General features: G+C 66.4%; 98 protein-coding genes, 5 tRNA genes and 1 pseudogene (1 of these 104 running past the window's edge). 32 read left to right on the forward strand and 72 right to left on the reverse strand.

Features of this window, described 5'->3' with window-relative positions; translation table 11 throughout:
- Positions 1-2 precede the first annotated feature (2 nt).
- The 4 genes from DIE15_RS25245 to gltX all read right to left on the reverse strand — a co-directional run bounded on the left by DIE15_RS25245 (position 3) and on the right by gltX (position 1988).
- A tRNA-Asp gene (locus DIE15_RS25245) sits at positions 3-76 on the reverse strand.
- An 81-nt stretch (positions 77-157) separates the two neighbouring features.
- Positions 158-233: transfer RNA gene (locus DIE15_RS25250), tRNA-Glu, on the reverse strand.
- 140 nt (positions 234-373) lie between these two features.
- A tRNA-Ala gene (locus DIE15_RS25255) sits at positions 374-449 on the reverse strand.
- 129 nt (positions 450-578) lie between these two features.
- Complete coding sequence (gltX, locus tag DIE15_RS25260; RefSeq protein WP_057929786.1) at positions 579-1988, reverse strand: glutamate--tRNA ligase; 1410 nt, start codon at positions 1986-1988, stop codon at positions 579-581.
- A 280-nt stretch (positions 1989-2268) separates the two neighbouring features.
- On the opposite strand from gltX, the gene DIE15_RS25265 reads away from it, so the two are divergent.
- The gene (locus DIE15_RS25265; RefSeq protein WP_124834640.1) at positions 2269-3195 is read left to right on the forward strand and encodes a patatin-like phospholipase family protein; all 927 of its coding nucleotides are present in this window, start codon (positions 2269-2271) and stop codon (positions 3193-3195) included.
- Positions 3196-3318: 123 nt separating this feature from the next.
- Here the strand turns inward: DIE15_RS25265 and DIE15_RS25270 are convergent, their stop codons facing one another.
- The 11 genes from DIE15_RS25270 to DIE15_RS25320 form a co-directional block, all read right to left on the reverse strand.
- Entirely contained in the window at positions 3319-3993 is a 675-nt protein-coding gene (locus tag DIE15_RS25270; protein ID WP_057929754.1) for a C40 family peptidase, read from the reverse strand.
- A 128-nt stretch (positions 3994-4121) separates the two neighbouring features.
- Positions 4122-5744 (reverse strand): ABC transporter ATP-binding protein, encoded by a 1623-nt coding sequence (locus DIE15_RS25275; protein ID WP_057929753.1) that lies wholly within the window; start codon positions 5742-5744, stop codon positions 4122-4124.
- Positions 5741-6838 carry an ABC transporter permease gene (locus DIE15_RS25280; RefSeq protein ID WP_057929752.1) on the reverse strand — a complete coding sequence of 366 codons (1098 nt, stop codon included), beginning with the start codon at positions 6836-6838 and terminating at the stop codon, positions 5741-5743. The genes DIE15_RS25275 and DIE15_RS25280 overlap by 4 nt, the downstream gene beginning before the upstream one ends.
- 48 nt (positions 6839-6886) lie before the next feature.
- Entirely contained in the window at positions 6887-7930 is a 1044-nt protein-coding gene (locus tag DIE15_RS25285; protein WP_057929751.1) for a microcin C ABC transporter permease YejB, read from the reverse strand.
- Between the two features lie 52 nt (positions 7931-7982).
- Entirely contained in the window at positions 7983-9866 is a 1884-nt protein-coding gene (locus DIE15_RS25290; RefSeq protein WP_124834641.1) for an extracellular solute-binding protein, read from the reverse strand.
- Positions 9867-10070: 204 nt separating this feature from the next.
- Positions 10071-10433 (reverse strand): hypothetical protein, encoded by a 363-nt coding sequence (locus DIE15_RS25295; protein WP_057929785.1) that lies wholly within the window; start codon positions 10431-10433, stop codon positions 10071-10073.
- A 356-nt stretch (positions 10434-10789) separates the two neighbouring features.
- Complete coding sequence (cyoD, locus tag DIE15_RS25300) at positions 10790-11122, reverse strand: cytochrome o ubiquinol oxidase subunit IV (protein WP_006759069.1); 333 nt, start codon at positions 11120-11122, stop codon at positions 10790-10792.
- Positions 11123-11731 carry a cytochrome o ubiquinol oxidase subunit III gene (gene cyoC, locus DIE15_RS25305; RefSeq protein ID WP_006759068.1) on the reverse strand — a complete coding sequence of 203 codons (609 nt, stop codon included), beginning with the start codon at positions 11729-11731 and terminating at the stop codon, positions 11123-11125.
- Entirely contained in the window at positions 11731-13737 is a 2007-nt protein-coding gene (gene cyoB / locus DIE15_RS25310; protein ID WP_057925187.1) for a cytochrome o ubiquinol oxidase subunit I, read from the reverse strand. Before cyoB ends, cyoC begins: the two co-directional genes overlap by 1 nt.
- A gap of 3 nt (positions 13738-13740) precedes the next feature.
- Positions 13741-14628, reverse strand: coding sequence for a ubiquinol oxidase subunit II (gene cyoA, locus DIE15_RS25315; protein ID WP_124834642.1), 888 nt, complete (start codon positions 14626-14628; stop codon positions 13741-13743).
- 302 nt (positions 14629-14930) lie between these two features.
- Positions 14931-16460, reverse strand: a complete 1530-nt coding sequence (locus tag DIE15_RS25320; protein ID WP_124834643.1) for an NADH-quinone oxidoreductase subunit M — start codon at positions 16458-16460, stop codon at positions 14931-14933.
- Between the two features lie 645 nt (positions 16461-17105).
- Between DIE15_RS25320 and DIE15_RS37150 the strand changes: the two genes are divergently transcribed.
- Positions 17106-17531, forward strand: a complete 426-nt coding sequence (locus DIE15_RS37150) for a hypothetical protein (RefSeq protein ID WP_185734547.1) — start codon at positions 17106-17108, stop codon at positions 17529-17531.
- A gap of 124 nt (positions 17532-17655) precedes the next feature.
- Here DIE15_RS37150 and DIE15_RS25335 read toward each other — a convergent pair.
- Both DIE15_RS25335 and DIE15_RS25340 read right to left on the reverse strand, forming a co-directional pair.
- Positions 17656-17749: transfer RNA gene (locus tag DIE15_RS25335), tRNA-Ser, on the reverse strand.
- 110 nt (positions 17750-17859) lie between these two features.
- Positions 17860-19113: an aspartate kinase gene (locus tag DIE15_RS25340; RefSeq protein WP_040144529.1), complete on the reverse strand. Its 1254-nt coding sequence runs from the start codon at positions 19111-19113 to the stop codon at positions 17860-17862.
- Between DIE15_RS25340 and DIE15_RS38185 the strand changes: the two are divergent.
- A pseudogene (locus DIE15_RS38185) lies at positions 19096-19333 on the forward strand (hypothetical protein); the annotation flags it as partial. The gene DIE15_RS25340 and the pseudogene DIE15_RS38185 sit on opposite strands and share 18 nt — an antisense overlap.
- Positions 19334-19455: 122 nt before the next feature.
- Here DIE15_RS38185 and tilS read toward each other — a convergent pair.
- From tilS to cysS, 4 genes are all read right to left on the reverse strand, one after another.
- Positions 19456-20877, reverse strand: coding sequence for a tRNA lysidine(34) synthetase TilS (gene tilS / locus DIE15_RS25345; RefSeq protein WP_124834645.1), 1422 nt, complete (start codon positions 20875-20877; stop codon positions 19456-19458).
- Positions 20878-20920: 43 nt separating this feature from the next.
- Positions 20921-21892 carry an acetyl-CoA carboxylase carboxyltransferase subunit alpha gene (locus DIE15_RS25350; protein ID WP_006478433.1) on the reverse strand — a complete coding sequence of 324 codons (972 nt, stop codon included), beginning with the start codon at positions 21890-21892 and terminating at the stop codon, positions 20921-20923.
- A gap of 99 nt (positions 21893-21991) precedes the next feature.
- On the reverse strand, positions 21992-22855 hold the full coding sequence (locus tag DIE15_RS25355) for a DNA-3-methyladenine glycosylase (protein WP_057925192.1): 864 nt from the start codon (positions 22853-22855) through the stop codon (positions 21992-21994).
- A 43-nt stretch (positions 22856-22898) separates the two neighbouring features.
- On the reverse strand, positions 22899-24296 hold the full coding sequence (gene cysS / locus DIE15_RS25360) for a cysteine--tRNA ligase (protein ID WP_057925193.1): 1398 nt from the start codon (positions 24294-24296) through the stop codon (positions 22899-22901).
- 234 nt (positions 24297-24530) lie between these two features.
- Between cysS and DIE15_RS25370 the strand changes: the two genes are divergently transcribed.
- The 4 genes from DIE15_RS25370 to DIE15_RS25385 all read left to right on the forward strand — a co-directional run bounded on the left by DIE15_RS25370 (position 24531) and on the right by DIE15_RS25385 (position 27280).
- The gene (locus tag DIE15_RS25370) at positions 24531-25253 is read left to right on the forward strand and encodes a tetratricopeptide repeat protein (protein ID WP_057925194.1); all 723 of its coding nucleotides are present in this window, start codon (positions 24531-24533) and stop codon (positions 25251-25253) included.
- Between the two features lie 43 nt (positions 25254-25296).
- Positions 25297-25872, forward strand: a complete 576-nt coding sequence (locus DIE15_RS25375; RefSeq protein WP_034188904.1) for a peptidylprolyl isomerase — start codon at positions 25297-25299, stop codon at positions 25870-25872.
- Positions 25873-25961: 89 nt separating this feature from the next.
- Positions 25962-26453, forward strand: a complete 492-nt coding sequence (locus DIE15_RS25380) for a peptidylprolyl isomerase (RefSeq protein ID WP_006751616.1) — start codon at positions 25962-25964, stop codon at positions 26451-26453.
- 26 nt (positions 26454-26479) lie between these two features.
- Positions 26480-27280 (forward strand): UDP-2,3-diacylglucosamine diphosphatase, encoded by an 801-nt coding sequence (locus DIE15_RS25385; RefSeq protein WP_124834646.1) that lies wholly within the window; start codon positions 26480-26482, stop codon positions 27278-27280.
- 19 nt (positions 27281-27299) lie between these two features.
- Here the strand turns inward: DIE15_RS25385 and cysE are convergent, their stop codons facing one another.
- Both cysE and DIE15_RS25395 read right to left on the reverse strand, forming a co-directional pair.
- Positions 27300-28073: a serine O-acetyltransferase gene (cysE, locus tag DIE15_RS25390; protein ID WP_006751614.1), complete on the reverse strand. Its 774-nt coding sequence runs from the start codon at positions 28071-28073 to the stop codon at positions 27300-27302.
- A 288-nt stretch (positions 28074-28361) separates the two neighbouring features.
- A complete protein-coding gene (locus DIE15_RS25395; protein ID WP_124834647.1) occupies positions 28362-29183 on the reverse strand; it encodes an RNA methyltransferase in 822 nt (273 codons plus the stop codon).
- Positions 29184-29463: 280 nt separating this feature from the next.
- On the opposite strand from DIE15_RS25395, the gene DIE15_RS25400 reads away from it, so the two are divergent.
- The 4 genes from DIE15_RS25400 to DIE15_RS25415 all read left to right on the forward strand — a co-directional run bounded on the left by DIE15_RS25400 (position 29464) and on the right by DIE15_RS25415 (position 36316).
- Positions 29464-30267 (forward strand): inositol monophosphatase family protein, encoded by an 804-nt coding sequence (locus tag DIE15_RS25400; protein WP_057925197.1) that lies wholly within the window; start codon positions 29464-29466, stop codon positions 30265-30267.
- 304 nt (positions 30268-30571) lie between these two features.
- On the forward strand, positions 30572-32194 hold the full coding sequence (locus DIE15_RS25405) for an NAD(P)/FAD-dependent oxidoreductase (RefSeq protein ID WP_124834648.1): 1623 nt from the start codon (positions 30572-30574) through the stop codon (positions 32192-32194).
- A 212-nt stretch (positions 32195-32406) separates the two neighbouring features.
- Positions 32407-35064 (forward strand): DNA mismatch repair protein MutS, encoded by a 2658-nt coding sequence (gene mutS / locus DIE15_RS25410; RefSeq protein ID WP_124834649.1) that lies wholly within the window; start codon positions 32407-32409, stop codon positions 35062-35064.
- Positions 35045-36316 carry a hypothetical protein gene (locus tag DIE15_RS25415; RefSeq protein WP_057925200.1) on the forward strand — a complete coding sequence of 424 codons (1272 nt, stop codon included), beginning with the start codon at positions 35045-35047 and terminating at the stop codon, positions 36314-36316. The genes mutS and DIE15_RS25415 overlap by 20 nt, the downstream gene beginning before the upstream one ends.
- On the opposite strand, the gene DIE15_RS25420 is transcribed toward DIE15_RS25415, so the two are convergent.
- Entirely contained in the window at positions 36296-36844 is a 549-nt protein-coding gene (locus DIE15_RS25420) for a peptidylprolyl isomerase (protein ID WP_057925201.1), read from the reverse strand. The genes DIE15_RS25415 and DIE15_RS25420 overlap by 21 nt on opposite strands.
- 32 nt (positions 36845-36876) lie before the next feature.
- Here DIE15_RS25420 and DIE15_RS25425 point away from each other — a divergent pair, with 32 nt between their 5' ends.
- Together DIE15_RS25425 and DIE15_RS38190 are read left to right on the forward strand one after the other, a co-directional pair.
- Positions 36877-38097 carry a cupin domain-containing protein gene (locus DIE15_RS25425; RefSeq protein ID WP_124834650.1) on the forward strand — a complete coding sequence of 407 codons (1221 nt, stop codon included), beginning with the start codon at positions 36877-36879 and terminating at the stop codon, positions 38095-38097.
- 54 nt (positions 38098-38151) lie between these two features.
- A complete protein-coding gene (locus DIE15_RS38190) occupies positions 38152-38397 on the forward strand; it encodes a hypothetical protein (protein ID WP_011657350.1) in 246 nt (81 codons plus the stop codon).
- 20 nt (positions 38398-38417) lie between these two features.
- Here DIE15_RS38190 and DIE15_RS37155 read toward each other — a convergent pair whose 3' ends face one another.
- The 11 genes from DIE15_RS37155 to DIE15_RS25485 all read right to left on the reverse strand — a co-directional run bounded on the left by DIE15_RS37155 (position 38418) and on the right by DIE15_RS25485 (position 47809).
- Positions 38418-38600 carry a hypothetical protein gene (locus tag DIE15_RS37155; RefSeq protein WP_175824901.1) on the reverse strand — a complete coding sequence of 61 codons (183 nt, stop codon included), beginning with the start codon at positions 38598-38600 and terminating at the stop codon, positions 38418-38420.
- A 123-nt stretch (positions 38601-38723) separates the two neighbouring features.
- On the reverse strand, positions 38724-39500 hold the full coding sequence (locus DIE15_RS25440) for an MBL fold metallo-hydrolase (RefSeq protein ID WP_124834652.1): 777 nt from the start codon (positions 39498-39500) through the stop codon (positions 38724-38726).
- 4 nt (positions 39501-39504) lie between these two features.
- Positions 39505-40650: an outer membrane protein assembly factor BamC gene (gene bamC / locus DIE15_RS25445; protein ID WP_124834653.1), complete on the reverse strand. Its 1146-nt coding sequence runs from the start codon at positions 40648-40650 to the stop codon at positions 39505-39507.
- 112 nt (positions 40651-40762) lie between these two features.
- Positions 40763-41668, reverse strand: a complete 906-nt coding sequence (gene dapA, locus DIE15_RS25450) for a 4-hydroxy-tetrahydrodipicolinate synthase (protein WP_057925205.1) — start codon at positions 41666-41668, stop codon at positions 40763-40765.
- A 47-nt stretch (positions 41669-41715) separates the two neighbouring features.
- Positions 41716-42318, reverse strand: a complete 603-nt coding sequence (locus DIE15_RS25455; RefSeq protein WP_124834654.1) for a bifunctional 2-polyprenyl-6-hydroxyphenol methylase/3-demethylubiquinol 3-O-methyltransferase UbiG — start codon at positions 42316-42318, stop codon at positions 41716-41718.
- A gap of 9 nt (positions 42319-42327) precedes the next feature.
- Positions 42328-43530 carry a tryptophan--tRNA ligase gene (locus DIE15_RS25460; RefSeq protein ID WP_057925207.1) on the reverse strand — a complete coding sequence of 401 codons (1203 nt, stop codon included), beginning with the start codon at positions 43528-43530 and terminating at the stop codon, positions 42328-42330.
- An 8-nt stretch (positions 43531-43538) separates the two neighbouring features.
- On the reverse strand, positions 43539-44201 hold the full coding sequence (locus DIE15_RS25465) for a site-2 protease family protein (protein ID WP_057925208.1): 663 nt from the start codon (positions 44199-44201) through the stop codon (positions 43539-43541).
- Between the two features lie 45 nt (positions 44202-44246).
- The gene (locus DIE15_RS25470; RefSeq protein ID WP_057925209.1) at positions 44247-44879 is read right to left on the reverse strand and encodes an L-threonylcarbamoyladenylate synthase; all 633 of its coding nucleotides are present in this window, start codon (positions 44877-44879) and stop codon (positions 44247-44249) included.
- A 73-nt stretch (positions 44880-44952) separates the two neighbouring features.
- Positions 44953-45783, reverse strand: coding sequence for a 3',5'-nucleoside bisphosphate phosphatase (locus tag DIE15_RS25475; RefSeq protein ID WP_057925210.1), 831 nt, complete (start codon positions 45781-45783; stop codon positions 44953-44955).
- A 79-nt stretch (positions 45784-45862) separates the two neighbouring features.
- On the reverse strand, positions 45863-46753 hold the full coding sequence (locus DIE15_RS25480; RefSeq protein WP_057925211.1) for an alpha/beta fold hydrolase: 891 nt from the start codon (positions 46751-46753) through the stop codon (positions 45863-45865).
- Positions 46754-46957: 204 nt separating this feature from the next.
- Positions 46958-47809 carry a ferritin-like domain-containing protein gene (locus DIE15_RS25485; RefSeq protein WP_124834655.1) on the reverse strand — a complete coding sequence of 284 codons (852 nt, stop codon included), beginning with the start codon at positions 47807-47809 and terminating at the stop codon, positions 46958-46960.
- A gap of 148 nt (positions 47810-47957) precedes the next feature.
- Here DIE15_RS25485 and DIE15_RS25490 point away from each other — a divergent pair, with 148 nt between their 5' ends.
- The 3 genes from DIE15_RS25490 (at position 47958) to DIE15_RS25500 (ending at position 49958) form a co-directional block, all read left to right on the forward strand.
- A complete protein-coding gene (locus tag DIE15_RS25490; RefSeq protein ID WP_057925213.1) occupies positions 47958-48482 on the forward strand; it encodes a gamma carbonic anhydrase family protein in 525 nt (174 codons plus the stop codon).
- A gap of 25 nt (positions 48483-48507) precedes the next feature.
- Positions 48508-49458 carry an Hsp33 family molecular chaperone HslO gene (gene hslO / locus DIE15_RS25495; RefSeq protein WP_057925214.1) on the forward strand — a complete coding sequence of 317 codons (951 nt, stop codon included), beginning with the start codon at positions 48508-48510 and terminating at the stop codon, positions 49456-49458.
- A gap of 140 nt (positions 49459-49598) precedes the next feature.
- Positions 49599-49958, forward strand: coding sequence for a hypothetical protein (locus DIE15_RS25500; protein WP_124834656.1), 360 nt, complete (start codon positions 49599-49601; stop codon positions 49956-49958).
- A 94-nt stretch (positions 49959-50052) separates the two neighbouring features.
- Here DIE15_RS25500 and ftsB read toward each other — a convergent pair whose 3' ends face one another.
- The 9 genes from ftsB to DIE15_RS25555 all read right to left on the reverse strand — a co-directional run bounded on the left by ftsB (position 50053) and on the right by DIE15_RS25555 (position 61165).
- Entirely contained in the window at positions 50053-50478 is a 426-nt protein-coding gene (gene ftsB, locus DIE15_RS25505; protein WP_057925216.1) for a cell division protein FtsB, read from the reverse strand.
- Positions 50479-50560: 82 nt separating this feature from the next.
- Positions 50561-51844 carry a phosphopyruvate hydratase gene (gene eno, locus DIE15_RS25510; protein ID WP_011352544.1) on the reverse strand — a complete coding sequence of 428 codons (1284 nt, stop codon included), beginning with the start codon at positions 51842-51844 and terminating at the stop codon, positions 50561-50563.
- A 106-nt stretch (positions 51845-51950) separates the two neighbouring features.
- A complete protein-coding gene (kdsA, locus tag DIE15_RS25515; protein WP_057925217.1) occupies positions 51951-52805 on the reverse strand; it encodes a 3-deoxy-8-phosphooctulonate synthase in 855 nt (284 codons plus the stop codon).
- On the reverse strand, positions 52802-54460 hold the full coding sequence (locus tag DIE15_RS25520; protein ID WP_124834657.1) for a CTP synthase: 1659 nt from the start codon (positions 54458-54460) through the stop codon (positions 52802-52804). Before DIE15_RS25520 ends, kdsA begins: the two co-directional genes overlap by 4 nt.
- Before the next feature lie 172 nt (positions 54461-54632).
- Positions 54633-55478: an alpha/beta fold hydrolase gene (locus tag DIE15_RS25530; RefSeq protein ID WP_057925219.1), complete on the reverse strand. Its 846-nt coding sequence runs from the start codon at positions 55476-55478 to the stop codon at positions 54633-54635.
- Positions 55479-55756: 278 nt separating this feature from the next.
- On the reverse strand, positions 55757-58249 hold the full coding sequence (locus tag DIE15_RS25540) for a DNA internalization-related competence protein ComEC/Rec2 (protein ID WP_124834659.1): 2493 nt from the start codon (positions 58247-58249) through the stop codon (positions 55757-55759).
- A 57-nt stretch (positions 58250-58306) separates the two neighbouring features.
- Positions 58307-59095: a TatD family hydrolase gene (locus tag DIE15_RS25545; RefSeq protein ID WP_124834660.1), complete on the reverse strand. Its 789-nt coding sequence runs from the start codon at positions 59093-59095 to the stop codon at positions 58307-58309.
- A 65-nt stretch (positions 59096-59160) separates the two neighbouring features.
- Complete coding sequence (gene lolD / locus DIE15_RS25550; protein ID WP_057925221.1) at positions 59161-59919, reverse strand: lipoprotein-releasing ABC transporter ATP-binding protein LolD; 759 nt, start codon at positions 59917-59919, stop codon at positions 59161-59163.
- Entirely contained in the window at positions 59912-61165 is a 1254-nt protein-coding gene (locus DIE15_RS25555; RefSeq protein WP_057925222.1) for a lipoprotein-releasing ABC transporter permease subunit, read from the reverse strand. The genes lolD and DIE15_RS25555 overlap by 8 nt, the downstream gene beginning before the upstream one ends.
- 162 nt (positions 61166-61327) lie before the next feature.
- Between DIE15_RS25555 and DIE15_RS25560 the strand changes: the two genes are divergently transcribed.
- The 5 genes from DIE15_RS25560 (at position 61328) to DIE15_RS25580 (ending at position 68061) form a co-directional block, all read left to right on the forward strand.
- Positions 61328-62404, forward strand: coding sequence for a regulator (locus DIE15_RS25560; protein ID WP_185734549.1), 1077 nt, complete (start codon positions 61328-61330; stop codon positions 62402-62404).
- Between the two features lie 10 nt (positions 62405-62414).
- Positions 62415-64112 carry a single-stranded-DNA-specific exonuclease RecJ gene (gene recJ, locus DIE15_RS25565; protein ID WP_057925224.1) on the forward strand — a complete coding sequence of 566 codons (1698 nt, stop codon included), beginning with the start codon at positions 62415-62417 and terminating at the stop codon, positions 64110-64112.
- 160 nt (positions 64113-64272) lie between these two features.
- Positions 64273-65377, forward strand: a protein-coding gene (gene prfB / locus DIE15_RS25570) for a peptide chain release factor 2 (RefSeq protein WP_124834663.1) whose coding sequence is annotated in 2 segments (ribosomal slippage) — positions 64273-64353 and positions 64355-65377 — 1104 coding nt in all. Because the reading frame shifts where the segments join, the coding sequence is not laid out codon by codon here.
- 75 nt (positions 65378-65452) lie between these two features.
- Positions 65453-66979 (forward strand): lysine--tRNA ligase, encoded by a 1527-nt coding sequence (gene lysS, locus DIE15_RS25575; protein WP_057925225.1) that lies wholly within the window; start codon positions 65453-65455, stop codon positions 66977-66979.
- 338 nt (positions 66980-67317) lie between these two features.
- The gene (locus tag DIE15_RS25580) at positions 67318-68061 is read left to right on the forward strand and encodes a glycine zipper 2TM domain-containing protein (protein WP_124834664.1); all 744 of its coding nucleotides are present in this window, start codon (positions 67318-67320) and stop codon (positions 68059-68061) included.
- A 115-nt stretch (positions 68062-68176) separates the two neighbouring features.
- Here the strand turns inward: DIE15_RS25580 and iscX are convergent, their stop codons facing one another.
- From iscX to DIE15_RS25640, 12 genes are all read right to left on the reverse strand, one after another.
- Positions 68177-68386 carry a Fe-S cluster assembly protein IscX gene (gene iscX / locus DIE15_RS25585; RefSeq protein ID WP_040144569.1) on the reverse strand — a complete coding sequence of 70 codons (210 nt, stop codon included), beginning with the start codon at positions 68384-68386 and terminating at the stop codon, positions 68177-68179.
- A gap of 72 nt (positions 68387-68458) precedes the next feature.
- Positions 68459-68800: an ISC system 2Fe-2S type ferredoxin gene (gene fdx / locus DIE15_RS25590; RefSeq protein ID WP_057925227.1), complete on the reverse strand. Its 342-nt coding sequence runs from the start codon at positions 68798-68800 to the stop codon at positions 68459-68461.
- 88 nt (positions 68801-68888) lie between these two features.
- Positions 68889-70757 carry a Fe-S protein assembly chaperone HscA gene (gene hscA, locus DIE15_RS25595; protein WP_124834665.1) on the reverse strand — a complete coding sequence of 623 codons (1869 nt, stop codon included), beginning with the start codon at positions 70755-70757 and terminating at the stop codon, positions 68889-68891.
- A gap of 54 nt (positions 70758-70811) precedes the next feature.
- Positions 70812-71339, reverse strand: a complete 528-nt coding sequence (gene hscB / locus DIE15_RS25600) for a Fe-S protein assembly co-chaperone HscB (protein WP_057925429.1) — start codon at positions 71337-71339, stop codon at positions 70812-70814.
- A gap of 94 nt (positions 71340-71433) precedes the next feature.
- Complete coding sequence (gene iscA, locus DIE15_RS25605) at positions 71434-71757, reverse strand: iron-sulfur cluster assembly protein IscA (RefSeq protein ID WP_014896627.1); 324 nt, start codon at positions 71755-71757, stop codon at positions 71434-71436.
- A gap of 160 nt (positions 71758-71917) precedes the next feature.
- Positions 71918-72325, reverse strand: coding sequence for a Fe-S cluster assembly scaffold IscU (iscU, locus tag DIE15_RS25610; protein WP_009691729.1), 408 nt, complete (start codon positions 72323-72325; stop codon positions 71918-71920).
- 68 nt (positions 72326-72393) lie between these two features.
- Positions 72394-73617 carry an IscS subfamily cysteine desulfurase gene (locus DIE15_RS25615; protein WP_057925229.1) on the reverse strand — a complete coding sequence of 408 codons (1224 nt, stop codon included), beginning with the start codon at positions 73615-73617 and terminating at the stop codon, positions 72394-72396.
- 63 nt (positions 73618-73680) lie between these two features.
- Positions 73681-74220, reverse strand: a complete 540-nt coding sequence (iscR, locus tag DIE15_RS25620) for a Fe-S cluster assembly transcriptional regulator IscR (RefSeq protein WP_006401955.1) — start codon at positions 74218-74220, stop codon at positions 73681-73683.
- A 117-nt stretch (positions 74221-74337) separates the two neighbouring features.
- Positions 74338-74820 carry a low molecular weight protein-tyrosine-phosphatase gene (locus DIE15_RS25625; RefSeq protein ID WP_057925230.1) on the reverse strand — a complete coding sequence of 161 codons (483 nt, stop codon included), beginning with the start codon at positions 74818-74820 and terminating at the stop codon, positions 74338-74340.
- A 101-nt stretch (positions 74821-74921) separates the two neighbouring features.
- Positions 74922-75149, reverse strand: coding sequence for a hypothetical protein (locus tag DIE15_RS25630; protein ID WP_057925231.1), 228 nt, complete (start codon positions 75147-75149; stop codon positions 74922-74924).
- A gap of 127 nt (positions 75150-75276) precedes the next feature.
- Positions 75277-76689, reverse strand: a complete 1413-nt coding sequence (locus DIE15_RS25635; RefSeq protein ID WP_124834666.1) for a lactate utilization protein B — start codon at positions 76687-76689, stop codon at positions 75277-75279.
- Between the two features lie 34 nt (positions 76690-76723).
- Positions 76724-77446 carry a (Fe-S)-binding protein gene (locus DIE15_RS25640; protein ID WP_057925233.1) on the reverse strand — a complete coding sequence of 241 codons (723 nt, stop codon included), beginning with the start codon at positions 77444-77446 and terminating at the stop codon, positions 76724-76726.
- A gap of 181 nt (positions 77447-77627) precedes the next feature.
- Here DIE15_RS25640 and DIE15_RS25645 point away from each other — a divergent pair, with 181 nt between their 5' ends.
- Positions 77628-78437: an IclR family transcriptional regulator gene (locus DIE15_RS25645; protein WP_057925430.1), complete on the forward strand. Its 810-nt coding sequence runs from the start codon at positions 77628-77630 to the stop codon at positions 78435-78437.
- A 101-nt stretch (positions 78438-78538) separates the two neighbouring features.
- Here DIE15_RS25645 and pbpG read toward each other — a convergent pair whose 3' ends face one another.
- Positions 78539-79696: a D-alanyl-D-alanine endopeptidase gene (gene pbpG / locus DIE15_RS25650; protein WP_057929183.1), complete on the reverse strand. Its 1158-nt coding sequence runs from the start codon at positions 79694-79696 to the stop codon at positions 78539-78541.
- Positions 79697-80351: 655 nt separating this feature from the next.
- Here pbpG and DIE15_RS25655 point away from each other — a divergent pair.
- Positions 80352-80918 (forward strand): phasin family protein, encoded by a 567-nt coding sequence (locus DIE15_RS25655; protein ID WP_057929182.1) that lies wholly within the window; start codon positions 80352-80354, stop codon positions 80916-80918.
- 201 nt (positions 80919-81119) lie between these two features.
- On the opposite strand, the gene lpdA is transcribed toward DIE15_RS25655, so the two are convergent.
- The 3 genes from lpdA to aceE form a co-directional block, all read right to left on the reverse strand.
- Positions 81120-82880: a dihydrolipoyl dehydrogenase gene (gene lpdA / locus DIE15_RS25660; RefSeq protein WP_057929181.1), complete on the reverse strand. Its 1761-nt coding sequence runs from the start codon at positions 82878-82880 to the stop codon at positions 81120-81122.
- A 270-nt stretch (positions 82881-83150) separates the two neighbouring features.
- A complete protein-coding gene (gene aceF, locus DIE15_RS25670; protein ID WP_057929180.1) occupies positions 83151-84803 on the reverse strand; it encodes a dihydrolipoyllysine-residue acetyltransferase in 1653 nt (550 codons plus the stop codon).
- Between the two features lie 70 nt (positions 84804-84873).
- Complete coding sequence (gene aceE / locus DIE15_RS25675; protein ID WP_057929179.1) at positions 84874-87570, reverse strand: pyruvate dehydrogenase (acetyl-transferring), homodimeric type; 2697 nt, start codon at positions 87568-87570, stop codon at positions 84874-84876.
- A gap of 273 nt (positions 87571-87843) precedes the next feature.
- On the opposite strand from aceE, the gene fixL reads away from it, so the two are divergent.
- The 4 genes from fixL to DIE15_RS25695 all read left to right on the forward strand — a co-directional run bounded on the left by fixL (position 87844) and on the right by DIE15_RS25695 (position 94432).
- Positions 87844-90360 carry an oxygen sensor histidine kinase FixL gene (gene fixL, locus DIE15_RS25680; RefSeq protein ID WP_057929178.1) on the forward strand — a complete coding sequence of 839 codons (2517 nt, stop codon included), beginning with the start codon at positions 87844-87846 and terminating at the stop codon, positions 90358-90360.
- Positions 90357-90995 carry an oxygen response regulator transcription factor FixJ gene (fixJ, locus tag DIE15_RS25685; RefSeq protein WP_006493245.1) on the forward strand — a complete coding sequence of 213 codons (639 nt, stop codon included), beginning with the start codon at positions 90357-90359 and terminating at the stop codon, positions 90993-90995. Before fixL ends, fixJ begins: the two co-directional genes overlap by 4 nt.
- A 237-nt stretch (positions 90996-91232) precedes the next feature.
- Complete coding sequence (folD, locus tag DIE15_RS25690; RefSeq protein ID WP_124834667.1) at positions 91233-92090, forward strand: bifunctional methylenetetrahydrofolate dehydrogenase/methenyltetrahydrofolate cyclohydrolase FolD; 858 nt, start codon at positions 91233-91235, stop codon at positions 92088-92090.
- Between the two features lie 254 nt (positions 92091-92344).
- Positions 92345-94432: a M3 family metallopeptidase gene (locus DIE15_RS25695; protein WP_124834668.1), complete on the forward strand. Its 2088-nt coding sequence runs from the start codon at positions 92345-92347 to the stop codon at positions 94430-94432.
- A 60-nt stretch (positions 94433-94492) separates the two neighbouring features.
- Here DIE15_RS25695 and dinB read toward each other — a convergent pair whose 3' ends face one another.
- Complete coding sequence (dinB, locus tag DIE15_RS25700) at positions 94493-95704, reverse strand: DNA polymerase IV (protein ID WP_124834669.1); 1212 nt, start codon at positions 95702-95704, stop codon at positions 94493-94495.
- Positions 95705-95900: 196 nt separating this feature from the next.
- Here dinB and DIE15_RS25705 point away from each other — a divergent pair, with 196 nt between their 5' ends.
- Positions 95901-96593, forward strand: coding sequence for an aspartate/glutamate racemase family protein (locus DIE15_RS25705; RefSeq protein ID WP_124834670.1), 693 nt, complete (start codon positions 95901-95903; stop codon positions 96591-96593).
- An 82-nt stretch (positions 96594-96675) separates the two neighbouring features.
- On the opposite strand, the gene DIE15_RS25710 is transcribed toward DIE15_RS25705, so the two are convergent.
- A tRNA-Met gene (locus tag DIE15_RS25710) sits at positions 96676-96752 on the reverse strand.
- 181 nt (positions 96753-96933) lie between these two features.
- On the opposite strand from DIE15_RS25710, the gene xth reads away from it, so the two are divergent.
- Entirely contained in the window at positions 96934-97710 is a 777-nt protein-coding gene (gene xth, locus DIE15_RS25715; protein ID WP_199866617.1) for an exodeoxyribonuclease III, read from the forward strand.
- Positions 97711-97731: 21 nt separating this feature from the next.
- On the opposite strand, the gene DIE15_RS25720 is transcribed toward xth, so the two are convergent.
- The 4 genes from DIE15_RS25720 to glnA all read right to left on the reverse strand — a co-directional run bounded on the left by DIE15_RS25720 (position 97732) and on the right by glnA (position 104216).
- Positions 97732-99843: a prolyl oligopeptidase family protein gene (locus tag DIE15_RS25720; RefSeq protein WP_124834671.1), complete on the reverse strand. Its 2112-nt coding sequence runs from the start codon at positions 99841-99843 to the stop codon at positions 97732-97734.
- 80 nt (positions 99844-99923) lie between these two features.
- Complete coding sequence (gene ntrC / locus DIE15_RS25725; RefSeq protein ID WP_057929172.1) at positions 99924-101450, reverse strand: nitrogen regulation protein NR(I); 1527 nt, start codon at positions 101448-101450, stop codon at positions 99924-99926.
- Positions 101451-101496: 46 nt separating this feature from the next.
- Complete coding sequence (glnL, locus tag DIE15_RS25730; protein ID WP_175824984.1) at positions 101497-102639, reverse strand: nitrogen regulation protein NR(II); 1143 nt, start codon at positions 102637-102639, stop codon at positions 101497-101499.
- A 161-nt stretch (positions 102640-102800) separates the two neighbouring features.
- The gene (gene glnA, locus DIE15_RS25735; protein ID WP_057929170.1) at positions 102801-104216 is read right to left on the reverse strand and encodes a type I glutamate--ammonia ligase; all 1416 of its coding nucleotides are present in this window, start codon (positions 104214-104216) and stop codon (positions 102801-102803) included.
- A gap of 406 nt (positions 104217-104622) precedes the next feature.
- Between glnA and DIE15_RS25740 the strand changes: the two genes are divergently transcribed.
- Complete coding sequence (locus DIE15_RS25740) at positions 104623-105087, forward strand: rhodanese-like domain-containing protein (protein WP_057929169.1); 465 nt, start codon at positions 104623-104625, stop codon at positions 105085-105087.
- 136 nt (positions 105088-105223) lie between these two features.
- Here DIE15_RS25740 and DIE15_RS25745 read toward each other — a convergent pair whose 3' ends face one another.
- From DIE15_RS25745 to hrpA, 5 genes are all read right to left on the reverse strand, one after another.
- On the reverse strand, positions 105224-106039 hold the full coding sequence (locus DIE15_RS25745; RefSeq protein WP_124834672.1) for a molybdopterin-binding protein: 816 nt from the start codon (positions 106037-106039) through the stop codon (positions 105224-105226).
- Entirely contained in the window at positions 106036-106863 is an 828-nt protein-coding gene (locus tag DIE15_RS25750; RefSeq protein ID WP_057929167.1) for an EI24 domain-containing protein, read from the reverse strand. Before DIE15_RS25750 ends, DIE15_RS25745 begins: the two co-directional genes overlap by 4 nt.
- A gap of 111 nt (positions 106864-106974) precedes the next feature.
- Positions 106975-107949, reverse strand: coding sequence for a sterol desaturase family protein (locus tag DIE15_RS25755; RefSeq protein WP_057929166.1), 975 nt, complete (start codon positions 107947-107949; stop codon positions 106975-106977).
- A gap of 16 nt (positions 107950-107965) precedes the next feature.
- Positions 107966-108955 (reverse strand): beta-propeller fold lactonase family protein, encoded by a 990-nt coding sequence (locus DIE15_RS25760; RefSeq protein WP_057929165.1) that lies wholly within the window; start codon positions 108953-108955, stop codon positions 107966-107968.
- A 177-nt stretch (positions 108956-109132) separates the two neighbouring features.
- The gene (gene hrpA, locus DIE15_RS25765) at positions 109133-113329 is read right to left on the reverse strand and encodes an ATP-dependent RNA helicase HrpA (RefSeq protein ID WP_124834673.1); all 4197 of its coding nucleotides are present in this window, start codon (positions 113327-113329) and stop codon (positions 109133-109135) included.
- Positions 113330-113352: 23 nt separating this feature from the next.
- On the opposite strand from hrpA, the gene argA reads away from it, so the two are divergent.
- Together argA and DIE15_RS25775 are read left to right on the forward strand one after the other, a co-directional pair.
- Entirely contained in the window at positions 113353-114732 is a 1380-nt protein-coding gene (gene argA / locus DIE15_RS25770; RefSeq protein WP_057929163.1) for an amino-acid N-acetyltransferase, read from the forward strand.
- Positions 114733-114781: 49 nt separating this feature from the next.
- On the forward strand, positions 114782-115057 hold the full coding sequence (locus DIE15_RS25775; protein WP_006478357.1) for an oxidative damage protection protein: 276 nt from the start codon (positions 114782-114784) through the stop codon (positions 115055-115057).
- Positions 115058-115213: 156 nt separating this feature from the next.
- On the opposite strand, the gene DIE15_RS25780 is transcribed toward DIE15_RS25775, so the two are convergent.
- Positions 115214-115343, reverse strand: partial view of an MFS transporter gene (locus DIE15_RS25780; RefSeq protein ID WP_057929188.1) — the end only. The gene runs 1286 nt beyond the window's last position; 130 of the gene's 1416 nt are visible here — the last part of the coding sequence; its start codon lies beyond the right edge, outside the window — the gene reads right to left on this strand; the stop codon is at positions 115214-115216.

A 115343-nucleotide genomic window follows, 5' to 3' on the forward strand; every position in this document is an offset into this window, starting at 1 on the left:
GGCGGAGCGGACGGGACTCGAACCCGCGACCCCCGGCGTGACAGGCCGGTATTCTAACCGACTGAACTACCGCTCCAACTTTCTGCACCGTTACCTGCAGGACGTCGGTTACGTTCCTGCAAGCCTCGCGACACTTCTATGAAACGCCGCTGAATCTTGGCGTCCCCTAGGGGATTCGAACCCCTGTACTCACCGTGAAAGGGTGATGTCCTAGGCCTCTAGACGAAGGGGACATAATCTTTTCAGATCTGTCTGACTTTCGCTATTCACTTACCGTCAACAGCGAAGGCCGAAATTCTAACTGCTTTAAATCATTTTGTGAAGCATTTATTACTGCCACCGCTGCTTCGCAAATCAATCCATTCTGTTCTGATGGTGGAGGTAAGCGGGATCGAACCGCTGACCTCTTGCATGCCATGCAAGCGCTCTCCCAGCTGAGCTATACCCCCTTGCAGAACAGAAATGAGATTATATGGACCGAATTTGAACTTGTAAATACCCTTTTTGCGATTCGAGCGAATTTTTTTGCGAAGCCGCCGCGACGTCACATGCGAACGGCCTCGCCCTCCGCCCCAACCTCAGGCCAGCGCAGCCTCGATACGCGACACCACGACATCGCGACCGAACAGCACGAGCACCGCGTCGATCGACGGCGTATGCGTCGTGCCCGCCACCAGCAGGCGCACCGGCATCGCGAGCTGCGGCATCTTCAGCTTGTGTGCGGCGAGCGTTGCCTTCAGCGCGGCGGACACCGCTTCCTTCGTCCAGTCGGCCGTCTTCAGTGCGGCGACGAGGTCGGCCAGCGCCGGGCGCACCGCATCGGTCACGTGCTGCGCGAGCGCGTCGGCGTCCGGCGCCGGCACGCGGTAGAACATCGCGGCGCCTTCGGCAATCTCCTTGACCGTCGTCGCGCGATCCTTCATCAGGCCAACCACCGCGTCGAGCGTGGGGCCCGTCGCGATCGCTGCGTCCTCGATGCCGAGCGCGTCGAGGAACGGCTTCGCCAGTGCGGCGAGGCGCGCGTTGTCGGCTTCCTTGATGTAATGGGCATTCAGCCAGCTCAGCTTGCTGTGGTCGTACTGCGCCGGCGACTTGCCAAGATGCTCGAGGTCGAACCATTCGACGAACTGTTCGCGCGTGAAGATTTCGGCGTCGCCGTGCGACCAGCCCAGGCGCGCGAGATAGTTGACGACGGCCTCCGGCAGGAAGCCCGCATCGCGATACGCCATCACGCTCATCGCGCCATGCCGCTTGCTCATCTTCTCGCCCTGCTCGTTCAGCACGGTCGGCAGGTGCGCATAGACGGGCGGCTCACCGCCGAGCGCGCGCAGGATGTTGATCTGGCGCGGCGTGTTGTTCACGTGGTCGTCGCCGCGGATCACGTGCGTGATGTTCATGTCCATGTCGTCCACGACCACGCAGAAGTTGTAGATCGGCGTGCCGTCCGGACGCGCGATCACGAGGTCGTCGAGTTCTTCGTTCGAGATCTCGACACGCCCCTTCACCGCGTCATCCCACACGACCGTGCCGGTCAGCGGATTGCGGAACCGCAGCACGGGCTTCACGCCGGCCGGCGGCTCGGGCAGCACCTTGCCCGGCTCCGGACGCCACGTGCCGTCGTAGCGCGGCTTGAGGCCGGCCTCGCGCTGCCGCTCGCGCAACGCGTCGAGCTCCTCGGCCGACATGTAGCACGGGTACGCGAGGCCCTTCTCGAGCATCTGCGCGAGCACCTCGCGATAGCGGTCCATCCGCTGCATCTGGTAGATCGGGCCTTCGTCGAAATCCAGGCCGAGCCACTGCATCCCTTCGAGGATCGCGTCAACGGCTTCCTGCGACGAACGTTCGACGTCGGTATCCTCGATACGCAGCACGAACGTGCCTTTCATCTTGCGGGCGAACGCCCACGGATAGAGCGCGGAGCGGATGTTGCCGAGGTGGATGAAGCCGGTGGGACTCGGCGCGAAGCGGGTACGGACAGGACGGGTCATAAACGGTAACTCGAACGCCTGGGGCGCATGAATGATTCGACGCGGGATCGACGGCGGCAGCCCGGACAGCAATGGGGCCGGCCGCGCCCGGAACGGGAAAGAAGCCGGAATTATACTCGCGCCGGTCTTCGCGCCAAGCGCGCCGCTTGCTTTATGATGTGCGCGCCGCGGCCGCCAGCCGGCGCCGCGCCGGCCGCACGGTTCATGCCGCGCGGCCGCTCGGAACCTATCGCCGCCGCGGGCCGCACGGCCCGCCGCCAAGCCGCCGGAGAACCAACCGATGTCGTCCCCTCGCCTGTCGCGCCGTCACTTCACGATCGCGTGCGCGTCCGCCAGCCTCGCCGCCTGCACGTCGTTCGGCGACAAATCCCGCTCCGACAATGGCGCGAATTCCACGCAGTCTCACGAAAAGTCCGTGAAGATCGGCATCGCGCTTGGCGGCGGCGCCGCCCGCGGCTTCTCGCACATCGGCGTGCTGAAGGCGCTCGAGGCGCGCGGCATCCCGGTCGACATCGTCGCGGGCACGAGCGCGGGCTCGGTGGTCGGCGCGCTCTACGCGTCCGGGATGAGCGGGCTGCAGATCAACAAGATCGCGCTCGACATGGATCAGGCGGCGATCAGCGACTGGGCACTGCCGTTCCGCTCGCGCGGGCTGCTGCAGGGCGTCGCGCTGCAGAACTTCCTGAACAAGACGCTCAGCAACCGGCCGATCGAAAAGATGGCGAAGCCGCTCGGCATCGTCGCGACCGACCTGCAGAATGGCCAGCCGATCCTGTTCCAGCAGGGCAATACGGGGCTCGCCGTGCGCGCGTCGTGCAGCGTGCCGTCGGTGTTCGAGCCCGTGAAGATCGGTAACCGCGAGTACGTCGACGGTGGCCTCGTCAGCCCGGTACCTGCGTCGTTCGCGCGCAAGATGGGCGCGAGCTTCGTGATCGCGGTCGACATTTCGTCGCGGCCGGACGGCGCGGCGACCAGCAACCCGATCGAGATGCTGCTGCAGACCTTCACGATCATGGGCCAGACGATCAAGACCTACGAGCTCGACAAGTATGCGGACGTCGTGATCCGCCCGAACCTCGCGGCGATGGGCGGCAGCGACTTCAACCAGCGCAACGCGGCGATCCTCGCGGGCGAGGAAGCCGTCGCGCGCATCATGCCCGAGCTGCAGCGCAAGCTCGCGGCAGCCCGCGGCGTTGCGGCGGCGTAAGCGGCCTCGCGGTGCGCGCCGCCAACTGCGGCGCCGCCTGCCGTTTTCTTGCACCCCAAAACAAAAAACCCTGCCGCCTTTCGGTGACAGGGGTTTTTCGATCCGGCGGAACGCCAGCGAGCGTCAGTTGCTGCCGTTCGCCGCGTCGTCGCCGATCGTCGCGCGCACGCGCTGGCGCAGGTCGTCGGCCTTCATCGGAAACTCCGATTCGATCCGGCGCGCGCCGGTGAACCGCTTTTCCCAGTAGCCGTTGTCGAGATCGTCGACGCGAATGGTGCTGCCCGTCGACGGCGAATGCACGAACTTGTTGTCGCCGATGTAGATGCCGACGTGCGAGAACGTGCGGCGCATCGTATTGAAGAACACGAGGTCGCCCGGCTTGAGGTTGCTCATGCTGACCTTCTCGCCGACGCGGCTCATTTCTTCCGCACGGCGCGGCAGCGACATGCCGAGCGTGTCTTGGAACACGTAGCGCACGAAGCCGCTGCAGTCGAGGCCCGAGTCCGGCGAGTTGCCGCCCCAGCGATAGCGCACGCCGATCATGTTCAGCGCACCGACGACCACGTCGCCTGCCTTGCCGGCCATGCCGGCGAGGAACGACTTAGCACCGCCCGTCGACGGCTGCGCGTTGGTCTGCTGGAGGGAGGAACCCGACCCGATCTGAGTCGAATTGGTGACATTTTGATTAAAACTGCTGACTTCGTCGGCGAACGCGCCGGGAGCTGCTGCGAACAGGGCGCCGATGAACAGCCCGGCGAGGGTGCGCGCACATGCCTGGGTCAGGGATCGATGCTGCATTGGTCGATGGAATTTGCTTAAAAATCAGCTGATTGGCGGAAAATTTCGGTCGATACTAGCCAGCGCGTAATCGTTTGTCAAAACAAATTGAAAAATACAATCGAGATAGTCAGACCATTGAACGCCTATCACGCTTTCCAGACCGCTTTCAACAGCTTTTGTGTGTAAGGATGTGACGGCTTCGTGAAGATATCGGACACGTCGCCGGACTCGACGATCGCCCCGCCCTGCATCACCGCGACGCGGTGCGCCATCGCGCCGATCACCTCCAGGTCGTGGCTGATGAATACATAGCCGAGGTTGTATTTCTGTTGCAAATTCGCGAGCAGTTTGAGCACCTGCTGCTGGATCGACACGTCGAGCGCGGACGTCGGTTCGTCGAGGATCAGGATGCGCGGCTCCAGCACGAGCGCGCGCGCGATCGCGATCCGCTGGCGCTGGCCACCCGAGAATTCGTGCGGATAGCGATGCAGCACCGTGCGATCGAGGCCGACTTCGCGCAACACGGCCAGCGACTTTGCGCGGCGCGCGTCCGGCGTCAGTTCCGGGCGATGCAGCTCGAGCCCCTCGCCGACGATCCGCTCGATCGTGTGGCGCGGTGACAGCGAACTGAACGGATCCTGAAAGACGACCTGCATGTTCGAGCGCAGCGCCGTCTGTTCGCGGCCGCGATAGGTCGACAGCGCGCGCCCCTGGAATTCGATTTCGCCGTGCGCCGTCTTCTGCAGCCCGAGTAGCGCCATCGCGAGCGTCGACTTCCCCGAGCCGGATTCACCGACGATCCCGAGCGTCTCGCCCTGCCGCACCGACACGGACACGTCCGCGACCGCCGTCACCGGCATCGTGCCGAACCACCCGGCGAAGCCCGGCCGCTTGCGCGAGAACTGCACGCTGACGTGGCGCGCATCGAGCACGACGGGCGCGATCGGCATCACCGGCACGACCGCCCGCTGCGGCCGGCTGTTCAGCAGCCGCTGCGTATACGGATGCTCCGGCTCCGCGAAGATCCGCTCGACCGGCCCGCTTTCGACCAGCTTGCCACGCTCCATCACCGCCACCCGCTCGGCGAAGTGCCGCACGAGGTTCAGGTCGTGCGTGATCAGCAGGATCGCCATCCCGCGCTTTTCCGCCTCCTCGCGCTGCAGTTCGAGCAGCAGGTCGACGATCTGCGCGCGGATCGTCACGTCGAGCGCGGTGGTCGGCTCGTCCGCGAGCAGCAGGCGCGGCCGGCATGCGAGCGCCATCGCGATCATCGCGCGCTGCCGCTGGCCGCCCGACAATTGGTGCGGGTAGCTGTCGACGCGCTTCTCCGGCTCCGCGATGCCCGTGCGCGCGAGCAACGCGATCGCGCGCTTGCGCGCCTCGCTGGCGCCCACGCCGTCGTGCAGCACGATCGTCTCGCCGATCTGCGCGCCGATCGTATACAGCGGGTTGAGCGCCGTCATCGGCTCCTGGAAGATCATCGCGATGTCCGAGCCGCGCAGCCCGCGCATCTCGCGCTCGCTCTTGCCGGCGAGGTCGTGCCCGGCAAAGCGGATCGTGCCGCTCACGTCTGCATCGCGGAGCAGCCGCAGGATCGACAGCGCGGTCACGCTCTTGCCCGACCCCGACTCGCCCACGAGCGCGACGCGCTCGCCGCGGCCGATCGCGAGCGTCACGTCGTCGACGGCCACCGTGTCGCCGAAGCGCACGTGCAGATGCTCGAGCGACAGCAGCGGTTCGCCCGCGTTCGATACGACCGTGTCGCTCATCGCTGGCCTCCCGCCGCGCGCACCGAGTCGGCGATCCGCGTGTCGAGCGCGTTGCGCAGCGCGTCGCCCATGAAGGTCAGCAGCAGCAGCGTCGCGACCAGCACGCCGAACGTCGACAGCGAGATCCACCACGCGTCGAGGTTGCCCTTGCCCTGCGCGAGCAGTTCGCCGAGGCTCGGCGTCGGCGGCGGCACGCCGAGCCCGAGGAAGTCGAGGCTCGTGAGTGCGAGGATCGCGCCGCTCATCCGGAATGGCAGGAACGTGATCACGGGTGTCAGGCTGTTCGGCAGCACGTGGCGCCAGATGATCTGCCAGTTCGTGAGCCCCATCGCGCGGGCCGCGCGCACGTAGTCCTGCGTGCGGTTGCGCAGGAACTCGGCGCGCACGTAGTCGGCAAGGCCGATCCAGCCGAACAGCGACAGCAGCACGATCAGCAGCAGGAAGCTCGGCTCGAAGATCGACGCGAAGATGATCAGCAGATACAGCTCGGGCAACGAACTCCAGATCTCGATCAGCCGCTGCCCGACGATGTCGATGCGCCCGCCGAAGAAGCCCTGCACCGCGCCGGCGGCGATCCCGAGCAGCGTGCCGATCACGGTCAGGATCAATCCGAACTCGACCGACACGCGGAACCCGTACACGAGCCGTGCGAGCAGGTCGCGCCCCTGCGCATCGGTGCCGAGCCAGTTCGCGCGCGACGGCGGCGCCGGGTTCGGCACGCTCGAGAAGTAGTTCAGCGTGTCGTAGTAATAGCGGTTCGGCGGATAGACGACGAAGTTGCCCGGCGCCTCGAGCCGCTTGCGCACGTATGGGTCGAGATAGTCGGCCGGCGTCGGGAAATCGCCGCCGAAGGTCGTCTCCGGGTACGCATGGAACATCGGGAAATAGTAGTGGTCGTCATAGCGCACGACGAGCGGCTTGTCGTTCGACCACAGCGGCGCCGCGAGGCTCGCGGCGAACGCGACGACGAAGATCACGAAGCTCCAGTAGCCCAGGCGCTGCTGACGAAAGCGCTGCCAGACGCGGCGCGCGGGCGACGGCGACACGCGCGCACGCGCAGCGTCGATGCGGGACGACACGACAGCCCGGTTCATCGCGCACCTCGCCCGATCACGCCAGGCATGCGGATGGATCGTTTCATGTCAGCGCTCCAGGTTGTCGAATTGAATGCGCGGGTCGACCCACACGTAGCAGAGGTCGGAGATCAGCTTGGTCGCGAGCCCGATCAGCGTGAACAGGTACAGCGTGCCGAGCACGACCGGGTAGTCGCGCCGCACGACCGACTCGTACGACAGCAGCCCGAGGCCGTCGAGCGAGAACAGCGTCTCTATCAGCAGGCTGCCGGTGAAGAACGCGCCGATAAACGCGGCCGGAAAGCCCACGATCAGCGGCAGCATCGCGTTGCGGAACACGTGCTTCCACAGCACCGTGCGCTCGGCGAGCCCTTTCGCGCGCGCGGTCAGCACGTACTGTTTGCGGATCTCGTCGAGGAACGCGTTTTTCGTGAGCATCGTGACGACCGCGAAGCTGCCGACGACCGACGCCGTGATCGGCAGCGCGATGTGCCATAGATAGTCGAGCACCTTGCCGATTGACGACAGCTGCGAGAAGTTGTCCGACGTGAGCCCGCGCAGCGGGAACAGCTGCCAGAACGAGCCGCCGCCGAACAGCACAAGCAGCAGCACGCCGAGCACGAAACCCGGAATCGCATAGCCGACCAGCACGACGAGGCTCGTCGCGACGTCGAACGGCGAGCCGTTGCGCACGGCTTTCGCGATGCCGAGCGGCACGGAGATCAGATAGGTGACGAAGAACGTCCACAGCCCGATGCTGATCGACACCGGCAGCTTCTGCACGATCAGCGACCACACGCTCTGGTGGCGGAAGTAGCTGTCGCCGAGATCGAAGCGCGCGAAGCGCTTCAGCATCAGCCAGTACCGCTCGAGCGGCGGCTTGTCGAAGCCGTACAGCGCCTTGAGCTGCGCGAGCTGCTGCGCGTCGACGCCCGTATGCGCGCGCATCCCGAACGGCGCCGCGCCCTGCTCCGTCGCACCCTTGCGCAGTTCCTGCACGGCCTGTTCGACCGGGCCGCCCGGCACGAACTGGATCACGACGAACGTGAGCGTAAGCACGCCGACGAGCGTCGGGATCATCAGCAGCAGGCGTTTGAGGATGTAGCTCCACATAGGGCGGCGACTCGCGATCGATAGGCTGGGTTGAACGAAGGGCCGGCAGGCTTCAGTGATCGGGCTTGGCCCACCAGGTCGACACGACCCAGCCCTCGGCCGAATAGTACAGCGGCAGCGTCTGCGGATAGCCGAGCGTGCGCTTGTAGGCGATCCGGTGCGTCGTGCTGTACCACTGCGGGACCGCGTAATAGCCGTGCATCAGCACGCGGTCGAGCGCATGCGTCGCGTCGAGCAGGTCGTCGCGCGTCTGCGCGGCGCCGAGCGCATGCAGCAGCGCGTCGACGGCCGGCGACTTCAGGCCGATGATGTTATCGGAGCCCGGCTCGTCGGCGAACCTGCTGGCGTAGCGCGAGAACTGCTCGGCGCCCGGCACCTGCACGCCCGGCAGGCGGACCGTCGTCATGTCGTAGTCGAACGCGTCGAGCCGCTTTTGCAGCAGCGCGTAATCGGCCGTGCGAAAGCGCGCGTCGATGCCGAGCTTCGCGAGGTTGCGCTGGTAGGCGGTCACGATGCCCTCCATCGCCGCGCCCGAATCGTCGAGGATCTCGAACGTGAACGGCTCGCCCTGCGCATTGCGCAGCGCGCCGTCGCGGTAGGTCCAGCCGGCCTGCGCGAGCAGCGCGCGCGCCTTCAGCAGGTTCGTGCGCAGCGACCCCGGCGGGTTCGTGCTCGGTTGCGTGACCATGGGGCCGAACACGGCCGGGTCGAGCTGCCCGCGCAACGGTTCCAGCAGCTTCAGCTCGCCCGGGCCCGGCATACCGGTCGCCTGCAGGTCGGTGTCGGCGAAATAGCTGTCGAGGCGCGTGTACGCGCCATAGAACAGCTGGCGGTTCAGCCATTCGAAGTCGAACGCGAGATCGAGCGCCTGGCGCACGCGCACGTCGCGAAACAGCGGCCGGCGCAGGTTCATGAAGAAACCCTGCATGCCTGCGCCGTTGTGCTGGCGGAATTCGCGCTTGACGAGCTCGCCGCTGTCGAAGCGCTTGCCGACGTCGCGCCGCGTCCAGTTGCGCGCAATGTATTCGACCAGCACGTCGTACTCGCCGGCCTTGAACGCCTCGAGCCGCGCGACGCCGTCGCCGTACAGCTTGTAGACGATCCGCTCGAAGTTGTTGGTGCCGACCCGTACCGGCAGGTCGGCACCCCAGTAAGCGGGATTGCGCCGGTACGTGATGGTGCGGCCGTTGTCGTAGCGCTCGATCAGGTACGGGCCGCTGCCGATGGGCTGCTCGAACGCGAGCTGGTCGAACGGAATCCGCGTACCGTCCGCGCGCAGCCCCCACTTGCGCGAGAACACCGGCACGCCGCCGGCGATCAGCGGCAGCTCGCGGTTCGCGCTGCGGAATTCGAACCGCACGGTCGCGCGGTCGATCACGACAGCCTTCGCGATTTCGGCGAAATACGCGCCGAACTGCGGCGCGGCCTGCTTGCTCTTCAGCGTGTCGAACGAAAACCTGACGTCGTCGGCCGTGACCGGGTCGCCGTTCGAGAAGCGCGCGCGCGGGTTCAGGTGGAACGTGACCGAGCGGCGGTCCGGCGCGATCTCGATGTCGTCGGCGAGCAGCCCGTAGGCGGACGCCGGTTCGTCCGAGCTACCGGTCGCGAGGCTCTCGAACAGCATGTCGATGCCCGGCGCGGAATTGCCGCGCATCGTGAACGGATTGAACTTGTCGAACGACGTGAGCCGGTTCGGGTTCGCGAGCACGAGCGTGCCGCCCTTCGGGGCGTCCGGGTTCACGTAGTCGAAATGCTTGAAGCCCGGCTGATATTTCGGCTCGCCGTACTGCGCGATCGCATAGGCCGCATGCGCGGCCGTCGCGGCCAGTACCGCCTGTATTGCCCATACTGCCGCCGTGCGGCCGGCGGCCCGTACCGCATGCGCGGCGGCGAAACGGATGCGCGCGGCGGCGGCCCGGTGCGAACCCTTCGTCATAGAGGCCCTGTCGGTCGATTGAGGGATGGAACGTAGGTCGATTCTACCCATTCAATTCGACACCGAGCCAGCTTGCGGCCCGTTCGTGCGTGACCTTGCCGCGCCGCGACGTCCGCACGCAGCCTGCGCAAGCAAAAGAAAACCGCCACGCAGGCGGTTTTCTTGCTCCTGTTGCGCACGCGTCACGCATGCGCAATCTGTCGATCAGCGCCAGCCGTTGTGGCGGCCGTTATCCCAGTGACCGTGGCCATGCTCGCCGCCCCAGCCACGACCGTGATGGCGATACCACTCGTCGCGGCCCCAGTAGCGGCGGCCGTCCCAGTAGCGATCGCCGTGCCAGCCGATCACGATCGCCGGTGCCGGCGCGTAGACGGGCGCCGGGGCATATACAGGCGCCGGCTGGTAGACGACCGGCGGAGGCGGCGGCGCATACACGGGCGCGGGTGCGACGTAGACTGGAGCCGGCACGCCGACGTTGATCCCGACATTGACTCCCGCCATTGCTGCGCCCGACACGAGCAAGGCCGTCATACCGGTCAAGAGCGAGGCAACACGCAAAGTCTTCATGGATTCCTCTTCGAGTTGTTTCATGTGTGATTCGACTATAACGGCAAGCGCCGTCTACGCATATTTCAAGTTTGTAAGAACTGATGCGCGGCATCGCAACCGGAAGCGCCCGCTAACGTCTTGTAACAATTGACGGGCCGACCCGCACGAGGCACGCCTTCTTCGCCCCGCCCGGCGGGCCTTCGCGCCCGGCACGCGGCGGCGCACCCGCGCGCCGAATCATACTGCGTTCCGGCTCGCGTTCGAGCTGCCGGCAACGTCGAGGCGCTTGGCCGGGTGTCGAGGACGAAAAAAAAGCGGCACTCGCGTGCCGCGTGCCGCTTCTTCATGGCCAGCGCGCTGCGCCGAGATGTCGCTCAGCGCGACATCATGTTCATGCTGACGTTGTGCATCACCCATAGCGTGCCGACGATCAGGATCGCCGCGGTCAACACGGTGTAGCTGAACGCCATCACGTTCCAGCGTTGGCCGGACGAACCGTTCATGTGCAGGAAGTACACGAGGTGCACGACGATCTGCACGAATGCAAGCGCAGCCAGCGCGATCAGCGATGCGTGCGGCGACAACACGCCGCCCATCACGAGGCCGAACGACGCGGCTGTGAGCAGCACCGACAGGATGAAACCGGCGACATAGCCGCCGACGCTGCCGTGCCCTTCTTCGAGTTGAGACGAATGCGAATGGGCCATTTAGATCACGCTCGCGAGATAGACAAAGGAAAACACGCAGATCCACACGATGTCGAGGAAGTGCCAGAAGAGGCTCAGGCACGTCAGGCGCCGCAGGTCGCGATCGGTCAGGTCGCCGCCACGCAGCACGATCTGTCCGGCCAGCACGATCATCCACAGAAGGCCTGCCGTCACGTGCAGCCCGTGCGTGCCGACCAGCGTGAAGAACGCCGACAGGAACGCGCTGCGCTGCGGGCCCGCGCCTTCCGCGATCAGGTGCGAGAACTCGCGCAGTTCCATCGCAAGGAACGCCGCGCCGAGCACGAACGTCACCGCGAGCCATGCGAGCAGCGCGCCACGCCGCTGCTTGTACGCGGCCAGCATCGCGAAGCCGTAGGTGATGCTCGACAGCAGCAGCGCGGCGGTTTCCACCGCGACGCCCGGAATGTCGAACAGGTCCTTCGCGGTCGGACCGCCCGCGTACTGGTTGCCGAGCACGGCGAACGTCGCGAACAGCGCCGCGAAGATTACGCAGTCGGTCATCAGGTACAGCCAGAAGCCGAACACCGAGTGCGACGGCGGATGGTCGTCGTGCTCGAGCAGGGTTGCGCTCAAGGTTTTCTGCAACATCAGTTGGCCTCCAGTTCCACGTCGTCGACACGCGTGGCCACGCGCACCGCCGGTTGCTTCTCTTCGATCTTGCGCACTTTCGACGCCGGGATGTAGTAGCCGTCGTTGTCACGCGAGCTGTAGACCACGAGCGTCGCGACGATGCCGACCAGGCCGCCGATCGCCATCCACCAGATGTGCCACACCAGCGCGAAGCCGAGCACCAGGCTGAAGATCGCGATCACGAGGCCCGCACACGTATTCGACGGCATGTGGATGTCGCGGATCGTCGCCGGGTTCGGCCGTCCGTCGCCGCGTGCCTTCATGTCGGCGTACGCGTCCAGCGTGCGCACTTGCGGAATCACCGCGAAGTTGTAGTCGGCCGGCGGCGACGAGGTCGCCCATTCCAGCGTGCGGCCGCCCCACGGATCGCCCGTGGTGTCGCGGTACTCGGGCAGGTTGCGGTTGCGGATGCTAACGACCAGTTGCAGCAGTTGGCAGGCAATGCCGATCGCGATCAGCACGGCGCCGAACGCGGCGACCAGCAGCCACGGATGCCACGCCGGGTTGTCGTAGTGGTTCAGGCGACGCGTCATGCCCATGAAGCCGAGCACGTAGAGCGGCACGAACGCGACGTAGAAGCCGACCTGCCAGAACCAGAACGCAGCCTTGCCGAGCTTCTCGTTCAGCTTGAAGCCGAATGCCTTCGGGAACCAGTAGTTGAAGCCCGCGAGATAGCCGAACAGCACGCCGCCGATGATCACGTTGTGGAAGTGCGCGATCAGGAACAGGCTGTTGTGCAGCACGAAGTCCGCGCCCGGGATCGCCATCATCACGCCGGTCATGCCGCCGAGCGTGAACGTGACCATGAAGCCGATCGTCCACAGCACGGGCGTCGTGAATTCGATCCGGCCGCGGTACATCGTAAACAGCCAGTTGAACACCTTCACGCCGGTCGGGATCGCGATGATCATCGTCATGATGCCGAAGAACGCATTCACGTTCGCACCGGAACCCATCGTGAAGAAGTGATGCAGCCACACGAGGAACGACAGCACCATGATCGCGCAGGTCGCGTACACCATCGTCTTGTAGCCGAACAGCGGCTTCTTCGAGAACGTCGCGATGACTTCCGAGAAGATGCCGAACGCCGGCAGGATCAGGATGTACACCTCCGGATGGCCCCACGCCCAGATCAGGTTCAGGTACAGCATCGCGTTGCCGCCGGCTTCGTTCGTGAAGAAGTGCATGCCGAGATAGCGGTCGAGGCCGAGCAGCGCGAGCGTCGCGGTCAGGATCGGGAACGACGCCATGATCAGCACGTTCGTGCAAAGGGCCGTCCACGTGAACACCGGCATCTTCATCAGCGTCATGCCGGGCGCGCGCATCTTGATGATCGTCACGAAGAAGTTCACGCCGGTCAGCAGCGTGCCGACGCCCGAGATCTGCAGCGCCCACAGGTAGTAGTCGACCCCTACCCCCGGACTGAACTGCAGCTCCGACAGCGGCGGATAGGCGAGCCAGCCCGTCTGTGCGAACTCGCCGATCACGAGCGACACGTTGATCAGGATCGCGCTGACCGCCGTCATCCAGAAGGAGAGCGAGTTGATGAACGGGAACGCGACGTCACGCGCGCCGATCTGTAGCGGCACGACCAGGTTCATCAGGCCGACCATGAACACCATCGCCATGAAGAAGATCATGATCACGCCGTGCGCGGTGAAGATCTGGTCATAGTGGTGCGGCGGCAGGTAGCCGGGCGCGTTGTACGCGAGCGCGAGCTGCATGCGCATCATGATCGCGTCGGCAAAACCGCGCAGCAGCATGATCAGCGCGACGATGATGTACATCACGCCGAGTTTCTTGTGGTCGACTGTCGTCAACCATTCCGTCCACAGCCACTTCCAGCGGCCGGTGATCGTCAGCGCGGCGAGGATGCCCAGCACGACCAGGCCCATGAAGGCGCCGGCCACCATGATGATGGGCTGATCGAACGGGATCGCCGATAGTGTGAGTTTGCCGAACATGCGTTACCCCTTCGTGCCGCAGGCGGCGTCCTTCAGGTCGAGGACGTGGCCATCGTTGTATTTCGCGATGATGTTGTGGAAGAGCCGCGGATCGACCGACGAGAAGTAGCGCACGGGCGCCTTCTCGCTCGGCTGCGCGACGGTGCCGTACACGGTCGCGTCGAGTCGCTCGGGCGAGGCCTTCACCTTCTGCACCCATGCGTCGAACTGCTCGCGCGGCTCGGCGAGCGTGCGAAACTTCATGTCGGAGAAGCCGCGGCCGCTGAAGTTGGCGGACGTGCCCGCGTAGTCGCCGGCTTCGTCGGCGATCAGGTGCAGGCGTGTCTGCATGCCTGCCATCGCGTAGACCTGGCCGCCGAGCTGCGGAATGAAGAACGAGTTCATCACCGAATCCGACGTGATGCGGAAGTTCACCGGCGTGCCGACCGGAATCGCGAGCTGGTTCACCGACGCGATGCCGAGTTCCGGATAGATGAACAGCCACTTCCAGTCGAGCGCGACGACCTCGACGTCGATCGGCTTCACCGCCGACTCGAGCGGCTTGTACGGATCGAGCTCGTGCGTGGTCTTCCACGTGAGCACGCCGAGGAACAGGATGATCAGCGTCGGCACCGTCCAGATCACGACCTCGATCGCGGTCGAGTGCGACCAGTTTGGCGCGTAGGCGGCGTTGCGGTTCGATGCGCGGTAGCGCCACGCGAACCACAGCGTGAGCAGGATCACCGGCACGACGACGATCAGCATCGCCCATGTCGAGGTTGCGATCAGCGCCTTTTCGGCGGCGCCGACGCTTCCTTTCGGATTTAGTACATCTAAATTACAACCTGACAGACTCAGCGCCGCGCCGATCGACATCAGCGCCGTCCAGCCTTTTGAAGCTCTTCTTTTCATCACACAGCCCGAGGGTCATTGAATCCGTTGCGTATGCCCGATGCGCATTCGATCCACGAAAGTGGCCGAATCATACGTCGCGCGGGCGCGATGAAAAACCGGCGGATGCGGCAAATCATCATTGCAAAATCTGCTGTGAGACAGATTGTCGCGGGGGGCGATTTCACGCAGCCGGAAGCCGGCCGCGAGCCGACCGGACACCGGCAGAAAGCCGGGGGGACACCGCCCGCGCCGCCCCGATGGATGTGCGTAGAACGGCCGCATCGTCGCGCGATGCGGCCGTTCTACGCGATGTCATGCGATCAGCCGCGCGCCGATGCCATGTACGCCGGCTGCGTCGGCGCGACGCCGTCACCGGCCGGCAGCTTCGAATGGCTCGCGTCGTCGATCAACCGTGCGACGGTCGGATCGATCGCATCGGTAAACGGCTTCGGATCGACGCCGACCATCAGCACGATCAGCGCGAGCGACGCGAACATCACGATCTCGCGACGGCTCAGGTCGGCGAGCTTCGCGATGCGCGGGCTCGCGATCTTGCCGAACACGACGCGCTTGACCATCCACAACGTGTACGACGCGCTGAGGATCAGCGTCAGCGCCGCGATTGCCCCGATCCAGAAGTTGACGCGAATCGCGCCCATGATGACCATGAACTCGCCGACGAAGCCGGACGTGCCCGGCAGGCCGACGTTGGCCATCGCGAACAGGAGCGCGAACGTCGCAAAGCGCGGCATCACGCCCGCCACGCCGCCGTACGCGGCGATCTCGCGCTGCTTCGTGCGATCGACCAGCACGCTCACGCAGAGCAGCATCGCACCCGCGACGAAGCCGTACGACACGAGTTGCACGATCGCGCCTTCGACGCCGATCTGATTGAACAGGAACAGCCCGAGCGTGACGATCCCCATGTGCGCGACCGTCGAATACGCGAGCAGCTTGCCGAGGTCGGTCTGCGCGAGCGCGATCAGGCTCGCGTAGACGATCGCGAACAGCGACAGCGCGATGACGGCCGGCGCGAAGAAGTGGCTCGCGTCCGGCGTGATCGGCAGCGCGAAGCGCAGGAAGCCGTAACCGCCGAGCTTGAGCATCGCGAGCATCAGCGCGGCGCCCGTCGGACCGTCCGTATAGACGTCGCGCAGCCACGTGTGAACCGGCCACATCGGCACCTTGACCGCGAACGCGGCGAAGAAACCGAGAAACACCAGCAACTGCGGCGCGAAGCCGAGCTGCAGCGTGCGCCATGCGTTCATGTCGAACGTATGCGACTTCGCGAACAGGTACAGCATCGCCATCAACAGCAGCAGCGAGCCCGCGAACGAGATGAAGAAGAATTTCACGGCTGCGTAGACGCGATGCTCCCTGCCCCACGTGCCGATCAGCAGGTACAGCGGAATCAGCGTCGCCTCGAAGAAGATGAAGAACAACAGCCCGTCCTGCGCGACGAACACGCCGACCATCAGCCCCGACAGAATCAGGAACGACGCGTAGTACTGCGCGATGCGCACCGTGACCGACTCCCACGAAGCGATCACGACGACGAGCGTCGTGAAAGCGGTCAGCACGACGAGCCACAGCGACGCGCCGTCGATCCCGACGCGCCAGCCGGCGTTGAAGGCCGCCAGCCAGTCGCGCGCTTCGGCGAACTGCATTGCGGCCGAGTGCGAATCGAATCCGGCGACGAGCGGCACGACCGCCGCCAGCCCCGCCAGTGCGCCGACGAGCGCGATCAGTCTCGTGCGATGCGGATGACGGTCGGAGCCGGCGCGCAGCAGGCACGCGCCGAACAGGATCGGAACCCAGATCGCCAGGCTCAGGAAAGGGAAATCATGCATGTCAACAGGCCTTGAGAGAGTCGCGCACTGCATCGGGAACAGGCGTGACGAAGGGAACGAAATCAAATCGACAGATAGATTTCGTGGATCGTCAATGTTGGCAAAATGTAAAGCGGAATCAGGGCAAAACTTGACGCCGCTCAAGCGCAATCGGGTTAACCAGCATAAGGCGATTGATTATTTTTTGCATCGCAACAGATCCTCGTTTCGCTGCATACCGATAGACATCTGATTTCTATGAGTAATTTTTTGTATTACGAAGCGACGTCGATCGCTCGAATCGGTGCGATGCCGCATTTTTTCCAAAAAATCGATGCTTCGATGCGCAAGAACAGAATGTGGGGATCGATGAATGAAAGCGATTCGATCCTTACATATAACCTTTCGTTTTTATTTCAATGAATGCCGATTGCCGCGATTGGCAACACGGGCCGCAGCGTATTCAGCTGACGCTGATGGCTCAGCCTGTCCCACACGCGCATCGTCACCGCACGATAGTGGTTGTGTTGCGCGGGGAATTTTCGCCCGGTTCGCATTGACGCCGGCAGGCAGGAACGCGGGCGGGCGCGATACGCGTGGTACGCATAGCCGTGTCGCGTGCAGTAGCGAACGAAGTTCTCTTCGTGAACATCGCCGTAACCGCCAATGTGCGACGTGTGCAAGCTCCCGAACGCGATGCCTGCGCGCGGGGTTCAGGTGCCGCGCGGGCTCGCACGTTCGTTGCTGCGCGGCCCGCCAGCCGTCCATCGCCCGCGGCTGCTCGCCCTGCCAAACGCGCGCCGCATCGTCGACGAGTGCGAGCAGCAATACGCCCGGCTCCATCGCGACGAGCTGCGCGTTGATCGCGTGGGTCTTGTGAATCACCTGCTGGCGCCCGCCGTACACGTGCGTGCCGTCGACGATCGCGTGCCGGTAGCCGCAGCCCCGCGCATAACGCTCGTGATTGTCGACGAACCCGTCGACAGGTCGATACGAAAGGATGGTCCGTACGGAATGCATGCCCGCCGGAACTCCAACGTGAGCCGCGCGGGAGGATACGCCTATTTAGCGCATGCTCGTCGCTCGCGTTGAGCATTGATTGGCTGTCCGGACGAAGCGTGGCACCGAGGGCAAGTCAGGAAAGGGAGCGAGGAAAAGAACCAAAAAAGAAAAAGCCCCGCAAGTCCGAGAACTTGCGGGGCTTTGTCACCGCTTTTGGCGGAGACGGAGGGATTCGAACCCTCGATCCAGGTTTTGGCCCAGATGCTCCCTTAGCAGGGGAGTGCCTTCGACCTCTCGGCCACGTCTCCCAAACTTTCGCTCGCACCAGGGAGGCAGTGCGACGAGAACGAAATAATATAGGGTTTCGAACCGCCCGTCAATTTCCGTGATGCATTTTCTTCAATGCATCACAAAAAATTCACGCTGCCTGGTCGAGTTCGAATGCCTTGTGCAGCGCGCGGACGGCCAACTCCATATATTTCTCGTCAATCAGCACCGAAATCTTGATTTCGGACGTCGAGATCATCTGGATGTTGATGCCCTCTTCCGACAGCGTGCGGAACATCTTGCTCGCGACGCCCACGTGCGAACGCATGCCGACGCCGACGACCGACACCTTCGACACCTTCGGGTCGCCCTGCACGCGCTCGGCGCTCACATGGCCCTGCACCTGGTTGGTGAGGATGTCCATCGCCTTCTGGTAATCGCCGCGACCGACCGTGAACGTGAAGTCGGTCTTGCCTTCGACGCTCTGGTTCTGGATGATCATGTCGACGTCGACGTTCGCGTCGGCGACCGGGCCGAGGATTTGATACGCGATGCCCGGCTTGTCGGGCACACCCATCACCGCAATGCGTGCTTCGTCGCGCTGGAACGCGATGCCGGAAATGACTGCCTTTTCCATGGTCTCGTCTTCTTCAAAAGTAATCAGGGTGCCCGAGCGCATTTCTTCGTCGAGCGCAATCAGCGGATCGGTCAGGCTCGACAGCACACGCGTCTTCACCTGGTATTTGCCGGCGAATTCGACCGAGCGGATCTGCAGGACCTTCGAGCCGAGGCTGGCCATTTCCAGCATTTCCTCGAACGTCACGCGGTCGAGGCGTCGCGCCTCTTCGACCACGCGCGGGTCGGTCGTGTAGACGCCGTCGACGTCCGTGTAAATCAGGCACTCTTCGGCATCCAGCGCGGCCGCGACCGCCACCGCCGACGTGTCCGAGCCGCCACGGCCCAGCGTCGTGATGTGGCCGTCCGGATCAACGCCCTGGAAGCCCGTGATGATCACGACCTTGCCTGCGTTCAGATCGGCCTTCACGCGCTCGTCGTCGATCGAGTGGATACGCGCCTTCGTGAACGCGCTGTCCGTCTTGATCGGCACTTGCCAGCCGGCATAACTCACGGCTTCGACGCCGATTTCCTGCAGCGCGATCGACAGCAGGCCGACGCTGACCTGCTCGCCGGTCGACGCGATCATGTCGAGCTCACGCGGGCTCGGCTGGCTCGAAATCTCTTTCGCGAGACCGAGCAGACGGTTGGTTTCGCCGGACATCGCGGACGGCACGACCACCATCTGGTGCCCGGCCTGATGCCATTTTGCGACGCGTTTCGCGACGTTCTTGATGCGCTCGACCGAGCCCATCGAAGTGCCGCCGTATTTGTGTACGATGAGTGCCATTGTCGTTCTGAACTGGAGGAGAAACCGCACGGGTGCGCTGGGCAGGCCGCGTTGCCGTTCGGTCACGCGGCTTGTGGCTGTGGACGGACGACGAGGGGGACGGCTGGGACGCAACACGCAAGCGTGACGGATTTTGCCCGGAAGGCCGATCAGGCCGCGCAAACCGGGTACGTCACGCGGAAAACCTGCACAAAACGCTCAAAAATCGAGCCGAGCAAACGACCGAGCGTACCCGATAGAGGCCCGCTTGACAAGCCGCTCGCCGGTTTGGCGAGCGTTCCGGCGCCGTTTACCAAATGGTGAAAACCGGCGCGCGATCATCTCGCCGGAAGCGGGCCGCCGCTACGCGATCAACAGGTCGGGACGCCATTCGATCCGGCGCCATCCGCCGTCGCCGGATAGCCCGTCGCCGGAAAGCCCGTCGCCATGATTCACGCCGAGCCGCGGCACGTACACGAGCCGGTCGCCCGCGAATAGCAGCGGCACGTCGCGCTGCCAGGCCGGCACGCCACGCTCCTGAAACAGATTCTTCAGCGTGCGCCCCGGCCCGCCGGGCGACGTACGCAGCCGCTCGCCGCCCGCACGAGCCCGCGTGGCGAGCGGCGCGCCGCGCAGCAGCGCCTCCGGCACCGCCCCGTCGCTTCCTGCCTCGGCCGGCGCGAACACGAACGTGCCGCGCCACGCCGGCACATGCCAGACTTCCTGTCCGTCCCATACAAGTGAAGACTCGGGATGCGGCGTTCCGGTACCGTCGTCGGCCGGCTCGGCGCTGCCGCCCGCCTCCCAGTACACGGTATCGCGATAGAGCCGCAGGCATTGTCCCGCGTGATCGACCCGCAGCGCGTGCGCGTCGTGCGCAGCACGCAGTTGCCGCATCATGTTCGCGAGCCGGCCTGCCGACGCGCCGGGCAAGCCGAGCCGGCGCATCCAGAACCGCAGCAGGTTCGCGCCGCGCGTGTCGTCGAATGCGACCAGCGCATCGCGCGACAGCGCGCGGCCGTCGTCGCGCGCGGCACCGGCGAAATCCAGTTCGGCCAGATCGTCGAGCAGCCGCTGCGCGGCGGCCGCATGCTGGGCCGCACGGCCCAGCGCATCGCGAAAGCCGGGGAAATGCACGGCGAGCGGCGGCAGCACGTCGATACGCAATGCATTGCGCGCATAGCGCGTGTCGCCGTTCGATTCGTCGTCGATCCACGCGAGCTCGTGCTGCACCGCATAGCGTTCCAGTTGCGCACGCAACAAGCGCAGCAGCGGACGCACGCGCTCGACGCTCGCGCCGTCAGGGCGATAGCGCGGCGCCATCGCGGCCAGACCCGCGATTCCTGCACCGCGCAACAACTGCAGCAGCACGGTCTCGGCCTGGTCGTCCGCATGCTGTGCGACCCAGAGCGCCGCCACGCCGTGGCGCTCGCACATCGCATCGAGCGCCGCATATCGGCGCTCGCGCGCGGTCGCCTCAATGCCGAGGCCGCTGTCGCGCGGCACGTCGACACGCTCCGATTCGAACGCGACGCCGAGTCGCTCTGCCGTCGCGCGCGCGTGCGCGACCCATGCGTCGGCGTTCGCGCTCAAGCCGTGATGCACATGCAGCGCGACGCAGCGCGCCGCGCCCGCGACGCGCACGGCCGCGTCGAGCAGCACCGTCGAGTCGAGGCCGCCGCTGTATGCGATCGCGATGCGCGCATCCGCCGGCAGATCGGCAAGCGCAACGCCGACCGCATCGAGTACGACGCGGTCGGCGGAGAATTCGGTCGGGGGGATCACGAGACGGACACGCGCCGGACGGCGCGCGATGTGAACACGCCGGTCATGCGCCGGGCGTGGTTTCCTTGAACTTGCCGTAGGCCATCAGGCGCTCGAAGCGGCGCTCGCGCAGCGCATCGATGCTCATGCCCTGGAACTGGCGCAGCGAATCGGCGAGCGCGCGGCGCAGCAATGCGGCCATGCCCTTCGGATCGCGGTGCGCGCCGCCAAGCGGCTCGTTGATGATCTTGTCGATCAGGCCGAGCGCCTTCAGGCGATGGGCGGTCAGGCCCAGGGCTTCCGCGGCCTCGGGCGCCTTCGCTGCGCTCTTCCACAGAATCGACGCACAGCCTTCCGGCGAAATCACCGAGTAGGTCGAGAACTGCAGCATCATCACGGTGTCGGCCACGGCGATCGCGAGCGCGCCGCCCGAACCGCCTTCGCCGATCACGGTCGTGATGATCGGCGTCTTCAGTTCGGCCATCACGTACAGGTTGCGGCCGATCGCTTCCGACTGCCCGCGCTCTTCCGCGCCGATGCCCGGGTATGCGCCCGGCGTATCGACGAACGTGAAGATCGGCAGCCCGAACTTCTCGGCGAGACGCATCAGGCGCTCGGCCTTGCGATAGCCTTCCGGGCGCGGCATCCCGAAGTTGCGCGCCGCGCGCTCTTTCGTGTCGCGGCCCTTCTGGTGGCCGATCACCATGCACGGATGGCCGCCGAAGCGCGCGAGACCGCCGACGATCGACAGGTCGTCCGCAAATGCGCGGTCGCCATGCAGTTCGTGAAAATCGGTGAACAGTTCCGCAACGTAATCGAGCGTGTACGGACGCTGCGGATGCCGCGCGATCTGCGAGACCTGCCACGGCGACAGGTTCGCGTAGAGGTCCTTCGTCAGTTGCTGGCTTTTCTTCGACAGCCGCTCGATTTCTTCCGAAATATCGACAGCCGAGTCGTCCTGCACGAATCGCAGCTCTTCGATCTTGGCCTCGAGTTCGGCGATCGGCTGTTCGAAATCCAGAAACGTGGTCTTCATGTGTTCGAATCCTTGGGTCTTGCGGCAGCGCGTATTCTACCCGCGCGGGCGATGTGCAAGATCGGCTATCAACTATTGATGTTTAAAACCCGATAGCCATCAATCGGCGTCAGGCGCGTCGAGGCTGCGCCACATGTACCAGGTCGCAACGGTACGCCACGGTTCCCAGTTGGCAGCCACTTCGCGCGCTTCGCTGCGCGTGACGGGCTCTCCGCTGAAGTAATTGACGCTGATCGCGCGGATCAGGCCCGGATCGTCGAGCGGCAGCACGTCCGGCCGCGACAGGTTGAAGATCAGGAACATCTCGGCCGTCCAGCGACTGATGCCGCGGATCTGCGTGAGTTCCGCGATCACGTCCTCATCGTGCATCGACGTCCATTTGTCGACGTGCAGCGCGCCGGACACGAAGTGTTGCGCGAGATCGAGAATGTATTCCGTCTTGCGCTTCGACAGTCCGCACGCGATCAGCTTGTCCGCGCCGAGCCGGATGACCGGCTGCGGTGCGAGTTTCGGACACGCATCTTCGATGCGCGCCCACAGCGCTTGCGCGGACGGCACCGAGATCTGCTGACCGACGACCGAACGCGCGAGCGTGACGAACGGGTCACCGCGCTTCACGAGATGCGCGGGGCCGAACTTCGGAATCAGCTTCTTCAGGATGCGGTCGCGCTTGACGAGATCGGCGCACGCTTTATCCCAGTATGCGGGACGCACGACGCCACCGGCGCCGTCGGCTGCCGCATCGGACGTACGCACCTTGCGGGCCGCGTCGACGGCCGCCATCGCGACCTCCGGCTGCGCCGCTTCCGCGCCCTTCGCGCGCGCGGGCTTCGCATGACCGTTGAGCGCGCCGTTCGGCGCGGCGCGCGTCGCGTCCGCCTTCGCCGCTGGCGCGCGCTTGGCTGCCGGACGCACGGCGACCGGAGTCGCACGCCCGACCGGCGCTTTTCTGGCCGTTGCCATCTTGCCTCCTACCTGACGGATCGGTCAGTGGAACGCACCGCGCTCATACGCGACGCCATTCGGTCGATCCGCCCGGTTTGTCTTCAAGTGCGATGCCGGCGTCGAGCAGCTCCGCCCGAATCCGGTCCGCTTCGGCATAGTTCTTCGCTTGCTTCGCCGCGACGCGCGCGGCGATCTTCGCTTCGATTTCGTCGGCTGCGAGCCCGCCTGCCTGCGCGGCACCAGTGCCCTGCTGCAGGAACGTGCGCGGTTCGCGGCCGAGCAGGCCCAGCAGGCCCGCCAACTGCTTCAGTTGCCGCGCGAGCGACGCATCGCGCGTGCGATTGACCTCGCCGGCCAGCTCGAACAGCGTCGCCACCGCGACCGGCGTGTTGATGTCGTCGTTCATCGCGGCCGCGAAACGCTGCGCATGCGGCTCGTTCCAGTCGAGCGCGAGCGTGTCGGGCTCGACATCCTTCAGCGCCGTGTACAAGCGCGTGAGCGACGCGCGCGCATCGTCGAGATGCACGTCGCTGTAGTTGAGCGGCGACCGGTAATGCGTGCGCACGATGAAGAAGCGCATGACCTCGGCGTCGTACCGCTCGAGCACTTCGCGGATCGTGAAGAAGTTGCCGAGCGATTTCGACATCTTCTCGTTGTCGACCTGCACGAAGCCGTTGTGCATCCAGTAATTGACGAACGTCTGGCCGGTCGCGCCTTCGCTCTGCGCGATCTCGTTCTCGTGGTGCGGGAATTGCAGGTCCTGCCCGCCGCCGTGGATGTCGAAATGCTCGCCGAGCAGCGTGCAGCCCATCGCGGAGCACTCGATGTGCCAGCCCGGCCGGCCCATCCCGTACTTCGATGTCCACGACGCGCCTTCCGGATCTTCCGCCTTCGCGCGTTTCCACAGCACGAAATCGAGCGGATCTTCCTTCGCGTCATTCGCGGCGACGCGCTCGCCCGCGCGCAGGTCGTCGAGCGACTTGCCCGACAGCTTCCCGTAGTTCGCGAACTTGCGTACCGAATAATTGACGTCGCCGTCGGTCGCCTGGTACGCGTAGCCGTTCGTCTCGAGCTTCTCGATCATCCCGAGCATCTGCGCAATGAACTGCGTCGCGCGCGGCTCGATGTCGGGCCGCTGGATGCCAAGCGCGGCTTCATCCTCGTGCATCGCGCCGATGAACCGGTCGGTCAGCGACTTGATCGTCTCGCCGTTCTCGACCGCACGGCGGATGATCTTGTCGTCGATGTCGGTGATGTTGCGCACGTACGTGACCCGATAGCCGATCGCACGCAGCCAGCGCTGGACGAGATCGAACACGACCAGCATGCGCGCGTGGCCCACGTGACAATAGTCGTAGACGGTGATCCCGCATACGTACATCCGCACTTCGCCGGACTGGCGCGGCACGAAAACTTGCTTGTCACGCGCGAGCGTGTTGTAGATGCGCAGTGATTCCATAGAGATGAACCGTGAGCCGAAGGAAACCGCCCTGGCGAAGCTCGCCCTGCATGCGAAACGGACGGACCACCTGCCGCGGCACGACGCCGGGCGTCCTCGATATCACATGGGGCGGTCAGGCTGCAAGCACAGCGGTGACGGCCACGAGAGGCAAAGAAAGACTGTCTGCCGCTCGCCGGAACGCGCAGACGTTTTGTTAGAATGGCTCGGAGTATAACATTCCGATTTACGCCTATGAAACCTCATCGCGGCCGCGCGCCGAGCGCTGCGACCCTCGTTGCGACCGCCGTCATGGGCGTCGCGCTGACGCTTTTCGCGGCCCCCGCGGCACATGCGCAAAAGGCCCCGGCCACCGCCGACGGCACGCCCGAAATCGACGCGTCGATCGCCGGCAAGCAGTGGAAGCAGGCGCTCGCGCAACTCGACGCGCGCATCGCGGCGAATCCGCACGACGTACAGGCGCAGTTCAAGCGCGGCACCGTGCTCGCCCGCCTGAACCGCGACGATGACGCGATCCAGCAGTTCGTCGCGATCACGCAGGCCTTCCCCGAACTGCCCGAACCGTACAACAACCTCGCGGCGCTCTACGCGAAGCACGGCCGCTACGACGAAGCGCGCAGCGCGCTCGTCACCGCGACGCAATCGAACCCGAGCTACTCGCTCGCGTACGAGAACCTCGGCGACCTCTACCTGCGCCTCGCAGCCGAATCGTACAAGCGCGCGCAATCGCTCGGCCGCACGAGCGGCGCGACCGCGCAGCGCCTCGCCGACCTGCAGAAGATCGTGTCGCCGCCGAAGGCCGCAGCCAACGCGCGCGCCGTCACGCCGGCCACGCGCGCATACACCGATCGCGCCGCCGCGAACGTGAGCACCACCACGCTGCCGATGTCGCCGACGTTCCAGTTCAACGGTCCGTCGGGTGCGCTGACGGCGCCGTACGTCGCGCCGTCGCAGTAAGCGAGCGGCGCAATCTCCCTTCCCTCCCAACCTGAGGATCGCAATGAAACGTCTGTTGCTGGCGCTTGGCGGCGCCGCCCTTCTCGCGACCGCGCCTGCTTTCGCGCAATCGGCTACCGCGCATCCCGTCGTGCAGCTGAAGACCTCGCAGGGCGACATCCGCGTCGAGCTCTACCCGGAGAAGGCACCGAAGTCCGTCGCCAACTTCCTCGATTACGTGAAGGCCGGCCAGTACAACGGCACGATCTTCCATCGCGTGATCAAGGGCTTCATGATCCAGGGCGGCGGCTACAAGACCAACTTCGAGGAGAAGCCGACCCGCGCGCCGATCCCGCTGGAAAGCCGCAATGGTCTGAAGAACCTGACGGGCACGATCGCGATGGCGCGTACCAGCGATCCGAACTCGGCCACCGCGCAGTTCTTCATCAATACGGTCGACAACAGCGGCCTCGACTACCCGAACCCGGACGGCAACGGCTATGCGGTGTTCGGCAAGGTCGTGTCGGGCCTCGACGTCGTGAAGAAGATCGAAGGCGTGGCAACGACCTCGCGCGGCCCGATGCAGGACGTGCCGGCCCAGCCGGTCGTGATCGAATCGGCCAGCATCGTCTCGAAATAAGCACCTGCCGGCACGTCCGGCGACACACGCGGCCGCGTCGCACGACCGGCCGCGCGTCCATTTAAACCGCCTTACCGAAGGAATTCATCATGGTTGAACTGCACACGAACCACGGCGTGATCAAGCTCGAGCTGGACGCCGCGAAGGCACCGAAGACGGTCGAGAACTTCCTCAACTACGTGAAGAAGGGCCACTATGACGGCACGGTGTTCCACCGCGTGATCAACGGCTTCATGATTCAGGGCGGTGGCTTCGAGCCGGGCCTGAAGCAGAAGCCGACCGACGCGCCGATCGACAACGAAGCGAACAACGGCCTGAAGAACGACAACTACACGATCGCGATGGCGCGCACGAACGATCCGCATTCGGCGACCGCACAGTTCTTCATCAACGTGAACGACAACGACTTCCTGAACCACTCGTCGCCGACGCCGCAGGGCTGGGGCTACGCGGTGTTCGGCAAGGTCGTCGAAGGCCAGGACGTGGTCGACAAGATCAAGGGCGTCAAGACGGGCAACGCCGGCTTCCACCAGGACGTGCCGGCCGACGACGTCGTGATCGAAAAGGCCGTGGTGGTCTGACGCACGGTTGTTACGGAGGCACTTCGATGTTGCAGGAGAGTCCGCCGCGAAGCGTCTCCGCGGGCGTGCCGGGCGAGCGCGAATATGCGCAAGCCGCACGCCCGTTCCTGTTTCTCTCCGATCTGCACCTGAGCGAGGCGATTCCGAAGACGGTGGCCGCGTTCGAGCATTTCGTGAAATACACGGCCGACAGCGCCGACTCGGTGTTCATCCTCGGCGACCTGTTCGAATACTGGATCGGCGACGACGTGCTCGACGACGATCCGTTCGCGGCACGCATGGCCGCGCTGATGCATACGTTCTCGGAGCGAGGCATCGCGCTCTACGTGATGCACGGCAACCGCGATTTCCTGCTTGGCCGGCGCTTCATGAAGGCGGCCGGCGCGATGCTGTTGCCCGATCCGGCGCTGATCATGGCGTTCGGCCAGCGGATCGTGCTCGCCCATGGCGATGCGCAATGCACGGCCGATCGCGGCTATCAGATATTCCGCCGGTTTGCGCGCAATCGCGTCGCGCAGTGGCTGTTTCTCGCCTGGCCGTTCCGCTGGCGCCGCGCCCTCGCGCAGCGGATGCGCTCGAACAGCGAAGCGGGCCGGATGCGCCCGGTTTCGGCGATCTACGACGTCACGCGCGAAGGCGTGGCCGCGCTGTTCAGGAAGAGCCGCGCCAGCGTGATCATTCACGGCCACACGCATCGCCCCGCGCGCCACCTCGAACCGGGCGGGATTCGGTGGGTGCTGCCCGACTGGGATCTCGACCACGGCACGCGGCGTGGCGGCTATCTGCGCGTCGACGCCGAAGGCATCCACGCGATGCCGCTCGACTGACGCGATCGGCGCGGCCGGGTTACGACTGGCGCTCGACCGCCTTGCCTTCCAGCACCGCCGACAGCCGGCGCAGGTCGAGACGGGCCGCGTCCGCACCCTGCAACGTTTCCAGATGCGTGCCGAGTTGCTCGAGCGCCGCGACGATCTCGTCGACGCGCCGGCTTTCCTTCGCCGCATGATCGATCAGCCCGTGAATCGCGAGCGACATCGGGTCGTCCGCGTTCGGCGTGATCCCGTACGCGCAGAACGCGGCGCGCTCGGGCTGCGGCTTCGGCTGCGCCGGCATCACGATGCGTGCCGGGTTGCCGACTGCGGTGCCGCCTGCCGGCACCGGCTTCACGACGACCGCGTTCGAACCGATCTTCGCGCCTGCGCCGACCGTGAAACCGCCGAGCACCTTCGCGCCCGCGCCAACGATCACGCCGGCCTCGAGCGTCGGGTGGCGCTTCGCGCCGCGCGTGAGCGACGTGCCGCCGAGCGTCACGCCCTGATAGATCGTGCAGTCGTCGCCGATGATCGCGGTCTCTCCGATCACGACACCCATCCCGTGATCGATGAACACACGCCGGCCGATCGTCGCGCCGGGGTGAATCTCGATCCCCGTCAGGAAACGTCCGGCCTGCGATGCGAAACGTGCAAGCCAGTAGCGTTTCGCACGCCAGCACGCGTGCGCGAAACGATGCAGCACGAGCGCGTGCAGCCCCGGATAACAGGTCAGCACTTCCCAGGCACTGCGAGCGGCGGGATCCCGCTCGCGAATCGTCGCAACGTCTTCGCGCAGTCTAGTAAACATGATCTGGTCTGGGCTGGGGGAAAGGGCCGGCCGTTATCGTGCCGGGTAATTTGCTTATGACGTCCGGCGATTGTAGGGCCACTCGCGCACGCCCGCACAACGTCGCCCGTTCACCCCGCCGGCGGCACGGGTATTCGCGCGGGACGCCTGTTCCCGCTGAGTGACGCAACCTGTCAATGGATTCACGCCGGTCGGGGCGCGGCCATCCAACGGCCGATGCAACGCGGCCGCGCAGGCGAAAACGCAGCAGCCGAACGCCTGAGCGCCGGGCAGCCGGGCACCGACCGCTTATGCGTCACCGTCGGGCGTACCGGACTTCAGCAGGATGTGCTTCGCGATGCCGCGCAAGATATTGACTTCCTCGCGCTCGAGGCCCGTGCGCGCGAACAGGCGCCGCAGACGCGGCATCAGCTTCTTCGGATTGCGCGGATCGAGGAAATCGAGCGCGATCAGCGCGTTCTCGAGGTGTGCGTACATCCGCTCGATCTCGTCGCTCTGCGCAAGCGTGCCGACCTCGGCCTGCGCCAGGTGCGGCTCGCTCCCCTGCTCCAGGAACGCGACACGCAACTCGTACGCGAGCACCTGGATGGCCTGCGCGAGGTTCAACGAGCTGTAGGCCGGATTCGCGGGAATGTGCGCGAGCGCGCTGCACTGCTCGACGTGCTCGTTCGCGAGGCCGGTGCGCTCGTTGCCGAACACGAGCGCGATATCGCCGGTGCCGACCTGCGTGCACGCCTGCTCGGCGGCCGCGCGCGGCGCAAGGCGCGGCGGCCCATATTCGCGCGTGCGTGCGGTCAGCGCGATCGACCAGTGGACGCCGGACAGCGCGTCGCCGAGCGTGGGCACGACATGCGCGGACGCCAGCACGTCGTCGGCGCCGCTCGCCATCGCGATCGCCTCGGGGTCGCTCTGCACGTGCGGCACACGCGGCGCGACCAGCACGAGCCTGGAGAAGCCCATCGTCTTCAGCGCGCGGGCAGCCGCCCCGACATTACCGGGATGGCTCGGCTCGACGAGCACGAAACGGGTGGACGTGAAGCCGCCGGACGGCAGCCGGGACATGACCGCGCCCGGTTCGGACGGCGCGGCGGGGTTCTGCGGAGTTTCCACTACATACGACTCGGTTCATCGGAATGGCAGTATGGTATCGCCATCGCCCCGACAAACCCACTCGTCCGGACGGCCAGTGGGGGTTTCCCCGTATTCCGGGCACCTGAAACTCTCTAAAATCGGGTAAAATCATGTGTTTACGCGTCGCATCCCGTGCGGCGCGGGTCGTACCCCGCTCTTTGTCAATTCGCGTCTCATCCCGCCCGGCACGTTTGCGCCGTTCCAGGCGGCATGTTCCACTTCGTGGCGGCCCCTGCCGCCGGCTACAGGATCCAGGCTCATGCATCCCATGCTCAACATTGCTGTCAAGGCTGCGCGCCGCGCCGGACAGATCATCAACCGTGCGTCCCTCGACCTCGACCTGATCGAGATCCGCAAGAAGCAGCAGAACGACTTCGTCACCGAAGTGGACAAGGCCGCCGAAGAGGCGATCATCGAGACGCTGAAGACCGCCTACCCCGACCACGCGATCCTCGCGGAAGAATCGGGCGAATCAGAGAACGAATCCGAATTCAAGTGGATCATCGATCCGCTTGACGGCACCACCAACTTCATCCACGGCTTCCCGTACTACTGCGTGTCGATCGCGCTCGAGCACAAGGGTATCGTCACGCAGGCCGTCGTCTACGATCCGAACAAGAACGACCTGTTCACGGCCACCCGCGGCCGCGGTGCGTACCTGAACGACCGCCGCATCCGCGTCGGCCGTCGCGACCGCCTCGCGGACGCGCTGGTCGGCACGGGCTTCCCGTTCCGCGAGAAGGACGGCCTCGACGCGTACGCGCGCCTGTTCACCGAAATGACGCAGGCCTGCACGGGCCTGCGCCGTCCGGGCGCGGCCGCGCTCGACCTCGCGAATGTCGCGGCCGGCCGTCTCGACGCGTTCTTCGAGCAAGGCATCAACGTGTGGGACATGGCGGCAGGCAGCCTGCTGATCACCGAAGCCGGCGGCCTCGTCGGCAACTACACGGGCGATGCCGACTTCCTGCATCGCCATGAGATCGTCGCGGCGAACCCGAAGATCTACGCGCAGATGATCCCGATCCTGAACCGCTACAGCCGCGTGCATCCGGCAGCGGAGTAAGTCCGGGCCGCGCCCGCACGGCGCGGCTTTCGCATCCACCACTCGCCTGCATCGTCATGATGGAGCGCGCGTTGCCTTCCGGTTGTCCGGGAGGCGAAGTAAGCTTCTTTATGCAGGGGTTGCCTCAGGCGCCCGTCCTGACTTTGCCCGAGTGGTCCGGCCTGCCGGTGTATCGCCGCGGGTACCGCGCTTTCCGATGCCGAATAATCGGCTTCGGGGATGCCCAGGCAGCACATGCCGCCAGCGCCGGCCACCGCCCGTCTCAACACCGCCACGACCTCGTGGCGACCGTATCCGAATATTCATGTTACGGCTAAGCGAACTTAAACTCCCGCTCGACCACCCCGAGAGCGCCCTCGAAGCCGCGATTCACGCGCGCCTCAAGGAGCTTGGCGTGGCAGCAGACGGGCTCCTCCGTTACACGGTGTTCCGCCGTGCGCACGATGCGCGCAAGCGCTCCGACATCAAGCTCACGTATATCGTCGATGTCGAGCTCAAGGACGAAGCGGCCGTGCTTCCGCAACTCGCCGGCACGCCGCATTGCGGCGTGACGCCCGACATGGCGTACCACTTCGTCGCGAAGGCGCCGGAGCACGGCAATTTCCTGCGCCCGGTCGTCATCGGCATGGGGCCGTGCGGTCTGTTTGCGGGCCTGATTCTCGCCCAGATGGGTTTCCGCCCCATCATCCTCGAACGCGGCAAGGCCGTGCGCGAGCGCACCAAGGACACCTTCGGCCTGTGGCGCAAAAGCGTCCTCAATCCCGAGTCCAACGTGCAGTTCGGCGAAGGCGGGGCCGGGACGTTTTCGGATGGCAAGCTGTACAGCCAGATCAAGGATCCGCACCACTACGGTCGCAAGGTGCTCGACGAATTCGTCAAGGCCGGCGCACCGGAAGACATCCTGTATCTGAGCCGGCCGCACATCGGCACGTTCCGCCTCGTCAGCATGGTGGAAAAGATGCGCGCGACGATCCACGAACTGGGCGGTGAAGTACGCTTCGAAACCCGGGTCGAGGACATCGAGATCGATCAGGGCAAGGTGCGCTCGCTGACGCTGTCGAACGGCGAAACGCTGCGCTGCGATCACGTCGTGCTGGCCGTGGGCCACAGCGCGCGCGACACGTTCCAGATGCTGCACGAGCGCGGCGTCTACGTCGAAGCGAAGCCGTTCTCGCTGGGCTTCCGGATCGAGCATCCGCAGGGGCTGATCGATCGCAGCCGCTTCGGCAAGTTCGCGGGCCACAAGCAACTCGGTGCGGCCGACTACAAGGTGGTTCACCACTGCAGCAATGGACGCGCGGTCTACAGCTTCTGCATGTGCCCGGGCGGCACGGTGGTCGCAGCAACCTCCGAGCCGGGCCGCGTGGTCACCAACGGCATGAGCCAGTATTCCCGCGCCGAGCGCAACGCGAACGCGGGCATCGTCGTCGGCATCACGCCGGAAGACTATCCGGGCGGCCCGCTTGCGGGCATCGCATTCCAGCGCAAGTGGGAAGAGCGCGCGTTCGAACTGGGTGGCAGCGATTACAGCGCGCCGGGCCAGCTGGTCGGCGATTTCATCGCGGGCCGGCCGTCGACGTCGCTGGGCTCCGTGGTGCCGTCGTACAAGCCGGGCGTGCGCCCGACCGACCTCAGCACCGCGCTCCCCGACTACGTGATCGAAGCCATTCGTGAAGCGCTGCCGCAGATCGACAGGAAGATCGCCGGCTTCGCGATGCACGATGCGGTGCTCACCGGCGTGGAGACGCGCACGTCGTCGCCGATCCGGATCCGGCGCAAGGACGATTACCAGAGCGTAAACGTCGAAGGACTGTATCCGGCCGGCGAAGGCGCCGGGTACGCGGGTGGCATTTATTCGGCCGCCATCGACGGCGTCGAAGTCGCGCAGGCGGTGGCGCTCGATCTGATGTCGGCGCACGCGTCCTGATGATTCGCCGGCGAGGCTCGGCGCACGACGATTCGTGCGCCGAGTGACGCCGGCTTTTCAATGCCTGCCCGGCAACGAGGTCGAATCGCCCGATCGAGCCGACGGCCGTCGATCGCGAACTCCGGCAACTGGCCGAACGGCGAACTTCGCGCTTGCGTACCGAAGCCACTGGTAAACTCGGGCAACTCAAGCAACAACTTTACGCCGGATCTATGACCACGCTGTCGCCCGAGGCCTTTGCTGGCCACACTCCGATGATGCAGCAGTACCTGCGCATCAAGGCCGATCACCCCGACACGCTCGTCTTCTACCGGATGGGCGACTTCTACGAGCTGTTCTTCGAAGACGCTGAGAAGGCCGCGCGCCTGCTCGACCTGACCCTCACGCAACGCGGTGCATCGGCCGGCACGCCGATCAAGATGGCCGGCGTCCCGCATCACGCGGTCGAACAGTATCTGGCGAAGCTCGTGAAGATGGGCGAATCGGTCGCGATCTGCGAGCAGATCGGCGACCCGGCCACGTCGAAGGGGCCGGTCGAGCGCAAGGTCGTGCGCGTCGTCACGCCCGGCACGCTGACCGATGCCGCGCTGCTGTCCGACAAGAACGACGTCTACCTGCTCGCGATGTGCACGGGCCACAACAAGCGCGGCGTCGCGGTCAACATCGGCCTCGCGTGGCTGAACCTCGCGAGCGGCGCGCTGCGGCTCGCCGAAATCGAACCCGACCAGCTCGGCGCCGCGCTCGAACGCATTCGGCCGGCCGAGATCCTGACGGCGGACGGCGCAACCGACACGATGCCCGCCGGCGCCGGCGCGATCAAGCGCGTGCCGGCGTGGCACTTCGACATCGCATCGGGCACGCAGCGCCTCTGCGACCAGCTCGACGTCGCCGGGCTCGACGGCTTCGGCGCGCATTCGCTGACGAGCGCGTGCGGCGCGGCGGGTGCGCTGCTGCTATACGCGGCCGCCACGCAGGGCCAGCAGCTGCGTCACGTGCGCAGCCTGAAGGTCGAGAACGAAACCGAATACATCGGGCTCGATCCGGCGACGCGCCGCAACCTCGAGCTGACCGAAACGTTGCGCGGCACCGAATCGCCGACGCTGTACTCGCTGCTCGACACCTGCTGCACGACGATGGGCAGCCGCCTGCTGCGTCACTGGCTGCATCACCCGCCGCGCGCGTCGGTTGCCGCGCAGTCACGCCAGCAAGCGATCGGCGCACTGCTCGATGCGCCCGCGAACGCGAGCCTCGACGCTCTGCGCAGCGCGCTGCGCCAGATCGCCGACGTCGAGCGGATCACCGGGCGCCTCGCGCTGCTGTCCGCGCGGCCGCGCGACCTGTCGAGCCTGCGCGACACATTCGCTGCGCTGCCGGCACTGCGCGAGCGCATCAGCGCAATCGTCGCGAACGCGGATGCGCTCACGCGCGTCGACGCGGCGCTCGCACCGCCCGCCGAATGCCTCGACCTGCTGACGAGCGCGATCGCCCCCGAGCCGGCCGCGATGGTGCGCGACGGCGGCGTGATCGCGCGCGGCTACGATGCCGAACTTGACGAGCTGCGCGACATCTCCGAGAACTGCGGCCAGTTCCTCATCGATCTCGAGGCACGCGAGCGCACCCGCACCGGCATCGCGAACCTGCGCGTCGAATACAACAAGGTGCACGGCTTCTACATCGAGGTCACGCGCGGCCAGACCGACAAGGTGCCCGACGATTATCGCCGGCGCCAGACGCTGAAGAATGCCGAGCGCTACATCACGCCGGAACTGAAGACCTTCGAAGACAAGGCGCTGTCCGCGCAGGAGCGCGCACTGGCCCGCGAGCGCGCGCTGTACGACGGCGTGCTGCAGGCGCTGCTGCCGTTCATTCCCGAGTGCCAGCGCGTCGCGTCGGCGCTCGCGGAGCTCGATGTGCTCGCCGCCTTCGCCGAGCGTGCCCGCACGCTCGACTGGGTCGCACCGGCCTTCACCGACGAAATCGGCATCGAGATCGAACAGGGGCGCCACCCCGTCGTCGAAGCCCAGGTCGAGCAGTTCATCGCAAACGACTGCCGGTTCGGCGCCGAGCGCAAGCTGCTGTTGATCACCGGCCCGAACATGGGCGGCAAGTCGACGTTCATGCGCCAGACGGCGCTGATCGCGCTGATGGCATACGTCGGCAGCTACGTGCCCGCGAAGGCGGCGTGCTTCGGCCCGATCGACCGCATCTTCACGCGGATCGGCGCGGCCGACGACCTCGCCGGCGGCCGTTCGACCTTCATGGTCGAGATGACCGAAGCCGCCGCGATCCTCAACGACGCGACGCCGCAAAGCCTCGTGCTGATGGACGAAATCGGCCGCGGCACGTCGACGTTCGACGGCCTCGCGCTCGCGTGGGCCATCGCGCGTCACCTGCTCGCGCAAAACGGCTGCTACACGCTGTTCGCGACGCACTACTTCGAGCTGACGCAACTGCCGGCCGAATTCCCGCAAGCGGCGAACGTCCACCTGTCGGCCGTCGAGCACGGCCACGGCATCGTGTTCCTGCACGCGGTCAACGAAGGCCCGGCGAACCAGAGCTACGGGCTGCAGGTTGCGCAACTCGCGGGCGTGCCGGCGCCGGTGATCCGCGCCGCGCGCAAGCATCTCGCGTATCTCGAACAGCAGTCGGCCACGCAGCACACGCCGCAACTCGACCTGTTCAGCGCGCCGCCCGCCGCAGCCGACGAATTCGAATGCGCGGAAGCGCCGGCGCCGTCCGACATCCCGCATCCGGCGCTCGAGAAGCTGCGCGACATCGATCCCGACGACCTCAAGCCGCGCGAAGCGCTCGACCTGCTGTACGAACTGCGCACGCTCGTCCGCTCGCACGATGCCGACGGGCACGCATAAACGCCTCCCGCCGGGTCGGTCGGCCCGCACCGCGGCCGCGCTGGTCGCGGCGGCGCTCGCGCTGGCACTGACCAGCGCGCTCGCGGCACCGCCCAAGCGTGCCGCCCCGCCCTACTCGTTCGCGATCGTGTCGGGCGTGATCGACGTACCGGCCGACGAGCCTGCCGCGCAGAGGCTGTTCGAATCGATCGCTCGCGAGCGCAACCTGGCCTTTGTCGTCTATGCGGGCGACATCAAGGGCGCGAAGGAAGCGTGCCGCGACTCGCTGTACACGCAGCGCGGCGCGATCCTGGACGCGTCGCGCGTGCCGCTCGTGTTCATACCCGGCCATGACGACTGGGTGACGTGCAACACTGCGGCCGGCGGCGGCTACGACCCGGTCGAACGCCTGGACTTCCTGCGCCAGACGCTGCTTGCCGACGCGGCGCTGCCCGACCCCGGCGCGCTGCAGATCACGCGCGAAAGCGAAGTCGCCCGCTTCCGGCCCTACCGCGAAAACGCGCGCTGGATGCACGACGATGTCGTCTATGTCGCGCTGAACGCACCGGCGCCGAACAATCACTACCTGACGGCCGGCGGTCGCAACGGCGAATTCGAGGACCGCATCATCGCGAACGGCTTCTGGATCGATCATGCGGCCGAATATGCGAAACGGCGCGAAGCGCGCGCCATGGTGGTGATTTTCGAAGGCGATCCGCAATTCGATCGCTATGAGCGCGCCGAACGCTTCGCATGGTTGCGCTTCAACCGGCCGCGCATCCGCGACGGCTTCCGTGAGCTGAAACGAACGCTGGTGAAGGCGGCGGCGACTTTCCGCGGCCCGATCCTGGTGATGCACGCGAGCAACGCGCCGCTTGCGACCGGCTTCCTGATCGATCGCCCGCTGCATGCGGACGACGGTGTGCTGGTGGGAAATGTGACGCGCGTCGCGATCGGACCGCGTCATCCGGCAAATCAGTGGGTGAAAGTCAGCGTATCGCCTGCACGACAGACGATCTTCAACGTGAGCCTGCAGGACGTCCCGAAGAACCTGCCGATCCCGCCCACGCTGCCGGTCGTGCCGCGAGACGATGTCCCGCTGCCTCAGATGCCGGAAATCCCGGCGTTGCCGGCACTGCCCGACTCGTCGTCGGTCGCGCCGCCGCTGCAAGGCGACGGCACGACGCCGGGCGGTGCCTCGTGGCCCGCGCCGCCCCCTGCCTCAGGGCCGGCGCCCGGCCTGCCTGCCAGTTCAGTGCAGGGTACGCCCTGACGGCGTGTCGCCGTCACCGTCCTCGTCTTCGTCCTCGTCGACGATTTCGAGGCCTTCCGCGCCGTGTGCGTGCTCATGCTCGATCTCGTCCTCGGTCGCTTCGCGAACGTCCTTGACCGTGAGCGCGAAACGCAGCGCCATGCCCGCGAGCGGGTGGTTACCGTCGAGCACGACCTTGTCCTCGGCGATGTCGGTGACCGTGTAGATCAGCGAATCCACTTCCTCGTCGCCGTCCTCCGGCGTGCCTTCGAACTGCATGCCCACTTCGAGCGGCTCGGGAAAACGGTCGCGCGGCTCGATCTTCACGAGCTCGGGATCGTAGTCGCCGAACGCGTCCTGCGGCTCGAGCTGAATCTGCGCCTGGTAACCGGGCTCGTGGCCGTCGAGCTGTTCCTCGATCTTGGGGAACGTGCCATCATAGCCGCCGTGCAGATAGACCATCGGCTCGTCGCTCTCCTCGATCAGATTGCCTTGCGCATCCGACAGCTTGTAAGTGACCGACACGACGGTGTTTTTTGCGATTTTCATCCAATTCTCCCAAATACAAGTCTCATTATACGATGCGCAACCGGTCTCAAGCCGAACCGCGGGATGCCGCTGCCGCCCCGCTCGGCGCGCCGCCCTCCGATCTTCCCACGCCGCTGCTCGGCGGTCTCTCGCCGGCGCAATTCATGCGCCGCTACTGGCAGAAGAAGCCGCTGCTGATCCGCCAGGCGATCCCCGGCGTGAAACCGCCGGTCACGCGCGATGCACTGTTCGAGCTGGCAGCCGACTATGACGCCGAATCGCGACTGATCACCCATTTTCGTAACAAGTGGCAACTGGCGCACGGTCCGTTCGAGCCGGGCGCGCTGCCTGCCGTTTCGCGCAAGTCCTGGTCCTTGCTCGTCCAGGGGCTCGACCTGCACGTCGACGCGGCCCGCGCGCTGCTCGACCGCTTTCGCTTCATCCCGGACGCGCGCCTCGATGACCTGATGATTTCGTACGCGACGGACGGCGGCGGCGTCGGCCCGCACTTCGACTCGTACGACGTGTTCCTGCTGCAGGTCGAGGGCCGGCGCCGCTGGCGCATCGGCGCACAGAAGGACCTGTCGCTGCAGCCGGACGTGCCGCTGAAGATCCTCGAGCATTTCGAGCCGAGCGACGAATGGGTGCTGGAGCCGGGCGACATGCTGTACCTGCCGCCGCACATCGCGCACGACGGCGTGGCCGAAGGCGAATGCATGACCTGCTCGATCGGCTTTCGGGCCCCGTCCGCCGGGGAACTGGGCGCGCAATTCCTGTACTACCTCGCGGAACGCGGCGGCCTGCGTGACGAGCACGGCGACGATCTCTACCGCGACCCGAAGCAGCCGGCGGTCGACGCGCCTGCGCAGTTGCCGCCGGCGATGGTCGAGCGCGTCGCCGAGATCGTCGATGCGATCCGCTGGCGCAAGCGCGACGTCGCCGAATTCCTCGGCTGCTACTTGAGCGAACCGAAATCGAACGTCGTATTCGAGCCGCCGGCACGCCCGCTGTCCGAGGCCGCGTTCGTCACGCAAGCGTCACGCCGAGGCGTGTATCTCGACAGAAGGGCCGCATTGATGTATAACGCGCGCTCGTACTTCATCAATGGCGAGGAAGAACCGCTCGAGCAAGCCGGCGAATGGCTGCCCGAACTGGCCAATCTGCGCCACATGGAGGCGAAACGGTTTGTAACACTATCCCGGGTTCCCTCAATGACAGCCTTGCTGCACGAGTGGTATTGTGCGGGCTGGATACGGGTCGGAAACCGGATTTAGTGAGTCGCCCCGTATGCCCGTGCAGATCAAATTCTGTATGGGAAAGACAACGTATTGACCCCGCATTTGTCGACGGTCGATAGGAAAGTGCATATAATTTCCGCCCAAGCCGTAGGGAAGATTCACGCTCTAGAAGTGCGTCTCCACCAGCGGCCCAGGTCGGTGTTGGAGCACATTACCGGTATTGTTTCGCGCTGTTGCTTACCTTTAACCATAAAAGGACGTGATCATGAAGAAATCCCTCCTCGTAGCTTCCCTGTTGGCTGCTGTTGCACTGGCTGCTTGCAACAAGAGCGCTGATCAAGCTGCTTCGTCGGCTGCTAGCGACGCTTCGGCTGCTGCTTCGTCGGCTGCTTCGGCAGTTGCTGGTGCTGCGAGCGACGCTTCGGCTGCTGCTTCGTCGACGACGGCTGCTGCGAGCGACGCAGCTGCTGCTGTGGCGTCGGCTGCTTCGGCAGCGACGGCTGCTCCGGCTTCGGGCGCAAGCCAGTAAGCCTCAGCATCAGCTGAAAAAAAACCGGCCCTTCGGGCCGGTTTTTTTATGTCTGTCGGTTCCGCATGCCGGGCCAGGCAGCCGGGCCGGACAAGATGCCGCCCCGCCCCTCTTGCGCCCCTTGCGCGCCCGCTCAACCGAGCGTCAGCCAGTCGAAGCCCGCGTCCTGCGTGGCCACGACCACCTCCTCCCCGTCCGTTCCCAGCACACCGGCCAACGCCTGGCGGGCCAGCTCGGGCCGATTGTTCTGCTGGCTCAGGTGTGCCGCGACCAGATGCTGCAGGCGGCTGCGTTCGAGCGACGCGAGAATGCCGGCGGCGGCATCATTGCTCAGGTGGCCATGATTGCCGCCGATCCGCGCCTTCAGCGACTGCGGATAGCGGCTCCCGGCCAGCATTGCGGTATCGTGGTTGGATTCGAGCACCAGCGCGTCACAGCCGCTCAGGACGGCCGTGATGTGCGGCGTGGCCATCCCGACGTCGGTCAGCACGCCGAGCCTGCGGCAACCGTCCATGAAGACGAACTGGAGCGGTTCCCGCGCGTCGTGAGGCACCGTATAGGGCATCACGGCCAGATCGCGTATCGCGGCCGTCTCGTCGCCCCACAACACGTGGAGATCGACATCGGCCTCGTCCGCGCCCACCGCGCGCGCCGTGCCCCAGCTCATATAGAGCGGCAGCGACCCGCGCCGCGCGAGCGTCAGCGCGCTGCCGACGTGGTCGCTGTGTTCATGGGTGATGAGGATCGCATCGAGATCGTCGATGCCGAGATTCAGGCGGCCGAGGCGACGCTCGACCTCCTTCGCTGAAAAACCGCAGTCGAGCAGCACGCGGGTGGTCGTCGTGCCGCTCGAGACCTCGACGACCAGCGCATTGCCTTCGCTGCCGCTACCGAGGCTGGCGAAGCGCACGCGGTCAGTTCAGCTGCGCGTGCAGCAGCGAAATGATCCGCTGCGCGTCCGACGAGTTGTCGACTTGGCCGTTCGCGTCAACCACCGCGACCTGCGTGCCGCCATTGCCCTGCGCGCGCACGTTGACGAGGTATTCCTTGCCCGGCTTGGCCGCCGACGGGCCACCGTAGAACAGCTTGCCGAACAGCCCGTCGCGCTTGAGCTCTTCCATCGTGTTCGCGTAGCGGACCGTGTACAGGCCCTTCTCTCGATCGCGATTGTCGACCGCGAAGTTGGTGCGGTCGAGCGCGAGACCGACGCGCAGCCACGCGCGGTCGAACGATTCAGCCAGCTGCAGCGTCGCGGCGCCGCTGCTCGTGTCGCTGACCTGCGCCGGCGCCGTCGCCGGACGCGCATCGGTCAGCAGCTGCTTCGCCTGCGCGTCGCTCAGGCCGAACTTCTGCATCAGCTTCGACAGGAACACGGCCTCGAGCACCGGGTTGCGCGGACGCTCTTCCCAGCGCGACGACGTGCCGCCCTGCGGACCGACCATCATTTCTTCCATCGCGCTGTGCGTGATCGAGATGTCGGTGTTGCCGTTCGACGTGCGGTTCACGAGCGTACGGAAACGGTCGCGCGTGCCGGACGAGTACGCGAAATCGATGACCTTGCCGATCGTGCGGCGGAACCAGTCATCGGGGATGTTCGCACGGTTCTCGGCCCAATCGGTGGCCATGATGCCGGTCGACGGCGCATCGGTCTTCAGCGAGAAGCCGTTCTCCTGCCAGAATTCCTTCAGGATCGGCCACAGCTGCTCGGGCGTGCGCCCGTCCACGACGAGCCAGCGACGGTCGCCGTCGCGCTCGATATGCATGCCGAGCGGATCCTGCGCGCTCGGGACGCCGTCGGTCGCATTGCCTGCGGCGGTGGTCGCCCGCGGCGGCAGCGTGCCGAGGCCGGCGTTGCTCGGCGGTGCGACGAACTGCTGGGTCGTCGGCACCGGCTTCAGGTCGCTCGGCACCGCGAGCGGCGGCGCCGAACCCGTGTTCTTGTAGTTGACCCGGTCGGGCGCCAGATAGTCGTTCAGCGTATCGCAGCCGGCGAGCGTGCCCAGCGCCAGCGCCACCACCGAAACCTGGATGGCGCGAGAGGAAAAGGCGAAACGTTTCATGAAATCCTTCGTCTTGCTAGAACGCTCGTCAGGAGCGGCGCCGGACGGAGCCGGCCGGTGCGGGTTGATGAGGGGTCGAGCCGGCGGCCGCAGGACGCGGCCGCCTTGCGCATCAGGCGAGGACGCCGGCCTCGACGAGGGCCGAACGCACGACATCGTGGCAACGCTCGTCGAGCGGCGTGAGCGGCAGGCGGATGCCGCCCTGCATCTTGCCCATCGCCTGCAGCGCCCACTTCACCGGAATCGGGTTCGCCTCGATGAACAGGTTCTTGTGCAGCGACAGCAGCTTCATGTGCAGCTCACGCGCCGTCGCGACATCGCCGGCCAGCGCCGCGCGGCACAGGTCGCTCATCGCGCGCGGTGCGACGTTCGCCGTCACCGAGATGTTGCCGTGACCGCCGAGCAGCATCAGCGCGATCGCGGTGGGATCGTCGCCACTGTAGATCGCGAAGTGCTTCGGCGCGGCCTTGATCAGGTGCGCGGCGCGATCGATGTTGCCCGTCGCTTCCTTCACGCCGATGATGCCTGGCACCTGCGCGAGGCGCAGCGTGGTCTCGTGCGCCATGTCGGCGACCGTGCGGCCCGGGACGTTGTACAGGATCACGGGCAGGTCGACCGCTTCGGCGATCGCCTTGAAGTGCCGGTACATCCCTTCCTGCGTGGGCTTGTTGTAGTACGGCACGACCTGCAGCGTCGCGTCGGCGCCGACGGCCTTCGCGTGCTTCGTCAGCTCGATCGCCTCGGCGGTCGAATTGCCGCCCGCGCCCGCGATGATCGGGATGCGCTTGCCCGCATGCTCGACCGCCGTGCGGATCATCAGGATGTGCTCTTCGACGTTGAGCGTTGCCGACTCGCCACTCGTGCCGACCACGACGAGTGCGTCGGTGCCTTCCTCGATGTGCCAGTCGATCAGTTTGCGAAATGCCGGCAGGTCGAGACTGCCGTCTTCGAGCATCGGGGTGACGATCGCGGGGATGCTGCCGCGGATTTGAATGCCGTCTTGGGTGCCGTTAGCCATGAAACGCGATTGATTGATGTACCGGTAAACGTTGAGATTGTAGCGGATTAGCCGGGCAGTTCGTAACGTGGAATTCCCGCCCCCGCCGTCGGGGTCGCGCCCTCGCGTATCGCGCAGATGCGCTGCACGAACGCCTCGCGCGGCGCGGCGACGAATCCGTCCTCGTACGCGACCACCCGCAGGCTGTCGCGTACCGCGTCCAGCAGTTCGCCCGGGGCGAGCAGGAACGCGGGATTGGACGGTTTGCCGACCGTTTCGTTTCCTTGCGCGAAGGTTTCGTAGATCAGCACGCCGCCCGGGGCCACCGCATCGAGCAGATGGGGCCAGAGCGGACGATGCAGATAATGGGTGACGATCACGGCCGCGAACGAAGCGCCGGCCGGCAGCGGCCAGGGCGCGCCCTCGAGATCTGCGTCACGCGCGTCGACGCCGGGAATCGCCAGCAATGCGGCCAGCGCGGCCGGATCGCGGTCGAGCGCGACGACCGGATGCCCGTGCGACGCAAACCAGCGCGCATGGCGGCCGCCGCCCGCGGCGACGTCGAGCACCGCGCCGCCCGCCGGGACGAACCGCGACCACCGGGCGACCCAGCGCGACGGCTCGGTCTGGGCGACGTGGCCGCCCGCGGCGGCAATGACAGGTTCGCGCATGCCGTCAGGTCAGGTGTACGACAGGCCCATCGCCTCGCGCACGTCGCGCATCGTCTCGACCGCGTGCTTGCGCGCCTTGTCGCAGCCGTCCGCGACGATCGCGCGCAGCAGCGACGGATCGTCCATGTACTTCTGCGCGCGCTCGAGCATCGGCTGCTGTTCGCGCAGGATCCCTTCGACGACCGGCTGCTTGCAGTCGAGGCAGCCGATGCCCGCCGAGCGGCAGCCCTTCTGCACCCAGTCGTGCGTCGCTTCGTCCGTATAGACCTGGTGCAGTTGCCACACCGGGCACTTGTCGGGATCACCCGGATCGGTGCGGCGCACGCGCGCCGGATCGGTCGGCATCGTGCGGACCTTCTTCGTGATCGTCTCCGCGTCCTCGCGCAGGCCGATCGTGTTGCCGTACGACTTCGACATCTTCTGCCCGTCGAGACCCGGCATCCGGGACGCTTCGGTCAGCAGCGCCTGCGGCTCGACCAGGATGATCTTGCGTGCGCCTTCGAGATAGCCGAACAGGCGTTCGCGGTCGCTCATCGACAGGCTCTGCGACTCCTGCAGCATCGCGCGCGCCTGTTCGAGCGCCTCGTCGTCGCCCTCCTGCTGATATGCATTGCGCAGCTCGTGATAGAGCTTCGCGCGCTTGCCGCCGAGCTTCTTCGCGGCCTCGAGCGCCTTCTCCTCGAAGCCCGGCTCGCGGCCGTACAGGTAGTTGAAGCGGCGCGCGATCTCGCGCGTCATCTCGACGTGCGGCACCTGGTCTTCGCCGACCGGCACGAGCGAGCCGCGATACAGCAGGATGTCGGCCGCCATCAGCACGGGGTAGCCGAGGAAGCCGTAGGTCGACAGATCCTTGTCCTTCAGCTTCTCCATCTGCTCCTTGTAGGTCGGCACGCGTTCGAGCCAGCCGAGCGGCGTGCTCATGCCGAGCAACAGCGCGAGTTCGGCATGCTCGGGCACCTTGCTCTGGATGAACAGCGTCGCCTGCGCCGGATCGATGCCGGACGCGAGCCAGTCGATCAGCACATCCCACACATTCTTCTCGATGACCTCGGGCGTTTCGTAGTGCGTCGTCAGCGCATGCCAGTCGACCACGCAGAAGAAACACGGGTACTCGGACTGCAGCTTCACCCAGTTTTTCAGCACGCCATGGTAGTGGCCGAGGTGCAGCGACCCGGTGGGTCGCATGCCGGAGAAAATACGTTCAGGGAACATGATTGTCGTTAGAGAAGCGAGGCGAATGGGGACAGGATGGCGCTCAGGACGGCATAGCCGACGTTGACGAGCGGGCGCAGCCAGAAGTTCGTCAGCACGCCCGTCGTGACCAGCACGAGGACGATGATGAAACCGTACGGCTCGATGCGCGACAGCGCGATCGATTGCTTCGGCGGCAGCAGCGCCGCCAGGATGCGGCCGCCGTCGAGCGGCGGCAGCGGAAACAGGTTCAGCACGCCGAGCACGAGGTTCGCGCTGACGCCTGCAAACGCCATCCGCGTGAAGAACGGCTCGTCGATACCCACGGCGGGCAGCACGAGGGTCAGCACGCCCCAGATCAGCGCCTGCACGAAGTTGCAGGCCGGGCCCGCGAGCGACACCCACAGGCTGCCCCAGCGCGGATTGCGCAGGTTGCCGAACGATACCGGCACCGGCTTCGCATAGCCGAACAGGAACGCGCCGCCAGTCAGGAAGTACATCGCGAGCGGAATCGCGATCGTGCCGAGCGGATCGATGTGGCGCATCGGGTTGAACGATACGCGCCCCATCATGTAGGCGGTGTTGTCGCCGAGCAGGCGCGCGGCATAGCCGTGCGCGGCCTCGTGCAGCGTGATCGCGAAGATCACGGGCAGCGCGTAGACGGCGATGGTCTGTATCAGGGAAGCATCCATATCGCGTTATTGTAACAAGCGCACTCGCGCAAAAATGAACGGCGCTTACGCGGCCGACAGCCCGAACGGTTCGAGCGCGCCGCGCCCCGCGCGCACGAGCTGCGGTTCGTCGCCCGTCAGGTCGATCACCGTCGACGGCTCGCGCGGGCACGCACCGCCGTCGATCACGAGGTCGACCTGTTTCTCGAGCTGCGCGCGGATGTCGTCCGGATCGTTGAGCGGTTCGTCGTCCGGTGGCAGGATCAGCGTCGTGCCGAGCAGCGGCTGGCCCAGCGATTCGAGCAGCGCGAGCGTGATCGCGTGATCGGGCACGCGCAGCCCGATCGTCTTGCGCGACGGGTGCGACAACCGGCGCGGCACTTCCTTGGTCGCCTGCAGGATGAACACGTACGGGCCCGGCGTCACCGACTTGATCTGCCGGTACTGACGGTTGTCCACCATCGCGAAGTTGGCCAGTTCCGACAGGTCGCGCACGAGCAGCGACAGGTGCTGCTTCTCGTCGAGGCCGCGAATGCGGCGCACGCGCTCGACCGCGTCCTTGTCGTCGAGGTGGCACGCGAGCGCGTAGCTCGAATCGGTCGGCATCGCGATCACGCCGCCCTTGCTGACGATGTCCGCGGCCTGCTTGATCAGGCGCGGCTGCGGATTATCCGGATGAATCCTGAAGAACTGGGACATGGAGGCACGTAAAGAGGGGAAGTCGGATGCGCGCCGGCGGCAACGCGTACGGCAAGCGGCCGCTGCGCGTCAGTCAGAGCCAGCGCTCCCAGACCGGTTTCAGGTCGGGCGGCAACGGCGGCAGGCTGCCGAGCTCGACGCGGCCCTCGCCCGGCGCATGGAAATCCGAACCGCGCGACACCTCGAAGCCGAAGCGGCGGGCGACGTCCGCGTATTCGCGGTACTGGTCGGGCGTATGACTGCCCGTGACGACCTCGATCGCGCGGCCGCCGAGATCGATGAATTCGCCAAAGAACGCGTCGAATTCGACCGGTGTATAGCGGTAGCGGCCCGGATGCGCGACCACGGCCTCGCCGCCCGCCGTGCGAATCCAGGCGACGGCGTCGGGCAGAGTCGCCCAGCGGTGCGGGACGAATCCGGGCTTGCCGTCGCCGAGCAGGCGGTCGAACACGTCGGACGTGGATGCGGCGTGGCCGTTCTCGACGAGGAAGCGCGCGAAGTGGGTGCGCGAGATCAGGTCGGGATTCGATACGTACTTCAGCGCGCCTTCGTACGCGCCGGGGATGCCGAGCGTCTCGAGCTGCGCGCCGATCGCCTGCGCGCGGGCGGCACGGCCGTGGCGCGTGCGATACAGGCCGTCGACGAGCGTCGGGTTCGCCGGATCGATGTTGAGGCCGACGATGTGCACGGTGCGCGACGCCCACGTGACCGAGATCTCGACGCCGCTCAGATAGCGCATGCCGAGCGCCTCCGCCTCGCTGCGCGCCGCCGCCTGGCCGCCGATCTCGTCGTGGTCGGTCAGCGCCCACAGAGTCACGCCGCCGGCATGGGCGCGGCGCGCGACGTCGGCAGGCGACAGCAACCCGTCGGAAACATTCGAATGGCAGTGGAGATCAGCGTTCATTGTCGGTATGGCAGGTGAGGCTTCATTCTACTGCAACGCGGCAATTCCGCCGCCCGCCTGCCCTGCCGCTGCCGCCGGCCTACGCGCAGAACGCCTCGATCAGCGCCGCGATCTGCTCCGGCTGGTCGTGATGGACCATGTGGCCAGCATCCTCGACGAGCTTTTCGCGCCAGTCGGGGAACGCGCCGAAACGCGCCTTGAACTCGGGCAGCGGGATGTCGCCCGCGAGGTATGCAAGCGTCGGCGAATTGACGGCCTCGACGTGCAGCACCTTCGCGCGCACCTGCTTCCAGACGGCCATCACCTCGTCGAGCCGGTACAGCATCGGGCCCGCCATCTTGTGCGCGGGGTCCGCCAGCAGGTGGTACAGGCCGTCGTCGCCGCGCTTCGACCAGTGCGCGGCGAGAAACGCGGCACGGCCGGGATCGAGCCGCGGATTGGTCTTGATCAGCCGGGCCGCCACGTCGTCGAGCGACGCGTACGGACGCAGCGCCGGCGGCTCGCGCAGTTCGTCGAGCCAGCCGCGCAGCCGGCGCGGCGCCTGCTCGGCCCGCGCGGGGGCAAGCCCGAACCCTTCGAGGTCGACCACGCGCCGCACGCGCTCCGGTCGCGCGCCCGCATACAGGCACACGACGTTCGCGCCCATGCTGTGCCCGATCAGGTTGACTTCGCCGGTCGGCGCATAGTGATCGACGAGCGCATCGAGATCGCCCAAGTACTCGTGGAACCAGTAATGCCCGCCGCCCTGCCGTGCAACCGGCCAGTCGGACAGGCCGAAACCGCGTGCATCCGGCGCGATCACCTGCCAGTCGCCCGCGAGCGCGTCGACGACGAACTGGAACGATGCGGCGACATCCATCCAGCCGTGCAGCATGAACAGCGTCGGCGCATCGGGCCGGCCCCAGCGCCGCACATGCAGCTTGACGCCGCGCACCGTGACGAAATCGGAAACAGAACTCGAGGCACTCATTGCAACCGCCAAAAAAAGAATGGTCGTTCGATTATAACGATGACGCTTCCGTTCCGGCGACCGGAAATCGAGGCAGTTCTCTAGCGACGGGGAGCCGCTGGCGCGCGGAACCCGCGCATCGGACGGCGCGGGAATGGCGCCGAACGGCCGGGTGGCCGGCCGGTGACAGCTTTCGCACCGTGCAGCCGGCGGCGCGCAGCCACCCTAACCCGCCGCCTTGCCGTCCGACGCGTCCTGCGCGGCGAGTTCGTCCAGTTCCGCCTGCTCGAATCCCGCCGTGCGGCGTGCGTCGAAATTGAACGGCCCGCGCAGCCGCGGTGCATGGTACTGCTCGGCGAGTTCGCGGTAGGTGGGCACCGGATCGCGGCCAGCCTTGTCGCACAGGTGCCGGAACCAGCGGTTTCCGATCGCGACATGACCGATCTCGTCGCGCAGGATCACGTCGAGGATTGCCGCAGATGCGTCGTCGCCCGCCTGTACGAGCCGCGCGCGGATCGGCGGCGACGCGTCGAGCCCGCGCGCCTCGAGCGTGCGCGGCACGAGCGCCATCCGCGCGAGCACATCGGCCTTGGTCCGCTCGCACATCTCCCATAGCCCGTTGTGCGCGGGAAAATCGCCGTACGCATGCCCGAACCCGGCCAGCCGATCGGACAGCAGCGTGAAGTGATAGGCCTCCTCGGCCGCGACCTTCAGCCAGTCCGCATAGAACGCGTCCGGCATCCTGGCGAAGCGCCATATGGCGTCGAGCGCGAGGTTGATCGCATTGAATTCGATATGCGCGAGCGCATGCAGCAGCACCGCGCGCCCGGCAGGCGAGCGCATGCTGCGGCGCTCGAGCTGGCGCGGCTCGACGTGCGGCGGGCGCGCCGGACGGCCAGGCAACTCCGCCGGCTCATCCAGGTCGAGCGCCGGCGCAATCGCGGCTTGCCCGGCCAGTAGTGCGTCGTATAGCGCGCGGACCCGCGCGGCCTTCGCGGCCGGCTCGGACATCCGCAGCGCGTCGAGCGCGGCGCGGCGCACGCAGCGCGGCGCGGCGGTGAAAGAAGAAGGCTCCATGCTCGTCAAACGGGGCACCATCCGTGCGCATCGCGGGAGCACATGCACGCGACGGTTTACAATATGAGTTTGTGCCGCGACGCAATGCGCCCGGCACGCCAGACGCGCCATTCTACGGCGCCCCTCATCGAAGAGACCAGGAGACTCCGTGACGATCTACAAACTGGGCGAAACGGCCCCGACGATCCACGAAAGCGTATTCGTCGCCGATACGGCGGCCATCATCGGCAAGGTCGTGCTCGAGGAAAACGCGAGCGTCTGGTTCGGCGCGACGATTCGCGGCGACAACGAGACGATCACGGTCGGCACCGGCAGCAACGTCCAGGAAGGGGCGGTGCTGCACACGGACCCCGGCTTTCCTCTGACGATTGCCGAAAACGTGACGATCGGACACCAGGCAATGCTGCACGGATGCACGATCGGCGAAGGTTCGCTGATCGGGATTCAGGCGGTGGTCTTGAATGGCGCGGTCATCGGCCGCAACTGTCTGGTTGGTGCCGGCGCGGTCGTGACGGAAGGCAAGACGTTCCCGGACAACTCGCTGATTCTCGGCGCCCCGGCAAAAGTCGTGCGCGAGCTGTCGGCAGACGACATCGCGCGGCTGCGCGCAAATGCGAAGACGTACGTCGAGCGGCGTGCGCATTTCAAGGAGCAACTCGTGCGGATCGGGTGATTCGCGCGGATTTCAAGGAAGAAGAGTGAGCGACCAGTTACAGAAATTCATGTTCAATTCGGCACCCGTGCGCGGCGAGATCGTGTCGCTGCGCAACACGTGGCAAGAGGTGCTTTCCCGCCGTGACTACCCTGCCCCGGTGCGCACGGTGCTCGGCGAGATGATGGCCGCGTGCGCGCTGCTGTCCGCGAACCTGAAATTTCACGGCACCCTGATCATGCAGATCTTCGGCGACGGGCCGGTCCAGATGCTGGTCGTCCAGTGCGGCTCGGACCTGTCGATGCGCGCGACGGCCAAGTTCGCCGGCGACGCGGCGCAGACGATCGGCGACGACACGCGTTTCGCGTCGCTCGTCAACGCGAGCGGCCACGGCCGTTGCGTGATCACGCTCGACCCGGCCGAGAAGCTGCCGGGCCAGCAGCCGTATCAGGGCATCGTGCCGCTGAATGGCGTCGACGGCCCGCTCGAATCGGTGTCGCAGGTGCTCGAGCAGTACATGCACCATTCGGAGCAGCTCGACACACGTCTGTGGCTCGCGGCGGATCGCGACCGCGCGGTCGGCATGCTGCTGCAGAAGCTGCCGGGCGACGGCGGCATCGTGCCGCGCAACGCCGAGACGGACACCGATACCTGGGAGCGCGTCTGCACGCTCGGCGGCACGCTGTCCGCGAAGGAACTGCTCGAGGTCGAACCGGAAGTCGTGTTCCGCCGGCTCTTCTGGCAGGAAAACGTGCAGCACTTCGAGCCGGCCGGTACGCGCTTCCAGTGCTCGTGCTCGCGCGAGAAGGTCGGAGCGATGCTGCGCATGCTCGGCCGCGAAGAAGTCGACAGCGTGATCGTCGAGCGCGGTCACGTCGAGATCCACTGCGAGTTCTGCAACCAGCGCTACGAGTTCGATCCCGTCGACGTCGCGCAGTTGTTCGCCGCGCCGGAACTCGCGACCGGCATCACGCCGGCGACCGACCTGCGTCACTGAGCCCGAGCCGCGCGCCCGTGCCCGCGATGCGGGCGCGGGCGCATAATGACGCACGAGCATCGGACGCGCAGCTCAGGCGCCACAGGCCCGGCCTTCCGTGCAAGCCGCTTTCCGCCGTCGGCGCGTTGCTGGAGAAACACATGAATCGCCCGTTCCGCATCCTCGTCCTGACCAGCGTCGCAGCCGGCACGCTGGCCCTCGTCGGCTGCGCGGTGCAGCCGCCTTCGTCGACGATCCTGAGCCGCCTGCCCGAACCGGGCGCATCGGGCGGCCAGCCGCCCGCGCTGTCGAGCGCGGAGCGCAAGCGCTACGACGAGATCGACCGGCAGGTGCTGCGCGAGCAGAACGACGCGATGGCGGCCGAGGCCGCCGCGCGCGCGTGGTCGTATTACTCGCCGCCGCCCGTGACCGTCTACGGCGGCTATTACGGCGGCGGTTGGGGAAACCGGTGGGGCACCGGCATCGGCTATGGCTACGGTTACCCGGGCTGGTGGTGGTGATGCTTCACCGCGCCGAACGAATCGATTGAAAACTGACGGGAAATAAAAAAGCGCGGTATTTCCCGCGCTTTTTCAATGGTTCGGACTGCCGTGCTCAATGATGCACGGCCTTGCCCTTCTCGCCGCCGTGATGCCGCGACGGCTTCGCGATCGACTGCGGATTCGGCACGACACGCACGGGCGCCGCGGACACGGCACCGCGCGTCGACGTGCTCGAAGGCGTGTTGTTCAGCGGCCCGGCCGGCGCATTCGGCGACACGAACTGCACGAATACTTCGCCGTCCTTCACCATGCCCATCTCGTAGCGCGCACGCTCCTCGATGGCCGCAGTGCCGCTTTGCAGATCCTGCACTTCGCCCGCGATCCGTTCGTTGCGCAGCTTCTCGTCCGTATTCTTCTGCAGCTGATCGCCGAGTTGCTGGCGCAATTCGTGCACCCGCAACCAGCCGCCGTGTCCCCACCATAGGGGGTACTGAATGAGCGCCAGCAAGGCAATCAGAACGACAGTGACAAGCCGCATGTAAGAGACGCAGATATAAGAAGCGCCGCTCCGCGCGACATGCACAGAGCGGCGTCGAGATGACGAACCCGATAGTAGCGCGTTAGCGCAGGTTATAGAAAGCCGATTTGCCCGGGTAGCTCGCGATATCGCCGAGATCTTCCTCGATGCGCAGCAGCTGGTTGTACTTCGAGATGCGGTCGCTGCGCGACAGCGAACCCGTCTTGATCTGACCAGCGTTCAGGCCGACCGCGATGTCCGCGATCGTCGAATCTTCCGTTTCGCCCGAGCGGTGCGAGATCACGGCCGTGTAGCCCGCGCGCTTCGCCATTTCGATTGCCGCGAACGTTTCGGTCAGCGTACCGATCTGGTTGATCTTGATGAGGATCGAGTTCGCGATGCCCTTCTCGATGCCTTCCTTCAGGATGCGCGTGTTCGTGACGAAGAGATCGTCGCCGACGAGCTGCACCTTCTTGCCGAGGCGATCGGTCAGCAGCTTCCAGCCTTCCCAGTCGCTTTCGTGCATGCCGTCCTCGATCGACACGATCGGGAACTTGTCGGCGAGCGTCGCGAGGTAGTCGGTGAATTCGGCCGACGACAGTTGCAGGCCTTCGCCCGCAAGCTGGTACTTGCCGTCGTGGTAGAACTCGGATGCCGCGCAGTCGAGCGCGAGCAGCACGTCTTCACCCGCACGGTAGCCGGCCTTCTCGATCGCCTGCAGGATCGTCGACAGGCACTCGTCGTTGCTGCCGAAGTTCGGTGCGAAACCGCCTTCGTCGCCGACTGCCGTGCTCATGCCGCGGTCGCTCAGGATCTTCTTCAGCGCGTGGAACACTTCCGCGCCGCAACGCAGGGCTTCACGGAACGTCGGCTGGCTGACCGGGACGATCATGAATTCCTGGATGTCGAGGCTGTTGTTCGCGTGCGCGCCGCCGTTGACGATGTTCATCATCGGGACCGGCAGCTGCATCGCACCCGAGCCGCCGAAGTAGCGGTACAGCGGCAGGCCGGCTTCTTCAGCGGCTGCCTTCGCGACGGCCATCGACACGGCCAGCATCGCGTTCGCGCCGAGGCGCGACTTGTTGTCGGTGCCGTCCAGCTCGAGCAGCGTCTTGTCGAGGAACGCCTGTTCCGACGCGTCGAGGCCCATGATGGCTTCGGAGATTTCGGTGTTGATGTGCTCGACGGCCTTCAGCACGCCCTTGCCGTTGTAGCGACCGGCTTCGCCGTCGCGCAGTTCGATCGCTTCACGCGAGCCGGTGGACGCGCCCGACGGCACCGCCGCGCGGCCCATCGTGCCCGATTCGAGCAGCACGTCGCATTCGACGGTGGGGTTGCCGCGCGAATCCAGAATCTCGCGGCCGATGATATCTACGATTGCACTCATGGGTTTCCTCTGAGAATGACGATGGATTCTTCAAACTGCGACGGCACGCGTGCCGAAACTGCTTTCGCTACAGACGCGCGAAGCCGCCGCAAGGTTCATTCGATCTTTAGTTGAAATCGTTTTCCAGGAACGGATTGCGCTTCACCGCCTGGTCGAGCGTGACGAGCGTCTCCAGCAGCGCGCTCATCCGGTTCAGTGGCACCGCGTTCGGGCCGTCCGACTTCGCCTCGGCCGGATTCGGGTGCGTTTCCATGAACAGGCCCGCGACGCCCGTCGCGACCGCGGCACGCGCAAGCACCGGCACGAATTCGCGCTGGCCGCCCGAGCTCGTGCCCTGCCCGCCCGGCAACTGCACCGAGTGGGTCGCGTCGAACACGACCGGCGCGCTCGTCTCGCGCATGATCGCGAGCGAACGCATGTCCGACACGAGGTTGTTGTAGCCGAACGAGACACCGCGCTCGCACGCCATGAAGCGATCTTCCGACAGACCGGCTTCACGTGCCGCGTCGCGCGCCTTGTCGATCACATTCTTCATGTCGTGCGGCGCGAGGAACTGGCCCTTCTTGATGTTGACGGGCTTGCCCGAGCGCGCGCACGCATGGATGAAATCGGTCTGGCGGCACAGGAACGCCGGCGTCTGCAGCACGTCGACGACCGATGCGACCTGCTCGATCTCCTCGATCGAATGCACGTCGGTCAGCACCGGCAGGCCGAGCTGGCGCTTCACTTCGCCGAGGATCCGCAGGCCCTCGTCCATTCCGAGGCCGCGAAACGACTTGCCCGAGCTGCGATTCGCCTTGTCGTAGGACGACTTGTAGATGAACGGCACGTTCAGCTTCTCGCAGATCTCCTTCAGGCGGCCCGCCGTGTCGATCGTCATCTGCTCCGATTCGACCACGCAGGTACCCGCGATCAGGAAGAAAGGCTGGTCGAGACCGACCTCGAAATCGCACAGCTTCATGCTTGCCCTCCGCGCGCTTGCTTGTTGGCGAGCGCGGCTTCGACGAACGACTTGAACAGCGGATGGCCGTCACGCGGCGTCGACGTGAATTCCGGGTGGAACTGGACGCCGACGAACCACGGGTGCATCGAACGCGGCAGTTCCATCATTTCCGGCAGATCCTCGCTCGGGGTACGGGCGCTGATGATAAGGCCGCCGGCTTCGAGCTGGGGCACGAAGCGGTTATTGACTTCATAACGGTGGCGATGGCGCTCGTTCACGTCCTTGCCATAGATTTCTTCCGCCATCGTGCCGGGCTTGATCGGGCAGCGCTGCGAACCCAGGCGCATCGTGCCGCCGAGATCGGATTCTTCGGTGCGCGTCTCGACCTTGCCGTCGCGGTCGTACCATTCGGTGATCAGCGCGACCACGCGCTCCGGCGTGTCCGGCTCGAATTCCGTGCTGTTCGCCTGCTTCAGGCCGACGACGTCGCGTGCGAATTCGATCACCGCGAGCTGCATGCCGAGGCAGATGCCGAGATACGGCACCTTTGCTTCACGCGCATAGCGGATCGCCGCGATCTTGCCTTCCGTGCCGCGACGGCCGAAACCGCCCGGAACGAGCACCGCATCCAGGTGCTTCAGGCTGTCGACACCGTTCGTCTCGATCTCTTCAGAGTCGATGTATTCGATGTTGACCTTGGTCGACGTGTGCAGCGATGCGTGGCGCAGCGCCTCGATCAGCGACTTGTACGACTCGGTCAGATCGACGTACTTGCCGACCATGCCGATCGTCACTTCGTGCTTCGGGTTCTCGAGCTTCTCGACCAGCTCCGACCACATGCTCAGGTCGGCGTCCTTCGGCGACAGCTTCAGTTCCTCGCAGATGATCCGGTCGAGACCCTGGTCGTGCAGCATCTGCGGAATCTTGTAGATGCTGTCGGCGTCCCACACCGAGATCACGGCGTCTTCCGGCACGTTCGAGAACATCGAGATCTTCTTCGATTCGTCGTCCGGGATGCGGCGATCCGCACGGCAGAGCAGCACGTGCGGCAGGATGCCGATCTCGCGCAGCTTCTGCACGCTATGCTGGGTCGGCTTCGTCTTCAGCTCGCCGGCGGTCGCGACGTACGGCACGAGCGTCAGGTGCACGAAGCACGCGCTGTTGCGGCCGAGGCGCAGGCTCATCTGGCGAGCGGCCTCGAGGAAGGGCAGCGACTCGATGTCGCCAACCGTGCCGCCGATCTCGACGATCGCGACGTCCGGCTCGCCGCAGGTGGCCGATGCCGCGCCGCGCTCGATGAATGCCTGGATTTCGTTCGTGATGTGCGGGATCACCTGCACGGTCTTGCCGAGATAGTCGCCGCGGCGTTCCTTGCGGATCACCGATTCGTAGATCTGGCCGGTCGTGAAGTTGTTGGCCTTGCGCATCTTCGTGCTGATGAAGCGCTCATAGTGGCCGAGGTCGAGGTCGGTCTCCGCTCCGTCTTCCGTCACGAACACTTCGCCGTGCTGAAACGGGCTCATCGTGCCGGGGTCGACGTTGATGTAGGGATCGAGTTTGAGGAGGGTGACTTTCAGACCGCGCGATTCGAGGATCGCGGCGAGGGAAGCGGCGGCAATACCCTTGCCAAGGGAAGAAACTACGCCGCCGGTGACGAAAACATATTTGGTCATCGCTGGATGCTCGCGGGAAAAACGGATTATACCGTAAAGCCCGCCCTTCTCTCAGCAATTGACGCGATGATCCCGCCCTTTCGCGCAGTGCCGCGCCAGCCGTGCGCGCCCGGGCGAAACGGCCGGCTGGTCGGCGCAACCGCGCATGCGCAACGCGGTCCACCGGGCCGCGTCAGGCGCGCTTCGCGAGCGCCACGCTGTCGCGCGGTACGCCTTCCTCCGCCACCTTCAGCGAGCTCAGCATCCGCTGCAATGCGCGGGCCGTCTCGATAGGCCGCTCCATCGGGAACAGGTGGCTGCCCTCGAGCCATTCGATTCGCCCGCGCGCCGCGCGGCGCGTCGCCTCGAGCCCGACCTGCCGCACTTCGCGCGAGCGCGTGCCGGCGAGAAAACCAAGTGGCACCGGCGCGCCGTGCGCGAGCCGCGGGCCGAGCGTGTGCGGCAATGTCCGGTAGATCAGGTATTCGACCTGCCGGTCGAAGGCGAGCGCGCGTTCGCCGTCGGTGCCCGCCTGCGGAATGCCGTAGTCGATATAGTCGGACAGCATCCGCTCGTCCCAGCGAGCGAACGCCGGTTTCTCGTGGAAGTGCCGCCAGACTTCGTCGCGGCTCGTCCAGCGTGTGCGCCGGTTGCGCGTCGCGGCCGCCGGCGACAGCCGCTCGTCGAGTCCGGCCCACTGGCTCGCACGCAGCGCGCCGGCGCGCCACCCCGCGATGATCGGCGAATCGATCATCACCACGCCGCGCACCCATTGCGGCTTTTTCAGCGCGGCCATCAGCGACAGGTAGCCGCCGAGCGAATGGCCGACGAGCCAGACCGGGCGCTCGTAGCGGCTGCCGATATCGTCGAGCAGCTGCTCGACGAGATGCGGCCAGTCGCGCGTCACCGGGTAGCGGCGATCGTGGCCGATGCGCTCGATGTAGCGTAGTTCGTAGTCGTCTGCCAGCTCGGCGAAGATCGTCCGGTACGTCGAGGCCGGGAAACCGTTCGCATGCGAGAAGTGGAGGATGTCTTTCAAACGCCGATGTCTCCTTTGTCGACCGGAGTTAGCGCTTTAGCGCTTACTCCGGTCCCATGCTTCGCGGTCGACCGGAGTTGGTGCTTTAGCACTTACCCCCGTCCCATGCTTCGCGGTCGACCGGAGTTGGTGCTTTAGCACTTACCCCCGGCCCATGCTTCGCGGTCGACCGAAGTTGGTGCTTTGGCACTTACCCCCGTCCCATGCTTCGTGGTCGACCGAAGCTGCTGCCCCAGCACTTACTCCAGTCCTTTTCCTGACGTGTGCAGTCGCGCCGATCACCGGCCCATCCAGTACCGTCGCTGCGCATCGCGATAGCGCTCGAACGCGAAGCCGCCGTCTGCCGGCGCGACGTCGAACCGCACGGCCCCGTCGCGATCGGTGCGCGGTAGCGGAATCCCGCGCGCGTCATAGCGTGCAAGGACCGTCCGGTGAGGATGCCCGAAACGATTGCGATAGCCTACAGGAAATACCGCGACGCGCGGCTCGACCGAATCGAGGAAAGGCTCGACCGACGACGTACGGCTGCCATGATGCGGTACGACGAGGATCTGCGCGGCCAGTGCGTCGCGCGCGTCGGACACCAACCGGCGCTCGGCACGCGCCTCGATGTCCCCCGTCAGCAGCGCCGACGTGCCGCCCGCGTCAATGCGCAGCACACACGACTGTTCGTTCGACGGGCCGGCACCCGCAGCGCGCGGCGGCCACAGCATCGTGAAGACGACACCGTCCCAGGCCCATCGCTGCCCGGCCGCACAAGGCAGCCGATCGCCCACGCCGGCTGCCTGTGCGTCGCGCCACAGCCGGTGCCGCGGCGCAATGCCGGCGAGCAGCTGGCGGACCTCGGCGGCCGCATAGACGGCCGCCGCGCCCCCCGCGTGATCGGCGTCCGCATGGCTGAGCACGAGCGAATCGACGATCCGGATTCCGCGTGCCCGCAATGCCGGCGCGACGATCCGCGCACCGGCATGGGTCGACTCCGCTCCCGGCCCCGCATCGAACAGCAAGGTCCGGCGCGCGGTCTCCACCAGCACCGACGCGCCCTGCCCGACGTCGAGCACGGTCAGCCGGAAGCCACCCGGCGGCGGTGCATCGGGCGCCGGCGCGACTAGCGGCAGCCAGGTCATCGGCGCCGCCCAGCGAAGCGGCCAGCCGCGCGGCATCAATGCCCACACGACACCCACGCACGCAAGCGCCAGCACCGGCCAGTCCGGCATGCGCAGCCAGAATACGCCGGCCGGCCAGTCGGCAAGGTGCCGGAGCAGCACCATCATCGGTTCGAGCGCCGCATGCGCGAGCCGGAATGCATACGCGTCCAGCGGCGCGGGCAACCCGATACCGGCGAGCACGATCGGCGTCACGACGGAGCTGACCCACGGAATCGCAAACGCGTTGCCGAGCGGGCCCGATACCGAGATCTGCGCGAACCACGCGGCCGTCAGCGGCGCGAGGCCGATCGTCACCGCGTACTGCACGCGCGTCGCCTCCGCGATACGGCGCCCGGCACGCGTGCACCATGCACGCAGCCGACGCCGGCGGTCGACCGCGGCAGCATCATCCGGCGCATTGTCGTCGCCGCCGTCGAATTCGCGCACCGCGCGCCAGCCCGCCACGACCATCAGGATCACGGCGACCGCCCCGAACGACAGCCAGAACCCGGCCGACAGCACCGCCCACGGATCGGTCAGCAGCACGCCGCCGAGCGCCGCGCACAACACCGCGGACGTCGGCACGCTGCGTCCGGCCAGATAGGCCGCCGCGCCGCCCGCGATCATCCACCACGCGCGCTGCGCCGGCACGTTGAAGCCGGCAAGCGCCGCATAACCGGCGGCGGCCGTCAGCGCCGCCAGGGAAGCCACGTACGGCGCCGGCATCACGAGCGCCGCGGCACGTCCGCGCCAGCGCAGGCGCCGCCAGACCATCGACACCATCCCGCCGGCGATCGCGCCGACGAGCCCGACGTGCAGGCCCGAAATCGCAACCAGATGGCTCGTGCCCGTATTGCGCAGCACGCGCCAGTCGTCGTCGCCGATGTCGGATTGATCGCCGACCGCGAGCGCGGTCACGATGCCGCGATGGCTTGCGCCGCTGCCGAGCGCGTCGCCGATACGCATGCGCAGCGCGTCCCGCAGCCGATCGATCGACGCGCGCCACCCCGCTGCGTGTGCGTCGAGCAATTCCGCCCGCTCGGGCGCGACGACATAGCCGATCGCACGAATGCCTGCGGCAAGCCACGCCGCCTCGCTGTCGCGCACGCCGGGATTCGCCTCGGCATGCGCTCGCTTCAGCCGCACGACGAGACGCCAGCGCTGCGCGGCGCGCAAATCGGGAATCGCATCGCGTGCGACGGGCGCGCGGTACGTGCGCCATGATAGCCGGATCACCGGCGGGAAACGGGCGAGCCTGGCGTCGTTCGATTCGACGGCAAACAACAGTCGCGCGCCGGTGTCGTCGATCACCGGCAACCCGCGGATCACACCCGTGACGACGATGTCGCGCCCTTCCCACTCGACGGGCAGGCTGTCGCGAAGCCGCCATTCGGCGCGCGCGGCCGCGTAGCCGAATCCAATCGCACCGGCAGCGCTTGCGCACAGCAGCCAACGGAACGCGACGATCGCGCGGGTTCGACGGCGCCGTGCGCACCATGCGAGCAGCGCGCCGCAACCGGCCACCACGGCCGCCTCGCCTGTCCAGACGCCCGCGCCCGGCAACGCCGCCTGCCGCTGCAGCACGACGACGCCGAGCGCGAACGCGATCCACCACACGCGCATCGCGCCTCCTCGTCGACCTGGCGCCGCCGTTCTCGAGACGACGCCTTCCGGCAACGATTATGCGGACGAAAGTGCGAGACGCGGCAGCGCGGCGAGCGCGTTAGCCGTTGTGGATAGGGACAGCGCGTGCGCGTCGGTCCCGCGCAGCTCGGCGAGCACCTCGCCGATGCGCGGCACCTGGTCGGGCGCGTTGCGGGATTTGTACGCCCACTCGGGTGCGATGTCTGGCGCGTCCGTCTCGACGACGATCGCGTCGAGCGGCAACTGCGCGGCGAGCCGGCGAATCTGCAGCGCGCGTCCGAACGTCACGTTGCCACCGAAACCGAGATGCAGCCCTTGTGCGAGATAGGCGTCGGCCTGCTGGAAACTGCCGTTGAACGCATGCGCGATACCGCGCCGCACGCCGAAGCGGCGCAGCCCGGCCAGCACACGGTCCTGCGACTTGCGCACGTGGCACAGCACCGGCAGGTCGAATTCGCGCGCGAGCCTGAGCTGCCCCTGATAGAAGAACTGCTGCCGGTCTTCGTCGAGCCCCGGCACGAAGTAGTCAAGACCGATCTCGCCGATCGCGACGAAGCGCGGATCGTCGAGACTCGCCTCGATCTCCATGCGCAGCCGGTCGAGATCCTCGTCGCGCGCTCGCGGCGTAAACATCGGATGGATGCCGAGCGCATAGACCGCGCCCGGCGTGCGCTGCGCCAGTTCGCGCACCGTCGTGAAATTGTCGCGCCCGACGCTCGGGATCACGATGCGCGACACGCCGGCCGCGCGCGCCGCCTGTGCGACCACGTCGCGATCGGCGTCGAATTCGGCGGCATCGAGATGGCAATGCGTATCGATCCACATGGTGGCTTCCTGCGCCTTCGCCGCGGCGCCGGAGTTCACCCGGCAGCGCGGCGCAAGGCCTTCGTTCACACCGGCAGCACCGGCTCCTCGTGCAGCACGCCGTCGCGCAGACGCATGATGCGGTCGCAGCGCGCGGCGAGCTCGGGATCGTGCGTGACGATCACGAAGCTCGTTTCGAGCGTCTCGGACAATTCGAGCATCAGGTTGAACACAGTATCGGCCGTCGTGCCGTCGAGGTTGCCGGTCGGCTCGTCCGCGAGCACGCAGGCCGGCTTCGTCACGAGCGCGCGCGCGATCGCGACGCGCTGCCGCTCGCCGCCCGACAGCTCGCCCGGCCGGTGCTTCGCACGCGGGCCGAGACCGACACGCTCGAGCATCGCCTGCGCCTGCTTGCGCGCGTCCTCGGCCGTCATCCGGCGAATGCGCAGCGGCATCGCGACGTTATCGAGCGCGGTGAATTCCGGCAGCAGGTGATGGAACTGGTAGACGAAACCGAGCGCGCGGTTGCGCAGGTCGTTGCGCTCGCGCTCGCCGAGCTGCGTAAACGGCTTGCCGAGCAGCGACACTTCGCCCGCGCTCGGTTCGTCGAGGCCGCCCAGCACGTGCAGCAGCGTGCTCTTGCCGGAGCCCGACGCGCCGACGACCGCGAGCTTCTCGCCGCGTCGCACCGTCAGCTCGGTGTTGTTGAGCACCTGCACGTTGAAGCCGCCCTGCACGAACGCCTTCGTAATCCCGCGCGCCTGAAGCACGTATTCCTGCATACCTGCCGAATCCTGTCTGATGGGTTGTCGTGAATCCGCGAATGCGGCCGCGCGATCATTCATAGCGAAGCGCCTCCGCCGGCTTCACCTTCGCGCCGCGCCAGCTCGGATAAAGCGTCGCGACGGCCGACAGCACGAACGCGATCAGACCGATCTTGATGACGTCGCCCGCGACGAGTTCGGACGGCAGCTCGCTGATGAAGTACACCGACGGCGGCAGGAACTGCACGCCGAACAGATGCTCGATCATCGGGATCAGCCACGGAATGCTCCACGCGATCAGGCAGCCGAGCGCGACGCCCGATGCGGTGCCAACGAAACCGATCGTCACGCCCTGCACGACGAAGATCTTCATGATCGAACCCGGTTGCGCGCCGAGCGTGCGCAGGATCGCGATGTCGGCCTGCTTGTTGGTCACCGTCATCACGAGCGACGACACGAGGTTGAACGCGGCGACCGCGATGATCAGCGTGAGAATGATGAACATCATCCGCTTCTCGATCTGCACGGCCGAGAACCACGTCTTGTTCTGCTGGGTCCAGTCGCGGATGTACAGGCTGCCCGACAGCGTATGCGACAACTCGAGCGCGACCTGCGGCGCCTTCTGCATGTCGGTGAGCCGCAGCCGCACGCCGGTCGGCGCGGACATCCGGAACAGCGCCTCCGCGTCGCGGATGTCGATCATCGCGAGCGTGCTGTCGTATTCATAGTGGCCCGACTCGAACACGCCGACGACCGTGAACTGCTTGAGCCGCGGCATCATCCCGGCCGGCGTGATCGTGCCTTCGGGCGCGACGAGCGTGATCTTGTCGCCGACCGTCACGCCGAGGTTGCCGGCGAGCGCATCGCCGAGCACGATGCCGAACTGGCCGGGCACGAGCGCGGACAGCTGACCCGCCTTCATGTCCTTGCCGATGTCCGACACCTGCGGCTCGAGCGACGGCTCGACGCCGCGCAGCATCACGCCGCTCACCGCGTCCTGGCGCGTGAGCAGCGCCTGCGCCTCGACATACGGCGCCGCGCCGATCACCGACGGGTTGCGGCGCGCTTCCTGCGCGGTCAGTTGCCAGTTCGGCATCGAGCCGGTCGGGGAGAACACCTCGACGTGCGCAAGCACCGACAGCATGCGGTCGCGCACTTCCTTCTGGAAGCCGTTCATCACGGACAGCACGACGATCAGCGCCGCGACGCCGAGCGCGATCCCGAGCATCGACACGAGCGCGATGAAGGAAATGAAGCCGTTGCCGGTCGTGCGTTTGCCGGCGCGCGTATAGCGCCAGCCGATCTGCCATTCGTACGGAAGTTTCAAGCGAATCCTTTCTGCTGGTTACGGCGGGGATGGCGGCCCGCGCCCGGCGCGCCGTCCGGCGGCGGCCGCCCGCCCGGGCGCGGCCGAAAAAACGGTCGCCGGACGCAATCGGGCCCGATCGAGCCGTCAGCCGGCCCGATCACGCGCGCAGTTTGCCATACAATGCGCACCATCATGCACGACCGACGCCTCCATTTTCTCGTTCCGTTCGCGCTGCCGTCGGCAGCCGATGCGGCCTCGTCCCTGCACACGCTGGACAGCCCCGCGCTCGAAAAGTTGCTCGCGCGCGCAAGCCTCGTCGAGCGCGTGGCCGGCGAGGACTTCCAGCGTACGCTGCCGCACGAGCGCTGGCTGGCCCGCCAGTTCGGCGCGACCCAGGGCAACGCCGCCGACGAGGCGCCGCTCGCGCCCTACATGCTGCTGGCGGACGGCGGCGCCCCCGGCACGCAGGCCTGGGCATGCGTCGAGCCCGTGCACGTCGAAATCGCGCACGATCACCTGGTGCTCGTCGATCCGGCCAGCCTCGCGCTGGACGACGGCGACGCGGCCGCATTGCTGGCGGTCGCGCGCCCGCTGATCGAGGCGCTCGGCGTGCGGCTGGAAGCGCCGCAGCCGACGCGCTGGTACCTGTCCAGCGAGCAGCTCGCCCGCCTCGCCGGCGCCGCGCCGCTGCGCGCGAGCGGCCGCAACATCGAAATCTGGCTGCCGCACGAGGCGCACACCGGCGAACGTTCGCGGATGTGGATGAAGCTGCAGAACGAAGTGCAGATGGCGTGGTTCCAGCATCCGGTCAACGAAGCACGCGAAGCGCGCGGGTTGCCCGCCGTCAATTCGATCTGGTTCCATGCACAAGGCACGCTGAAGCCGGTCGCCAAGCCGTTCGCGCGCGTGCTGTCCGCATCGCCCGCGGCGCTCGGCCTCGCGCGCGCCGCGCAGGCCGAGGCCGGCGCCGTGCCGGCCGCATTCGGCGCGCTGCCCGCCGCCGCGGGCGCCGCGCTCGTCGAGCTGCCGACGCTGTCCGCCCCGTTCATCGAACAGGACTGGGCACGCTGGCACGACGCGCTCGCCGCGCTCGAGCGCGACTGGTTCGCGCCGTCCCTCGCCGCGCTGCAGGGCGGCGAGCTGGCCAGCGTCGACTTCACGCTGTGCGGCGACACGAGTTCCGTCACGCTGCACGCGACGCGCGGCGACCTGCGCAAGTTCTGGCGCCGCCGCGCGCTGGCATCCCTGTTCGAATAACCCGACCTGTATGACCCGGATCGTTACCCGCCCCGTCGCGCCCGCCGACGCCGAAGCGCTCGCGCGCCACGGCTTGCATCCCGTCCTCGCGCGCCTGTACGCGTCGCGCGGCGTGCAGTCCCCGACCGACATCGAGACCGCGCTCGCGCGCCTCGTGCCGCCCACCGAACTGAAAGGCTGCGCCGACGCCGCGTCGCTGCTCGCCGACGCGATCGCCGACAAGCGGCGCCTGCTGGTCGTCGCCGACTACGACTGCGACGGCGCGACCGCCTGCGCGGTCGCGGTGCGCGGCCTGCGGATGTTCGGCGCGCAGATCGACTACCTGGTGCCGAACCGCTTCGAATACGGCTACGGGCTCACGCCCGAGATCGTCGAACTCGCGGCCGCGCGCAAGCCCGACCTGCTGATCACCGTCGACAACGGGATCGCGAGCGTCGCGGGCGTCGAGGCCGCCAACGCGCGCGGGATCGACGTGCTCGTGACCGACCACCACCTGCCCGGCGACGCACTGCCCGCCGCGCGCGCGATCGTCAACCCGAACCAGCCCGGCTGCGCGTTCCCGAGCAAGCACATCGCCGGCGTCGGCGTGATGTTCTACGTGCTGCTCGCGCTGCGCGCCGAGCTGCGCCGCCGCGGCGCGTTCGCGAGCAAGGAAGCCGAGCCGCGCCTCGACGGTCTGCTCGACCTCGTCGCGCTCGGCACCGTCGCCGACGTCGTGCGGCTCGACGGCAACAACCGTGTGCTCGTCGCGCAGGGCCTGCAGCGCATCCGCAACGGCCGCATGCAGCCGGGCATCGCCGCGCTGTTCCGCGCCGCCGGCCGCGAGGCGCGCACCGCATCGGGCTTCGACCTCGGCTTCGGCCTCGGCCCGCGCCTGAACGCCGCCGGGCGGCTCTCCGATATGTCGCTCGGCATCGAATGCCTGATCACCGACGACATCGGCCGCGCATGGGACCTCGCGCAGCAGCTCGACGTGATGAACCGCGAGCGCCGCGAGATCGAGGCCGGCATGCAGCAGCAGGCGCTCGCCGATCTCGCCGACGTCGATCCGGCCGACGCGTGCACGATTACGCTGTTCAATCCCGAATGGCACCAGGGCGTGATCGGCATCGTCGCCGGGCGGCTCAAGGAGAAATTCCACCGCCCGTCGTTCACGTTCGCGCATGCGGACGAAGCCGGCACGCGGGTCAAGGGTTCGGGCCGCTCGATTCCCGGCTTCCACCTGCGCGATGCGCTCGATCTCGTGTCGAAGCGCGAGCCCGACCTGATCGTCGCGTTCGGCGGCCACGCGATGGCGGCAGGCCTCACGCTCGACACCGACAACGTGCCGCGCTTCGCGGCCGCGTTCGAGGCCGTCGCGCGCGAGTGGCTGTCCGACGACGCGCTCGCGCGCGTGATCGAGACCGACGGCGAGCTCGAGGACGCGTATTTCACGCCGCAGTTCGTCGGGATGCTCGATGAAGCCGTCTGGGGCCAGGGCTTTCCGGCCCCGCTTTTCTCCGGCGAGTTCGACGTCGTGTCGCAGTCGCTCGTCAAGGAAAAGCATCTGAAGCTGCAGCTGGCGCGCGGTCGCCAGCGCTTGAACGCGATCTGGTTCAACCACACCGAGCCGCTGCCCGCGAGCGCGCTGATCGCGTACCGCCTCGTGGCCGATACGTGGAACGGTGTGACGCGCGTCCAGCTGATCGTCGAGCACGCGGCGGGCTGAGCATCGAGCGCCCGGCCACCGGCCTGCGGCGCTCGCGGGCCGCACGCGCGCCGCGCCGGACAGGGCCGCGGCGCGCACGCAAGCACATTCCGCGTCACCGGGACACCCCGCCGATCGGCTATAATTCCGCTTTTTTACGAAGCAAGAACAGCGAACGATCATGGAAGCGGAACGTCTCAACGCGATCGAAAGCTCCCTGCTCGACCTGCGCACCCGCGCAGGCGAGCTTCGGGGGTATCTTTGACTACGACGCCAAATCTGCGCGTCTGACCGAAGTCAACAGGGAACTCGAAGACCCGAACGTCTGGAACGATGCGAAGAACGCCCAGGCACTCGGCCGCGAGAAGAAGCTGCTCGAAGGCGTCGTCACGACGCTGACGGCGCTCGATAGCGACCTGCGCGACGCGCTCGACCTGTTCGAGCTCGCACGCGAGGAAGGCGACGAAGACACCCTCGTCGCATCGGAAGACGACGCGAAGAAGCTCGAAGCGCGCGTCGGCGACATCGAATTCCGCCGGATGTTCTCGAACCCGGCCGACCCGAACAACTGCTTCATCGACATCCAGGCCGGCGCCGGCGGCACCGAGGCGTGCGACTGGGCGTCGATGCTGCTGCGCCAGTACCTGCGCTACTGCGAACGCAAGGGCTTCAAGGCCGAAGTGCTCGAAGAGTCCGACGGCGACGTCGCCGGCATCAAGAACGCGACGGTCAAGGTCACGGGCGAATACGCATACGGCTTCCTGCGCACCGAAACGGGCATCCACCGCCTCGTGCGCAAGTCGCCGTTCGACTCGTCGGGCGGCCGCCACACGTCGTTCTCGTCGGTGTTCGTGTATCCGGAAATCGACGACTCGATCGAGGTCGAGGTCAATCCGGCCGACCTGCGCATCGACACGTACCGCGCGTCGGGCGCGGGCGGCCAGCACATCAACAAGACCGACTCGGCGGTGCGGATCACGCACATGCCGACCGGCATCGTCGTGCAGTGCCAGAACGACCGCTCGCAGCACCGCAACCGTGCTGAAGCAATGGCAATGCTGAAGTCGCGCCTGTACGAAGCCGAGATGCGCAAGCGCCAGGCCGAGCAGGACAAGCTCGAATCGAGCAAGACCGATGTGGGCTGGGGCCACCAGATCCGTTCGTACGTGCTCGACCAGAGCCGCGTGAAGGACCTGCGCACGAACGTCGAAATGAGCAACACGCGAGCCGTTCTCGACGGCGATCTCGACGACTTCATCAGCGCGAGCCTCAAACAGGGCGTGTAAGCGCCGCGGCGCGGCCCCTGCGGTCGCGCCGCCCTTCCCGTTGCGTTGCCGCACCCACTCCGAATTCTGACCATCATGACCGAACCGACTCAAACGCAGCCCGCCGTCGCGGCGGACGAAAACCAGATCATCGCCGAGCGCCGCGAGAAGCTGCGCGCATTGCGCGAGCAAGGCGTCGCCTATCCGAACGATTTCCGGCCGACGCATCACGCCGCCGATCTCCAGGCGCAATACGCCGACTCGGACAAGGCCGCGCTCGAAGCGAACCCGGTCGAGGTGTCGGTCGCCGGCCGCATGATGCTCAAGCGTGTGATGGGCAAGGCGAGCTTCGCGACGGTGCAGGACGGGTCGGGCCAGATCCAGTTCTTCGTGACGCCGAACGACGTCGGCGCGGAAACCTACGACGCATTCAAGAAGTGGGACCTCGGCGACATCGTCGCCGCCCGCGGCGTGCTGTTCCGCACCAACAAGGGCGAGCTGTCGGTCCAGTGCAAGGAACTGCGCCTGCTGTCGAAGGCGCTGCGCCCGCTGCCGGACAAGTTCCACGGCCTCGCCGACCAGGAAATGCGCTATCGCCAGCGCTACGTCGACCTGATCGTCACGCCGGAAACGCGCGATACGTTCCGCGCGCGCACCAAGACCATCGCGTCGATCCGCAATTTCATGGACAACGCCGACTTCATGGAAGTCGAGACGCCGATGCTGCACCCGATCCCGGGCGGCGCCGCGGCCAAGCCGTTCGTCACGCACCACAATGCGCTCGACATGCAGATGTTCCTGCGCATCGCGCCGGAGCTGTACCTGAAGCGCCTGATCGTCGGCGGTTTCGAACGCGTGTTCGAGATCAACCGCAACTTCCGGAATGAAGGCGTGTCGCCGCGCCACAACCCGGAATTCACGATGATGGAGTTCTACGCCGCGTACACCGATTACCGCTGGCTGATGGACTTCACCGAGCAGCTGATCCGCCAGGCGGCGATCGATGCGCTCGGCACCGCGACGATCCAGTACCAGGGCCGCGAGCTCGACCTCGCGAAGCCGTTCCATCGCCTGACGATCACGCAGGCGATCCAGAAGTACGCACCGCAGTACACCGACGGCCAGTTGTCGGACGACGCGTTCCTGCGCTCCGAACTGAAGCGCCTCGGCGTCGACGTGTCGCAGCCAGCCTTCCTGAACGCCGGTATCGGCGCGCTGCAGCTCGCGCTGTTCGAGGAAACCGCCGAATCGCAGCTGTGGGAGCCGACCTACATCATCGACTACCCGGTCGAAGTGTCGCCGCTCGCACGCGCATCGGATACGGTGCCGGGCATCACGGAGCGTTTCGAGCTGTTCATGACGGGCCGCGAAATCGCGAACGGCTTCTCGGAGCTGAACGATCCGGAAGACCAGGCCGCACGCTTCAAGAAGCAGGTCGAACAGAAGGATGCGGGCGACGAGGAAGCGATGTTCTTCGACGCCGACTACATCCGCGCGCTCGAACACGGGATGCCGCCGACGGGCGGTTGCGGGATCGGCATCGACCGTCTCGTGATGCTGCTGACCGACAGCCCGACGATCCGCGACGTGCTGCTGTTCCCGCACCTGCGCCGCGAAGACTGACGGCCGTGCGCGCCGCGCCCCGCGGCGCGCACGCGTCAGCTTTGTAACCACGCGTAAATCCCGCCTGCCGGCGTTCGCCGGCTCTTGATCATTCCCCGTTTTATCCCCTCGTCGCGGCGAGCTTCTCCGGGTTTTCCCGGAAGCGCCCGCGGGTTCCCCGCTGCAATTCGTTACACCTTGATACGGTGCGCCGCTCGCCCGTGGACGACACTCCTGTTGCGTCACCACGCATGACCACGGGACCAGAATGCGGCGCCGAAACGCCAAGTCTGCTCGCTCCCGAGCGTGGGATCCGGCCAGCGCCAACGCGCGAAACCGGGTCGACACCGGAGAAAAAAATGGACAACCAGAATCAAACCACGCCGCAAAAGCAACGCCTCCACCCGCTCATCGCGACCGCGGCAGGCGCCGTCATCGTCGCCAGCCTCGCCGCCACCGCCGCGATCACGGGTATCTTCCCGAAAGCCAACAGCAACAACGCACAGAACGGCCAGACCCAGGCCGCGCTGATCGCGTCGCAGCCGGCCGTCGATACGGCCGCGGCAGCAAGCGCCGCGCTCGCCGCGCAAGCGCAGCAGCAGGCAGCCGAACAGGCCGCGCAGCAGAAGCTGGCGGCCGAGAAGGCGGCTGCAGCGCAAGCCGAACCGAAGCCGGTGCCGCGCCCGGCGGCCACGCACCACCGCCATACGCCGGCACCGCAACCGCCGCAATATGCGCAACAGCCGTCCGCGCCCGCGCAATCGGCCTATTGCCAGACCTGCGGCACGGTCGTCGCGATCACGCAGGCGCGCACGCCGGGCCAGAGCTCGGGGATCGGCGCGGTTGGCGGCGCAGCGGCCGGCGGCCTGCTCGGCAACCAGTTCGGTCACGGCAACGGCCGCACCGCGATGACCATCATCGGCGCGCTCGGCGGCGGCCTCGCCGGCAACCAGGTCGAGAAACAGGTGCGCGCGGAAACCGACTATCAGGTGCAGGTCCAGATGGAAAGCGGCGCGACGCGCACGTTCACGTACCACAACCCGCCGCCGTTCGGCCAGGGGCAGCGCGTGCGGATCGAGAACGGCACGCTGGTCGGCGCGTAACGCATGACGATTTGCCGGTCAGCCCTTGTGCCGCACCGGAAATGAAAAAGGCTCGTGAAGCATCACGAGCCTTTTCTGTTTGCGGGAGCCACACGACGCGGCGCCGACGCGAAGCTCAGTCTTCGTCGTCGAAGTCGGATTCGTCGATCCAGTGGGCCTGGATCGCCTCGAGGATCTTCTCACCCGAGTGGGCCGGGTCGTCGGTGAAGCCGTCCAGCTCGATGACCCATTGGCGGAGGTCGACGAAATTGATCCGCTGCGGATCGACGTCCGGATGCTTGTCTGCCAGCGCGATGGCGATTTCGCGCGAATCGGTCCATTTCATGGCCTGCTCTCCCGTGTACGCGGCGAGTCCACCGGGGCACGACGCACACGCCGCGCCCTGCCCGCCGATCCGTCAGTGATTTTCCTTCGCGTGGTTGATCGAGTACTTCGGAATCTCGACCACCAGGTCCGAATCTTCCTTCACGATCGCCTGGCACGACAGGCGCGACGTGGGCTCGAGCCCCCATGCCTTGTCGAGCAGGTCGTCTTCGTCCTCGTCGGACGGCTCGAGATCGTTGAAGCCCTCGCGGATCACCACGTGGCAGGTCGTGCATGCGCACGACTTCTCGCATGCATGCTCGATCTCGATCCCGTTGTCGAGCAGGTTGTCGCAAATACTCTTGCCGGGCGTCGCGTCGATCACTGCGCCGTCCGGGCACAGTTCGACGTGAGGCAGCACCACCAGTTGAGGCATGTCCGTTCCGTCAGTCAGGGTGCGGCGGCTGGCGCCGCACGGTTCAATATCGCGCGGGCCGTCGTTGGCCCGCGTGCACGTCGTTCGTTCAGATCTCGTCGAGCCGCCGGCCCGACAGTGCGCGCTTGATGCTCTTGTCCATCCGGCGCGCCGCGAATTCGTCGGTGCCGTCGGCCAGCGTCTTGGTCGCGGCTTCGATCGCGTCCGCGTCGTCGCCCTGCGCGATCGTGCGCAGCGCCGCGACGAGCGCGTCGACCTGCGTGCGCTCGGCGTCGTCGAGCAATTCGCCGTCGGTCGCCAGCGCCGCCTGCGTCGCCTCGATCATCCGCTCGGCCTCGACCTGCGCTTCGCGCAGCGCGCGCGCGCGCATGTCGATCTCGGCGGTTTTGAAGCTGTCCTCGAGCATCTTCGCGATGTCGTCGTCGGCGAGGCCGTAGGACGGCTTCACGACGACCGATGCCTCGACGCCCGAATGCTGCTCGCGTGCGAACACCGACAGCAACCCGTCCGCATCGACCTGATAGGTCACGCGGATGCGCGCCGCTCCGGCCGTCATCGGCGGAATGCCGCGCAGTTCGAAGCGCGCGAGCGACCGGCAGTCGGCGACGAGCTCGCGCTCGCCCTGCACGACATGGATCGCCATCGCGGTCTGGCCGTCCTTGAACGTCGTGAATTCCTGCGCGCGCGCGATCGGAATCGTCGAATTGCGCGGAATGATCTTCTCGACGAGACCGCCCATCGTCTCGACGCCGAGCGACAGCGGGATCACGTCGAGCAGCAGCCAGTCGTCGCCGCTGCCGCGATTGCCGGCGAGCAGATCGGCCTGGATCGCCGCGCCGAGCGCAACGACCTGGTCCGGATCGAGATTGACGAGCGGCGGCTGGCCGAAATACTGCGCGACCGCCTCGCGGACCACCGGCATGCGCGTCGCGCCACCGACGAGCACGACACCCTTGATGTCGGCCGGGCTCACCTGCGCGTCGCGCAAGGCCTTGCGGGTCGGCGTCAGCGTACGCTGCACGAGCGGCTCGACGAGCGCGGCGAACGTGTCGTGCGAGATCGTCTGAACGAGTTGCGCACCGTTGGACAGCGTCACGTCGAGCGACGCCTGTGGTGCAGACGACAGCGCTTCCTTCAGCACGCGCACGCGATCGAGCAGCAGGCGCACGTCCTCGGGCGCGAGCGCCTTCGCATCGATGCCGGCCTGGGCGAGCACGTGACCGAACAGCGCGTGGTCGAAATCGTCACCGCCGAGTGCGGAATCGCCACCCGCGGCCAGCACTTCGAACACGCCCTTCGTCAGCTTCAGGATCGACAGGTCGAACGTGCCGCCGCCGAGGTCGTACACCGCGTAGAGGCCTTCGGCCGCGTTGTCGAGACCGTAGGCAATCGCCGCCGCGGTCGGTTCGTTCAGCAGGCGCAGCACGTTGAGCCCCGCGAGGCGCGCGGCGTCCTTCGTCGCCTGGCGCTGCGCGTCGTCGAAGTACGCGGGCACCGTGATCACCGCGCCGACCAGGTCATCGCCGAGCGTGTCTTCCGCGCGGTAACGCAGCGTCGCGAGAATCTCGGCCGACACTTCGACCGGGCTCTTCACGCCGTCGATCGTGCGGATCTGCACCATGCCCGGCGCATCGACGAATTCGTACGGTGCGTTCGCCGCGCCTTCGACCTCGGCCTTGCCGCGACCCATGAAGCGCTTGACCGACACGATCGTGTTACGCGGATCGGTCGCGGCCTGCTCCTTCGCCTCGTGGCCGATGCGGCGGCCGCCCTTCTCCAGATAACGGACCACCGACGGCAGCAGCGCGCGCCCCGCCTCGTCCGGCAGCACTTCGGGCACGCTGTTGCGCACGGCTGCGACGAGGGAGTTCGTCGTGCCGAGATCGATCCCGACAGCGAGTCGCCGCTGGTGCGGCGCCGGCGCCATGCCCGGTTCGGAAATTTGCAGTAAAGCCATCTTGGTTCGTTCGGGCGCTCGGCCCGTTTGCTGCGCGTGCCGCGAGGCACGCGGTTAAGTTTCGAGGCGCTCGATCTGCGCGCCCACTTCCGACGCGACCCGTTCGATGAACATCAGCTGGCGCACGGCCTCGGCGGCGGCTTGATCGGCCGCGCTGTCGAGCAGCGTGCCGAGGCGCTCGAGGCGCACGCGCTTTTCGTCGCGCAGCTCGGCGAGCAGCGCATCAAGCGCGTCGATGTTGCGGGCGGCCGCGGCATCCTCGATGCCTTCGCGCCACTCCATCTGCTGCATCAGGAACGCCGGCTCCATCGCGGTGTTGTTTTCGGCACCGATGTCGACGCCGCGCAGCGACAGCAGATAGGTTGCGCGCTTCAGCGGATCGCGCAGCGTGCGGTAGGCTTCGTTCGCACGGGTCGCCCATTGCATCGCGACACGCTTTTGCGCGTCGCCGGCCGCCGCGAAGCGGTCCGGGTGCACCTGCGTCTGCACCGTGCGATACGCGCTGTCGAGCACTGCCTCGTCGAGCGCGAATTGCGCCGGCAGGTGAAACAGATCGAAGTGGCTGTCTTTCAGCGAAACCATCGTCGCGTTCAATTCCGGTTCGTCGCGCGGCAAACGCCGCACATTAAAAAGGCGGCTCGTGCCGCCTCTTGCCCGCATCGCGCGGAAGACCGCGTCATACGCGGAACGATTCGCCGCAACCGCACTCGTCCTTCACGTTCGGGTTGTTGAACTTGAACCCTTCGTTCAGGCCTTCGCGCGCGAAGTCGAGCTCGGTGCCGTCGATGTACGCGAGGCTCTTCGGGTCGACGATGACCTTCACGCCATGGCTCTCGAACACCTGATCCTCGGGAGCCAGCTCGTCGACATACTCGAGCTTGTACGCGAGCCCCGAGCACCCGGTCGTGCGAACGCCAAGCCGCAGGCCCACACCCTTGCCGCGACGGACGAGGTATTTCTGGACGTGCTGTGCTGCTTTTTCGGTCAGTGTAATTGCCATGATGTCCTTGCCGCGACGCGCCACAAAGGCCCGCCGCGTTCCGTCTAAGCGCCCCCAAACCTGTCGCTGCGCGCCAGGCCCCCCCCCCCGAGAAGGGGTCAAGAAAACCTGGGGCGGCCCGGCGTTTTCTTGCGAAGCCGCTCGATGCCGCTCAGGCCGCTCAGGCCGCTGCCTGATCGCCTTCCTTGGTGTCGTGGCGCTTCTTGTAGTCGGCCACGGCTGCCTTGATCGCGTCTTCCGCGAGAATCGAGCAGTGAATCTTCACCGGTGGCAGCGCGAGCTCTTCGGCGATCTGCGTGTTCTTGATCGACAGCGCCTCGTCGAGCGTCTTGCCCTTCACCCATTCGGTCACGAGCGAGCTCGACGCGATGGCCGAACCGCAGCCGTACGTCTTGAACTTCGCGTCTTCGATCACGCCGTCCGCGCCGACGCGGATCTGCAGCTTCATCACGTCGCCGCAGGCCGGCGCGCCGACCATGCCCGTACCGACCGCGTCGTCGTCCTTCGCGAACGAACCGACGTTACGCGGGTTTTCGTAGTGATCCAGAACCTTGTTGCTGTATGACATGACTCAGACTCCTTGACTCGTTACGTCTGCGTGCGTAAATCCGCCCGCGAATGTATTCAATGCGGTGTTCAGTGTGCGGCCCATTCGATCGTCGACAGATCGATGCCTTCCTGGTGCATTTCCCAGAGCGGCGACAGTTCGCGCAGCTTCGCGATCTTGCTGTTCAGCAGGTTGATCACGAAGTCGACGTCCTGCTCCGTCGTGAAGCGGCCGACCGTGAAGCGGATCGAGCTGTGCGCGAGTTCGTCGTTGCGGCCGAGTGCACGCAGCACATACGACGGCTCCAGCGACGCCGACGTGCACGCGGAACCCGACGACACCGCGACGTCCTTGATCGCCATGATCAGCGACTCGCCTTCGACGAAGTTGAAGCTGATGTTCAGGTTGTGCGGGACACGGTGTTCCATGTCGCCGTTCACATACGTTTCCTCGATCTGCGACAGGCCGCGCAGCAGCTTGTCGCGCAGCATGCGGATGCGCTCGTTCTCGGTCGCCATTTCTTCACGCGCGATGCGGAACGCTTCGCCCATGCCGACGATCTGGTGCGTCGCCAGCGTGCCTGAACGCATCCCGCGCTCGTGGCCGCCGCCGTGCATCTGCGCTTCGATGCGCACGCGCGGCTTGCGGCGCACGTACAGCGCGCCGATGCCCTTCGGACCGTAGGTCTTGTGCGCCGAGAACGACATCAGGTCGACCTTCAGCTTCGCGAGGTCGATCTCGACCTTGCCGGTCGACTGTGCGGCGTCGACGTGGAACACGATGCCCTTCTCGCGGCAGATCTCGCCGATCGTCTCGATGTCCTGGATCACGCCGATCTCGTTGTTCACGTGCATCACCGACACGAGGATCGTGTCCGGGCGCAGCGCGGCCTTGAACACGTCGAGGTCGATCAGGCCGTCTTCCTTCACGTCGAGATAGGTGACTTCGAAACCGTCACGCTCGAGCTCGCGGCAGGTGTCGAGCACGGCCTTGTGCTCGGTCTTCACCGTGATGATGTGCTTGCCCTTGCCCTTGTAGAAGTTCGCGGCACCCTTGATCGCGAGGTTGTCCGATTCCGTCGCGCCGGACGTCCAGATGATCTCGCGCGGATCCGCGTTCACGAGCGCGGCCACCTGTTCGCGCGCTTCCTCGACCGCGCGCTCCGCATCCCAGCCGTACGCGTGGCTGCGCGATGCCGGATTGCCGAACTGCTCGCGCAGGTACGGCACCATCTTGTCGACCACGCGCGGGTCGACCGGCGTCGTCGCGCTGTAATCCATGTAGATGGGCAGGTGGAGAGTCTCTTGGGTCATCTGTCGCTCCGGGTATTCTGTGCAGGGACTATGTGCGTTATGGGGTGTGCGGCGCGTTCGCGCTCACGAACTCGCGATGTTGAACACCGAATTGGGACCGAGCGGCATCGTGCGCACCGGTTCGGCCGGCGCCGCGACGGGCTCCGGCGCGCGCCGGTCGCGCAGCACCGCGGGGGCGCCCTCGCGTGCGCGCTGCTGATCGACGAGATCCTGCAGCGACACCGAATCGAGGTATTCGACCATTTTCTGGTTCAGGGTCGACCACAGCTCGTGCGTCATGCAATGGCCGTCGGGCTGCTTCGAGCCGTCGCACGTGCCTTTGCCGCCGCATTGCGTGGCGTCGAGCGGTTCATCGACCGCGATGATGATGTCGGCAACGGTGACGTCCTGCGCGCGGCGCGCGAGGTTGTAGCCGCCGCCCGGGCCGCGCACGGATTCGACGATTTCATGCCTGCGCAGCTTGCCGAACAGCTGTTCGAGATACGAGAGCGAAATCCGCTGGCGCTGGCTGATGCCTGCAAGCGTCACCGGGCCCTGCTCCTGGCGCAGTGCCAAGTCAATCATCGCCGTGACGGCGAAACGGCCTTTGGTGGTGAGTCTCATAGTGTCTAGGGGACTGCAATCTTGACGATTTTGGTCAAGTATAAATATTTGACGATTTTAGTCAAGTATCCATGTCCGTGACAGGGTATTCGCAGCACGCTGAATACCTTGCCGCGATCAGCGCTCGGAACCGCTCCGGAGGGTGTCCAGCAGGCCCGCGCAGGCGCGCTCGACCTGATCGAGCACCTGTTCGAAGCCCTGCGCACCGCCGAAATAAGGATCGGCCACTTCGGTCTCGGCCGCGCCCGGCGCGAATTCCATCAGCAGGCGCACCTTGTCGCGATGCTCGGGCGGACAGCACCGACGCAACTCCGCGAGATTGGCTTCGTCCATCGCCAGCAGCAGGTCGAACCGCTCGAAATCCGCCGCGCTCACCTGCCTCGCCCGCAGCGTCGACAGGTCGTAGCCGCGGGTGCGAGCCGCTGCCTGCGCACGCGTGTCGGGCGGTTCGCCGACGTGCCAATCGCCGGTGCCTGCGGAATCGATCGCGATCCGGTCGGCCAGCCCGGCTGCGTCCACCTGGTGGCGCATCACGCCTTCTGCCGTGGGCGAACGGCAGATATTGCCGAGACAGACGAAACAGATCGCAACGCGGGTCATTGCACTATCGGAAAGCCGCGGCGAACCGCGAGGGAGAAGAACACGTCATTATACAAAGGCGCCGAAAATCGCGCCGCCGTGCAAAGCGACGGCGGCGTGCCTTACAGCGCCTTGGGTACGGCGAGCACGACGTCGCCGGACGCGGCCGGCAGCGGCTTCGTCGCGTCGTCGACCAGCCCGAACGACACCGCGCGCGCCAGTTCGGCCGATGCCTGATGCACGGCAAGCGGACCACGCGAAGGCGCGTCGGCCATCGCGTGCAGATAGGCGAGCGCGGCGAGCGGGACGACGATTGCCAGCGGCCAGTACATCGATATTGTCTTTTTCATGATGCGGCTCCTTGACCTCATTCCCCGAAACCCAATTTCGGGGACTACAGGCAAGATTCTATAGACCGCATCTATCGAGATAAATGCATAAATAGCGAACGCACTGTTGCCGCCCAATGAACAGTCGTCAGCCGAGGTGGCTTTGCGATGCGGCGTACAGTTCGCGGAACGTGCGGCCGGTCGGCGTCGGCATGTCGCGCGTGTCCATCCAGCCGCCCATCATCGGCAGGCGCCGCAGCGTGCCGCCGCTGCCGCCGAGCCGCTCGAGGACCCGCACCGCGAGCTTGGTCGTCAGTGCGTAAAGCATCGGCCGGCGCGCGAAAAAGCCCCACGCGGCAAGCGCTGCGCGCTCGCGCCACGGCCGCAGGTGCCGTTCGACCTGTTTCTCGCGCAGCGTGCGCAGCAGGTGCGACAGCGGGATCCCGGCCGGGCACACGCTGTCGCATTCGCCGCACAGCGTCGCGGCCTGGGGCAGGTCGAGCGCACGGTCCACCCCGACGTAGCTCGGCGTCAGCACCGACCCCATCGGGCCCGGATAGACCCATCCGTATGCGTGCCCGCCGACCTTCTGGTACACCGGGCAATGGTTCATGCACGCGCCGCAGCGGATGCAGCGCAGCATCTCCTGGAATTCGCCGCCGATCAGCCCCGTGCGGCCGCCGTCGACGAGCACCACGTAGTTGTGCCCCGGGCCGTCCTCGTCACCGGGACCGCGCGGCCCGGTGAGCAGCGAGAAATAGTTCGACGTCTTCTGCCCGGTCGCCGAGCGCGGCAGCAGGCGCATCGCCGTCGCGAGATCCTCGAGCGTCGGCAGCACCTTCTCGATGCCCGTCACCGCGACATGCACGCGCGGCATCACCGTGCACATCCCTTCGTTGCCCTCGTTCGTGACGATCGCGACCGACCCCGTCTCGGCAATCACGAAATTGCCGCCCGTCACGCCCATGTCGGCCGACAGGAAATGCGGGCGCAGGACCTCGCGCGCCTCGCGCGTCATGTCGGGAATCTCGGTCAGCCGCTCGCGGTGGTGCGTACGCGCGAACAGGTCGGCGATCTCGTCCTTGTCCTTGTGCACGACGGGCGCAATGATGTGGCTCGGCGGCTCGTTGTCGTTGATCTGCAGGATGTATTCGCCGAGGTCCGTCTCGATCGACTGCACGCCCATCTCGGCGAGCACCGCGTTCAGACGCATTTCCTCGGACACCATCGACTTCGTCTTGATGACCTTCTTCACGTCGTGGCGGCGCGCGATGTCGGCGACGAGCCGTGCGGCGTCGGCGGTCGTTTCCGCGAACAGCACCGTCGTGCCGCGCCGTGTCGCCTCGCGCTCGAAGGCCTCGAGCCACACGTCGAGGTTCTCCAGCGCACGGTTGCGGCGCGCCTTCAGCGCGGCGCGCGTCGCCGGGAAGTCGATCGCGGTCATCGCGTCGGCACGCGCAGACACGAACTTCGTCGACAGCTTCTTCAGGTTCTGCTGCAGGCGCTGGTCGGCCAGCTTCTGGCCGGCACGCGCCTTGAAATGCATCGATTGGACTTGCATCGCAGTATCGGGAAAAAGTGAGCGGAACCGGGCGTCAGACGTCGCCCGCCAGCACCTGCGCGACGTGCAGCACGCGCGTGTCGCGGTCGCCCGTGCGGCGCAACCGCCCTTCGATGTTCAGCATGCAGCCGAGATCGCCGAGCACGACGGCGCCCGCGCCGGACGCACGCACGTTCGCGCATTTCTCGTCCGCGATGGCAGCCGATATGTCGCCGTACTTGACCGCGAACGTGCCGCCGAAGCCGCAGCAGTGCTCGCAGTCCTTCATCTCGGTGACGGCCACGCCGCGCTGCGCGAGCAGCGCGCGCGGCTGCGCCTTCACGCCGAGCTCGCGCAGGCCCGAGCACGAGTCATGGTAGGTGACCGGGCCCGCGAATTCGCCGGGCGCGAGCGTCACCTTCGCGACGTTCGCGAGGAAATCGGTCAGTTCATAGACTTTCTGCTGGAACCGCGCATAGCGCCCCATCAGTTCCGGGTCGTCGCGAAACAGGTCGCCGTAGTGCGCGCGGATCATGCCGCCGCACGAGCCCGACGGCGCGACGACGTAATCGAACTGATCGAACTCGCGCAGCGTCTTTTCCGCGAGGTCGCGCGCGAGCGCGCGGTCGCCCGAGTTGTAGGCCGGCTGGCCGCAGCAGGTTTGCGCGGGCGGCACGAACACCTCGTAGCCGGCATCGCGAATCAGTTTCAGCGCGGAAAAACCGATTTCCGGACGCATCAGGTCGACCAGGCAGGTCACGAACAAACCGACTCGCATACGCGCTCCTTCGAGAAAACGGCTCTCATTATCCGCCGTTTGGCCGGCAAGACCAACGCCGACGCGTGTGCAAGTGCGCATGGCCGGAAGCGAGGATTTCCTCGAACGGCGTTCGCTTTTTTCACGATACGAGATACAATCGACGCAACACCGCTTGACGCGTCAACCGATTCTCCCCGACATGAGCCAACCCACCCCGGATTCCAAAACGTCGATCCAGGTGATCGAACGCATGATGCGGCTGCTGGACGCGCTTGCCGCGCACAGCGACCCCGTCAGCCTGAAGGAGCTTGCGCAGCGCACCGACCTGCATCCGTCGACCGCGCACCGTATCCTCAACGACATGGTGACCTGCCGCCTGGTCGACCGCTCCGATCCCGGCACTTACCGGCTCGGCATGCGGCTGCTCGAGCTCGGCAACCTCGTCAAGGCGCGCCTGTCGGTACGTGACGCGGCGCTGATGCCGATGCGCGAACTGCACCGCCTGACCGGCCAGACCGTGAACCTGTCGGTGCGCCAAGGCGATGAAATCGTCTATATCGAGCGCGCGTATTCGGAGCGCTCGGGGATGCAGGTCGTCCGCGCGATCGGCGGCCGCGCGCCGCTGCACCTGACCTCGGTCGGCAAGCTGTTTCTCGCGGTCGACGAAACATCGCGCGTGCGCGCCTATGCGACGCGCACCGGGCTGTCCGGCCATACGCAGAACAGCATTACCGACATCGCGAAGCTCGAGCGCGAGCTGACGCTCGTGCGCCAGCAATCGTGCGCGCGCGACAACGAGGAACTGGAACTCGGCGTGCGCTGTATCGCGGCCGGCATCTACGACGACTCGGGCAAGCTCGTCGCGGGCCTGTCGCTGTCGGCGCCGGCCGACCGCCTGCAGGACGCGTGGCTCGGCCAGCTGAGCCGCACCGCGCTGACCATCTCGGAATCGCTCGGCTACCGCCCCGCGCCCGCGAAGGATACGGAAGGGCTGCAACGGCACGCATAAGCCGTGCTACCCGCCACATTGCGGCCGAACGAAAAAAGCCCCGCGATCGCGGGGCTTTTTCTTTGCGGCAACCGGTGCGGCGGCGAACCGTCGCGGCGCGATCAGGTGCCGCCGTTCGCCGTGTTGGCCGCCGTCAGGCGCTCGCCGCCACCGGCGTCAAGCCAGTTGCGCAGGCGCGCCGCGTCGGCGAAGCGCGAATACTTGCCGAACGAATCCAGCAGCACCATCACCATCGGCCGGCCATGGATCGTCGCCTGCATCACGAGACATTCGCCAGCCTCGTTGATGAAGCCAGTCTTCTGCAGGCCGATGTCCCACGAGCCGTTGCCGCGGATCAGCGCGTTCGTGCTGTTGTAGACCAGGTTGCGCTTGCCCGTATTGACGTCGTACGTACGGTCGGTCGAGAACTGGCGAATCATCGGGTACTGGTACGCCGCGTTGACCATCTTCACGAGGTCGCGCGCGCTCGATACGTTCGAGCTCGACAGCCCCGTCGAATTCTCGAAATGGGTGTCGTTCATGCCCAGCGACTTCGCCTTCGCGTTCATCGCGGCGATAAAGGCCGGACGGCCGCCCGGGTAGTAACGCGACAGCGCGGCAGCCGCGCGGTTTTCCGATGCCATCAGCGCGATGTGCAGCATGTCTTCGCGCGACAGGACCGAGCCGACCGACAGGCGCGAGCCCGTGCCCTTCTCGTAGTCGCGATCTTCGTCGGTAACCTCGATCTGGTCGATCATCGGCGATTTCGAGTCGAGCACGACCATCGCCGTCATCAGCTTCGAGATCGACGCGATCGGCACGACGGCATGCGAATTCTTGTCGAACAGCGGCTCGCCGGTGTTCTGGTCGACAACGTACGCGACGCTCGAGCGCAGCGCGAGCGCGTCCGGCGTATCGTGCAGGCCGAATGCCTGGCCGACCGTCGGGCGACGCGGCTGGAACGCGACCTTGCGCACCGCGCCGCGGTGGCCGTGCACGTTCGACGCGAGCGTCGCGCGCTTGCGCGATGCCTTCGCGCGCGGCGCATCGGCCGACGCGACGTTGGCGGATTTTGCGGATGCAGCCTTCACCGTCTTCTTCTTCGTGGACGAAGCGGAAGTGGCATTCTTGGCGGCCTGGTGGGTCTTCGCAGTGGCGGCAAAGGCGTCAGCGGGCGCGACGGACGCAGCGGTCGCCAGCAAGGCGACGGCGACCGACACAGCCGTGCCGAGCGTCATGCTCTGCAACAATCTGCGCGGTGAAAACGATTCGGCTTTCATTGGGGTCTGGACAAAGCGGGCGGGAGTTTCCGCAAGTGTAGTTAAAGCTGAAAAAAAGAGCAATATTAGGCACTTACCGATCGTCGTTAAACCGGAATGTAAGGGTTGGACGACCATAAGCCGATCAACCCTCCCGCCTCCATAGAAAAAATTCATGGAGCGCGCTGCCCGACAGTACCCGTCTCCCGATTACCACTCGGTTAATTGAGATAACGTCACTTCGGCGACGAATTAAAGCGGGGAAAGTACGTATCCGGCGCTCGGTGTGCCTGCAGCACCGGTTTCGGCCGCAGCGGCGGCACGTCGCCACGGCAAGCGCATTGAAACGGCGCGCTTTTCGACAAGAACAGAAGCATAACGTTCCATACCCCTGTCAGGTTTACCTGTGCATGACCATGGTGCGCCGCGCCTGCCCCGGCCGGGTGCGCACCATGTGGGATCGCGCGCCTGAAACCGATTCCGAACGACCATGATAACTCATTGTTTTATCGATAATTTGTCGTGATTGTGCAACGCACAAAAAATGCTTGACAAGACTTTTCTCTGCCCTAAAATACGACTCATTGCTGCGTTGCACAAAGCACGCGGATCCGAGGTTCCCCAGCGCAGTGCCCTTTACCCTGCGATCGACGCGATCGCTTTTCAGGAGTTTGACATGTCCTTGCTGACCCCCGAGCAAATCGCCGCCGCCCAGAAAGCCAACCTCGAAAGCCTGTTCGGTCTGACGACCAAGGCATTCGAAGGCGTCGAAAAGCTGATCGAACTCAACCTGCAAGTCGTGAAGTCGACGCTGACGGAAGGCCAGGAAAACGCGCAGCGCCTGCTGTCGGTGAAGGACGCCCAGGAACTGTTCGCGCTGCAAGCGAGCCTGTCGCAGCCGGTCGCGGAAAAGGTGCTGTCGTACAGCCGTCACCTGTACGAAATCGCATCGTCGACGCAAGCCGAGTTCGCGAAGGTTGCCGAAGCGCAATTCGAAGAGCAGAACAAGAAGGTCCAGGCCCTCGTCGACAACGTCGCGAAGAACGCCCCGGCCGGTTCGGAAACGGCAGTCGCCGCACTGAAGTCGGCACTGAACGCTGCGAACACCACGTACGAAACGGTCCAGAAGGCTGCGAAGCAAGCCGTCGAGATCGCCGAAACGAACTTCAACGCGGCTGCCGCTGTCGCGACGAAGGCTGCGAGCGCTGCTGCATCGCGCCGTTCGAGCAAGCCGGCCGCGTAAGCGTCCCCTGCTCCTGAAAAAGCCGCGCACTGCGCGGCTTTTTCGTTTCCGGCGCCACAATACGCGCGCATGCCGTCACCGGCAGTCGGCACTCAGGCGCCACGTGCCGTCGACCGTGAGCAAAAAGAAAACGCCGCCGTCCGGATCTCCCGGGCGGCGGCGTTTTTCGTGGCCGGCGCTTGGCCGGCCATGCCGATCGCGCTACTTCTTGCGTTGCGGCGGCAGGTCCGTACAGACGCCTTCGTACAGTTCGGCGGCCATGCCGACCGATTCGCCGAGCGTCGGGTGCGGGTGAATCGTCTTGCCGATGTCTTCCGCGTCCGCGCCCATCTCGACGGCGAGGCACACTTCGCTGATCAGGTCGCCCGCGTTCAGGCCGACGATACCGCCGCCGATCACGCGATGGGTTTCCTCGTCGAAGATCAGCTTCGTGAAGCCTTCGTCGCGACCGTTCGCGATCGCGCGACCCGATGCCGCCCATGGGAACACAGCCTTGCCGTACTTGATGCCTTCGGCCTTGCACTGGTCTTCCGTCTTGCCGGCCCACGCCACTTCCGGATCGGTGTACGCCACCGACGGGATCTGCAGCGCGTCGAAGTACGCCTTCTCGCCATGTGCGGCTTCCGCTGCGACGTGGCCTTCATGCACGGCCTTGTGCGCGAGCATCGGCTGGCCGACGACGTCGCCGATCGCGAAGATGTGCGGCACGTTCGTACGCATCTGCTTGTCGACGTCGATGAAGCCGCGGTCGGTGACGGCAACGCCTGCCTTGTCGGCGCCGATCTTCTTGCCGTTCGGGCTGCGGCCCACCGCCACCAGCACGAGGTCGTAACGCTGCGCTTCCGCCGGCGCCTTCTCGCCCTCGAACTTTACGTAGATGCCGTCTTCCTTCGCTTCCGCGCCGACTGTCTTGGTCTTCAGCATCACGTTGCCGAAGCGCTTCGCGTTGTACTTTTCCCAGACCTTCACGAGATCGCGGTCCGCGCCCATCATCAGGCCGTCCATCATTTCGACGACGTCGATCTCGGTGCCGAGCGTCGAATACACCGTCGCCATTTCGAGACCGATGATGCCGCCGCCGATCACGAGCATGCGCTTGGGCAGCTGGCGCAGTTCGAGCGCGCCCGTCGAATCGACGACGCGCGGGTCTTCCGGCATGAACGGCAGCTTCACCGCCTGCGAGCCGGCTGCGATGATCGCCTGCTTGAACTTGACGACCTTCTTGCCGTTTTCGCCCTGCACTTCCATGTGATACGGATCGACGAACGCGCCGACACCCGTGACCACTTCGACCTTGCGCGCCTTCGCCATGCCGGCGAGGCCCGTCGTCAGCTTCTTGACGACGCCGCCCTTGAAGTCGCGCAGCTTGTCGAGGTCGACTTCCGGCTTGCCGAACGAGATGCCGTGCGCCGCGAGCGCTTCCGCTTCCTCGACGACGAGCGCCGTGTGCAGCAACGCCTTCGACGGGATGCAGCCGACGTTCAGGCACACGCCGCCGAGCGTCGAGTAGCGTTCGACCAGTACCGTCTTCATGCCGAGGTCGGCTGCGCGGAACGCAGCCGAGTAGCCGCCGGGGCCGGCGCCGAGCACGAGCATGTCGCACTCGATGTCGGCGGAGCCGCTGTAGCTGCCGGCTTGCGGTGCCGGAGCGGCTGCGGCCGGTGCCGGCGCAGCTGCTGCGGGCTTGGCCGCTTCGGGGGCTTTCGCGGGTGCGGCGGCGGCCGCCGATGCTTCGACGAGGGCGATGACTGTGCCTTGCGAGACTTTCTCGCCGGCCTTCACCTTGACTTCCTTGACCGTGCCGGCGACGTCGCTGGGCACTTCCATGGAGGCTTTGTCCGATTCGAGCGTGATGAGCGTTTGCTCTTTTTCGATCACGTCACCCGGCTTCACGTTGACTTCGATGACATCGACGCCGCTGAAATCGCCGATATCCGGAACCTTGACTTCGATGAGACTCATATACGTCCCCTTCTTGTTTAGCTGCTGACAGAGGGAGAGGGCTCAACCGCTGAACGACGGCCTGACAAGAGAACGCGACGCTGGGCAGGACCACCTTTGCCGCCCGCCCAAGGACGCGCCTTTCTTTTGGTTACTTTTCTTTGGAAGACAAAGAAAAGTGACCGCCGCCCCGCGCAGGGGCGACGCTAGCAGACCGTTAGCAAAACAGGTTCAACGACGGGGCATGGCGAACCGACAAAAAACCACGCCCCCGCGAGAGCCCTCAGCTCATCAAAGAATGATGCGACGGAAATCGGCAAGCAACGCGCCGAGATACGCATTGAACCGCGCGGCTTCCGCGCCATCGATCACGCGATGGTCATACGACAGCGACAGCGGCAACGTCAGGCGCGGCACGAACTGCTTGCCGTCCCACACCGGCTTCATCTGGCCGCGCGACAACCCGAGGATTGCCACTTCCGGCGCGTTGATGATCGGCGTGAAGTTGGTGCCGCCGATCCCGCCGAGCGACGAGATCGAGAAGCAGCCGCCCTGCATCTGGTCCGGCTTCAGCTTGCCGTCGCGCGCGGCCTTCGACAGCTCGGCCATTTCCTTCGCGATGTCGACGAGACCCTTCTTGTCCGCATCGCGGATCACCGGCACGACGAGGCCGTTCGGCGTATCGGCGGCAAAACCGACGTGGTAGTACTGCTTGAACACCAGGTTGTCGCCGTCGAGGCTTGCGTTGAAGGTCGGGAACTTCTTCAGCGCGGCAACGACCGCCTTGATCACGAATGCGAGCATCGTGAACTTCACGCCCGCCTTCTCGTGCTCCTTGTTCAACTGCACGCGCAGCGCTTCGAGCTCGGTGATGTCCGCTTCGTCGTTGTTCGTGACGTGCGGGATCATCACCCAGTTGCGATGCAGGTTCGCGCCCGAGATCTTCTTGATGCGCGACAGCGGCTTCGCCTCGAACGGGCCGAACTTCGAGAAGTCGACCTTCGGCCACGGCAGCAGGTTCAGCTCGCCGCCGCCTGCCGGCGCGGCTGCCGCAGCCGGCGCTGCGCGCTGGCCCGTCATCACACCCTTCACGAAACCGGTGATGTCTTCCTTCGTAATGCGGCCCTTCGGACCGGTGCCCTGCACGCGTGCGACTTCGACGCCGAGTTCGCGCGCGAACTTGCGCACCGACGGCGACGCGTGGCTCGCGCGGTATTCGCCCGACGGCGCGGCGGCCGGTGCCGGTGCAGCGGCAGCAGCCGGTGCGGGCGCAGCCTTCGCGGGTGCCGATGCGGCGGCCGGCGCCGGCGCGGCAGCGGCCGGAGCCGGTGCGCTCGCCTGCGGTGCCGCAGCCGGCGAACCTGCGGCGTCGAGCAGCACGATCAGCGTGCCTTCCGACACCGAATCGCCCACCTTCACCTTGATTTCCTTCACGACGCCGGCGGCCGGGCTCGGCACGTCCATCGTCGCCTTGTCCGACTCGAGCGTGACGAGCGACTGCTCCTTCTCGACCGTGTCGCCGACCTTCACGCCGATCTCGATCACCGGCACGTCCTTGTAGTCGCCGATGTCGGGCACCTTCACTTCGAGCGTGCCGCCCGATGCTGCCGGTGCGGCCGCCGGTGCAGCAGCAGCCGGTGCCGGCGCTGCCGCCGGGGCCGGCGCGGCGGCGGGCGCGGCCGCGCCGTTTGCCTGCGCTGCGGCGCCGCCTTCGAGCAGGATGATCAGCGAGCCTTCCGACACCGAATCGCCCACCTTGACCTTGATCTCCTTCACGACGCCCGCTACCGGGCTCGGCACGTCCATCGTCGCCTTGTCCGACTCGAGCGTGACGAGCGACTGCTCGGGCTCGACCGTATCGCCGACCTTCACGCCGATCTCGATCACCGGCACGTCCTTGTAATCGCCGATATCCGGCACCTTCACTTCGATCGCTTGACTCATCTTTTTGTGTCTCCATGGCCGCGCGCGCCCCTCCCGGAAGCGGCGCGCGGCATCACACGGCGCGTGTGCGTTAAACGGTCATCGGGTTGGGCTTCGACGGATCGAGGTTGTACTTGGCAATCGCGTCCGCGACCACCTTGCGCTCGATCGTGCCTTCGTCGGCCAGCGCGTTGAGCGCAGCGACGGTGACCCAGTGACGGTCGACTTCGAAGAAGTGACGCAGCTTCTCGCGGGTGTCCGAACGACCGAAGCCGTCCGTGCCCAGCACGACGAAGCGGCGATCGACCTGGCCGCGGATCTGGTCGACCAGCGCGCGCACGTAGTCGGTCGATGCGATGACCGGACCCTGCGTGTCCTTCAGGCACTTCTGCACGTGCGACAGGCGACGCTCCTCGGTCGGATGGAGCAGGTTCCAGCGCTCGACTTCATGGCCTTCACGCGCAAGCTCGGTGAAGCTCGGCACGCTCCACAGGTCGGCCGCAACGCCCCAGTCGTTCTTCAGCAGGTCGGCGGCAGCGATCACTTCGTTGAAGATCGTGCCCGCGCCGAGCAGCTGCACGCGCGGCGCCTTCTTGTCGGCGTCGGCCTTCTTGAACGCGTACATGCCCTTGATGATGTCGGCCGCCACGTGCTCGCCCTGCGGAATCGCCGGGTGCTCGTAGTTCTCGTTCATCACCGTGATGTAGTAGTACACGTCTTCCTGGTCCTGCACCATGCGGCGCAGACCGTCCTGGACGATCACCGCGAGTTCGTAGCCGAACGTCGGGTCGTAGCTCACGCAGTTCGGCACCGATGCCGCCCACAGGAGCGAGTGACCGTCTTCGTGCTGCAGGCCTTCGCCGTTCAGCGTCGTGCGGCCTGCGGTGCCGCCGAGCAGGAAGCCGCGCGAGCGCATGTCGCCCGCCGCCCATGCCAGGTCGCCGATCCGCTGGAAGCCGAACATCGAATAGAAGATGTAGAACGGCACCATGATCTCGCCGTGCGTCGAGTACGACGTCGCCGCCGCGATCCAGTCGCACATGCCGCCCGCTTCGTTGATGCCTTCCTGCAGGATCTGGCCGGTTTCCGATTCCTTGTAGAACATCAGCTGGTCGGAATCTTCCGGCACGTACTTCTGGCCTTCCTGGTTCCAGATACCGATCTGGCGGAACAGGCCTTCCATGCCGAACGTACGCGATTCGTCCGGGACGATCGGCACGACGCGCTTGCCCAGCGCCTTGTCCTTCAGCAGGATGTTCAGGATCCGCACGAATGCCATCGTCGTCGAGATCTCGCGGCCTTCGCCCGTGCCCTTCAGCAGCGGCTCGAATGCGTCGAGCGCCGGCACCGGCAGCGACGTCGCCTTCTCGCGGCGATGCGGCAGGTAGCCGCCGAGGTCCATGCGCTTTTGGCGCATGTATTCGAGTTCCTTCGAGCCTTCCTCGAACTTCAGGTACGGCACGTCGGCGATCTGCTCGTCGGTGATCGGCAGGCGGAACTGGTCACGGAACTTCTTCAGTTGCTCGACCGGCAGCTTCTTCTGCTGGTGCGTGATGTTCATTGCCTGGCCCGACTCGCCCATCCCGTAGCCCTTGATGGTCTTCGCGAGGATGACGGTCGGCGCGCCCTTCGTGTTGGTCGCTTCGTGGAATGCCGCGTAGATCTTGTGCGGATCGTGGCCGCCGCGGTTCAGCGCCCAGATGTCGTCGTCCGACCAGTCGGCGACGAGCGCCTTCAGTTCAGGCGAGTTGAAGAAGTGTTCGCGAACGAACGCGCCCGACTCCGACTTGTACGTCTGGTATTCGCCGTCGACGGCTTCCATCATGCGGCGCATCAGCGCGCCCGACTTGTCGCGTGCGAACAGCGCATCCCAGCGGCTGCCCCAGATGACCTTGATCACGTTCCAGCCGGCACCGCGGAATTCCGATTCCAGTTCCTGGATGATCTTGCCGTTGCCGCGCACCGGACCGTCGAGACGCTGCAGGTTGCAGTTGATCACGAACACGAGGTTGTCGAGCTTCTCGCGGCTCGCCATGCCGATCGCGCCGAGCGATTCCGGCTCGTCCGTCTCGCCGTCGCCGAGGAACGCCCAGACCTTGCGGCCTGCCGTCTTCGCGATGCCGCGCGATTCCAGGTACTTCATGAAGCGCGCCTGGTAGATCGCCATGATCGGGCCGAGACCCATCGACACCGTCGGGAACTGCCAGAAGTCCGGCATCAGCCACGGGTGCGGGTACGACGAGATACCCTTGCCGTCGACTTCCTGGCGGAAGTTGTCAAGCTGCTCTTCCGACAGGCGGCCGAGCAGGAACGCGCGCGAGTACACGCCCGGCGACGAGTGACCCTGCACGAACACGAGATCGCCGCCGTGCTGGTCGGACGCCGCGTGCCAGAAGTGGTTGTAGCCGACGTCATAGAGCGTCGCGGCCGACGCGAACGATGCAATGTGGCCGCCGACGTTCGTGTCCTTGCCTGCGCGCAGCACCATCGCCAGCGCGTTCCAGCGCGTGTACGAACGGATGCGGTGCTCGACGTCCTGGTCGCCCGGGATCTTCGCCTGGGCGGCAACGGGAATCGTGTTGATGTACGGGGTGTTGGCGGAGAACGGCAGGTGTTCGCCGTGCATGCGAGCGAACTCGATCTGCTTTTCGATCAGGTAATGCGCGCGGCCGGTGCCCACGGAGGAGATCACGCCGTCGAGCGACTCGAGCCATTCAACGGTTTCTTGCGGGTCGTCGTCACGTTCGGCGGCGACATATTTCATCACTTCGTTCGGTACAGCGGACATTCTCGTCTCCTGGGTCCTGGAATGTGAGGATCGCTCTCGTGCAGACGACTCGACGCGGCCGGCTGCGGGCAAGCTCCGACGGATTGTAATGAGCGTGCACGGGCGTGCGCAACAAAATTTTCGAATTATGAGATCTTTTCTCGTAATGTGGAATATTGCTGCGCCGCACCCATGTTCCGGGCCTCTCCGGCACGCGCCGCGAAGACAAATTCGTTTCCGTTCAACATATGCGGTATAGGTTTTCCATGTATTGCGCTGCGCTACAATCCTGCCATGTTGACCGATCGGCTTTTCGCACGCTCGGCGCGACCGTCGGGCCCGCCGGCGGAGTCGCAGCCGTCCCGCTGGCACCACGGACCGTGGTGGTCCAATTCCTATTTGCTGACGCCGCTGCTGTCGATCCTCGTGTTCCTCGTGGTGATGAGCCTGATTCTATGGAGCCTCAATCGCCGTGAACAGCAGCAGCAGGAAGACACGCTGTTCCGTAACGTCGCATGGGCGCAGCAGCAGATCCGCCTGTCGATGACGGGCGCGCAGGAGCAGCTGCAGGCGCTGTCGCGCGATCTCGCATCCGGCCGCCTCGACCAGAACGCATTCCAGATGGCCGTCGCGGACGTGATGCAGACGCACCCGGAAATCCTCTACCTGAACTGGTACACCGCGCCCGGCGTGCAGCGCTGGCCGACCGTGCACCCGCCGCTGCTCGGCCAGCGGCTCGCGAAGCCCGGCGACGCGCAGATGCAGGACGCCGTGCGCGGCGCGTACGACGAAGCGCGCAGCACGCGCCGCCAGGCCTATTCGCCGCTGATCTACGACGACTTCGGCAACGGCTTCATCACGCTGCAGACGCCCGTGATGCGCGGCGACCGCGAATATCTCGGCTCGATCGCCGCGGTGTTCTCGGTCGAAGGAATCCTGAAGCACGACATCCCGCAGGAGCTGTCGTCGAAGTACAAGATCTCGATCACCGATTCGAACAACCGCGAGCTGTCGTCCACGTCGACGCGCCCGCGCCTGCCGCGCGACTCCCACTACGACCTGCCGCTCGATCCGCCCGGCCAGGGGCTGACCGTGCGCGTGTACGCGTTCCCGCAGCTCACGAACCTGACCAACAACACGCTCGTGTGGCTGGTCGCCGGGCTGTCGTGCTTCGTGCTGTGGAGCCTCTGGAGCCTGTGGAAGCACACGCGCCAGCGCTTCGAGGCGCAGCAGGCACTGTACGCTGAAGCGTTCTTCCGCCGCGCGATGGAAAACTCGGTGCTGATCGGCATGCGCGTGCTCGACATGCACGGCCGCATCACGCACGTGAACCCCGCGTTCTGCCGGATGACGGGCTGGGACGAGACCGACCTGGTCGGCAAAGTCGCACCGTTCCCGTACTGGCCGCGCGACGCCTACCCGGAAATGCAGCGCCAGCTCGACATGACGCTGCGCGGCAAGGCGCCGAGCTCGGGCTTCGAGCTGCGCGTGCGGCGCAAGAACGGCACGCTGTTCCATGCGCGCCTCTACGTATCGCCGCTGATCGACAGCTCCGGCCGCCAGACCGGCTGGATGTCGTCGATGACCGACATCACCGAGCCGAAGCGCGCGCGCGAGGAACTCGCGGCCGCGCACGAGCGCTTCACGACGGTGCTCGAAAGCCTCGACGCCGCGGTGTCGGTGCTCGCCGCCGACGAAGCCGAGCTGCTGTTCGCGAACCGCTACTACCGCCACCTGTTCGGGATCCGCCCGGACGGCCACCTCGAACTGTCGGGCGGCGGCTTCGACCGCGCGCAGGCGTCGTCCGACTCGATCGACATGGTCGATGCGTTCGCGGGCCTGCCGGCCGCCGCGCTGACGAGCGGCACGGCCGACGCGCAGGAGGTGTACGTCGAGAGCATCCAGAAGTGGTTCGAAGTGCGCCGCCAGTACATCCAGTGGGTGGACGGCCACCTCGCGCAGATGCAGATCGCAACCGACATCACGACCCGCAAGAAGGCGCAGGAGCTCGCACACCAGCAGGAAGAAAAGCTGCAGTTCACGAGCCGATTGATGACGATGGGTGAAATGGCGTCGTCGATTGCTCACGAATTGAACCAGCCGCTCGCCGCGATCAACAACTACTGCTCGGGCACGCTCGCGCTCGTGAAAAGCGGCCGCGGCACGCCCGAAACGCTGCAGCCCGCGCTGGAAAAGACCGCGCAGCAGGCGCTGCGCGCGGGGATGATCGTCAAGCGGATCCGCGAATTCGTGAAGCGCAGCGAGCCGAAGCGCCAGCCGGCGCGGGTCGCGGACATCGTCGCCGATGCGGTCGGGCTCGCCGAAATCGAGGCCAGGAAGCGCAGGATCCGGATCGTCACGGAAATCCTCGCAAGAATGCCTATTATTTATGTCGACCCCGTGCTGATCGAGCAGGTGCTCGTGAACCTGATGAAGAACGCGGCCGAGGCGATGGCCGACGTGAAGCCGGCGTCGGCGGACGGCGTGATTCGCGTCGTCGCCGACATCGATGCGGGTTTCGTCGACATCCGCGTGATCGACCAGGGTCCGGGCGTCGACGAAGCGACCGCCGAACGCCTGTTCGAACCGTTTTACAGCACCAAGTCCGACGGCATGGGCATGGGGCTGAACATCTGCCGTTCGATCATCGAATCGCATCGGGGGCGTCTGTGGGTGGTCAACAATGTCGAACCGGACGGCCGCATTTCCGGCGCGACATTCCACTGCAGCCTGCCCATTGGGGAACCCGCTGATCTCGGCCAAGGGGGGCGCGAGGCATCGGCATCACATACCGTTACGGGAGAACTATGAATAGCCCTGTCACCACCACTCAGGAAACTGTCTTCGTCGTCGACGACGACGAAGCCGTACGGGACTCGCTGCGCTGGCTGCTGGAGGCGAACGGCTATCGCGTGCAATGCTTCTCGAGCGCCGAGCAGTTCCTCGATGCCTATCAGCCGGCGCAGCAGGCCGGCCAGATCGCCTGCCTGATCCTCGACGTGCGGATGTCGGGCATGAGCGGCCTCGAACTGCAGGAGCGCCTGATCGCCGACAACGCCGCGCTGCCGATCATCTTCGTCACGGGCCACGGCGACGTGCCGATGGCGGTATCGACGATGAAAAAGGGTGCGATGGACTTTATCGAGAAACCGTTCGACGAGGCCGAGCTGCGCAAGCTCGTCGAGCGGATGCTCGACAAGGCCCGAAGCGAAAGCAAGAGCGTCCAGGAACAACGCGCCGCGAGCGAGCGCCTGTCGAAGCTCACCGCGCGCGAACAGCAGGTGCTCGAGCGGATCATCGCCGGCCGCCTGAACAAGCAGATCGCCGACGATCTCGGGATCAGCATCAAGACGGTCGAAGCGCACCGCGCGAACATCATGGAAAAGCTCAACGTCAACACGGTGGCCGACCTGCTGCGCCTCGCGCTGTCGAAGAAGCAGGCCTGAACATTGCGCGCGGCCGCGGGGCATCTGCCCGGCCGGCCGCGCCAACGCGCCGCGCGATGCGGCGCACTCGCGCGACGTGGCCCGGCGCTTCCTCCCGGTGCGCCGGCACCACCGCCATGACGCTTCCCGTGCATTCGCTGTCGGACGACAGCAAGCGAACGGTATAATTGCGTGCTTTGCTGCGGCGCTTCAAGCGTCGTACGCCCGCATTTCAACTTCCCGGCAGGACCCACCACCATGACAGCCCTCCTCATCGACGGCAACGCCCTCTCGAAGACCTTGCGCGCGCAGGCCGCCGAACGCGCCGCCACGCTGACCGCGCGCGACCACCAGCCCGGCCTCGCGGTGATCCTCGTTGGCGCGAACCCGGCGAGCGAAGTCTACGTGCGCAACAAGATCAAGGCGTGCGAGGACAACGGTTTCTTTTCGCAGAAGGATGCGTATCCGGACACGCTGTCGGAGGCCGACCTGCTCGCGCGCATCGACGCGCTGAACCGCGACCCGAAGATCCACGGCATCCTGGTCCAGCTGCCGCTGCCCGCGCACATCGATAGCCACAAGGTGATCGAGGCGATCGCGCCGGAGAAGGACGTCGACGGCTTCCACGTCGCGAACGCCGGCGCGCTGATGACGGGCAAGCCGCTGTTCCGCCCGTGCACGCCGTACGGCGTGATGAAGATGTTCGAAGCACATGACATCCCGCTGCAAGGCGCGAACGCGGTCGTGATCGGCCGCTCGAACATCGTCGGCAAGCCGATGGCGATGATGCTGCTCGAAGCCGGTGCGACCGTGACGATCTGCCACAGCAAGACGCGCGACCTCGCCGCGCACACGCGCCAGGCCGACGTCGTGGTCGCCGCGGTCGGCAAGCGCAACATCCTGACGGCCGACATGGTCAAGCCCGGCGCGACGGTGATCGACGTCGGCATGAACCGCGACGACGCCGGCAAGCTGTGCGGCGACGTCGACTTCGCCGGCGTGAAGGAAGTCGCCGGCCACATCACGCCGGTGCCGGGCGGCGTCGGCCCGATGACCATCACGATGCTGCTGATCAACACGATCGAAGCCGCAGAGCGCGCCGCCGCGGCCGCCTGATCGCCCTGCCCGCCCAGCCGGCGCGCATTCGTGCGCCGGCATCCCGCCGGTCGCCGTCGCGGCCGCGCCGTCACACTGCCATACCCCACTGCGTTTCGCCCGTATCCGACCCCGCGCCGAGCCCATCCAATCGCATCGTTAGAAACTAACGATTGGAAAGCGCGCGATGCGCCCCAATAATGTCGGTATCGGGCGCGCCGCTTCGCGCCTCACCCTTTTACCCCGGTTCATCCGGCAACAGACAGGGAGTCTTAATGTCCGCCAGCGCCAATACCAATCCGCTTCTCGATTTCTCCGACCTGCCCCGCTTCGGCGAGATTCGCCCGGAACACGTGACGCCCGCGCTCGACACGCTGCTCGATGCCGCCAACCGCGCGGTCGACACCGCGAGCGCACCCGCGACGCCGGCGACCTGGGCCGCGATCGTCGAGACGGTCGAGCAGGCAACGGAGCCGCTCGGGCGCGCATGGGGTGTCGTCGGCCACCTGAACGCCGTTGCCGATACGCCGGAGCTGCGCGCCGCCTACGGCGAGAACCTGCCGCGCGTGACCGAATTCTGGTCGAGCGTCGGCCAGAACCTCGCGCTGTACGAGAAGTACAAGGCGATCGCCGCGAGTGCCGAATACGCGACGCTGTCCGTCGAGCGCAAGAAGATCCTCGACAATGCGCTGCGCGATTTCCGCCTGTCGGGCGCCGAGCTGCCCGAAGACCGCAAGCCGCGCTTCGCGGAACTGCAGGAGCAGCAGGCCGCGCTGTCGAAGGCGTTCTCCGACCACGTGCTCGACGCGACCAACGCATATGCGTATTTCGCGCAGGACGAAGCCGAGCTCGCCGGCCTGCCGGGCGACGCGATCGAAGCGGCTCGCGAGGCCGCGCAGAAAGAAGTCAAGGAAGGCTGGAAATTCACGCTGCACTTCCCGTCCTACTTCCCGGTGCTGCAATACGCCGAGAACCGCGCGATGCGCGAGACGCTGTACCGCGCCTATGCAACGCGCGCATCCGAACTCGGGCCGCAGTACGGCGGTGGCAAGGCCGAATGGGACAACACGGCGATCGTCGCCGACGAGCTGAAGCTGCGTCGCGAAGAGGCGCAGATGCTCGGCTACCGCAATTTCGCCGAAGTGTCGCTCGCGCCGAAGATGGCGGAGTCGCCGCAGCAGGTGATCGCGTTTCTCGAGGATCTCGCAACACGCGCGCGCCCGCACGCGGACAAGGACTGGGACGAACTGCGCGCGTTCGCCTCGAAGGAACTCGGCCTGACCGAGCTTGCGCCGTGGGACGTCGCGTTCGCGGCCGAGCGGCTGCGCCAGCAGCGCTATGCGTTCTCGGAAAACGAGGTCAAGCAGTACTTCCCCGAACCGGCCGTGCTGAAGGGCCTGTTCACCGTCACCGAGACGCTGTTCGGCGTGCGGATCAAGCCGGACGATGCACCGGTCTGGCACAAGGACGTGCGCTTTTTCCGCGTCGAGAACCGCGACGGTTCGCTCGTCGCGCAGTTCTATCTCGACCTCTATGCACGCGAAGGCAAGCGCGGCGGCGCATGGATGGACGATGCGCGTGCGCGCGCGAAGCGCGGCGGCACCGTGCAGACGCCGGTCGCGTACCTGACCTGCAACTTCTCGGCGCCGATCGGCGGCAAGCCCGCGTGCTTCACGCACGACGAAGTCATCACGCTGTTCCATGAATTCGGCCACGGACTGCATCACATGCTCACGCGCGTCGACGAGCTCGGTGTATCGGGCATCAACGGCGTCGAATGGGATGCGGTCGAGCTGCCGTCGCAGTTCATGGAGAACTTCTGCTGGGAATGGGACGTGCTGTCGTCGATGTCGTCGCACGTCGATACCGGCGCCGCGCTGCCGCGCGAGCTGTTCGACAAGATGATCGCCGCGAAGAACTTCCAGAGCGGCCTCGGCACGCTGCGCCAGATCGTGTTCTCGATGTTCGACATGCTGCTGCACGTCGACTTCGACCCGGCCGGCGCGACCGGCGTGAACGCGTTCGCGCGCGAGATCAACGAGCGCTACCACGTGATTCCGCAGGCGGCGTTCTCGCGCTGGCCGAACACCTTCAGCCACATCTTCGCGGGCGGCTATGCGGCTGGCTACTACAGCTACAAATGGGCCGAGGTGCTGTCGGCCGACGCGTACGCGGCGTTCGAGGAAGCAGCCGCTGCAAGCGGCAGCGTGCTCGATGCGGCAACCGGCACGCGCTATCGCCACGAGATCCTCGAAGTCGGCGGCAGCCGCCCGGCGATGGATTCGTTCAAGGCGTTCCGCGGCCGCGAGCCGGAAATCGACGCGCTGCTGCGCCACAACGGGATGGCCTCGCCCGCGCACTGAGCACGCATTGCCCGGCTCGTCCGGCTGCATCGAAAGGCACCGCTTCGGCGGTGCCTTTTTTCATGGCGCCGGCGTTTCGCGGCCGGCGTCGTCCGCGTGGTCCGCGTCGTCCGCCTGGTTCGCTTCATCGTCGAACAGCGAGAACTGCCCGTGGCGCTCGGCCGTGTCCTCGTCGATGCGCACACCGACACCCAGCAGCCGCACCGCCTGCGCGCGCCGCTGCAGCCCTTTCGCGAGCAGCGTGACGGCCGTCTGCGCATTCGTCGCGTCGGCCACGCATTCGACCGTCGTGCGCTGGAAATCGGCGAAGCGGATCTTCACATACAGCTTGCGGATCGCGCGGGCAGCACCCGCACGCGCAATCCGCGCATCGAGCTGCACGACGAGGCGGCGAATCTCGTCCGCGCATTGTTCGAGCGTCGTCAGGTCGGTCACGTAGGTCGTCTCGACGCTAACCGACTTGCGCTCCTGGTCGGCCTGCACCGGCCGTTCGTCGACCCCGCGCGCGAGCTGGTACAGCCGCCGGCCGAACGCGCCGAACTCGCGATGCAGGTCGATCAGCGACCAGTCGCGCAACTGCGCGCAGGTCTGGATGCCGAGCCGGTCGAGCCGCGTGGCCGTCACCTTGCCGACGCCGTGCAGCTTGCGCACCGGCAGCGCCGCGACGAACGCATCGACCTCATGCGGTCGCACGACGAACAGGCCGTCGGGCTTGTTCCAGTCGGACGCGATCTTCGCGATGAACTTGTTCGGCGCGACGCCCGCCGACACCGTCACGCCAACCGTGTCGTACACGCGCTGGCGGATCTCCCGCGCAATCAGCGTCGCACTGCCCTGGCACAGTTCGGAACCGCTGACGTCGAGATAAGCCTCGTCGAGCGACAGCGGCTCGACGTCGTGCGTGTAGTCGCGATAGATCGCCATGATCTGCCGCGACGCCACCCGGTACTTGTCCATCGCGGACGGCAGGATCAGCAGGTCCGGACACTTGCGCATCGCCAGCGCCGACGACATCGCCGAATGCACGCCATAGCGCCGCGCCTCGTAGTTGCAGGTCGCGATCACGCCGCGCTGGTCGGGCCGGCCGCCGACCGCGAGCGGCCGGTTGCGCAGCGACGGGTCGTCGCGCATCTCCACCGACGCGTAAAAGCAGTCGCAGTCGCAGTGGATGATCTTGCGCACGCGCGGCGGTCCGTCGCCAGGCGGAGGCACGCGCGGATCGGCAGGCGGGATGATGGTCGGGTTCACGGTGCCGATACTGTACAAAAACACAGTGCCCGTTTCAACTGCCACGTGCTGCCGCGTCGGGTCGGCGCCGGGCGCTTGCGGCCGCTCGGGGCCGCGCCTGCTCCCGGCCATCTGCCGCCGGCGGTGCCGTACCGGTCCGCTTCGCGCGGATCGTACCGCCGCGCACACGGGCCGGCCCCTATACTCGTCTGCCACGACGTACGAAACGCACAGGTGACGAATGAAGACGATCGGACTGATCGGTGGCATGAGTTGGGAATCGTCGGCCGAGTATTATCGGATGATCAATCGCCATTCCAAGACGCTGCACGGCGGGCACCACAACGCGAAGAGCGTGCTGGTGACGGTGGATTTCGCGGAGATCGAAGCATTGCAGCGCGCGCAGGACTGGGCCGCGCTGGGCGAACGGATGGCCGATGCCGCGCGTCAGCTCGAAGCGGCCGGCGCCGATCTCGTCGTGCTGACGACCAACACGATGCACCGCGTGCACGCCGCAATCGAAGCGGCGGTGGCACTGCCGTTCCTGCATATCGCCGATCCGACCGGCGCCGCCCTGCACGCCGCCGGCATCAAGCGCGTCGCGCTGCTCGGCACGCGCTACACGATGGAACTGCCGTTCTATGCGGAGCGTCTGCGCGACAAGTTCGGCCTCGACGTGCTGGTGCCCGGCGAAGCCGCGCGCAGCGACGTGCACAGGATCATCTACGACGAGCTGTGTCACGGCGTGATCGATACGGAGTCGCGCGCGACCTATGTGGCGATCATCGACGAACTGGCAAAACGCGGCGCGCAGGCCGTGATTCTCGGCTGCACGGAAATCACGCTGCTGATCGGCGCGGACGATTCGCCGCTGCCGGTGTTCGATACGACCACGCTGCATGCGAAGGCGGCGGTCGAGTGGGCGGCGGGCTGAAAACAAAAAACCCGGCACGGGGCCGGGTTCTTGTCGACGAAGCGCGCATCGGTCACTTGCGCTGCACATCGTCTGGTGTGCTTGGTTGCGGGGGTAGGATTTGAACCTACGACCTTCGGGTTATGAGCCCGACGAGCTGCCAGACTGCTCCACCCCGCGTCAGAGAAATAAATTATAGGGTGATGAAGCACCCACGTCAATACCTTTGTCACAATCTCTTTGCAGGTCGTCGATGTCACGGTGCACGGCGCGTGCTTCGCATCGCGTGTCGCGCGCGTTCGCGCCCCGTGCTCGCGGTAAGATGGCGGCCTTCGCATTCACCCCGCACGCACTCCCGTTCATGAAAATTGCCACCTGGAACGTCAATTCGCTCAACGTCCGCAAGCAGCACGTGCTCGACTGGCTCGCGCAAAGCGGAACCGACGTGCTGTGCCTGCAGGAACTGAAGCTGCCGGACGAGAAGTATCCGCGCGCCGATCTCGAGGCAGTCGGCTACCGCAGCTGGTTCACGGGCCAGAAGACCTACAACGGCGTCGCGATCCTCGTGCGCGACACGCTCGCCGTCGACGAATCGGACGTCGTGCGCAACATCCCCGGCTTCGACGATCCGCAGCAGCGCGTGGTCGCCGTGACGGTCGAAGGCGTACGCATCGTGTCCGCGTATTTCCCGAACGGCCAGGCGCCCGACTCCGACAAGTTCGTCTACAAGATGCAGTGGCTCGACGCGCTGCAAGCGTGGCTGAGCGCCGAGATGCAGCGCTACCCGAAGCTCGCGCTGCTCGGCGACTACAACATCGCGCCGGAGGATCGCGACGTGCACGACCCGGCGAAATGGGAAGGCCAGAACCTCGTGTCGCCGCAGGAGCGCGCGCACTTCGCGAAGCTGATCGAGCTCGGCTTCGTCGATGCGTTCCGCCGCTTCGAGCAGCCCGAGAAGACCTTCACGTGGTGGGACTACCGGATGTTCGCGTTCCGCCGCAATGCGGGGCTGCGCATCGATCACATCCTGCTGTCCCCGGCGCTTGCCGCCACCTGCACGGCGTGCGAAGTCGACCGCGTGCCGCGCACGTGGGAACAGCCGTCCGACCATACGCCCGTCATCGCAACCGTCAGCTGACCCACCCGCTCACGCCCGCGCTCAACCGCGCGCGGGCGCGAGATGGGCCCACAGGAAGCCGAATTCCGCCGCATCCGATTCGGCACGCTCCAGATCGTCGGCGCTGCCATGGCCGCCATCGGTGTTCTCCCAATACCACACCCGTTCGTGTCCGAGCACATGCATGCGCGCGGCCATCTTGCGTGCATGCGCGGGATGCACGCGATCGTCGCGCGTCGACGTGGTCAGCAGCAGCGGCGGATACACGACACCTTCGCGCACGCGGTGATACGGCGAATAGGCTGCCAGCGCCGCGCCCTCGCGCGCATCGTCCGGATCGCCGTACTCGTCGAGCCACGCGGCGCCCGCATGCAGCTTCGGATAGCGTTGCATGTCGAGCAGCGGCACGCGGCATAGCACCGCGCCGAACAGCTCCGGACGCTGCACCATGCACGCGCCGACCAGCAGCCCGCCGTTGCTGCCGCCCTCGATTCCGAGCTGCACGGCCGTCGTCACGCCGGTGCGGATCAGGTCCTCGGCCACCGCGATGAAGTCGTCGAACGAACGCTGCCGATACTCGCGCTGCGCGTCGACGTGCCAGCCCGGCCCGAATTCGCCGCCACCGCGGATGTGCGCGAACGCGGCGACGCCGCCGCGCTCCAGCCATGCGATGCCCAGTGCATCGCTATAACCCGGCAGGTTCGGAATCGCGAAGCCGCCGTAGCCTGACAGCAGGCACGGCCGCGCGACGCGCACGCTGCCGTCTGGACGATCCTCTCCATCGAGTGCGTCACGCGGCCCGATCAGCGTGTACGGCACCACCGTGCCGTCGCGCGAGCGGGCATTCGCGCGACGCACGACGAGCCCGGCCGCGTCGAACCGCACCGGCGGCCGGTCGAGCAGCACGCGGCGCGACGGCGCGTCGGCCGCGCGATCGTCCAGATCGGCGAGCCAGCATTCGGGTGGATCGAGATAGGTATCGACGTCCACGTACACGTCGTCATTCAGCATCGACTCGACCGGCTCGACGTCGATCTGCGCATCGCCCGGCCAGTCGAACGGCCGCGCATCCCACGTCCACGCGCCATCCTCGCGCTGGTGCGGCTGCCACAGCATCGTGCGGTTGTGCACGTCGTCGAGCCAGCTCGCGATCAGCATCGTGCGCGTATGCGTCCACGTGCACGCGGACGTCGACGGCCGCGGCTCGAACAGCGTCGTGACTTCACGCGACCCGGCCAGAAAAGCCTGCTCGCGAATCGCGAGCAGCGAGCCGCCCGCGCGACGCACGCCACCGCAGTCCCAGTCGAGCCGCGGCTCCAGCACGAGCCAGCCCTCCCAGAAGCCGACCTCGACGTGTGTCGGCACGTCGTAGCGCGCCCACTCGCCCGCGTCGGTCAGCCAGTACGCATGTGCGTCGAAGAAATCCACGCTACGCCACGCGACGTGGCGGCCATCGATCGGATCGAACCACGCGCCCGCGCTGATGTCGTCGGGTTCGCCGCGAAACACGACCGGCGCATCGGCGAGCGGCGTGCCGCGTACCCAGCGGCGCGCATCAAACGGATAGCCGGCCGCGGTCGCATGCGCTTCGCCGCGATCCCAGCTCACGTAGACGGTATCGCGGTCGATCCAGCCGACCGTGTGATGCCCCGGCTCGTCGATCGTGAAACCGTCGTCGACGAAACGGCGCTGCACGAGATCGAACTCGCGCACGACGACCGCATCCGCGCCGCCCGGCGACAGCGACAGCAGCGCACGGTCGCCGTCCGGGTACAGGATCGCGTCCTGCTCGAACACCCAGGATTCGCCCTCCTGCGCGCCAAGTGCGTCGACGTCGAGCAGCGTTTCCCACTCGGGCCTGCCCGCGCGCCAGTCGTCCCAGTGCGCGCGGCGCCACAGTCCCTTCGGGTGGAGATCGTCCTGCCACAGGTCGTACGCCCAGTCGCGCCAGCGGGTCGGAATCACCGGACGTTCGCGCGGCAGATACGCCTGCGCGAGGCGCGCGGCGAGCGCGCGATATGCATCGTCGTCGCGCAGCGCAACACGCGTGCGCGCGTTCTGCTCGTCGACCCACGCGCGGGCGCGCTTGCTGTCGAGCGCTTCGAGAAAACGGAAGGGATCGGCCCCGGCGGGCCAGCGGAAGGAATCGGACATGACGGGTACGCACGTGACGGCAAACCGCGATTATGTCCGATCGCGGCATGCGCGATGCCCGCGCATGCCGCGACGGATGCTCAAGGCTCCAGATGCAGTTCCTGGATCTTGCGCGTGATCGTGTTGCGGCCGATGCCGAGCCGCTCCGCCGCCTCGACCTTGCGGCCACGCGTGAAGTCGAGCGCCTCGCGGATCACGGCCGCCTCGAAGCGGCGCGCGAGCTCGTCCATCACGTCGGCAGAATTCTCGCGCAACAGCCGCGCGACTTCGGTACGCAGCCCATTTTCCCACATCGGATAACCGGCCGGCGCGCCGTTCGGCGCGGCCGCGACGGGCGCTGCCGTCAACGGCACCGCACCGGCCGCCGGCTGCACGCGTGCCACGTCGCCACCGCCGACGCTCGCGCCGCCGTGCGCATCCGCGCCATCGGCCGTCGCCGTCACCGGCGCACCCGCCGGCACGAGATCGGGCGGCAGGTCCTTGATCTCGACCGTCTGCGCGGGCGCCATCACGGTCAGCCAGTTCGCGAGGTTCTCGAGCTGCCGTACGTTGCCGGGAAACGGCAACGACGTCAGGTACGCAAGCGCCTCGTCGGACACGCGCTTCGGCTCGACGCCGAGATCGCGCGCGCTCTTTTGCAGGAAGTGGCGCGTGAGCAGCGCGATGTCCTCGCTGCGTTCGCGCAGCGGCGGCAGCCGCAGCCGGATCACGTTGAGCCGGTGGTAAAGGTCCTCGCGGAACAGCCCCTGCCGCACGCGCGCCTCGAGATTCTGGTGCGTCGCGGCGATCACGCGCACGTTCGCGCGCAGCGGGTTGTGGCCGCCGACCCGATAGAACTGCCCGTCCGACAGCACGCGCAACAGGCGCGTCTGCAGATCGAACGGCATGTCACCGATTTCGTCGAGGAACAGCGTGCCGTTCTCGGCCTGTTCGAAGCGGCCCTGGCGTGTGGTCTGCGCGCCGGTGAACGCGCCGCGCTCATGGCCGAACAGTTCCGATTCGAGCAGGTCCTTCGGAATCGCCGCGGTGTTCAGCGCGATGAACGGCCCGTTCGCCCGTGGGCTGTGACGGTGCAGCGCCCGCGCGACGAGCTCCTTGCCGGTGCCCGATTCGCCGGTGATCAGCACGGTCGCGGCCGAATGCGACAGGCGGCCGATCGCGCGGAACATGTCCTGCATCGCGGGCGCCTGGCCGAGCATCTCGGGCGCCTCGGCGACGCGCTCGTCCTGCGGCGCGCCGCCGCGCAGGCTTTCCTCCACCGCGCGGCGGATCAGCTCGACTGCCTTGTCGACGTCGAACGGCTTCGCGAGATATTCGAACGCGCCGCCCTGGAACGCGGCGACGGCACTGTCGAGATCGGAGAATGCCGTCATGATGATGACGGGCAGGCCCGGCAGGCGCTCGTGCATCGCCTGCAGCAGCTCGAGGCCGGAGCCGCCCGGCATCCGGATGTCGGACACGAGCACCTGCGGCGTCTCGTGATCGAGCGCGGCCAGCGCGTCACGCACGTTCGCGAAGCTCTTCGTCGCGAAGCTGTCCCGGGCGAGTGCCTTCTCGAGCACCCAGCGGATCGATTGATCGTCGTCTACTATCCAGATCGGCTTCATAGGTCGGTCAGATATTGGGGAATCCGGTGAATCGCCATGCCGCCACTCAATGGTCGAGCGGCAGCAGGATCTGAAATTCGGTACGTCCGGGCCGGCTCTCGACCTCGATCATCCCGTCGTGCTGCTGCACGAACGTCTGCGCGAGCGTGAGGCCGAGGCCGCTGCCGTCGTCGCGCCCGGACACGAGCGGGTAGAAGATCCGGTCGCGGATCTCTTCCGGAATGCCGGGGCCGTTGTCGACCACGTGCAAGTCCAGTGCCAGCCTGTACAGGCGCTTCGCGATCGTCACCTTGCGCGCGATGCGCGTGCGCAGCTCGATCTTCGCGTCGCCCTGCGCGATCCGTTCGCGCAGCGCCTGCGCGGCGTTGCGCACGATATTCAGCAGCGCCTGGATCAGCTGCTCCTTGTCGCCGCGCAGGTCCGGCACGCTGACGTCGTAGTCGCGCTCGATCGTGAGCCCGCGCGGAAATTCCGCGAGCATCACCGCGCGCACGCGTTCGCACACTTCATGAATGTTCACGTCGCCGACGATATGCGGATGCCGGTGCGGCTCCAGCAACCGGTCGACGAGCGTCTGCAGGCGGTCGGACTCCTTGATGATCACCTGCGTGTATTCGCGCAACTCGCCACGCTCGCGCTCGCTCAGTTCGAATTCGAGCAGCTGGGCTGCGCCGCGAATGCCGCCGAGCGGGTTCTTGATCTCGTGCGCGAGGTTGCGGATGAGTTGCTTGTTGACCGCGGTCAGGTCGTGGATGCGCTCTTCGCGATCGGTGCGCGACTGCCGTTCGTTCTCGAACAGCTCGACGAGCACGAAATCGGGCGCGGTCTCGAGGAAGCCGACGATCGCATGCACGTGCAGCGCTTCGTGGCCGGGCCGGTCGAGCACCGTGTCGAGATGCGTCGCGTGAAAGCGCTCCTCGCCGATCGCGGTGATCGTCGACGCGAGCTCGTTCGCGTTCGGAAAAATCTCGCCCCACGGCCGCTGTGCGAGCTGCCGGCGCGAGATGTCGAGCATCGCCTCCGCGGACGGGTTCGCGAACGCGACCCGCAGCGTCTTGCGATCGAGCACGAGCACGACCGTCGGCAGCGCCTCCAGCCCCGCAAGCAGGCCCGAGCGCGCGAGCCGCTCGTCTTCCGTCAGTCGCTCGGGCTGCCCCGTCTTCGCCTTGATCAGATTCTTCAGAGCCATCTTGCGTGTCGTCGCGCCCCAGCGGGTCGGAAAATGAAAATTGTCGGAACAAAAAAGGGACGGCTGGACGCCGTCCCCTTTCAGACTCCGCGGTTCCCGCCGCAGGCCGCGCGACGGGAACGAACCGGCATGATGGCGCTGAATCGAAGCGCCATCGCCGATTACAGCGAGTAGTACATCTCGAACTCGATCGGATGCGTCGTCATGCGGAACTTCGCCAGCTCCTGCTCCTTCAGCGCGAGGTACGCATCGATCATGCCGTCGGTGAACACGCCACCGCGCGTCAGGAACTCGCGATCCTTGTCGAGCGCTTCCAGTGCCTGGTCGAGGCCTGCGCAGACGGTCGGGATCTTTGCATCCTCTTCCGGCGGCAGGTCGTACAGGTTCTTGTCCGCGGCTTCGCCCGGATGGATCTTGTTCTGGATCCCGTCGAGGCCGGCCATCATCAGCGCCGAGAACAACAGGTACGGGTTCGCCATCGGATCCGGGAAGCGCGTTTCGATACGGCGGCCCTTCGGGTTCGACACGTGCGGAATGCGGATCGATGCCGAACGGTTGCGTGCCGAGTACGCGAGCTTGACCGGTGCTTCGAAGTGCGGAACCAGACGCTTGTACGAGTTCGTCGTCGGGTTCGTGATCGCGTTCAGCGCGCGAGCGTGCTTGATGATGCCGCCGATGTAGAACAGCGCCAGTTCCGACAGGCCGGCGTAGCCGTTGCCCGCGAACAGGTTCTGGCCGTCCTTCCAGATCGACTGGTGAACGTGCATGCCCGAACCGTTGTCGCCGACGACCGGCTTCGGCATGAACGTCGCCGTCTTGCCGTACGAGTGCGCGACGTTATGGATGATGTACTTCGACCATTGCGTCCAGTCGGCGCGCTCGACCAGCGTCGAGAACTTCGTGCCGATTTCGTTCTGGCCCTGGCCCGCCACTTCGTGGTGGTGCACTTCGACCGGGATGCCGAGCTGTTCGAGCAGCAGGCACATTTCCGAACGCATGTCCTGGAACGTGTCGACCGGCGCGACCGGGAAGTAGCCGCCCTTCGTGCCCGGACGGTGGCCCGTGTTGCCGCCTTCGAATTCCTTGGCCGAAGACCACGGTGCTTCTTCCGAATTGATCTTCACGAAGCAGCCCGACATGTCCGTATTCCACTGGACCGAGTCGAAAATGAAGAATTCCGGTTCCGGACCGAAGAAGGCCGTGTCGCCGATGCCCGTGCTCTTCAGGTAGGCTTCCGCGCGCTTCGCGAGCGAACGCGGGTCGCGCTCGTAGCCCTTGCCGTCGGCCGGCTCGACCACGTCGCAGGTCAGCACCAGCGTCGACTCTTCATAGAACGGGTCGATGAAGGCAGCGTTCGGATCCGGCATGAGCAGCATGTCCGACGCCTCGATGCCCTTCCAGCCGGCGATCGACGAACCGTCGAATGCATGGCCGCTCTCGAACTTGTCTTCGTCAAACGCCGAAACCGGCACCGACACGTGCTGTTCCTTGCCGCGCGTATCCGTGAAGCGGAAATCGACAAACTTGACGTCCTCGTCCTTCACGAGCTGCATGACGTCGGCGACGGTTTTACTCATAACCTCTTCTCCTGATTGAACAATTCCGGCGGACTGGTAACCGCCTCGTTTATCGAGCTGCCCGGAGTCTGGCTTTGGCGCAGCGCGCCCCGGGTCGACCGAATTCTATATAGCAGCAACCGTGCCAGCCATGCACAGAAGCGACATGAATCGCGCCAGACCGCGCCACGGCAGGGCCCGTCTGCGCGATTCCGGGGCCGGGCGCTACATCGGCGGTCGCCCAAGCGCACTGCAACGGTGCAAATAACAGGGTGAGCCGGCACGGCAGAATCATTCTGGTGCATGCGCGCCATTCTGCACTTTTTTGGTGAACCTGTGCGCTGTGCACGCGCCGCAGGGTACGCGGACATTCGCGCGACGGTGCCGCGCTAGAATGTTTGTTTGACCGATACGGAGACCTCCTGCCATGAGTACGCTCGACCAGCTTTACGCGAAGGCCGAAGAACGTCGCGTCCAAGGCGCGCTCAACTACGCCGGCGCACTGCTGCCGGCCGAGGCATTCGAACTGCTGCAGCTCGACCCGTCGGCGCGCCTCGTCGACGTGCGCACCCGCGCCGAGCTCGACTGGATCGGCCGCCCGCTCGTCGGCGACGGCCAGTACCTGCACCTCGAATGGACGCGCTACCCGGGCGGCGTGCCGAACGCCGAATTCATCGACGAACTGAAGGCGGCCCTGCCGGCCGATACGCCCATCCTGTTCCTGTGCCGCAGCGCCGCGCGCTCGAAGCTCGCCGCGGTCGCGTCGTCGCAGGCCGGCTTCACGAAGGCCTTCGACCTGCTCGAAGGCTTCGAGGGCGGCAAGGACGCCGAGGGCCACCGCAAGACAGTCGACGGCTGGTGCTTCCGGAAACTGCCGTGGATCGGCGCCTGACGGCACCTGCGTTCACGCACGCCCGACTGCGACATCGTCGAGCCGGGCAATGACATCCCGATGACGGGCCGCGTTGCGCGGCCTGTGCCTTTTGTGCGGCCCGCCTGCCGGGCCATGCGATCGATGCGCGCCCCGCTCAGGCGCGCGGCGCGTCCGGTTCGACCACATCGCCGCCGAGCAGATGCACGCCTTCGCGCAGCTTCACGAACGCGGCCGCGACCGCTTCCGGCTCGCCCTTCACGCCGAGATCGATATGCCGGCGCGCGTAGATCCCGCCGCGCTCGGCATCGCCGACGCTCGGCAGGCTGAACACGCGCACGCCCGGGAAATCGCGCTCGATCTTCTCCATCAGCGGCGTGAGCGTCGACTCAGGCAGTTCGAACACGTACAGCGAGCGCTCCGCGTGCGGCGTTGCGTGATGGAGATGCTGGTACTTCGTGTCGAGAACCCATTCGATCATCGGCCACGCCATCACCGGGAAGCCCTGCACGAAATGGAGATCGCCGACCGAGAAACCGGGAATCCGGTTGTAGCCGTTCGGGATGATCGCCGCGCCCACCGGAAACACGCCCATGTTGAAACGATGCTGGTTTTCCGGCGACTCGAAGTCGACCGGTGTGGCCGGATCGGCATGCGTCTCGCGGATGCGCTCCGAAATCAGCAGCTTCGCTTCGGGATGCAGCTCGAGCGGCACGCCGAGCGCGGCGGCCGCGCACTGGCGCGTGTGGTCGTCGGGCGTCGCGCCGATTCCGCCCGTGGAGAACACGATGTCGCCGGATGCGATCGCGCGTGCGAGCGTCGCGGTGATCCGCGCCGGATCGTCGCCGACGTATTCGGCCCAGTCGAGCGCGAGGCCGCGCGCGCCGAGCAGCGCGATGACCTTCGCCAGATGCTTGTCCTGCCGGCGGCCCGAAAGGATTTCGTCGCCGATGATGATGATGCCGATGCTCATGCCTGCCCCATGTCGATTGCGGTGGCGCGCGCGCTCGCGCGCAGGTCGTCCAGCGCGCGCAGGCAATAGTGCCCGAACCATAGCGCCGAGAAGACGAGGATGAAAGCGTAAACCCAGATCATGGCCGCCGCCACGAACGGAAACAGCACCATCATCCAGACCGACGACACCCAGACGAAGGTCGGAACGGTGCCGAGCAGCCCGGTCGCGACGCCGATGCCGATCAGCGGCCAGCGATGCTGGCGCACGAGCGCGCGGCGCTCGTCGCGGCTCGCGTGCTGCGCGAGCGCGTCGTAGGTCATCACGCGGTATGTGAGCCAGCCCCAGATCACGGGCGGCAGCAGCGCAAAGAACGGCGGAATCAGCCACAGCGGGATCGTGACGACGAGCAGCACGACGCCGACGATCGCCGCGCCGAGCGAATTGAACACGCTGCCGAAAAACGTGCCGCCCCGCTTCGCCTCGAGCGCGGCGAACTGCCGGTTCGACAGGTGCTTGATCACGACCGGCATCGAGATCGTCGCGATCAGCAGCAGCACGGTCAGCACGATCAGCGGAATCGCGAGCGACACGACGACGAACGGCGCGACGACCGCATGCAGCTGCGACATCCCGACCGCGTCGAACATGCGGTACAGCGCGGCCGTCAGCACGAAGCCGTCGAGCGCGCCGCGCGCGGCATCGATCAGCGTCTGCCACGAGAACCACAGCACGACGCCCCACAGCAGCGCCGAGACGACGAACGGCATCAGGGTGAGCCACAGCATGCGCGGGTGCAGCGCGCTGGCGAACGCCCGGACGAAGGAGCGCAGCAAGTCGTTCATGCGAACCTGTATCGACGGAGAAAAACCGGGAAAGGATAAACCACACGGCCCGCATGCGCCAAAGCGCATGCGGGCCGTGCGGGAATGCCGTTCAACGGAAGCGTGATCGGGTCAGGCCGACGCCGCGCCGCGCTTCGCGGGAACGAGACGCCGGAAGATCCGCACGAACGCGAGGCCGTGCTGCGCCCAGAAGCCGTCGCCGTAGGACACGCCTTCGACCTGCTCGCGGATGCCGGTCGGCTCGACCGTGCGGTTCCACGATGCGGTGCCGAACATCATGTCCCACCACGGGAACAGCACGCCGAAGTTGCAGCCATACTTGGTACCCTCGTGACCGTAGCCGACCGCATGGTGGCGCCGGTGGAAGGTCGGGCTCACGAGCAGGCGCTCGCCGAGCCAGCCGAACGACAGCCGCGCATTCGTATGCTGGATGCTCTGCAGGAAGTTGGTGACCGCGGTCAGCACGACGAATTGCGACGGCGTCACGCCGATCACGAGCGCGATCGCCGCGAAGAAACACGACTGGATCACGTCGTCGAGCAGGTGGTTGCGATCGTCGCACCACAGCGACATCTGCCGCTGGCTGTGATGCACCGCGTGCAGCTCCCACCAAATGCCGAACTTGTGCTGCCAGCGGTGATACCAGTATCCGGCGAAGTCGAGCACGACGAGGTAGATCGTGAACGCGACGATCGGTTGCGAGGTCACGCCCGGCCACAGATAGTCGAGGTTGAAGTTCGCGACGCCGTGCAGGCGCAGCCACGACTGGAAATTGTCGAACACCGGCTGCAACGCGAAGAAGAAGAACAGCGTGTAGATGCCGAGCTTCGAGATCGCCGTATAGATCACGTCGACCCGCACCGCGCGGCGGTTCGTCCAGCGCTCGACGGGCGCGAGCGCCTCGAGCGGGCGCAGCAGCGCGAACATCAGCACCATCTGCAACGCCCCAACGATCACCCAGTACAGTGCGTCGTAGGTGTCCTCGTCATAGTCCATCAGGTTGAACTTGAAGAGGAGCGGCTGCACGACGTCAACGTACAGCCAGGTCTGGATGTCCGACACGAACGCGTCGATCAGGTGCAGCATCGTTCGCCTCCGCCCGTCACGCGCCGTTGGCAGCCTTCCACGGCGCGCGGTCGTAGAAGTAGATCCCGTGCGGCGAACGGCCGACGGAGATCGTCTGCACCAGCTTGCGCGATGCCAGATCGATGATACCGACCTTCTTCGCGAAGCGGAACGTCACCCACAGCGTCTTCTTGTCGGCGGACAGCTCCATGTCATCCGGCCCCGGCAGCAGGCCGGTGATGTCGCCGACGTTGGTGAGCGTGTTCTCGTCGATGATGCTGATCGTGTTCGCAACCCGGTTGGTGACCGCGACGTGCGTGCCGTCGGCGAGCGAGCGGAAGTTGTGCGCGCCCTTGCCCGTATAGATCTGCTTGACGATCTTCTGGTTGCGCCAGTCGACCACCGCGACGTAATCCGCGCCGGTCATCCCGACCAGCAGGAACTTGTCGTCCGGCGTAAGCCACAGGCCGGCCGGCACCTTGCCGACCTTCATTTTCCACTTGACCGTCTGCGTCGCGAGGTCGACCGCCGCGATCTCGCCGGACACCTGCAGCGACACGAGCACGGTCTTGCTGTCCTTCGTGAACGCGAGGTGGCTCGGCATCACCGCGAGCGGCAAGCGCTTCACGAGATGCAGGTCGCGGCCGTCGTAGCCGTAGATGTCGAGCCGGTCGAGGCGCAGCCCGGTCGACACGAACCACTTTTTATCGGGCGAGAAGCCGAGCTGGTACGGATCCTCGATGCCTTCGACCGTGCGCTGCAGCTTGCCGGTCTTCGGATCGACGAACATCAGGCTGTTCGAAACCGAATTCGCGACGATCAGCGACGAATTGTCCGGCGTCGCCATCAGGTGGTGCGGCTCCTTGCCGGTCGGCATCGTGCCGACGACCTGGCGGGTCTGCTGGTCGATCAGGGAAAGCGTCGCTTCGGCCGAATTGAGGATGATCACGTTATTCGCGTGTGCGGCGGGCGCCAGCACGGCGGCGGCCAGCGCGAGCGTGCGGCCGAAGGAAAGGAAAGTGCGCATGAAGACTCACGTCGTGGAACAACAGTCATTGTAAAACGCTCGGCCGGCCCTGCCGGTTGACGGAAGTCGGTATTGCGCCACTTCGACGCATGCCGCGGCGGCCGCGCGGCCCGCTGCAGGCGCCGCACGGCCGGCCGGAGCCGGCCGCCGGTGCGGGCCCGGGCAACCGCCGTTGCGCTAGCGCTGCATCGACTCCCACACCTTGTGCAGACGCTTGACAGAGACAGGCATCGGCGTGCGCAGTTCCTGCGCGAACAACGAAATTCGCAGTTCCTCCAGCAGCCAGCGGAATTCCGCGAGCCGCGAGTCGGCAACGCCACCGCGCTGCGACACGGCGCGCTGGTACTGCTGAACGAGCGGCAGCAGCTCGCCGGACTGCTTCGCGTCGCGCGCCGGGTCGGCCTTCAGCTTGTCGATCCGCAGCGCGATCCCTTTCAGGTAGCGCGGGAAGTGCGCAAGCTGCGCGTAAGGCGTGTCGATCACGAAGCGCTTGCCGACCAGCGCGGCGAGTTGCTGCTGCAGATCCGCGTGGGCCTGCGCGAACGGCTTCGCCTGCGCGAGCTTCTTCGCAAGCCCCGCGTATTCGGCGAGGATCTGCCCGACGAGCCGCGCGATCTCCTGCGCGAGCAGGTTCAGCCGGCTTCGGCCCTCGTCGCGGCGCGCGTGGAAGCTCGCGTCGTCGTCGGGCAGCGGATCCTGCAGGCACGCGCGATCGAGCGCCGTGTCGATCAGCTGGTCGCGCAGTTCGTCCTGCGTGCCGAGCGACATGTACTGCATCGCCATCTCGCGCAGACCCGGCAGGTTCTTCTCGAGGAACTTGATCGGCTCCTTCAACTGCAGCGCGAACAGCCGCCGCAAGCCGGCCCGGTGGATCCGCGCGGCCTCCTCCGGCGAGTCGAACACCTCGACGTCGCAATGCGTGGCGCGATCGACGAGCGCCGGATAGCCGTACAGCGTCTGGCCGCGCCGGCGGATCTCCAGCAGCTCCGGAAGCTTGCCGAAGTTCCACGTCGTCAGATTCTCATACAGCGCGGTCGCGCCGGCTTCCGCCGGAGCGGCCGTGTGCGGCGCCGCGCCCTTGCCGGCCTTGCCGCCCTTTCCGTCCTTTGCCGCCGAACCCGGCGCGGCAGCAAGCACCGGCGTGTCGCCCGCGTCGCGCCCGGCAGCCTCGCCGCCGGGCGCGATCGTCGATGCCGCCGCGATCTTCTGGAACTGTTGCTGCGCCTGCGCGCCGAGCTCCTGGCGCAGCTGCGCGAGATTGCGCCCCATCGCGAGCTGGCGGCCGTGCTCGTCGATCACCTTGAAGTTCATGAACAGGTGTGCGGGCAGTGTCTCGAGCTTGAAGTCGGCTGTCTTCATCGCAACCTGCGTCTCGCCGCGCACGTCGGCGATCAGCGCCTCGACGAGGCCGCCCGCGCCGAAGCGCTCGCGGCCCGCGCGCTCGACGAAGCCGGCCGCGTATTCGGGCAGCGGCACGCAGTGCCGGCGCAGTTTCTGCGGCAGCGACTTCAGGAGCAGCTGCACCTTTTCCTTCAGCATCCCCGGCACGAGCCATTCGCAGCGGCGCGCGTCGACCTGGTTCAATGCGTAGAGCGGCACCGCGAGCGTCACGCCGTCGCGCGGCGTGCCGGGCTCGAAGTGGTACGTGAGCGCCATCTCGACGCCGGCCATCGTCGCGCGCTTCGGGAACAGCTCGGTCGTCACGCCGGCCGCCTCGTGGCGCATCAGGTCGTCGCGCGACAGGTACAGCAGCCGCTGCCGGTCCTCCGCCTGGCCGCCCTTCTTCGCCTCGTCGCGATACCAGCGCTCGAACGCGGCACCCGTGTGGATGCCCTCGGGGATCGCCTGGTCGTAGTACGCGTAGATCAGCTCGTCGTCGACCAGCACGTCCTGCCGGCGCGACTTGTGCTCGAGCTGCTCGATGTCGGCGAGCAGCTTGCGGTTGTGCGCGAAGAACGGGAGCTTCGTGTCGAACTCGCCTTCGACCAGCGCGCCGCGAATGAACAGCTCGCGCGCGCGCGCCGGATCCTGCCTGCCGAACGCGACGCGCCGGCGCTGATAGATCGGCAGCCCGTACAGCGTCGCGCGCTCGAACGCGCTGACCTGCGCGGGACGCTTCTCCCAATGCGGCTCCGACAGCGATTTCTTCAGCAGGTGCGCGCCGACCTTCTCGACCCACTCCGGCTCGATCTTCGCGAGGCAGCGCGCGTACAGCCGGCTCGTCTCGACGAGCTCGGCCGCCATCACCCAGCGGCCGGCCTTCTTCGCGAGCACGGAGCCCGGCCACAGGTAGAACTTGATCCCGCGCGCGCCGAGGTAGTGCGGATCGTCGTCGGCCTTCATGCCGAGGTTGCCGAGCAGGCCCGTCAACAGGGCCAGATGCACCTGCTCGTAGGTCGCCTCGACTTCGTTGAGCCGCCAGCCGTGCTCGCGCACGACCGTCAGCAGCTGCGAATGGACGTCGCGCCATTCGCGCAACCGCAGGTGCGACAGGAAGTTCTGCCGGCACGCGTCGACCAGCTGGCGGTTCGATTTCTTGTGCGCGACGGCCTCTTCGAACCACGCCCAGATCTTCAGCCACTGCAGGAATTCGGAGCGCTCGTCGGCGAACCGGCGGTGCGCTTGGTCGGCCTGCTCCTGGGCTTCGATCGGGCGATCGCGCGGGTCCTGCACGGACAGCGCGCTCGCGATGATCAGCACCTCGCGCAGCGACTGCTGGTCGCGCGCGGCGAGAATCATCCGGCCGACGCGCGGATCGAGCGGCAGCCGCGCGAGCTCGCGGCCGAGCGGCGTCAGCGCGTTGTCGTCGTCGACCGCGCCGAGTTCGTTGAGCAGCTGGTAGCCGTCCGCGATCGCGCGGCCAGGCGGCGGCTCGAGGAACGGGAACGATTCGATCGCGGTCAGGTGCAGCGACTTCATCCGCAAGATGACCGACGCGAGCGACGAGCGCAGGATTTCCGGATCGGTGAAGCGCGCGCGCGCCTGGTAATCGCTTTCCTCGTACAAGCGGATGCAGACGCCGTCGGCCACCCGGCCGCAGCGGCCCGCGCGCTGGTTCGCGGCGGCCTGCGAGATCGACTCGACCTGCAGCTGCTCGACCTTGTTCCGGTACGAATAGCGCTTCACGCGTGCGAGCCCGGTGTCGACGACGTAGCGGATGCCCGGTACCGTCAGCGACGTTTCGGCCACGTTGGTGGCGAGCACGATGCGGCGCGCGTTCGACGCCTTGAACACCTTGTCCTGGTCGGCCGCCGACAGCCGCGCGAACAACGGCAGGATCTCGGTATGCGGCGGATGATGCTTGCGCAGCGCCTCGGCCGCCTCGCGGATCTCGCGCTCGCCGGGCAGGAACACCAGCACGTCGCCGGCGCCTTCGCGGCACAGCTCGTCGACCGCGTCGACGATCGCGTCCATCAGGTCGCGCTCGGCTTCGCGCGCGGTCTTCACGCGGTCGCGGCCGCCCGTGCCTTCGGCGTTCTTCACGGCCGGGCGATCCTCGGCCACCGGGCGGTAGCGCATCTCGACCGGATACAGCCGCCCGCTCACCTCGATCACGGGCGCGGGGCGCTCGTCGGTACCGAAATGGCGCGCGAAGCGATCGGCGTCGATCGTCGCGGACGTGACGATCAGCTTCAGGTCCGGCCGCCTCGGCAGGATTTCCTTCAGGTAGCCGAGCAGGAAGTCGATGTTCAGGCTGCGCTCGTGCGCCTCGTCGATGATCAGCGTGTCGTACGCCTTCAGCAGCGGGTCGGTCTGCGTCTCCGCGAGCAGGATCCCGTCCGTCATCAGCTTGACAGACGCGCCCGGCGCGAGATTGTCGGTAAAGCGCACCTTGTAGCCGACCACTTCGCCGAACGGCGTGCCGAGTTCCTCGGCGATCCGGCGGCCGGTGGACGACGCAGCGAGGCGGCGCGGCTGCGTATGGCCGATCAGGCCCGTGCCGCCGGCACCGAGGCCGCGGCCGAGCTCGAGACAGATCTTCGGCAATTGGGTGGTCTTGCCCGAACCCGTTTCGCCGCAGACGATGACAACCTGATGACCGGCGATCGCGCGCGCGATTTCATCGCGCTTGCCCGATACGGGCAGGCTTTCGGGGTAGGTAATCGGCGGAACGGGATTCGGTGCGACGGCCGCGCGCGGTGCACGCTCGCGGCGCGGGGTGCGTGCCTCCGCGGCGCGCGGTGCGTCCGCGGCCGCGGACGGCTGGCTCGCATCGCGGCGCCGCTCGTCGCCGCGCGGCGGCTTGCCCGCCTGCTGTTGCTGCTGGCGCGGCGGCCGGCCCTGCTGCTGACGCGCATCGGCCGCACCATCCGGGTGCTGGGCCGACGGCGCTTTGGCCCGCGTCGGCGCGGGACTTTTAGGTACATTCGACATGGGGGCGCATTATAATCCCGCCCATGAATTCCCAAACCGACCTCCCTCCCGCCCAGACCGGCGCCGCGACACCGCCGGCCGCCGACGATTCGGCCGCCAGCCACGCGCAGTTCGTCGACTGGATGCGCTCCGTCGCGCCCTATATCCACAAGTTCCGCAACAGCACGTTCGTCGTGGGGTTCGGCGGCGAGGTGGTGCAGCAGGGGCTCCTGAACGCGCTCGTGTCCGACATCGCGCTGCTGCAGGCGATGGGCATCCAGATCGTGCTGGTGCACGGCTCGCGGCCGCAGGTCGAGGAGCAGCTGAGCCTGCATGGTGTCGAATCCGAGTTTTCGCACGGGCTGCGCATCACCGATGCGCGCGCGCTCGAATCCGCAAAGGAAGCGGCCGGCGAAGTGCGTCTCGACATCGAGGCCGCGATCAGCCAGGGCCTGCCGAACTCGCCGATGGCGCACGCGCACATCAGCGTCGTGTCCGGCAACTTCGTGACCGCACGGCCGGTGGGGATTCTCGACGGGGTCGATTTCGCGCACACGGGCATCGTGCGCAAGATCGACGCCGAATCGATCCGTCATTCGCTCGCGAGCCGCAAGCTCGTGCTGCTGTCGCCGCTCGGCTTCTCGCCGACCGGCGAGGCGTTCAACCTGTCGATGGAAGACGTCGCGTCGGCCGCCGCGATCGCGCTGCGCGCCGACAAGATCATCTTCCTGACCGAAGCGCCCGGCATCGTCGACGACGAAGGCGGGCTGGTCCGCGAAATGTCGCTCGACGCGGCCGCCGAACTGCTCGATTCCGGCAACATCCAGGGCGACGACGCGTTCTTCCTGAAGCACTCGATCCGCGCATGCCGCGGCGGCGTGACCCGGGCTCACCTGATTCCGCAATCGCTCGACGGCAGCATGCTGCTCGAACTGTTCCTGCACGACGGCGTTGGCACGATGATCTCGTACGAGAATCTCGAGAGCCTGCGCGAAGCGACGCCGGACGACGTCGGTGGCATCCTGTCGCTGATCGAGCCGCTCGAGTCGGACGGCACGCTGGTGCGACGCGGCCGCCACCAGATCGAACGCGACATCGACCACTTCTCGGTGATCGAGCACGATGGCGTGCTGTTCGGTTGCGCGGCGCTGTATCCGTACCAGCAGGAAAAGATCGGCGAGATGGCGTGCCTCACGGTCGCGCCGGAAGCGCAGGGCTCGGGCGACGGCGAGCGCCTGCTCAAGCGCATCGAGCAGCGCGCCCGCGCGCGCGGCCTCACGCACATCTTCGTGCTCACGACGCGCACCGAGCACTGGTTCCTCAAGCGCGGCTTCGTCAAGGTCAGCGTCGACGACCTGCCGGAAGACCGCCGCAAACTCTATAACTGGCAGCGCAAGTCGCTCGTGCTGATGAAGCAGCTCTGAGCGCAGGCACGACTGCCCTCCCCCAGACCGATTACAGGAGAAGTACACGATGGCTCGAATGATCCAATGCGCGAAGCTCGGCAAGGAAGCCGAAGGTCTCGATTTCCCGCCGCTGCCGGGCGAACTCGGCAAGCGCATTTACGAAAGCGTGTCGAAGGAAGCGTGGCAAGGCTGGCTCAAGCAGCAGACGATGCTGATCAACGAGAACCGCCTGAACATGGCCGACCCGCGCGCACGCCAGTACCTGATGAAGCAGACCGAGAAGTACTTCTTCGGCGACGGCGCGGACCAGGCGTCCGGCTACGTGCCGCCGACGGAAGGCTGAGCGCCGCGCATCACGCAGGCCGGCCGTGCCGGCCTCGCTCGACGCAACGCAAACGGCACCGTGCATCGCACGGTGCCGTTTGCTTTTGGGGGGCCCGGAATCGAGCCGATACGTTCCGGCCCGCGCATTCGATGCCACCGGGTCGGCTCGCCCGGCTCACCCCGCCGGTTTCAACGTGCCGCGCTCGTCCGGCTGCGCGGGATTGCCGGCCGGAACGTCGGCGCTCGCGCTTTCGGTGCCCCATTCGGCCGCATCGCTGCGCTCGGCGGTCGACAGCTCGTCCGCG

The organism is Burkholderia sp. Bp9031 (assembly GCF_003857965.1).
Lineage (GTDB): Bacteria > Pseudomonadota > Gammaproteobacteria > Burkholderiales > Burkholderiaceae > Burkholderia > Burkholderia ambifaria_A.

Coding starts and splice junctions, on each gene's coding strand:
- iscA (WP_014896627.1), bottom strand. CDS start 71,757: ATGGCAATTACACTGACCGAAAAAGCAGCACAGCACGTCCAGAAATAC.
- ntrC (WP_057929172.1), bottom strand. CDS start 101,450: ATGAAGCCGATCTGGATAGTAGACGACGATCAATCGATCCGCTGGGTG.
- DIE15_RS25355 (WP_057925192.1), bottom strand. CDS start 22,855: ATGGCAACGGCCAGAAAAGCGCCGGTCGGGCGTGCGACTCCGGTCGCC.
- DIE15_RS25400 (WP_057925197.1), top strand. CDS start 29,464: ATGCATCCCATGCTCAACATTGCTGTCAAGGCTGCGCGCCGCGCCGGA.
- recJ (WP_057925224.1), top strand. CDS start 62,415: ATGACCCGGATCGTTACCCGCCCCGTCGCGCCCGCCGACGCCGAAGCG.
- DIE15_RS25520 (WP_124834657.1), bottom strand. CDS start 54,460: ATGACCAAATATGTTTTCGTCACCGGCGGCGTAGTTTCTTCCCTTGGC.
- DIE15_RS25625 (WP_057925230.1), bottom strand. CDS start 74,820: ATGACCCGCGTTGCGATCTGTTTCGTCTGTCTCGGCAATATCTGCCGT.
- DIE15_RS25285 (WP_057929751.1), bottom strand. CDS start 7,930: ATGTGGAGCTACATCCTCAAACGCCTGCTGCTGATGATCCCGACGCTC.
- DIE15_RS25545 (WP_124834660.1), bottom strand. CDS start 59,095: ATGTGGATCGATACGCATTGCCATCTCGATGCCGCCGAATTCGACGCC.
- DIE15_RS25470 (WP_057925209.1), bottom strand. CDS start 44,879: ATGTCCCAGTTCTTCAGGATTCATCCGGATAATCCGCAGCCGCGCCTG.
- fixJ (WP_006493245.1), top strand. CDS start 90,357: ATGAATAGCCCTGTCACCACCACTCAGGAAACTGTCTTCGTCGTCGAC.
- hscB (WP_057925429.1), bottom strand. CDS start 71,339: ATGGTTTCGCTGAAAGACAGCCACTTCGATCTGTTTCACCTGCCGGCG.
- aceF (WP_057929180.1), bottom strand. CDS start 84,803: ATGAGTCAAGCGATCGAAGTGAAGGTGCCGGATATCGGCGATTACAAG.
- dapA (WP_057925205.1), bottom strand. CDS start 41,668: ATGGCTAACGGCACCCAAGACGGCATTCAAATCCGCGGCAGCATCCCC.
- DIE15_RS25740 (WP_057929169.1), top strand. CDS start 104,623: ATGAGTACGCTCGACCAGCTTTACGCGAAGGCCGAAGAACGTCGCGTC.
- cyoC (WP_006759068.1), bottom strand. CDS start 11,731: ATGTTGCAGAAAACCTTGAGCGCAACCCTGCTCGAGCACGACGACCAT.
- aceE (WP_057929179.1), bottom strand. CDS start 87,570: ATGTCCGCTGTACCGAACGAAGTGATGAAATATGTCGCCGCCGAACGT.
- DIE15_RS25350 (WP_006478433.1), bottom strand. CDS start 21,892: ATGAAGACCACGTTTCTGGATTTCGAACAGCCGATCGCCGAACTCGAG.
- DIE15_RS25375 (WP_034188904.1), top strand. CDS start 25,297: ATGAAACGTCTGTTGCTGGCGCTTGGCGGCGCCGCCCTTCTCGCGACC.
- hrpA (WP_124834673.1), bottom strand. CDS start 113,329: ATGTCGAATGTACCTAAAAGTCCCGCGCCGACGCGGGCCAAAGCGCCG.
- DIE15_RS25775 (WP_006478357.1), top strand. CDS start 114,782: ATGGCTCGAATGATCCAATGCGCGAAGCTCGGCAAGGAAGCCGAAGGT.
- lysS (WP_057925225.1), top strand. CDS start 65,453: ATGACCGAACCGACTCAAACGCAGCCCGCCGTCGCGGCGGACGAAAAC.
- DIE15_RS25420 (WP_057925201.1), bottom strand. CDS start 36,844: ATGAAAATCGCAAAAAACACCGTCGTGTCGGTCACTTACAAGCTGTCG.
- DIE15_RS25340 (WP_040144529.1), bottom strand. CDS start 19,113: ATGGCACTCATCGTACACAAATACGGCGGCACTTCGATGGGCTCGGTC.
- DIE15_RS25460 (WP_057925207.1), bottom strand. CDS start 43,530: ATGTTCCCTGAACGTATTTTCTCCGGCATGCGACCCACCGGGTCGCTG.
- DIE15_RS25425 (WP_124834650.1), top strand. CDS start 36,877: ATGCGCAACCGGTCTCAAGCCGAACCGCGGGATGCCGCTGCCGCCCCG.
- DIE15_RS25615 (WP_057925229.1), bottom strand. CDS start 73,617: ATGACCCAAGAGACTCTCCACCTGCCCATCTACATGGATTACAGCGCG.
- DIE15_RS25760 (WP_057929165.1), bottom strand. CDS start 108,955: ATGCGCACTTTCCTTTCCTTCGGCCGCACGCTCGCGCTGGCCGCCGCC.
- DIE15_RS25370 (WP_057925194.1), top strand. CDS start 24,531: ATGAAACCTCATCGCGGCCGCGCGCCGAGCGCTGCGACCCTCGTTGCG.
- DIE15_RS25485 (WP_124834655.1), bottom strand. CDS start 47,809: ATGGAGCCTTCTTCTTTCACCGCCGCGCCGCGCTGCGTGCGCCGCGCC.
- DIE15_RS25455 (WP_124834654.1), bottom strand. CDS start 42,318: ATGCGCGAACCTGTCATTGCCGCCGCGGGCGGCCACGTCGCCCAGACC.
- eno (WP_011352544.1), bottom strand. CDS start 51,844: ATGAGTGCAATCGTAGATATCATCGGCCGCGAGATTCTGGATTCGCGC.
- DIE15_RS25640 (WP_057925233.1), bottom strand. CDS start 77,446: ATGCGAGTCGGTTTGTTCGTGACCTGCCTGGTCGACCTGATGCGTCCG.
- DIE15_RS25475 (WP_057925210.1), bottom strand. CDS start 45,783: ATGAACGCTGATCTCCACTGCCATTCGAATGTTTCCGACGGGTTGCTG.
- DIE15_RS25745 (WP_124834672.1), bottom strand. CDS start 106,039: ATGAGCATCGGCATCATCATCATCGGCGACGAAATCCTTTCGGGCCGC.
- glnL (WP_175824984.1), bottom strand. CDS start 102,639: ATGGCTCTGAAGAATCTGATCAAGGCGAAGACGGGGCAGCCCGAGCGA.
- DIE15_RS25480 (WP_057925211.1), bottom strand. CDS start 46,753: ATGAGTGCCTCGAGTTCTGTTTCCGATTTCGTCACGGTGCGCGGCGTC.
- DIE15_RS25630 (WP_057925231.1), bottom strand. CDS start 75,149: ATGAAAAAGACAATATCGATGTACTGGCCGCTGGCAATCGTCGTCCCG.
- DIE15_RS25750 (WP_057929167.1), bottom strand. CDS start 106,863: ATGAACGACTTGCTGCGCTCCTTCGTCCGGGCGTTCGCCAGCGCGCTG.
- fixL (WP_057929178.1), top strand. CDS start 87,844: ATGTTGACCGATCGGCTTTTCGCACGCTCGGCGCGACCGTCGGGCCCG.
- DIE15_RS25385 (WP_124834646.1), top strand. CDS start 26,480: ATGTTGCAGGAGAGTCCGCCGCGAAGCGTCTCCGCGGGCGTGCCGGGC.
- fdx (WP_057925227.1), bottom strand. CDS start 68,800: ATGCCTCAACTGGTGGTGCTGCCTCACGTCGAACTGTGCCCGGACGGC.
- argA (WP_057929163.1), top strand. CDS start 113,353: ATGAATTCCCAAACCGACCTCCCTCCCGCCCAGACCGGCGCCGCGACA.
- DIE15_RS25500 (WP_124834656.1), top strand. CDS start 49,599: ATGAATCGCCCGTTCCGCATCCTCGTCCTGACCAGCGTCGCAGCCGGC.
- DIE15_RS25415 (WP_057925200.1), top strand. CDS start 35,045: ATGCCGACGGGCACGCATAAACGCCTCCCGCCGGGTCGGTCGGCCCGC.
- DIE15_RS25275 (WP_057929753.1), bottom strand. CDS start 5,744: ATGAGCGACACGGTCGTATCGAACGCGGGCGAACCGCTGCTGTCGCTC.
- kdsA (WP_057925217.1), bottom strand. CDS start 52,805: ATGAAGCTGTGCGATTTCGAGGTCGGTCTCGACCAGCCTTTCTTCCTG.
- hscA (WP_124834665.1), bottom strand. CDS start 70,757: ATGGCTTTACTGCAAATTTCCGAACCGGGCATGGCGCCGGCGCCGCAC.
- DIE15_RS25695 (WP_124834668.1), top strand. CDS start 92,345: ATGTCCGCCAGCGCCAATACCAATCCGCTTCTCGATTTCTCCGACCTG.
- folD (WP_124834667.1), top strand. CDS start 91,233: ATGACAGCCCTCCTCATCGACGGCAACGCCCTCTCGAAGACCTTGCGC.
- DIE15_RS25720 (WP_124834671.1), bottom strand. CDS start 99,843: ATGTCCGATTCCTTCCGCTGGCCCGCCGGGGCCGATCCCTTCCGTTTT.
- lpdA (WP_057929181.1), bottom strand. CDS start 82,880: ATGAGTCTCATCGAAGTCAAGGTTCCGGATATCGGCGATTTCAGCGGC.
- gltX (WP_057929786.1), bottom strand. CDS start 1,988: ATGACCCGTCCTGTCCGTACCCGCTTCGCGCCGAGTCCCACCGGCTTC.
- cyoA (WP_124834642.1), bottom strand. CDS start 14,628: ATGAAAAGAAGAGCTTCAAAAGGCTGGACGGCGCTGATGTCGATCGGC.
- mutS (WP_124834649.1), top strand. CDS start 32,407: ATGACCACGCTGTCGCCCGAGGCCTTTGCTGGCCACACTCCGATGATG.
- ftsB (WP_057925216.1), bottom strand. CDS start 50,478: ATGCGGCTTGTCACTGTCGTTCTGATTGCCTTGCTGGCGCTCATTCAG.
- iscX (WP_040144569.1), bottom strand. CDS start 68,386: ATGAAATGGACCGATTCGCGCGAAATCGCCATCGCGCTGGCAGACAAG.
- DIE15_RS25560 (WP_185734549.1), top strand. CDS start 61,328: ATGCGCACCATCATGCACGACCGACGCCTCCATTTTCTCGTTCCGTTC.
- DIE15_RS37150 (WP_185734547.1), top strand. CDS start 17,106: ATGTGCGACGTGTGCAAGCTCCCGAACGCGATGCCTGCGCGCGGGGTT.
- DIE15_RS25655 (WP_057929182.1), top strand. CDS start 80,352: ATGTCCTTGCTGACCCCCGAGCAAATCGCCGCCGCCCAGAAAGCCAAC.
- DIE15_RS25280 (WP_057929752.1), bottom strand. CDS start 6,838: ATGAACCGGGCTGTCGTGTCGTCCCGCATCGACGCTGCGCGTGCGCGC.
- DIE15_RS25265 (WP_124834640.1), top strand. CDS start 2,269: ATGTCGTCCCCTCGCCTGTCGCGCCGTCACTTCACGATCGCGTGCGCG.
- DIE15_RS25380 (WP_006751616.1), top strand. CDS start 25,962: ATGGTTGAACTGCACACGAACCACGGCGTGATCAAGCTCGAGCTGGAC.
- DIE15_RS25465 (WP_057925208.1), bottom strand. CDS start 44,201: ATGGATGCTTCCCTGATACAGACCATCGCCGTCTACGCGCTGCCCGTG.
- lolD (WP_057925221.1), bottom strand. CDS start 59,919: ATGAATGATCGCGCGGCCGCATTCGCGGATTCACGACAACCCATCAGA.
- DIE15_RS25290 (WP_124834641.1), bottom strand. CDS start 9,866: ATGACGAAGGGTTCGCACCGGGCCGCCGCCGCGCGCATCCGTTTCGCC.
- glnA (WP_057929170.1), bottom strand. CDS start 104,216: ATGAGTAAAACCGTCGCCGACGTCATGCAGCTCGTGAAGGACGAGGAC.
- DIE15_RS37155 (WP_175824901.1), bottom strand. CDS start 38,600: ATGCTGAGGCTTACTGGCTTGCGCCCGAAGCCGGAGCAGCCGTCGCTG.
- bamC (WP_124834653.1), bottom strand. CDS start 40,650: ATGAAACGTTTCGCCTTTTCCTCTCGCGCCATCCAGGTTTCGGTGGTG.
- DIE15_RS25540 (WP_124834659.1), bottom strand. CDS start 58,249: ATGCGCGTGTGGTGGATCGCGTTCGCGCTCGGCGTCGTCGTGCTGCAG.
- cyoD (WP_006759069.1), bottom strand. CDS start 11,122: ATGGCCCATTCGCATTCGTCTCAACTCGAAGAAGGGCACGGCAGCGTC.
- pbpG (WP_057929183.1), bottom strand. CDS start 79,696: ATGAAAGCCGAATCGTTTTCACCGCGCAGATTGTTGCAGAGCATGACG.
- xth (WP_199866617.1), top strand. CDS start 96,934: ATGAAAATTGCCACCTGGAACGTCAATTCGCTCAACGTCCGCAAGCAG.
- cyoB (WP_057925187.1), bottom strand. CDS start 13,737: ATGTTCGGCAAACTCACACTATCGGCGATCCCGTTCGATCAGCCCATC.
- DIE15_RS25755 (WP_057929166.1), bottom strand. CDS start 107,949: ATGCTGCACCTGATCGACGCGTTCGTGTCGGACATCCAGACCTGGCTG.
- DIE15_RS25405 (WP_124834648.1), top strand. CDS start 30,572: ATGTTACGGCTAAGCGAACTTAAACTCCCGCTCGACCACCCCGAGAGC.
- DIE15_RS25295 (WP_057929785.1), bottom strand. CDS start 10,433: ATGAAGACTTTGCGTGTTGCCTCGCTCTTGACCGGTATGACGGCCTTG.
- cysE (WP_006751614.1), bottom strand. CDS start 28,073: ATGTTTACTAGACTGCGCGAAGACGTTGCGACGATTCGCGAGCGGGAT.
- iscU (WP_009691729.1), bottom strand. CDS start 72,325: ATGTCATACAGCAACAAGGTTCTGGATCACTACGAAAACCCGCGTAAC.
- iscR (WP_006401955.1), bottom strand. CDS start 74,220: ATGAGACTCACCACCAAAGGCCGTTTCGCCGTCACGGCGATGATTGAC.
- cysS (WP_057925193.1), bottom strand. CDS start 24,296: ATGGAATCACTGCGCATCTACAACACGCTCGCGCGTGACAAGCAAGTT.
- DIE15_RS25645 (WP_057925430.1), top strand. CDS start 77,628: ATGAGCCAACCCACCCCGGATTCCAAAACGTCGATCCAGGTGATCGAA.
- DIE15_RS25580 (WP_124834664.1), top strand. CDS start 67,318: ATGGACAACCAGAATCAAACCACGCCGCAAAAGCAACGCCTCCACCCG.
- DIE15_RS25635 (WP_124834666.1), bottom strand. CDS start 76,689: ATGCAAGTCCAATCGATGCATTTCAAGGCGCGTGCCGGCCAGAAGCTG.
- DIE15_RS25320 (WP_124834643.1), bottom strand. CDS start 16,460: ATGCATGATTTCCCTTTCCTGAGCCTGGCGATCTGGGTTCCGATCCTG.
- DIE15_RS25270 (WP_057929754.1), bottom strand. CDS start 3,993: ATGCAGCATCGATCCCTGACCCAGGCATGTGCGCGCACCCTCGCCGGG.
- DIE15_RS25705 (WP_124834670.1), top strand. CDS start 95,901: ATGAAGACGATCGGACTGATCGGTGGCATGAGTTGGGAATCGTCGGCC.